Genomic DNA, 115343 nt, shown 5'->3' on the forward strand with positions numbered 1-115343 from the left:
AGTCTTCACGTTTCATATCACGGCGCTTAATACCTTGCGCTTCTAGACGACGCTCAACGACCATTTGGGTGGCGATACCAGCATGATCCGTACCCGGTTGCCACAGCGTGTTGTCGCCATCCATGCGGTGATAACGCGTCAAGGCATCCATAATGGCATTATTAAAGCCATGACCCATATGCAACGAGCCAGTGACGTTTGGCGGCGGCAAGGCGATAGAGAACGACTCGTCTTTATCAAAGCTCGGCTTGAAATAACCACTGTCTTCCCAGCCTTGATACATGCCTGCCTCGACCTGTGCAGGATTATAGGCATTCTCTAATTGACTTAAAGCGGCTTGGATAGATTTGGTCAAATGATTGTTGCTATCAGGATTACTCATAAGGCTCTCAGACTAAAACGTAAATGGATTAAATAGAATGGCTTAAATAGATATTTATAATATGACGCACAAGCAAAGCTATCGCTGAATTCATACAATTAACCAACGCAAGCAGGGTTAAAAAATACTGCCAACGATAGATAATAATAGAACAGGTGCGTAAATAAAAAGTTAGTGCGATGATTTTATCTTATATGAGCAAATTTTGTTAGCATCTGATGCTTTTTCCTTACTTGCAATGCTTTTCCATCTGTCACTAGTGATCAAATTGATTTAGTTATTTGTCATCTCAGCTTTATTTAGGTTATGTTACTGGCGAGTTTTCTTTGCCGTAATTCCTATCTGCACCATCTCTGCACACTGCAAATGGAAAGCTGTCTACACTCATAATCTTATATAAGCTTATCCTTATGTCTAACATTACCAGCAAACCTGATAAAGAACCTGCTCCTAGCAACAAGCTTGATAATAGCGATGATGTCGAAGAAGATAACGAGACGCAAGCGATCGAAAAATTAAAGGACGAAGATTTTCCTAAAGAGTTTAGTGATGAAGATAAAGAAACCATTAAGGAAGTCGCCAGTGACAGCAATCTTAGTGAGCCCAAAAGCTATGCCAGTATCCTAGTCGAACAAGTCATCGATGCCAAGGAAACTTTTAATCGCTCGCTTGGCTCATTGTTTACCAGCGCTTTTACTGCTGGGCTAGAGATTGGTATCAGTTTATTTGTCATTCTTTCTGCTTTTGCGCTACTTAACGAAGTAATCCCTAGTCACTATGCAATAGTGTTGGCTTCGCTACTTTATCCAATAGGCTTTATTATCGTGGTTATTGGTCAGTCGCTATTATTCACTGAGCAGACCTCACTGTTGAGCCTACCCGTGTTAAACAAGATAGAACCACTACACAAGCTTCTGCGTCTATGGGGCATTGTCATTGCCGGAAATATCGTTGGTGGTTGTATATTTGCCGCCTTGATGATTGGTCTGGGCTTGAATATGGATCTGTTTAGTGTCAGCGATATTGATGCTTATGCTGAGCATGTTTTGGGGTTTAAATGGTGGGTTATCTTTGGTAGTGCGGTATTGGCAGGCTGGATGATGGGCGTTGCAGCTTGGCTTGTGACCTCGGCACGCGATACGATTAGCCGCATTGTATTGGTCACTCTCATTACTGGTAGCATTGGGTTTTTGGGCTTACATCACAGTATCGTTGGCAACATCGAGGTCTTCTCAGCATTACTATATGGTAATACGGTTAGTTTATGGCGTTATTTGATATTTTTAGTGGTGGTATTAATTGGTAATACAGTGGGCGGCGTGGTGTTCGTCGCGGTATTAAAAAACCGTACCTTCTTATTCGATGTGGCGAAGGTAAAGCAGCAAAATAAAGAGGATAAAAATGACAGGATAGCGCGGATGAATGGACGGCAGCGTTAACGCGTTTTAGGGTTTTCGGTACTGATAACCGCAGTGCCATAAGCAATGGCCTCTACCATACTACCCAGCTGGTTGATATTACTGACTTCTAAACGTAAGCCATAAATGTGGTTGTAGCCTTTTGCTTGTGCTTGGGTACGCATACGCACTAAGGCTTCACGGCGCGAACGATCTAGCAAGGTTTCATAGGTGGTTAGGTTTTTGCCAAATAAGCTTAAGACCCGAGCAATCACCATTTTGAAATAATCTTGCGCAATAACGACGCTACCCAGTACCAGCTCACCTTCACTATTAGCGGCAAGGTTGGCTCGATAAAAACGCTCGCTGGATACGATAATATGAGCCAGCTCTTTTTCTGCCACTGTCAGCTGTGCTAAATGCTGACGTTCATGACGCATACCAAAAAACCAACCGACTGCGAATAATAAAACAAACGGCCCATAGTTAATGAGTATTTGAGTCATAGAATCATTCATGGCACGTCTCTTATCTTAAAAGCGAAAGTGAAGTTGCAACAGCTTTGCAGTCGGTTCACTATCATTAGCCAAAGGGATTAAAACGTGGTAACTCATCAACTGGGGTTTGCGCTGGGCTTGGTTGTTGTTGATTAGACTGATAATCACCGGGTGGGTTGTACGGTGGCTGCGGTGACATAGGTTGTTGTTGCATACGTACGGCTTTAACAGCAGTACCATAAACAAACAGCTCTGAGGCTCCTTGTGCAATGCTAGAGGTCGAAAAACGCAGACCGACCACTGCATCAGCGCCTAATGCTTCCGCCTTGACAACCATGCGATCTATCGCTTCTTGGCGTGACTCTTCTAACAGCTCTGTATATGCCGTTAGTTCGCCGCCAACGATATTTTTGAGTCCGGCAAATAAGTCTTTACCGACATGCTTTGAGCGCACAGTACTGCCGTATACCACATCCAAGCGTTCGGTGATTTGATAGTTAGGCAAGTGCTCAAGATTAGAGAGTTGCACAGTCATGGTATTACCTTATCAGTGACTTGTCGTATAAATCAGTGAAGATGAATCAATGAAAATAAATCAGTGACAGCATTTATCTATAAATAAATGCTGTCTACGGACAAATCTAGTCATTGGTATGGAACAATAAAAACAATTCAGTCAAATTGCCTTCAATGCTGTTTGCCATCTGTGCCATCTTGTCTTCATCAGCACGCATCTGTGCAAGTTCTGGGTCTTCATCATCAATACCGCTGAGCAGAATCATTGGTAAGGTCAATACGGCGACATCTTCAGCAGTATCTTCAGATTCAAACCAGTCGCTAGCTTCATCACCATACATAGCATCTACAAAGCCAATCGACCAAGCGACGATATCTGACTCATCTGAAAAGTCGACAGCGACTTCTTCATTGCCAGCATCTTCACCAAAAGGCAGCTCAATAGGCGTCTCATTTTTCAGTTCAGCCATGATAGAGGCGCGCCAGCGATGAATGCCGTCGATGACGTTTTCTGGAAGCTCACTAACATGACCTTCAAACAATGCATCTATCCAGTTTGGCAGTGGACGTCCGATAACCGTGGCGGTCAAAAAACCATGGGTGGCGACACTATCGAGCACAAACTGGCTCTCTTGGTTGTCTAAAAATTCCATTAATTCATCGAAGCTTAATTGGTTGCTCATGGGGTACTTATCCTTGGGTCGATAGATAGCATAATAACTAATAGTGAAAACCAACTTGATTAGCTACTAACACCCTATCTATTAAATACATTATCAAATGCTATAAATAAAATTCACGATTATCATAAAAATAGAGTGAATGTCATCAGTTTAGCTTAGCATAATTGAGTATCGATAAGCTGTTACGTCCTATTATATAACCCAATCGCTAACTGACTTCCGACCAAAGGCTTAAATATCGTCGTCATCATCCCAATCTGCATCGAAGTCATCATCGTCGTCATCACCTAAATCGTCTAGCTCGTCTTTTAGTGCTTTGGCAAGACGTTTTTCTTCTAGTAAATTATCAATCAAACGACGTTTTTCAAGGCTACTTAAACGTGTGCGTACACTGGTCTCTGCCTCTTCAACCATCTTCGCATCATCATCATCGGCAAACTCACCATCAAAATCATCATCGATATCAGTATCACTCATGACTAACTCCTATTATTTGGGCAATAAATACAAAATACATTGATATACTTATGCCTTATAAAGTCTCAGTCGCACCTTGTCAATCCTTTTTACGCATATCACTACTTTATTATTATTTATAGTTGCGCTTTTTTAGATACTTATCAGGGTCGCCCACTATCTAATCACAGACATTGGTTGGCTATAAAATTAATCGGCTATCTCTTGTTCTTCATCTTCAGTTCCGGTCATCAGCACTGCATTACGAACAGTGGCTAAGCGTTGTATCATGGCATCATTAACGCCATCAAAGACAGCGCATTCACGTTCATATACTGTCGTCGGACGCTTTAAACTCTTCACTTGTACATGACTGCCAATTTGCTTAAGCCCAGAGTTAGGCAATAAGATCAGCATTTGTTCTTTTCTACCGACACTCTTTAATAGCTGCGTCATTGCTTGCGTTTGCGCCTCATCACTCACCCCAGCTTTTGCTGGCAGCGCGAAACGTGATAGCTCAATATGCTTTTCATGAATGATTTTATTGAGCATGAGATACAACTTGCCCAACATGACACCAGCCAGTGCAGCTTTTGCATGACTATTATCAGCTTTGAGCACTGCACAGGCACCAACTTCATCAAAAAGTGGCTCATTGACAACACTGACACCAAGCAATAGCGGCTGCTTAAGTAGCTCAGTTATTGCCTGATTTAGCAGTTGCGTACATAACGCGAGATAAGGCATACGCATTTCAGGCGCAAGACGCTCTAGCATGTCATATTCATCATGAAACATAATCTGCACACTTACGGTATCGAAAGCGCGGTTAGCAGACAGTTTTGAGGCACTACTAGTAAATTTATGGGCACTACTACTATTGATTCCTGCACTAGCCTGAGCATCAGTTGAGCTATTAACAGTGCTAGTTGAACGACTACTCTGTGTCACATCGGTTGAGGTACTAGAGCTTGTTTGACTATCAGAGCTATTGGTTTGCTGCGATTTTAAATAAGCATTAAGCTCATCATGGATTCCAGCCGCACTGACTTTATTGGTTTTACCAGTTTCGTCACTAGGTGTAGCAGTGTCATTGTTCACATTATTGTTAACGGTACTATTTAAAGTATCATTCGAGACAGTAGCACTGTCTCTCTCTTCGGCATAATTTTCATTAGGCGCGCGGCCATAACTCAATTGACCAGATTGCACATATTGCTCACGATGCAAGTCTTGAATATCTCGGCTTAGAGCATTGATTTGCTCTTTGGTTGGACGTGCGACATAGCCATATAGCAGCCATAAGAACAGATGAAAAATCAGCGAGCCAATAACGAACGGCCATTGCATCGCGATAATTTCGCCCTTACTGATGTCTTTTAAGGTCAATGCGACACTACCGATAACCGCATCGCCTTTGGTTGCCATCTGGCTAATGGTATCGCCTTGCTGCATAGGTGCATTACCTACTGGCACCAAAATCTCATCATTGCTATCTTTAATCACTATTCGTGCGACATCCTGCTCGCTCGTATAACGATTGGCAATGACACTCAGACTCACGCGGTCTTTGTTTTCTAAAGACAGACGCGCCTCATCGATAAGCTGGGCGACCATTTGCTCGCCTTTTTGCTCACGACTTTTAGTCAACTGCTGATCAGTGCTGATTACCAGCAATAAAGTCTGTAAACAAAAACTGACTAGAATGATAATGGCAAACAACCCTTGCCGCGGCGCTAAATACGTCATGATATGTTAAACTTTTTTGGATAAAGGAAATTAAAAAAACGAGACTGTTGCTCATTTTTTGGAAGAGTATGCTACTAATTGTTCTCATTTAAACGAACTTAATCTAACTGTATTACTAGCCGCGATATGAGCAATTGGCCAGTTAATATTATCTACTATATCATCATAGTGGTCATCATAGATTTAGCTGCCAGTATACATTTAATTATCTGCAAAGTTCGGTCATTATACTAGAGGTGATACCATTATTATTCAACTGTTGTACTTTGCGCTTCATGTATAGGCGATACACAGTAAAACTGTTATTATTCCTAATCTTAACTGCGCATACAAGGGACAATTGAGACATGCCAAAAAATACGCCTTACTCGTTACCAAAAGACAGCAAAGCATGGCAACAAGCCGTTGATTCTGTAGCAGCATTGTTGCCTGCAGATACCAATCTGTTAGACTTTGATACGCTTCAATCTTTACCTGTATTTGCACTTATTGTAGTATTGCCTGCGCGTGTACATGCGCTTGATATTCATCAATATGTGCAGTCTTGGGTTGATGAACAGCCAAACTGGCATCTGGTAACAGTAGCAGAAGATACTGAGGCGAGCTTTGTAGATATTACGATACCGGAAGCGGCTACTGATACAGTTTCTGTCTCCAGCACTGATAATAGCACCAAACAGCCGTTTGTCCCTGCGCAAGTGTTCCGCTACTTATTGGTTCCTGTTACCGATACTCTCATGCATCCTGGTAAAAAAACAGCGGCAGCTCACATTATTGATGACCAGCTAACTACTCGTCTGCGTCATGATTTGGCGGAGAACTACCTAGCGAAAGGCAATAATGGCACACAAAGCCTGAGTATCGACAGCATGAATGTGGTCGATTGTCACATTCTATCTATCGGTCATATGTTGCGTACTCATAAGCTTGTTTGCTTCGATATGGATTCTACTCTAATCGAACAAGAGGTCATCGTTGAGCTAGCAAAGACTGCAGGTATCGGTGAGCAAGTTGAGACAATCACGGAAGCAGCGATGCGCGGTGAGATTGATTTTGATGAGTCTTTTGTTCAGCGGGTATCATTACTAGAAGGCATTCCTACTACTGTACTTGATGAGATTTGTGCGCGCCTTACCCTATCGACAGGTGCTCGTACTACTATTAGCGCCTTTAAAGCACTAGGCTATCATACGGTACTGGTCTCTGGTGGCTTTACTTATTTTGCCCGTTATATCGCTGAGCAGTTAGGTATCGATGAAGTTCATGCTAATAACTTAGATATCGAAGATGGCGAAGTGACTGGTCATGTACAAATGCCTATCGTTAATGGGGCTAAAAAAGCCTCTATCGTTGCTCATATCGCTGAGCGCATGGGTATCGAGATGTCACAAGTAGTCTGTGTTGGTGATGGGGCAAATGACTTACCAATGATGGCCAACGCCGATTTAGGCGTGGCTTACCATGCCAAATCTATCGTACAAGCTCGCGCTGATGCGGCGGTAAATGTCACAGGTCTCGAAGGCGTTCTCTATGCGCTTGGCTATCCGGCACTTATCTCTGTATCTTAATTAATAACAATAACTACTCTATGCACTTTTTAGGCATAGAGTTTTGTGCGCCCTAAGCACATTATTTAGACGTTAAGTTAGATTAGTACTATTTTCTCTAATCTAACTTAACGTCGTTAATTTCGCTCTTGTCAATAATAATCATTTTTTAACTCTGATCTTTTAATACTGATCTTTATTACTTTTTTAGAAAGGAATGTCCATGACGGCATCACCATCACCACGGCCAAACACGCCGTCATCAAGCGCGAAGACCGATGCAGCCTCATTATCAAATCCAGCAGCTGCCCCTTCAAAAGCAGATAATCCAAAGCAGTTACTGGCTGTCTATATCAAAGGGATGGCAATGGGCGCAGCTGATATCGTACCTGGCGTATCGGGTGGTACCATTGCACTGATTGCAGGTATTTATGAGCGTCTTATTAATGCGCTTGGTAGCATTGGTCCGAGCCTTTGGCAAGTATTTCGTCAACATGGTGGCATCAAAGGTCTACTTGCCGTGTGGCGACAGGTCGATGCGACATTTTTATTATTCTTATTACTAGGTATTGCCACTAGCTTTGCTACTTTAGCAGGCCTTATCAAGAACTTACTAGACAATCAGCCATTGCTTATCTGGTCGTTTTTCTTTGGTTTAGTGGTCGCCACTGTCGTTATTTTATTGAGTGAGATTAAACGCTGGAATGCAGCGCGCACAGGGCTATTTATCATTGGTATTGTGACAGCGGTAGTCATTAGTAACCTGCCGCTGCTTACCACTACTCCAAGCTTACCGTATTTATTCTTTGCAGGCGCCATTGCGATTTGTGCGATGATTCTACCGGGTATTTCTGGGTCATTCATCTTATTGTTGATGGGTGCTTATGATACGGTTTTAGAAGCGGTACATACTTTTAACCTTAGCGTCATCATCACCTTGATGGCAGGTATGGCAACGGGGCTATTATTATTTACGCGGATGCTCAAGTGGTTATTGGCACGCTATTATCAAGCAACTTTGGCACTACTAACTGGCTTTATCGCGGGCTCACTAGTTAAAGTATGGCCGTGGAAAGTAGACGCTTTGGGTACACTCAATAGTGATGCCATTAACAACGTTGCACCGTGGCAATACCCTGCTGGCGCGCAGTGGCTCACGACATTAGGGCTGATGTTACTCGGTGCAATCTTAGTATCGGCGCTATCTTGGTGGGGCAACCGTACCAATCGTGTATAACCTATTAGCTTATCATTCAAGTTATTGATATAAATGTATTTTTAAAATTATTTATTTACTATAAGCGCCCAGTATTGAGGCGCTTATTTTTATTGATTACTATCCTTTTTAATAAAATAACCGCTATAAACTAGACGACAACCGTTGTCGCAAAGTCGCCTCTCCCCCCTTCAGCTTTCCATGCTTAACTAGCATAATAGTCTTATTGAAATTCACCTTATGAATAGCGAGATGAATGATGTTTTTGACTATATTTTCTGTTGCTGGTGTAAAGATGTGGGGTGGTAGCGCTTTACTTGGTTATGGCTTATTGGCAAGCTTTATCATTGCTATTGCTTTATCCTCGCAGCGTTGGCTACTATGGTATGTACTTGGTGGTATGGTATATTGGCTGAGCGTTGAAGTGTTACATAGTGCTTTAATGAATGGTTTTGGATTATCTGATTGGCATAGTTACGTAGTGGCCTTGGGTGTCAGCTGGTTGCCGCTAGCAGGTTGGGTTTTATATCGAGCGCTACGTTATGATGATGTTAGCCGGACAGTACAGCAAGAGCGCGAGCTGGCTGCTGCACGCTACGTTGAACATACTCCTATCTATGATGATCACTATCAGCCGCGCTTCTAGAAGCAATGTTTTATTAAATATCATTTACTGTTACTCACTGCGCCTAATATTGGCGCATTTTTTGACGCTTATGTTTGATAGAAATGTTTGATGGCAATGTGATGATATTCACTACAGCTTCTGAATTAGTAGCATATTGTCTATTATGAAGTTACATTTGCAAATCTGCAGCTGTAACAAGAATGTAGTTGGTTCAAGGTGTTGTTACATGATGTCTAATAGCTCCTACGCAACTACTAAAGTATTAAAGGTAGATGGTCGTTTATAATTTACGTATATGATTGTCGTGAAAATTAATATAAAGTGGCGTTTATTCAACACCTACATTTTACACACTTATTCTTATACTCATTTTTAGGAGCCTGACTATGTTTACTATTCCTGTGTTAGATATCAAATCTGATCCATTAGACGTATTGCTAGCTGTGGTTGGCTATCGCCTATCCATGCTTGCTGATAGCGATAATGAAGACATCAAAAAACTGTTCGCTGATCGTAAAGTTACTATCGAGCTTGCCAGTGTTGAGTCTAACATCGCACGTCATTTTAGCTTTGATAATGGGAAGTTTAGTCAACGTAGTGGTCACGCTGATAAGCCAGATCTGACTATCAACTTTAAAGATTCAATGACTGGTGTTAAGCTTTTATCTAAAGGTGATCTTCCTGCCTTTATGACTGCTGTTCAAGAAGGCAACCTAAGTATAGAAGGCGATTACAGCTTAATGATGTGGTTCAACAAGCTTGCTAAGCATATCGTGCCTACTATGCCAGAAGAGTGCAAACCATACATTCAAAAAGCGAAACCTTATGCATATAAAGCGCAAAAGTTCGCTCATCACTGGATTGGTGTCGCTAAGCATAAAATTGGTAAATAATGCTCGGTAGCGTTATATGCCTAGAGAGATAGAGTTTGCAAATATCATTACAAACACTATCTGACAGCATTTTTAACAGTGCTCTGATTTTATAAAAAGGTTGCGGTATACTACGGTTACCGTAACCTTTTTTATTGTTTTATTAGTCAGTAACTATTTTAGTTTATCTGATTTTTTTCATATTACCCTAAAAGGATTTAACTCATGGCAGGACTGCTTTCAATCAAAGAACCTAACCCACAAGCTGATGATAACTTCCAAGCTAGTAGTAACACTGATATTGGCTCAGACTCTACCACCAGTTTTTTTTCTACGGATAGCTTAGCAACAGAAATCAAACCCTCACCGATCAAACACAGCCGTGAGCAGATTGCGCAGTTATTCGACTTACCGTTAATGGACTTATTATTACAAGCGCAAACGATTCATCGTCAAAATTTTAACGCTAATGAAGTGCAGATTAGTACTTTGCTATCGATTAAGACAGGAAATTGTCCTGAAGACTGTGGTTACTGTTCGCAATCAGGTCATCACCGTGACAAAACCAAATTGCAGGCAGAAAAACGCTTAGAAGTTGATAAAGTTATCGCCGCAGCCAAACGCGCAAAAGCCAGCGGCTCATCGCGGTTCTGTATGGGTGCAGCATGGAAACATCCGAGCGCCAAAGACATGCCTTATGTGGTCGAGTTGGTTAAAGAAGTTAAGAGTTTGGGTCTTGAGACTTGTATGACGCTTGGTATGCTAAACCCTGATCAGGCAGCACAATTGGCCGATGCAGGGCTTGATTACTATAATCATAATCTAGATACCTCGCGTCGCTACTATGAGCAAGTAGTCAGCACGCGTAGCTATGACGAGCGTCTTGATACAATAACGAACGTACGCGACTCAGGGATTAATGTTTGTAGTGGCAATATCGTAGGTATGGGTGAAAGCCGTGACGACCGTATCGACTGGGTACATGAATTGCTTAAAATGCCCAAAGCACCCGAGTCTATTCCCGTTAACCTGCTCGTCCCTATTGCCGGTACACCAATCGGTGATAAAGTATTGGCAGATGGTGAGCTATCTGTGCTGGAATGGATTCGTACGATTGCAGTAACGCGTATTTGCTGTCCAAGCAGTTATGTGCGCCTATCTGCTGGACGCGAAAGCCTATCCGATGCCGAGCAGGCTTTGGCGTTTATGGCAGGTGCCAATTCATTCTTTTATGGTGATAAGCTTCTGACGACAGGTAATGCCAGCCAATCTAATGATAATAGGCTAATGCGCGAGCTGGGCTTGACTGCGCAATTCGCGGCACCAAGAGCACCCAAGCAACTGCCAGTTATAGATGCTATGAGCGGTCATCAATCGCAAGTAGTGTTGGCAGAATAGCTTAACGATGTGCTGCTACCATTATCAATTAATCTGCGCTAAGCTTGCCGACGTTTATATATTACGCATATAAGTATTAAGAGACGAGACAACAAGAGAAAACTATGGCAGATTATTTTAACTGGATTAAAGCGGCACATATTATTGCGGTGGTTTGCTGGTTTGCGGCGATCTTTTATCTACCGCGGCTTTTTGTCTATCATGCGATGAGTGACGATCTTATTAGTCAAGAGCGCTTCATTGTGATGGAGCGCAAACTATATCGCGGTATCATGACTCCGTCAATGATAGCAACGTGGATTTTAGGTCTATGGATGGTAGGACTTGGCTGGGAAGTATATAAAACCCAAGGCTGGCTACATGTTAAGATTTTTCTAGTCATTTTGCTCTCAGCCTATCATGGCGCATGTGGATTTTATCGGAGAAAACTAATTGATAATCCACACTATAAAACCCATAAATTTTGGCGCTGGTTTAATGAAGTACCAGTCTTTGCCTTAGTCATTATCGTCATTTTAGTGGTCGTTAAGCCCTTCTAAAACTTATTTAGAAAACTTAGTTAAATTGACAGCAATTCATACTTTAACAATAAAAAGCGTCCGTCACTTTCATAAGTCACGGACGCTTTTTTATGGCTGTTTGCACGATAGCTTTTCTTGCAAAGAATGAATGAGAAGTAGTGATGAAAAAAATTAAATCCACTACCTAAATACTTTGCACTACCTAACTTGCCCTACCTAAACAGTTGGACGCATGATTTGGTATACATTACTCAAATCATAAACTCGATAACGCGCTGGCTCGCGGCGGTTTTCACCAGCATAGCTCAGTATAAGGGCTTGTTTAGCAGCTTCATCGACCCAGCCGACAAACAGGCCGCTATGCTCGACACCATTGTAGCCATGGTTGATATAATAGAGCCAGTCACCAACCTCAATCTCATTACTATTGGCATAAGGGCCTTGTCTATAAGCACCTTTATGTACCGTATCACGCGTTACTCCTGCCCGCTTAAACACCTCGTTTAGATAGTCCCAGCAGCCGCCTTGAATGATTGCACGCTCGTTGAGTGCCATCTTGCGTGCTGTACTTATCACCTCGCGTGCGGCCATACTACTTTGATTTTCAGCGTTACTAAGTAATGGTAGATACTCACTATCGACGTTATCATAACTGCCCGATAAAAATGCAGGCAAGACGGTGGGCGCTTGTCGCTGTACTTCAGGATAGCGATAAGATGCCTTCGATACAGGCGCAGTTTGAGGCTGCTGACTATAACCATACGCATTCGACGTGGGCTGAGTGTCAAAGCTATTGTTATTAGTGTTGTTAATCGTTGAATAGTTAGTACGGGTACGCTGGATAGTCGAGCGTGTATTGATTTTGGCGCCAGGTACTGCCAGCTCAGGTTGAGCTGTTTTTTGTGCGATAAGGGCACTCATACTATCAGCATGCACATAACTTGCACTACTCAAAAATATTAATAATGCTGTGATGAATGCCTTTTTTATGGAAATAAAATTTATAGAAACAGGCTTTGTAGAAGTGTCTTTTATAAAATTGGATGGGGTGGATAACGCCTTATGTAGTGGCGCTTTATATAATCGTACTTTATCTGAGGTAATAACCGACGATGGCGGCATAACCAGCTCCTTTCAAGACAGCAACAAAATTTGCGATAACTGTGAAATTACTAGTTTCTAGTTATAAACTATTTAGGCAGGATGCTGCAAGCTTTATTCATGATTTTCAGATGACAGAAGGTATAAAAATAAAGACGAAAGGTAGGTTAAAAATAGTGAGTAAAAATAAACAAAGAAAAAGCCATCTGTTTAAAGATGGCTTTATCGTTTAAAGATTGTAGTCTAAAAATCGTTATATAAATAATTTCGTTCTAAAAACTTACATTCTAAAAAATTTAGTCGCTATTCATTTTAATATTAACATGGCGCTTATTGAGCACTTGGCCTTCTAATATAGCTTTAGTTGCCTGCGCTTCTTGGACAGTGTCAAAACCACTAATATGGTACTTGCGCACGTTATCTGCATTAATAATCTGGAGCTGCTCACCAAAGAGAGTGACTTTATCGCCATCGCTCAGATTGATATGCTCGCGGCGACCGTTATTGTCATGTACCAGCTCGCCTACGCGTACCCATAAGACACCACTGTTAATGTTACCGCTCATGGCTTTTTTACGCTGTTGCCGTTTTCGATTAAAGATAAAACTACCTACAATCAGCAGGGCAAGCGCCCCAATCGCTAGGCGCTCTGGCAATAGGCTCATTGCCAACGCCACTGCTACGGCACCAATTAACAACGCTGATCCAAACCAAAACAGACCATTGTCACCTGCTGGAGGCTGGCCTTGTAAGGTAATCTTGGCACCGTCATCAGTGAGCTTTAGCATGCATTCGTACCTTTGGTTGCGACCTATTGAGCGGCAAGTAAATCAAAAAGCTGTTCGTTGAGCAGCTCTTCGATGTCAGTGGATTCTTTCGTAAAACTACCAGCCAAGCGCAGTTTGTTGCATCTTAATAAGCTCAGCAATACCCTTTTCAGCAAGGATTAGCATGTCATCAGCTTGAGCGCGGGTAAATGGCTTTTCTTCAGCGGTACCCTGAAGCTCAATGAACTCACCTTTTTGCGTCATTACTACGTTCAGATCAGTATCACAGCTGGCATCTTCTTCATAGTTTAGATCTAGATAAGCTTCGCCATCTTTCATGCCGACAGAGACCGCAGCAACCAAACCAATCAATGGATCAGCTTTTAGTTTTTTGGTCTTTTGGATACTCTCAAGCGCATCGATCAAAGCAATAGCAGCACCAGTCACACTAGCGGTACGCGTGCCACCATCCGCTTGCAAGACATCACAATCAAGATAAATGGTATTTTCACCAAGCTTACTAAGATCAATCATGGCACGTAGGCTACGACCGATGAGGCGCTGAATCTCTTGGGTACGACCAGACTGCTTACCACGTGCCGCTTCACGCTGATTACGGGTATTGGTCGCGCGAGGTAGCATACCGTATTCAGCGGTAATCCAGCCTTTGCCTTTACCTTTTAACCAACGCGGAACACCTGACTCAACACTCGCTGTACACAATACTTTGGTATCGCCAAAGCTGACCAACACTGACCCTTCGGCATGCTTGGTATAGTGGCGCTCAAAGCTAATCGAACGAAGTTGGTTGAGCTCACGGTTATCAATACGCATAAAATTTCCTAGGACGATGTTATAAAAGCAGTGGTATAAAATAGTGATATAAAATAAAAGTAATCGTCTGCCAATGACTTGTTAAGCGGTGGTTTTTAATTAGTCGCCAATTAAAAAGCCGTTAATAATTGAATATTATGAACGGTAGCAGACTTAAAATCTGAGATATCCTAACGTGACAGCCACGCAATAGCAATATAAGTCATTGTTATTACGTGGTGATTTTGACAACAAACATAATCAGAGTAGAGCAAAATAAAGCTCAAATGAGGCAAGCTAAGATAACTTAACGATACCTAGACTTGTTCTATATTTTCAATGCAGGTCAGCATATCAAATAGCAAGAGCCTTATTCTAACCCTTCCATCTTACGTAACTCTTTACGCAATATTTTACCCACGTTTGATTTTGGTAGCTCATCGACGAACTGGATATGGCGTGGACGTTTATAACCAGTCAGTTGTTTTTTGCCAAAATCGAGCAGCTCTTTTTCCGTAACATCGCCTTTTTTGACCACAAACAACTTAGGATCTTCACCGCGCTCATCATTCGGTATACCAATCGCACCGCACTCTACGATTGCTGGATGCTCACTCATGGCTTCTTCAATCTCGTTCGGATAGACGTTAAAGCCAGAGACGATAATCATGTCTTTTTTACGGTCAACAATTTTAATGAAGCCTTTTTCGTCCATGATGCCGATGTCACCCGTTTTTAGGTAACCGGTTGCGGTAAAGGTCTTGGCGGTCTCATCAGGACGATTTTGGTAGCCAATCATGACTTGCGGACCTTTAACACAGATCTCACCGCGCTCACCGATAGCAACTTCGTTTTCTTCGTCGTCAATTAATACGATATCAGTACTTGATGCTGGAATACCAATTTTGCCAGTAAATTCTGCAATGGTCATTGGGTTAAAGGCAACCACTGGAGAAGTTTCAGACAGACCATAACCCTCTACAATAGGCAGACCAGTGATTTTATGCCATTCTTTGGCCACGCTTGGCAATACTGACATACCGCCGCCGATAGCCGCTTTGAGGTTTGAGAAATCCAATTTAGCAAAGCTATCTTTTTGTACCAAGCCATTAAACAAGGTATTCACTGCAGGAATAAATGATGGCTTATATTTATCCATCTCTTTAATGAGACCATCTAAATCACGTGGATTTGGAATCAATAAGCCTGCAAAGCCTTGATACATACCATACATACCGCAGACCATAAACGAGAACACATGATATAACGGTAAAGCCGTCAAAATCACATCGTCACTATTGATATCGTCTTCAAAAGCGCTGTTAATTAGTACGCTAATCTGTAGCATGTTGGCCACTAGGTTACCGTGAGACAGCATAGCGCCCTTGGCCACACCAGTCGTACCACCAGTATATTGTAATAAAGCCACATCACTTAGCGACAAATCTGGACGCTGGTATTTACTTGCAGATACCGCGCCTAACGCCTGCTTAAAGCTAGTGCTATTTGGCAAATTATAAGATGGAATCATCTTTTTGATATGGCGTGCGACTAGATTGACCACTACCCCTTTGACTGAGCCCAGCATGTCACCAATCTTACAGACAATCACATGCTCAACTTGGCCTTTATCTTCAGCGTCTTGATAAGTTTTAGCAAAGTTTTCGACGATAAATAATGCTTTTGCTCCGCTGTCATGCAGCTGATGTGATAGCTCACGGCTGGTATAGAGCGGATTGACGTTGACTAATACCATACCTGCGCGGATGATACCGAGCATGACGATAGGATACTGCAAAATATTGGGCATCATTACCCCAACTTTGTCACCTTTAACCAATCCTAATGATTGTAGGTAGCTGGCGATTTGACGACTATATAAATCTAATTGCTTAAAGGTAATTGACGAGCCCATACAGATATAAGCAGTTTTTTGCCCGTAACGACGAAAATTTCGCTCAAATACTTCCAGCAAAGAGGTCTCATCATCGGGCATATCAATAGTCGCATCGATACCATAACGCTCATAAGCGTCAAGCCATGGTCTATCACTTGGGATAGTAGGCATGGTAGGAAACACAGTCATATCCGACATTATTTGTGCGTCTTTATGCGCATGGTTTTCACCACTGTTAGCAGGCGCTTGGTCTGGCGTGTTTTTATTAGTACCGCTGTTGTTGGCATTGTCAGTCATAACTTTTCCTAAGTACTACAATTAAAGACGTAGAATAATATAATGATGATACGAATACTGGATTTATGAATAATTATTTGTGAACATAAAGTCATTAGAATGCAGATAATAAATATAAATCACTGAAAATTTCTCATTGTTAAGCATGAAAAATCGGATGTTAGAGATAGGTAACCTAAATAGTTATTAGTATCTACGAGCCTACATATTGCTTATAAATAACTTTATATGAATCTACTTAGTTACTCTAATAGGTGATAATAATAACTAATGTCTGCCCTGTTGCCTACGTCCGTACTATAACAGTTTTGCTAAAAAGTCTCCATAATTGCATGTAGATAGAACGCTGTACCCTATTATTAGAATGCCTTTCATCACCCTAATTCACAGTTATACTATAATTAAACCTCACTGAAAATTGACAATAAAAAATGATAAGACCGTATGTAAACGGCCTTATCATTACTGGTATCAATAGTACTGCTTTAATATAAGCTTTTAAACCATACTCTTTAACGCAAATGCTTTAACTTATATGCTCTAGCTAAAAGCCATTATCATAAAGCTAAACATTTAAGCACCATTCAAGACTTTAGTATCAAGAGGCGTGGTTTTTTTCTTCAAGCTTACGTAAGTCTTTATGCAAAATTTTACCAACGTTCGATTTTGGTAGCTCATCGATAAATTCAACATGACGTGGGCGTTTATAGCCAGTCAAATGCTCTTTAGCGTAGGCAAGAACATCCTCTTCAGTAAGACTGTTATCTTGACGTACAACGAATATTTTTGGAACCTCGCCACTCTTCTCATCTTCAACACCGATGACTCCGCACTCTAAAATCTTTGGATGACCAGCCATCACTTCTTCGACTTCATTGGGATAAACGTTAAAGCCTGAGACCAAAATCATATTCTTTTTACGATCAACGATAGTGACATAGCCTTCTTCATCCATAATCCCAATATCGCCCGTACGGAAAAACCCATCATCGGTCATGACTTCACGAGTAGCATCATCGCGATTCCAGTAGCCTTTCATTACTTGCGGACCACGGACACTAATCTCACCGCGCTCACCTAGCTCAAGCTCGTTACCGGCTTCATCTAAGATAGCAACGTCAGTATCTGGCATTGGTACGCCAATGTTGCCACTGAACGTAGCACTATTAAAGGGGTTAGCTGTTGCGACTGGTGAAGTCTCAGACAAACCGTAACCTTGGACGATGATATTGCCTGTTACCTGACGCCATTTTTCTGCCGTTGAGCTAAGGACTGCCATACCGCCACCCATCGACATGCGCAGCTTACTATGATCCATCGCCTTAAACTCTTCATTATTAGCAAGCGCATTGAATAAAGTGTTTACTGCTGGGAAAAACGCTGGTGGATTATTCTTATAAGCTTTTAATAAGCTATCAAGGTCACGCGGGTTGGGCACTAGGAGGCCGATACAACCGCGATAAATACCAAACATACCGCAGACAGTAAAGGAGAAAATATGATATAGCGGTAAAGCCGTCAGAATGACAGGCTGCTCGTTACTCTTATCAAACTCATCAAAAGCACTACCCAAAAAGGTATCAGACTGAATAAGGTTAGCAACGAGATTTTTGTGAGTCAGCATCGCACCTTTGGCAACCCCAGTGGTACCACCGGTATACTGTAAGACTGCCACATCACTAAGGCTGATATTGCTTGGGCGTTGGTATTTACTTGCCGGACTTTGCTTAAGCATGTTTTTGAATTCAACGCTGTTTGCAATCTTGTATTCTGGGACCAGTTTTTTGACGTGACGGACGACTGTATTGACCATAAAGCCTTTTAGCGTGCCCATCAAATCGCCCATACCTGTGATGACGACATGCTCTACGACTTTGCGACCGATATCTTGATAGGTCTTGGCAAAGTTTTCGACCAAGATAAGTGCTTTAGCATCAGAGTCAGTCAGCTGGTGTTCAAGCTCTTTGGTAGTATATAGTGGATTGACATTGACTAAGGTTAGACCTGCACGCAGTACGCCAATGACTGTAACCGGTAGCTGCAAAATATTAGGCATCATGACCGCGACTTTGTCGCCTTTTACCAGTCCAAGTGACTGCAAATAAGCAGCAACTTGACGGCTATATAAGTCTACTTCTTTAAAAGTAATTGAGGAGCCCATGCAGACGAATGCCGTTTTGTCACCATGTTTAACGAAGCTCTGCTCAAAAATATCGATCAGTGAGGTATCTTCGGCTGGCATGTCAATATCGTAAGTTAGCCCAAGCGCCTCATAGGTTTTCAGCCAGACCTTATCATTACGACGGGTTAAATTGACTTGATTATCCATAATCTTATTTCTCCTAATGAATTTGTGCAATCAGTGGTAAATACCCCTTTGTTCTTTAACATACACACTTTGTACACACTACTCAATATAAAAGATTGGCACTTGAGTTCGCAAAGTTACTTGACGCCTAACATTTACTTTATAATCAATTATATAGGTGATAAACACTAGCATTTTTCGTATTATTCCTCAGCATTAGATAGGCATCTATTAACTGCTATTGTTGCTTGTTTCTTTCTGTATAGAATCACGCCTTATTCTATTTATTGATAATTACTATTGACATCGGCTAATCGGTATTAACTACAAGCAGTCATCAAATCTATATTCACACGGCTTTTTTAAACGAACTTACTATCAGCCTATTAATGGCAGAATCATATATAGTATTTGCTGCTGTATCGGTACATATCAGCACGTCATGACCTGTCGTCTATTCTAGCTTACACCTTTTTTATTGACGCAATATCCTTTACGATAGCGCTATCTTATCTTTAAGTTAATTCCGCACCTTAAATGGAGCGCGGCACATAATATGCAGCACTATATACATCATACTAATTAAAAACTCAGAAGCGAAACCTATTCTATGTCCGATGTTATTGATAATACGATTACGCCCATTATCCCAAGTGAACCAATGGATACCCGCTCAGTCGCGGAGTTCACTGAACAAGCCTATCTCAATTACGCTATGTACGTCATTATGGATCGGGCGCTACCCAATATCGCTGATGGTCTAAAGCCCGTACAACGCCGTATCGTTTATGCCATGAGCGAGCTGGGACTAAAATCGACTGCGAAGGCGAAAAAGTCTGCGCGTACGGTCGGTGATGTGCTGGGTAAATATCATCCGCATGGTGATAGCGCTTGTTATGAAGCCATGGTGCTAATGGCGCAGCCGTTTAGTTATCGCTATCCGCTTATCACGGGTCAAGGTAACTGGGGTAGCCCAGATGATCCCAAATCGTTTGCCGCGATGCGCTATACCGAAGCCAAAATGTCTGCTTACGCCAATACTTTGCTTGCAGAGTTAGGCCAAGGCACGGTCGATTGGCAAGATAACTTCGATGGCACCATGCAAGAGCCAACCACTCTACCTGCTCGCCTGCCCAATATTTTATTGAATGGTACGACCGGTATTGCGGTTGGTATGGCAACCGATATCCCGCCACATAACCTTAATGAAGTGGTACGTGCGGCTATTCGTTTGCTGAAAAATCCTGAGCTATCAATTAAACAATTAACCCAATCGATACCAGCGCCTGATTTGCCAACGCCCGCTGAAATCATCACCAGTAAAAAAGATTTGCAGGCGATGTATGAGAGTGGACGTGGTAGCTATAAAATGCGCGCCACCTATCATGTCGACCCAAAAGAGAAAAATCTCGTCATCATCGATGCTCTTCCTTATCAAGTATCCGGTAATAAAATTCAAGAGCAGATCGCTAAGCTGATGACTGATAAGAAACTACCGTGGATTACTGATATTCATGATGAGTCAGATCATGAAAACGCTTGCCGTATCGTCTTAGAGCTAAAATCTACCCGCGTCGACGTGCAGCGAGTAATGAGCCATCTGTTTGCCAGTACTGATCTTGAAAGCAATTACCGCGTCAATATGAACATGATTGGTCTAAATGGTAAACCGCAGGTCAAAAACCTAAAAGAAATCCTTGAAGAATGGCTCGTCTGTCGCCGCTCAGTGGTCACCCGTCGTTTGCAATATCGCCTCGATAAAATCGATAAGCGCTTGCATATTCTCGCAGGTTTGCTGATTGCCTATCTGAATATCGATGAAGTCATTCGTATCATTCGTGAAGAAGACGATCCAAAATTATCATTGATGCAAGGCTATGATCTGACTGAAATCCAAGCTAATGCTATCTTGGACATTCGTCTGCGTCAGCTCGCTAAACTAGAAGAGATTGAGCTGCGCCGTGAGCAAGATGAGCTGGCTGCTGAACGCGCTATCATTCAAGAGTACTTGGACAATCCAGACAGTCTGACCAATTTAATGATCGATGAGCTCACTGCCGATATGAAGGAACATGGCAACGAGCGCGTGGCACAATTGGCAGAACGCGAAGAAGCGCAAGCACTCAAAGAGTCTGACCTCGTACCAAGCGAGCCTGTCACTGCTATCCTATCGAAAGCAGGCTGGATTCGCGCCGCTAAAGGACATGACGTCGATGCTGCTGGCATGACCTATCGCTCAGGCGATAGCTATCAAGCCCACGTGCGCGGCAAATCCAATGAGAGAATCTACGTGCTCGATAGCACTGGACGCAGTTATAGTATCGATGCGCATAGCCTCGCATCCGCCCGTGGTCAAGGCGATCCGCTGACCAGCGTACTCAAACCGCCAGCAGGTGCCAGCTTTGAGCAGCTATTAACCGGTGCTGACGATCAGCGTATTGTCCTTGCTAGCTCAGCAGGTTATGGTTTTATTAATACCATTGGCAATCTCGATAGCAATCAAAAAGCGGGCAAAAATATCATCAATCTAGCGGCTGATAGTCGCTTGCTCTCTGTTGCGCGTATCGATGCAACAGTGGAAACGATTGCTAATGCTGACGGTTCAGAAACCAATGCAAATGTAGCGCCTGACCATCTCGCTGTTGTGACCAATGCGGGCTATCTATTGATATTTGCTCTTGATGACTTGCCTGAACAGGCACGTGGTAAAGGCAATAAGCTGATTAAATTAAAAGATGGTGAAGAAGTGCTGGCTATCACGCCACTCAGTCAGCAAGACAGCCTAATCATTACTGCTGGTAAACGCCACGTAACGCTAAAACCAAACGATTTAGCCAACTATACGGGCAGTCGTGGTAATCGTGGTGGGCAGCTACCAAGAGGCTTTCAGAACGTGACAAGTGTTGAGGTTGGTTGATGAGTAGAAGTATGACCATGCCGGAATCCCTAAGCGCCCCATCTGATAAAATCATTTATCAGGTGGGTTTAAATGCTCTCCGATACCAAGAAATAGAAAGAATTGCTAAAAGACTCATCGAATTTTCGGATTACACTGTAACTTCTTCTGATATATCTAAAGATAGACCCACACCCATATCAGGGTCTTTCAATCCTAGCGTAAATACTACAAAAAACACTATGGGGAGCTTAGTCAGCTTACTTTGTGATCTCCAGGATGTGGATGAGAATAAAGAATCTGATGATAAAGATGAGTTTAAAATCTCATTTAAAATTTCACATGGATTGATAGATAGGCAAAGAATTCAAAATCTATTTCAAAAAATAATAACTGATAGAAATAACTTCACTCATCATTTTGAAAATTATTATGTTGACCCAAACTCAAACTTTAAACAACCTCATGAGGTTGTTTTAAAACGTTTACAATTTGAATATAACGATGCTGGCTGTTTACTAGAAAAACTAAAAAGCGAACTTAAGATGAAAATAGATTTCATCATAGAACATATGAATCTTTTTTCAGAAGTAGTGACCATTAACCAAGTAGCTAATATCTTTGATGAAGCCTATCAGTCGTGCAAACGCAGTGACGGTTGGGCAGTATGGCAACAAGTAATGCATTATGTGTATAAAACACCTAATACTCAAACTAATATTGAAAAACTGAAAAAGAAGAAAAGCCTTAAAACGACTAAGAATATGCTTATGTGTGTATTCCCTAATTGGTTATTTAAAGATGAGCCCACTAAGAATGGCTCACGGATTTTGGTAAAAGTGGACAATACGTCAGTAAATATAGATAGCAGCTTCCCTAAAATTATTATTTCGGACTAATATCTTTGTTATATAACTGATCACTATCTATAATTTAATCTGTGTCTTCTACCCTAACCCTGCCTTAACCCCAAAATCGGAATGACCAAGTCTTCCTCATCGGTCAAATGTTGCGAGAGTAAATCGGTTGCGTCCACCAAGGTTTGATGCAATTGCTCTGCCAACGCTTTATCCTCAACCTCACTTCTCGCCAGCGTATCGTTTTGCACTTGTAGCTTATCGAGTAGCGCATCTAAGCGCACATGGTCGCGACCCAATATCTCAAACCCTGCCTGTAGCTGCGGATACATCCTAATAAACTCAGGGAAAAACCCCTCATCCTCTACCCCATGATGTTGATGCAGTTTGAGCACATGCATATTGATACGTTTCAGTATCTGCGAGCGATACTCTGACCAGTCGTACTCGCCAGATTGATAACCTTCACTAATCTGTGTCAAGATACGTTGACGCTTGCGTATGTTAGTATGTACTTTTAGCCAGCCCGATGTTTTGTAAGCATAATCTGCGCTAAACCATTGGTCTGGCGGTAGCTTGTTGAATAAGAACAACCAGTCTATCTCAAGCCGACTGTCGGGATGACAAGCTAAATAAATCCTCATCTGCAACGGTTTTGATAGCACCCTCTTTGGCAGCTATATTTTTGACAGCAACATTTTTAATAGTAATGCTTTGAGGTGAGTTATCCATTGCCTTGCCCTTGTTAATTGCCTTGCCCTTGTTAATTGCCTTTACCAGTTACGTTTGCTCAATTAGCTTTCTTATTATCAGAACAGTTAATTTATAGAAAAAAGTGAGACCTAAAAACAAATTAATTAGAAATACTAAAATCAGTCAAATAAATATGTAGAATATAAATATAGTCTAAAATCTAAAAATCAACTGCGCAATTGAGTATGCAGGTATTGAATATGCATATACAGCCACTATAAATAACAATCTAATCAATGTGTTACATAATTCAGTCAGAAGCCACGTACTGCTATACTACTTCCACTGTAGAATTAAACCCATAATGACAAACACCATCACGGAAGCAGTGCCGAGCGATATTTGGTCACCATTCATAGTAGTGTTTAAAACATAAAGGATAATCATGTTTATTGTAGATAAAGCTGTGAATGTTAATATGCATAACAGAGTAGCCACCCCTAAAATCATATTTTTTGACATCGATGATACGCTAAGCCGTAACGGTATTATTGCCGAGCATAATAAAGCGACCCTCGAGCAACTTGCTAAAACTGACATCAAGTTAGTGATTGCGACAGGACGTTCCAAGGCCATTATTCCAGATGATATTTTGGCATTACTGGACGACAATATATTGGATGCCATTATCTGTATGAATGGACAATATAGTTTTAATAAAGACGGTCTTATCAGTCATTACCCTTTATCCGCTGAGCAAAATGACAAAATCGTCCAGCTATGCCAAACGAGCGAAATTATCCATAAATTCGACTCTGCGACCCATATCGCATGGTCAAACGAAAACGAGCGTCTGCGCGAATATAATGCCAGAACGCCAAACTCTATCGTTGATCCGGACTATTACAAATTAAACCCTGTCTATCAGTGCTCGGTATTCTTTAACAATCAAGAAGATAAAATGCAAGACGTCAACTTTGCCCAGTACGAGTTAAAACTGGTGCATTGGCATCAGATCGGTGCAGATATCTTGCCCGTAGAAGCCTCCAAAGCACGAGGTATTAGAGATTTATGCGAGCATTATGCTATGGATGTGAACGAATGCATGGCGTTTGGCGATGGTATGAATGATTTGGAGATGTTTGATTTGGTTGGTTACGCGGTAGCCATGGGCGACTCTCAACCTGCCCTCATCGCGCGTGCGGACTTTGTCACTGGGACTATTGAAGAATATGGTATTCAAAAGGTACTTGAGCAATTTAAGATAGCGTCATAATTAGAATAGAGTTAAGCGAAACCGTTAAAAATTCTTTTCTTTATAGCCAACAAAAACCCTTGTCAGTAGCTGACAAGGGTTTTTGTTTTGCGAATAATTGCTGAATTTCAAATAACAGACGTAAATAAGCGCTTAGCTCGTAGAATATAACTGCAAAAAGGCATTTAACGCTTACCTGCTACCAAACCATAAACCCAGCTACCAATTTTATAGAATCCTACGAGCATAAGAATAAGTACCACCGCTGCCAACACGTAAGCCAACCAATTGGGCATACTACTCAACCAGCCAATCGTAAATGCCAAACCCATATAAGTCTCCACTGGCCAATTCACAATAGAGGTTGGTGAGCCAGCATTGAACATGGCCATAAATGCCACTAGCCCAAGTACAGCAGTAATAATCCCAGCACGTTTGCGGTTATTCATCTCTTTTCTCTTCTAAATTCGATCGAATTACTTATTCACTAGTTAATCTTCTAATTTTTATAGTCTTTACAGTAACAAGACACAGTATTAAAACGTCAAGGCATTGTCAAGCCACCATCAACAGCGATCGATTGTCCTGTGATAGCCGCACTCAAATCAGACGCCATTAGCAGCACTGAATTGGCAAAGTCAGCCACTGAGGTCGCTTGACGTAACGGTGTGGTAGTAGCGATATAATCAAACACCTCTTCAGTTGTTAAGCTGCTCGCGTCAGTAGTTTTTAGCAGTCCACCTGCCAGCAGATTAACTCGAATACCATACTGTCCTAGCTCCGCAGCCAAGTTACGCGTCAGCCCAATCAATGCCGATTTAGCAGTCGTATAGTCGTAATAAGTGACTACCGGATTGTAAACGAGGTTGGTTGAGATATTGATAATCTTGCCCATCTGCTGCGCTTTCATTTGTGGTAACACTGCTTGCACTGTATTGACCGCACCCTTAACGATGCCATCTATTTGCTGAGAAAAGTGCGCCCATTTGACAGTTTCAATACTGGTGTAATCAGCACTGGGATTAAATTGGTAACTTGGCAAGGCATTATTGACCAATATATCAATACGTCCATAACGAGCAATGACCTCATCCGCCATCGCTTTTACTTGCTCAAGTTCAGTGACATCAGCTTGATAAGTAAATGCTTGTCCCCCGGTCTCTAAGATATCTGCAACTACTTTTTCGGCAGCTTCTTTACTATTAAGATAATTGACGCAAACGAGCGCGCCTGCTGCTGCCATTTGCTGAGCTATCTGTGCACCAAGGCCACGACTGGCACCAGTGACGATTGCGACTTTGTTAGTGAGCAGTGTAGGAATAACCGTATTGGTCTGGTTCATAGTATTTATCCTTTATATAGTTTTATCGAAACATATAGTTTTATAGAGATTTTTATTTAAATTTTAGAAAATATTAAACATTCCAAAGGTGCCAATCATATCATGGTTATTAATTATCATAGCGCTTAGCAAAATCTACGATTTTCTAATCAAAGCCTAGCAGATTCGAGCTGCTACCCTTTAAATTATGGCTTCGAATGACCATAACGATATGATTACTGCTAATAAATAGCGGTCAATTATCTAACATGCATCGGTTTTTACTTTTTTGTCTACTTAGGAGAGCTATCTTGTCTCATTTATCATCGTCACGCCTATCCTCAAAAGTTCCTACTCGCGCTGGCAGTCGAGTTGGTCGTGTCATACCCAAAGCATTGTTGGCCGCAGCTGTCGGCTTGGTACTTGCTAGCTGTAGCAACTATGACAATGCTGCGACTGATGGTACGGCTACCAGTAACGAAACCCTTAATTTGTATAACTGGTCAGAGTATATGCCGCAAGAGATTCTTGATGGTTTTGAGGAAGAGACAGGAATCTCGGTCAACTACACGACCTTTGATTCTAATGAAGCGATGTATGCCAAGCTTAAACTGCTTGACGACTCTAGCCAATATGATCTTGCTATTCCGTCAACCTATTATGTTGAAAAAATGGCTAAAGAAGGATTATTGCAAGAGCTAGATAAATCAAAACTGAGCAATTTTAAGAATCTTGATACTTCATTTACCAACACTAAGGTCGATCCTGAGAACAAATACTCTATCCCTTATATGTGGGGCAGCACTGGTCTTGCTATTAATGGTGATACTGTTGACCCTGCGACCGTCAATAGCTGGAATGATCTATGGAGTCCTAACTATAAAGGTCAGGTGATGCTGACCAACGATGTGCGTGAAGTATTTGGCATGGCGTTACTGACACTTGGCTACTCAGGCAACAGTCGCAATCCTGATGAGATTAAAGCTGCTTATGATAAGCTCACCACCTTAATGCCTAACGTCAAAACCTTTAATTCAGATGCGACGCGCATGCCCTATATCGAAGGCGAAACTGCACTCGGTATGACATGGAATGGTGAAGCCGTCATGGCCAACGATGAAGGTCTGACCAGCTTGGTTTATAAATACCCATCTGAGGGCGCGATATTATGGATGGACAACTTCGTCATCCCAAAAAACGCCAAGCAAGTAGACGCTGCGCATAAATTCATTGATTATTTGCTACGTCCTGAAAACGCTAAAATCGTTAGTGAAGAGATTGGTTATGCGTCGCCAAATATGGCGGCACGCGAGCTTATGTCGGATGAAGTGAGAAACAACCCAACGATTTACCCAAGTAAAGAAGTGCTAGCAAAAGCAGAATTCCAAGAAGATGTGGGTGATGATGCGCTACAGGTTTATCAGCAGTATTGGGATATGCTAAAAACTGGCCGTTAATAGAAAGATAGAAGGTCTGCTTTATAGAACTATCTATAACGACTAACCAAAGCATCTAAATGGTTTAATACTAATAAAAACGCTGACTTTAAATGGCCAGCGTTTTTTTATAAATGTAAATCAGTCTCGCCGCCTTTATCCTCAATGCGGCGTTGTTCTCGGCGCTGGTAACGAAGGCCGGAGGCAGCGAACCATTGCGGTTTAGTCGTCTGTAATAAATCACTGAGCCGTTGTAATTGCACTTGTAGAGTTTGAGTTAACCAAAAATAGCCTTGCCACTCAAACCCTAAGTTTTGCACACTTGGATAATCTGATACGGCGATGCGAGTGATAGGCCGAAACACCTCATCACTTGGGCTACGAAGTACTGCTGCCATATGCTGCATGGCTTGGGTCAATTCATGTTGATAGTGTATTAAGAGTATATGATTTTCATCATCAATCTCAATATTAGCCAAACGCGGCGCTGCACTTAATAGTAAATCAATCGTCCCGATAATATTACGATGCGTACGTTGAATGGTTTCTAAGGTCTCTTTTTCAATTCCCGATTCACTTGCTGTAGCAGCGATATGTGGACGAACCGCTAATAGACGCTTATTGATTTTTTGTAGCGCTTTTACCAAGGCCTTATTAACTGGAGTATCAGGGACAGAGCTACTGGTAGGATAAACAAGACTTGCTGAGCTAGTACCTTTAGTGTATTTAAACGGTTTAGGAACCAGAACGTCAGCATCAATATGATTACCGACCCCAGCATAGAGATTGCTACAGGTTTCAAGGTTAGTTGCTAGCAAAAAGCGCCACATCAAAGTAGACTTGAGAGGTAAAACTAAGGTAGCCGCTACTGCTACACCAGCGCCAAGTAAAATATTAAAAGCGCGGTACATACCGTCTTGGCTGACATTGCTCTGATCAGGGCTTGAAACAATCATCAACATGGTGATACCGGTCAATAGACCGATATAACCCAATTGCTTGACCGCTACATAACCGATAAGACCGCTGATGATGCCGATAAGTAGATAGTATATCCACATCCACGTACCAATATCTTGACTCAGCCATAAAAAACCAAGTCCGACACCTACCCCAAGTAATGTACCCAGTATTCGTTCTTTAGCCTTAGTATAAATTGCACCTTGGTATTGCAATAAACCTAAGATGACAAATACCGTAATGGTCGTCCACTCCCCATGGGGTAAGTTGGTAAGCTCGTTCAATAGGAATGCAATGACAACAGCCGTGCCCAAACGTATCGCATGCAAAACATCGGCATGTTGATAACGCGCATAAGGCTCAATCAGCGGGGCAGTAAATCGTTGCCAAAAAGTCGGTTTCACTCGAAATTTCTCTTTTTGTATAGTAAAAAATGTTAAGAAAAAACAATAGCAGTCGTTGAATAATAAGCCATTAAACACGTAACCATTAGACACATAGCCATTAACTGACTACCAAAAAATAACGCCTCTCATCTATTAAAAGACAAAAGACGTTAAAGGTCAAAGCATGCTAGCAAAAAATACGAAAAACTTACCTATGCGCTAGCTCTTAGCTGTTTATAGTGTTTTTAAATTTATAGCATATGTTAAACACTATACTTCTAGGAAATCCAATATTCCCTCAGCCGCTTCACGACCTTCCCAAATAGCAGTTACCACCAAATCAGAGCCACGTACCATGTCACCGCCAGCAAATATCTTAGGATTGTTAGTTTGGAACTTAAAGGTCTGCTCTTCCGCTGCTAACACACGGCCGGAGCTGTCCATAGCGACTTGTTGTGTCTCAAACCAGTCGGCAGGGCTAGGACGGAAACCAAAGGCCATAATAACCGCATCACAAGGGATAATTTCCTCAGAGTTAGGGATTGGCTCAGGACGACGACGACCACGGTTATCTGGTGCACCCAAATGGGTAGTGACGACTTTTACCGCGTTGACCTTACCATTTAAGCCGATGATTTCGGTCGGTTGGCGATTAAATAAAAACTCAACCCCTTCCTCGCGCGCATTAACGACTTCACGACGTGAGCCGGGCATATTCTCTTCATCGCGGCGATAAGCACAGACTACCTTCTCCGCACCTTGGCGAATACTGGTACGGTTACAGTCCATAGCAGTATCGCCACCGCCCAATATCACGACTTTTTTGCCTTTCAGATCGATGTATTCTTCTGGATCTTTTTCCCAGTCGTTACAGCGATTAACGTTCGCAATGAGGTAATCTAGTGCGTCATGAACGCCTTCCAGCTCTTCGCCAGCGAAGCCGCCACGCATATAGGTGTATGTACCCATACCCATAAACACCGCATCATATTCGCTTAACAGCTCATCGATACTAACGTCAGTACCGATTTCCGTTTCAAGGCGGAATTCAATTCCCATGCCTTCAAAGATGACACGGCGATTGCGCATGACGTCTTTTTCCATCTTAAACTCTGGAATACCAAAGGTCAGTAAGCCGCCAATCTCAGGACGTTTATCAAACACCACAGGTCTCACACCATTTCTAACTAAGATATCTGCACAACCGAGACCTGCTGGCCCTGCACCAATAATGGCGACTTTTTTGTCTGTCCAGACCACATCTGACATGTCTGGACGCCAGCCAAGTGCAAAAGCGGTATCGTTAATATATTTTTCGACATTACCAATGGTCACGGCGCCAAAGCCATCATTTAGCGTACAAGCACCTTCACACAAGCGGTCTTGTGGACAGACACGGCCGCAGACTTCAGGCAGGGTATTGGTACGGTGACACAATTCTGCCGCCTGAAAGATCTGGCCTTCGGTCGCCAGCTTAAGCCAATTAGGAATATAATTGTGTACCGGGCATTTCCATTCGCAGTATGGGTTGCCACATTCAAGACAACGGTGCGATTGCTGAGCAACCGATTCAATTTCAAACGGTTTATAAATTTCGACAAACTCCGTTGAGCGCGTCGCAATGTCTTTTTTGACCGGCTCAAGCCGCGGTACGTCCAAAAACTGGAAACTATTATCTAAGCGTTTTGCCATAATGAATTTCTCTTTTATATTAGGCTCTTTTATAGTAGGTAGTGACAGTTAATGTTGTGCAGCCTAAATGAGGCAAATAGGCACATCGTTACTGTCACTTACCTGCTTAAAACATTCGAGCAGTGAACTTTAAGGTCTCAACCTTATAATTATTTGAAACCTTGACTGGACGATATACACAAAATTATTGTGGATCAGCCGTCGTAGTTTTTAGCAAAGTTGCAACGTTCGCCGCTTTAGGCTTAACCAAATAAAACTTACGAACATAATGCTCAAAGTCAGCCAATATCGTCTGACCCCATGCGCTCCCTGTTTTATCTACATGAGCTTCAATTACTTGATGCAAATGGATACGATGTTCCTCAGTTTGCTCACTTGAGATACGATTCAAATCAATCAGCTCATGGTTACAGCGATCAAAGAAGTCGCCTTCCATATCAAGCACATAAGCAAAACCGCCTGTCATACCTGCACCGAAGTTAAGGCCGGTACGTCCAAGGACTGTAATAATACCACCTGTCATATACTCACAGCAGTGATCGCCTGTGCCTTCAATGACAGCATGGGCGCCAGAGTTACGTACACCGAAGCGCTCGCCTGCTGTACCTGCCGCATATAGCTTACCGCCTGTTGCGCCATAGAGACAGGTATTACCGATAATAGCAGTATCATGCGCGGTAAAGCTTGAACCTTTCGGTGGATAAATCACAATCTCACCGCCTGCCATGCCTTTACCGACATAGTCGTTGGCATCGCCTTCAAGCTCAATATGTAGGCCGCCAGCATTCCAAACGCCTAAGCTTTGACCCGCGGTACCCGTTAGATGCAGCTTAATAGGCATGTCGCTCATACCAAGATTGCCCCATACTTGCGCAATCTCACCTGAGATACGGGCGCCAATAGAGCGATCACAGTTACCGACATAGTAGCTATAGTCACCGCCATTGCCTTTACGGATATTGAGCAGCATATCACTGATCATCTGCTCAGCAAGTAAGCCTTTGTCAAATGGCTCATTACGCTCAACCTGACAGGTTTGAGCTTTGCCGCTACTGGCAGGATGACTAAATAGTAATGGCGTTAAGTCAAGATGACGTTGCTTATCCGTATTGCCTTCTAGCACTTCAAGCAAGTCAGTACGTCCGACCAGCTCTTCCATACTGCGTACACCAAGCGCGGCTAACCACTCACGTGTTTCAGTCGCCACAAACTTGAAGAAGTTAATGAGCATCTCAGCTTCACCAATGAAGTGCTTATCACGTAGCTCAGCTTTTTGGGTTGCAACGCCAGTTGGGCAGTTATTAAGATGACAGATACGCAAGTATTTACAACCAACGGCAATCATAGGCGTAGTACCGAAACCGAAGCTTTCTGCGCCAAGGATAGCGGCTTTTACTACGTCAAGACCTGTTTTGAGACCGCCATCAGTTTGGATACGTACCTTATCGCGCAGACCATTAACTCTTAGCGACTGATGAGTCTCAGCCAAACCTAACTCCCATGGCGATCCGGCATGATGAATAGATGACAATGGCGAAGCTGCGGTACCACCATCATAACCTGAGATGGTAATTAAATCGGCGTAGGCTTTTGCCACGCCTGTCGCGATAGTTCCTACTCCTGGACGGGAGACTAATTTAACCGATACCAAAGCATCAGGATTGACTTGTTTTAAATCAAAGATTAGCTGGGCTAAATCTTCAATAGAATAAATATCATGATGCGGCGGCGGTGAAATCAAAGTCACCCCCGGTACCGAATAACGCAAACGTGCAATCAAAGCATTAACCTTGCCACCCGGTAGCTGACCACCCTCGCCCGGTTTCGCACCTTGCGCAACTTTAATCTGCATGACTTCCGCTGAACGTAAATACGCAGGTGTAACCCCAAAACGACCAGAGGCAATTTGTTTGATTTTGGAGTTGCGCAAAGTGCCATAACGTACTGGATCTTCACCGCCCTCACCAGAGTTTGAACGCCCGCCAATGGTATTCATTGCCATAGCAATTGACTCATGCGCCTCAGGTGATAGCGCACCTAACGACATACCAGCAGAGTCAAAGCGCGTTAAAATCTTTGCAGTATCTTCAACTTCATTAATATCAATACTATTATCCGTTTTAAGCTGCAATAAATCACGCAAGGTCGCAACCGGACGACTATTGACCAAATCAGCATACTGACGATAATTGTCATAATCACCAGTACGAACTGCGGTATGCAAGCTGTTGATCACATCGGGATTAAAAGCATGATATTCTTTATTAAAGACAAACTTGAGCAAACCACCTTGATCAAGTGGCGCACGGCGCTTAAAGGCATTTGCAGCTAACTGTGCTTGGTCCGCAGCCAAATCTTCAAAAGTCGCCCCCTTAATCCGGCTTTGCACGCCTTTAAAGCACAAGCTCACGACTTCTTCAGAGAGCCCAACCGCTTCAAATAATTGCGCACCGCGATAAGAGACAATGGTAGAGATTCCCATTTTTGATAAAATTTTCAGCAAGCCTTTATCCAAGCCTTTACGGAAATTAACCCGTGCTTGAATCGGATCGCCAAGTAGCTCACCAGTCGCGACCAAATCATCAATAACATCATAAGCTAAGTATGGATAGATGCAGGTCGCGCCAAAGCCAATCAATACCGCCACTTGATGCGAATCACGTGCCAGACCGGTCTCAACAATTAAGTTAGCATCAGTACGAATACCTTGCGCAATGAGATAATGATGTACCGCACCAGTCACCATAATGGCATTAGCAGGTACTTTATCCGCATCAATGTCTTTATCAGATAACACAATCAAAGTGTTACCAGCACGAATAGCGCTCGCCACTTGCTCACAGATAGCGATGATGGCATCAGATAGCTCTAGAGTGCGCTCATAGTTTAAGTCAATGCGTACCATTTGAAACGCAGGGTCATTCAAGGTTTCAAGCTGCTGCATCTTACTGGCTGACAAGACTGGCGACGATAAAATAATACGATGCGCGTCTCTCGCTGATGGTGCAAACACATTGGTTTGGGCACCGAGACAAGTTTGGAGCGACATCACGATAGACTCACGCAGCGGGTCAATCGGTGGATTGGTTACCTGTGCGAATTGCTGACGGAAGAAGTCACCAACATGGCGAATTTGCTGCGATAATACCGCCATTGGCGTATCATCACCCATCGAACCGACTGGCTCTTGAGCATTTTCGGCATTGGGGCGAATGATTTCAGTACGCTCTTCATTAGTAATGTGATACATTTTTTGCAGTGCTTTTAACTTATCACCGCGGCATGCTTGCGCTGCTAGCTCTTCTTCTAAACGCTCATCATCACGAATGCGTTTCGCTTCTTCACGTAACCATTTACGATAGGGATGAGCTTTTTTGAGTAAGGTGGCAATGGCCTTAGTATCCAAAATCTGACCAGTCAAAGTATCAATGACCAGCATTTGACCCGGGCCGACACGACCTTTTGCCAGCACATCTTTAGGATCATAATCCCAAACGCCAATCTCAGAAGCAACGGTGATATAGCCGTTCTTAGTCGTCACCCAGCGTGACGGACGCAGACCATTACGATCAAGCATACAGACTGCATAGCGTCCATCTTGAATCACTAGACCTGCTGGTCCATCCCATGCTTCCATATGCTGCGAGTAAAATTCATAAAACGCGCGCAAGTCCATATCCATGCTATCGACATTTTGCCAAGCTGGCGGCACCAAAATCGACATCGCATGGAACAGATTCATACCCCCTGACATGAGCACTTCAAGCATATTGTCTAAGCTTGATGAGTCAGAACCAGTACTGTTGACCAGTGGTGTCAATTCATTCAAATTGGGCAGTTTGTCTGATTTTAACTTTGGCGTACGTGCTTCAGACCAGTTACGATTACCAGTAATCGTATTGAGCTCACCATTATGAGCAAGATAGCGAAATGGCTGTGCCAACGGCCAGCGCGGTAACGTATTGGTTGAAAAGCGCTGATGAAATACCACAATATGCGAAGCTAACCGCTCATCTTGTAAATCTAAAAAGAAAGCTGGCAGATCTGACGGCATCACCAGACCTTTATAAATAATAGTTTGGCAACTTAATGAACATACATAAAACAGCTCATCATCGATTAAGCGTTGCTCTGCTTTTTTACGAGCGACAAACAATTTGCGGTTAAAATCGTCTGCAGCTAGATCTTCGGTTGTATTGACAAAAACTTGCTTGAAATCTGGCAGCGTCTCCCGACCAATCTCACCCACAATGCTTAAATCAAGCGGAACATCGCGCCAGCCAGCAACTTCTAAGCCTTGCGCAGTAATTTCATCACTGAGAACTTGCTGGCTATGTTGGGCTTTGTCATTATCTACATTAACGAATACCATACCTACTGCAAAGTTACCGGTGATAGCAAACCCTTGCTCTTCAGCAATACTTTTAAAAAATGTCGTTGGTGTGGCAAGTAATAGACCACAACCGTCGCCAGTTCTGCCGTCAGCAGCAACACCGCCGCGATGGGTCATGCAGCTTAAGCTATGAATAGCGGTTTTTACTAAATTATGGCTGGCTTGTCCCTCAATGTGAGCAATCAAACCAAAACCACAGTTATCAGAGAAGTCATCTGGCGTGGCCAAATGCGTATGGGAGGAAATCATTGACATGGCTAGTCCTTTTAAGTGAACGGGCAGCGTATATATCTAATGCAGATCATAAACTGAATACCGTAGGCAAAACGGGCTGATGATAAATGTTCATCCGAACAAATAAATGATGCGATCGACAATAGGTTCTAACGCTTTGAAAGGGATGAAAATGCTCATCACTTTCTCATTTATTTGAGAGCAGATTACTAATAACTAGTTGTTAAGCGTTGATAGTGGCAAGATAAGAGCGTCAATAAGATGCTAACTGTTAAAGGGTTAGCACGTTGTTCTTTGCTTGGCAGCTATTAATAACTTTTAATTACAAGCATCAATATGATGCATATATCGATTGACAACTGGCTGGCTGAGCACCTAATAACACGGTGTTCAATTGAGTTTGAATATCAGACGCTCTATATTCAAGCGCCTTAACAACCCTAGGAAGGAGGATAATAAGAGAAGTTGTACCACTTATAATAATCTTAATACAAATGGTCAGTCACTGCGCTTGAAGCAACGGCATTATCATAAAGGCTTGTAGCAAAAGCATTAAGCAAATACCAAACAAAAAATAGCTATTTACGATAACTGTACAGAGCGTCGCCCACATTCATATTAGTTAATGATTATAGAAAAATCTAGTCTTTTTTATTAATTCATTTAATTATGGTCTTAAGAGTCATTTCAAACTTTTAGTATTAGAACACGTAACAAATAGTATTAAAACGCTCATAAAATACTACTGAGTATACTATTTATCAGCTATGAACTTTATATTCCTGCCATGGTTGTTTTTGAATATAAACGTTTAAGTTTTAGAAAAAAATAGCTTACTCATTTGTACTGGGTATTGAGCCGTTAATTGAAAAGGCACAAAAAAGCCTGCTAGACATCGCATCTTGCAGGCTTACTTGATAGCAAATCGTAATAGGTAGCTGATAGCCCTCTAAAGAGCTAGTCAGTTTTTTCTTCTATTAGCTCTTTAATACTATCGTTATTGTTTTTAGTTGCCCCAGCGTTGGCGTTCTTGGCGGCGCCAGCATTAGGGTTTTTGTTGCTTGAACTTGGATTAGCATTACTCTTTTCAGCATTGTTTGCCGCACCTGGTTGTTTTGGCGTAGGAACAACCGGTAAGTTTTTAGACTCCGATTCAGCTTTACGCGCGTTGTCTTCTTTTTTGGCTGTAGATGATGGAATAGTGACGCCATCTTCAGTAATCACGGTGCGCTCTTCATTAACTGCTAAGGTTGCAGAAGTATCCTCTGATTGACGAATACTTTCGACATTGCTGCTATCATTGCTGGCTTGACTGTTACCACTCCTAGCTTCATTGCTATTGGCTAAGGTTTCTGCTGTTTCGCGAACTGGTACTTCGCGCTTAGTTGGCTGCAATTTAACCGATCGTGAACGTCTAGTGCTTAAATCTTTAATCGGTCCAGGCCGCTCATAGTTATCGATAATACCGACATAACGGCTAATTTCTTCTGGCAATACACGTACGTCAGCTGGTAATCCAAAATCTATCAGTTTCGCCGCTCCTACCGCCTCTTGTGGACTACTCATTATCCCGTAAGTCAGCATATAGCGCAGTTGATTATTGTCATCACGATAACGAAAGTACGAGAATTTTTTGCGATCATCACGACCTTCTAAATAGCTGGCAATCACTTCATTTTCTGCAACGTTCATTACCTGTACAGTCCACTTGCCTTTATTAGCTAGCAAGTAACGCTTATCTTTAAACTCATCAGGATAGTTGCGCAAATCACGAATGGTATCTTCAAAATTAATGGGCTGTACATCATTATCTAGCTCATGCAAGGCTGCAACAGATAAAGGCTGCTTGAGCTCAGTACTTAATACTTCTGGCGCTGATATTGGCGCGTTTTCAATTTTGGCACCAATTGCTGGAGTCTGACTAAACATCCAAAGCAGCGCCGTTAAAACCCCAAGAAGTAAAGTCATCATCAGCCAAATCAAAGCTTGACGGCGATATGACCTGCTTTCTGGGCGAGTCGTTGAGCTCGATGTGGCCATGGGTGTTTCCTTGGAAAAATAGGGTTAAGCATACTAATAAAAGTCTGATCAAAAAGACCATTGCTGGCAAACAAGCTTAGAATAAGTTAATTGCATTAGCATTAATATGGGATACATGTGCTAAATAAGAACATGCCTACTTTAATACTGAACTACCTATACTCTATCTTTATGTTGCGACAGTACGTCTGTAAGTAGCTGCGTGTCAAAATCATCTGTTAGCACTGCTTGTCCTATTGATTTTAACAAAATTAGACGGATTTGTCCGCGTTTCACTTTTTTGTCGTGACCCATCAGCTTCAAAGCAGTATCAACTCCGATTGGTGGCGGATTAATGGGTAGGTTGGCAAGTAACAATACGCGCTTAATCCGAGCTAGATCATCGCTACTTAGCCACCCCATCATTTGTGATAGCTCAGCGGCTTGTACCATGCCAGCAGCGACAGCTTCACCATGCAGCCAGTTGCCATAACCTTCATGAGTTTCAATCACATGACCAAAAGTATGACCGAAGTTGAGCAGTGCCCGCACACCAGCCTCTCTCTCATCTTGTGCAACAACAGCCGCTTTATACTCACAGCAACGCTTCACAGCTTCGCCAAGTACAGCCAAATCCAGCTCCATCATGGCGGGTAGGTTATGTTCAAGCCAGCTCAAAAACTCTGCATCCATGATTAAAGCATACTTAATCACCTCCGCAAGTCCTGCTGACAACTCACGTGCAGGTAAAGTTCGCAAAGTGCTCATATCAGCCAGTACCATCTGCGGCTGCCAAAAAGCACCAATCATGTTTTTACCCTGCAGATGGTTGATACCAGTTTTGCCACCAACGCTTGAGTCTACTTGTGACAGTAAGGTGGTCGGAATTTGGATAAAATTCACCCCGCGCATAAAGCTTGCTGCTGCAAAACCAGTCATATCACCGATGACCCCACCACCAAGCGCCACTAAAGTTACATCACGATTAAAATGTTGGACCATTAAGGTGTCGTAAATTTGATTAATACTGTCTTGGTTTTTGTATTGCTCGCCATCAGGGAGTATGCAAACTGCAACGGTAAATAATTCTGCCAATTGCTTTTGAAGCGGCTGCAAATATAAAGGGGCAACAGTATCATTCGTCACGATTAATACTTGCTGACCAGTAATATAAGGCGCAATGCTGGCCGCCATATTACACTGCTCAGTAATAACGATTGGGTAATCATGGCTTTGGGTATGAACCGTCAAGCCATCGTTGAATAGTGGCATTGCCATAAAAACTCCTATGTTTAATATGTCTATTTGCTGCTCATCGGAAGGTTTTATAAGAACCTATTAATCTATAAGTGGTTTGGACGTGGAAGCTGCTTCTGCTTCTGCTTTTATTGTCATGTCAGTTACCGTCTGATCTGCTGCTAATACTAAGTCTAAATCTGTAACTACAGGCACACAAAGAGATTCAAGCTGTTGTAACAATTGATTGACCATATGACGAGGATAGGTGTGACCAGTAGGCAAGACAATATGTGCCACTTGTCGATACAATGGATCGCGGGCGCTATATAAATCTTGCAATATTTTTCTGGGATTGGGCTGCTGTAATAATGGGCGCGACTTGTCTTTAGCAGTACGTGCCATTTGTACATCTACTGGTGCGTTCAGATAAACCACAATGCCGCGCTGATGCAAAAACTTCCGATTATCAGCATGCATAACTGCGCCGCCGCCAGTCGCAAGGACAATGTCCGTACGTTGAGTCAGCTCGTCTATTGCTCGTGTTTCACGCGCGCGAAACCCCGCCTCACCTTCTTTAGCGAATATCCAAGCAATATCAGCGCCTGTTTGTGATTCGATATACCAGTCACTGTCCACAAACTCTCGTCCCAACTGCTTAGCAAGCAATCGGCCAATGGTGGTCTTCCCCGCTCCCATCGGCCCAACTAGAAATACCGATGGCAATTCCTCCAACATAGCACTCACTCAGATAAATTAACTATCATACAACGTCATCGATATTCTGGCTAGTAACGAGCTGTGATTATTGTCAGTAAAATTAGCTCTTATTAAATTCTAGGCCATAAAAAAGCAAGCACTTAGGCTTGCTTTTTTTATAGCTTACTAGCTGTCAGCAAAATTATATTAATCTAAACGGCTAATACCGTCATTAATTAGTTTTGGTGTAACAAAGATAAGCAGCTCTTCTTTTGCGTTACTACGTACGTCTTTACGGAAAGCACGACCAATATAAGGCAGATCGCCTAAGAACGGGACTTTATCTACCCCATTAGAGATACGATTTTTAAAGACGCCACCAAGTACAATCGTCTGTCCATCTTCTACAATGACGTTAGTGGAGATAGAGTCTTCAGCAATAGCGACTTGATTGTTAATGATAGTCGGTGTTCCGTTAGTAATCACCAACTGCAAACCAATCTTGCCATCAGGCGTAATATTTGGGGTTGCTTCTAAGCTTAGCGCTGCCTCTTTGAAGCTAGTAGACGTGGCTCCACTAGCAGACGCTTCTTGATAAGGGATTTGCGTACCAGATGAAACTTTGGCTGTTTGTTTATCTGCTGTCAAAATCTTAGGGGTAGAAATAACTTCACCACGGTTGTCTGCTTGCAGTGCTGATAGTTCTAGATCTAACATGACATCTGACATAGCTAGTAGACCAAATGCAATACTTCCCGCAGGGTTGGCTACGCCTAAATCGACGTTAAGATTGTCAGGACGACTGATGTCGTATTTAGGATATGATACGGTTTGACCATTAACAGTCGTCGTTTCTACATCAAAATCTTTAAGATCCCACAAGGTTTGATTACTACCACCGACTAGCAAGTTACGGTTGTTAGCTGCACCATTAGATAAGATGCCCCAACGTACACCGATCTCTTTACTAAAGCTGTCAGAAGCACTAACGATTCGCGCCTCAATCATAACTTGGCGTACTGGAATATCAATTTTGCTAATGAGTCTGTGAATATTTTCAATGCTATCAGCCACATCTTTGACAATCAGTGTGTTAGTACGCTCATCAATCGTCACTGTACCGCGGTTAGACAATAAGCTATTGCTATCTTCTACGCGACTATTGCTTGAGCTACCGCCAGATGGACCGCTACCTTGAGAAATAAGGTTAAATACATCTTGTGCTTTAGCGTAGCTTAAGCGTATATATTCAGTACGTAATGGCGCGTAGGCTTCAACGGCTTGCTGAGCTTCAAGCTCCTGTGCTTCTTGAGCTGCCAGTTCAGTAGAAGGTGCAATCAATATAACATTGCCATTCTCACGCTTATCTAAATTTTTACTTTTTAAAATAATATCAAGGGCTTGATCCCATGGTACATTGATTAAGCGGAGCGTGATATTGCCACTAACCGAGTCACTAGCAACGATATTCATATCAGTAAATTGCGCTAGGATATCAAGTACACTACGAATCTCAACATCTTGAAACTCCATAGATAGTGCTTCACCACTATAAACTTTTTCTTCTAGTGTTGGCTCACGCAATAGCTCAGGCTTACTAATACTGATATTGAGCTGATTGCCCGATTGATAAGCTTGATACTCATAGTCCCCAGTCATATTGATGGTAATAACACCACTTTGACCTTGGTTTTTGGTATCAACGCTATCTACAAGCCCACTGTTAATATTTAAGCGACGCAATAAGTTTCTAGGTACGGTACTGCCAGTCATACGTACCACTAATTTATTGCCTTGGCGCTGCACATCAACCGGAATGGCTTCATTGGCAAGTGCAATACTAACATTACCGCCACCATTACTGCCTGCAGCAAAATTCAGTGCACTTAGACCATCATAACTATATTGTTTACTTACTTGTGCGGAGGCCAGCCTAGGATCTAGTAACGGGTTAACACGTACCACCATAGTATCAGCAGGCGCTTGTACTTTAATGACTTCTGAGCCTGTAATAACAGGAGTAATTCCGGCACTACTGGTTTCAACAATAGGTGTCACAATCGCTGTCGTGGTAACAGGGACAGTAGTGATGACTGGGCTATTTTTGACTACTGTACGATTTGGATCAGTAATAGTGAGTAATAAGTCACTACCATCCACAGCAGTAGTATAATCACCGCTTTGTTTTAAGCCTACGATCAAACGCGTCGTACTATCGTTGCTTAACGTAGTGACATCATTGACCATACCAATATTATAATTGTTAAATCGGCTAGCAAGACCATTTTGTACTTGTTCGAAATCCAAAACCAAACGACTAGGATTATCAAGCTGATAAGCAGCAGGCAGTACTGGCGCACCGTTAAATCCTAGACGTAGCTGGGTTACGGCAGGTGCGGTCTGTACCACAGAGACATTGTTGATGCGCTGCTCTGCATAAGCGGTGCTACTAATGGCGACCATACTGATTGCCAACGCAGATATTGCAAAGGTAGAAGACATACGGTTACTCATTGCCATTACCTTGTTATTGCGTACTGTCATTACTTATTCCTCAAAAAACCTGCCAACTTAACTTATAGGAGAGACCAGCGACTGGGGTCTTTCAATAAACCCTGCGCGGCTATCTGGCACAATTTCAATCAAATTAATCTGGGTCGGCGTGATTTCAACAATACGGCCGTCGTTTAGTCCAAGATAATCACCTACTTTAACGCTAGCAACCGAACCATCTGGACGCTGTACCAATGCATACTGTTGACCTTCAGGAGATATTATCATCCCGCGAAAGGTAAGCTGTGCAATCTCATACTGCTCAAGCGGTTCTTTGGTTCGAGTAATATCAGGACGCACACCATCTGTAGGTATGTTTGGACCCTGTACATTCATAAGGCTTGGCGGTAGGAATGGGCTGCGTATTAGACTGGCACTGTATACAAAATCTTCTACTAACTCCGCTTTTGGCGGTGGCTCAATGGGCTGCGAGGGTGAGTTACGAATCTCGCTCATCGCTTGTCCCGCCATACCAATACGATCAGTACAGCCAGTCAACCATAAAGTTGCAATACTTAGGGCAAAAAGGGCCGATAATTTTTTAACATTCATGTTAGTTAGCCCCCGCAGTAGCATCAGTTGCTGGTGTCGTCACTTCATCTTCAGCGGCTACTTCTTTTGAGCGGTAAGTTTTGGTTTGTAGCACTAAATTCAGCTCCGGTATAGCATCTAATGTAGGCTGCGGATTGCTGACTTCAAAATCATGCATCGTGATGATGCGTGGCAGCGCGGCAAGACCACTGATAAAGCTACCAAACTGATGGTACTCACCAAGAGCGGCAATACGAATCGGCTGCTCAATGAAAAACTCATTTTCAATCTCAGGCTCTACCGAAATATCTTGGAAACGGATGTTGCTACCAACACCAGTCATATTAATGCCCTCTACTAACTCTGATACCCGAGTATCTTTAGGTAGCTGGTCAAGTAAGGTATTAAATTCAGTTTCCATCTGGTTAACTTGAGTTTTATAGGCTTCTAAATGGCGTGCCCGTGACTCTTTTTCGCGGTAGCTATCTAGTAACGTTTGCTGTTCACTTTCAGCGGCTGTAATTTCATCGATTTTACTACTGATTGGCATTGCCCAAGATAAAGCGGCAATAAACGCAATAATAAAACCTAATACTGTTACCTTTACGGGGAATGGCCAACTGCCATAGTTTTCTGTATCTAAAGACTCAAAACTACGACGAAAATCGTTAAAATTAAACTGCTTCTTGCTGCGTCCTGCTGTTTTTTTAGTCTTAATTAGCGTTTTTCTACGGATAAGTTTCACAACTCACCTCCAGACTCAGCGCCTTCATCAGGGTTGGTGCTTTCTGACCGAACTTGCGTTGTGATAACGAACTGCACATAGCTGTCTTCAGGATAGATAGGACGTGGCTGCTTACCAGTAGTGACGGTCTCATTAAGTGCAGGAGCAGGCTGATAGGCAGTAATGTTTTGCTGAATATTGCGCACAGCAGAATTATCCATCCATTTACTGCTATCTAAATTACGGATCAAGCTTGATACTACATTTGGGTTATCTGCAAGACCAGTTAGAGTAAGCAGGTCGCCTTCACGCTTTAAATTATTTAAGTAGAGTGCAGACGGTATGGCCTTCGCTATGTCATCCCATAAACGAACGGGAATCGGACGTCGTCCTTGTAAGTCTTGAATAACTTGCATGCGCGAAATAATATCTTCTCGGCGCTGCTCCAAACTATCAATTTCGGTCAACACAGTATCCAAACGCACATTTTCTTGCTCAATCAAAGCATTTGCGTCGCGTTGTTCGTCAAGCTCGTTATTAAAATAGCTCCAAGTTGCAAAGGCAGATAATAGTGCCAGCAAGGTAACCGCGACTACTAAGGTGATAAATTCTTTATTACTACGTTCGCGTTCTTCTTGCCGCCATGGCAATAGGTTGATACGAGCCATTAGTCAAAGCTCCTTAACGCAAGGCCACAGGCAGCTAGCAAGCTTGGGGCATCAGTTTCCAATTGCTCATTATCTATATAAGGATCTATAGTCATATTGATAAAAGGGTTAGCTACAGTGACAGGTACACCAAGCTTTTGCTGTACCATACTGGATAAGCCTGGAATAGAACTACTGCCGCCAGCAAGTACGACATGATCAATACTATTGTATTGACTCGAAGAAAAATAAAATTGCAAAGAGCGTGTAATTTGTTGGATAGTGCTTTCTATAAAAGGTGTTAGAATTTCTGGATAATAATCATCAGGTAGCGCACGTTCACGTTTATTAACTGTGGCCTCTTCGAACGACAGGCCATAGCGATTTTGAATGGCTTCTGTCAGTTGTAACCCACCAAATAGTTGTTCACGGCTATAAACAAACTCACCATTTTTGGCAATGTATAAAGTAGTCTGATTGTGTCCGATATCAACCAGCGCAACCAATTCTGGCATATTAGGTAGGTTATCAGCCATCAAACCAAACGCCCGCTCTATTGCATGCGACTCGATATCCATGATTTTGGTTTTTAGACCACCAAAGGTAAGCGCATCGACGCGCTGATCGACGTTTTCTGAACGTGAGGCGGCCAGCAGAACTTGAACTAGATTTTCATCAACTAGCGAGGGGCCAAGCACTTCAAAGTCTAGATTGACTTCTTCTAATGGATAGGGAATATATTGATCTGCATCTAAGCGTATCTGGGCTTCGCGTTCGACGTCGCTTAGCACCCTATCCATATCAATAATCTTAGTAATGACTGCTGAGCCTGAAACAGCGGTAGCGCCATCACTGCCTGCGACCTGACAGCGTCTTGCTAAGCGAATAATAGCATCACCAACTGCTTCAGTATCTACAATAAGCTTGTCAACGACTGTACCTGGTAGCAGTCCTTCGATTCCATATGACTTAAGATGAAATATTCCTTGCTGACGCTGTATATTAACCAGCTTTACGGAGGTGGCGCAGATATCTACCCCGACCAAATGTCGACCTTTAGAAGAAAGTAGCCTCACAGACGCTTTGCCTTATATAGATTTACGTTCTGATAGTTATCAGTAATAATTTAACACAATACTTTACTTAATAGACATATTCAAGCATTTAAAGACTCTGTTCAGATAAATTACACTTTTAGCATGACCTGTCTGTTTTGTTCACTGTATAATAAGGTATTTGTTGCAAATTTTAATTGATAAGCCTGATTATGACCAAAAAAAACGCTACTGCTCACCTCGTTCACTTTTTGGTGGGAATTGTTATTGCCTGTCTAGCACTTGCCGTTATCCTTGCATTAACTGTGCCAATTGGCTTCTACGGTATGGCTATGTATTTGTCACCAACATTGCCCAGTATCCAAGAAATCAAAACAGCCAGTCTTGAGATGCCATTGCAAATATATAGCAGCGATGACAAGCTTATTGGTCAATACGGTAATCGTTTATCGCTACCAGTTACCTTTGAAGAAATCCCTAAAGATTTGACCAATGCGTTTTTGGCGGCAGAAGACTCATCATTTTTTCAACATAGTGGTATTAGTATTAAAGGTCTTGGTCGCGCTGTTACCGAGGCAGTCACTGATGACGAAGGTCAAACAGGTGGCTCTACCATTACTATGCAAGTCGCTAAAAACTATTTCTTAAGCCCTGAACGTACTTTAAACAGAAAGTTAACTGAACTGTTTTTGGCTCGTAAGATGGAAGATGAGCTTAGCAAAAACGATATTTTGACCTTATATGTCAATAAAATTTATCTAGGCGAAGGCGCGTACGGTATCCGTGCAGCTGCCAAAAAATACTATAGCAAATCTCTAGAAAACCTAACTATTGCCGAAATGGCAATGCTTGCTGGCTTACCAAAAGCCCCATCAAAATATAACCCTGTAGCCAATCCTGAACGTGCACTCACTCGTCGCAATTGGATTGTTGGTCGCATGCACGAGCTTGGTTACATTGATAAGACCCAGCATGATGAAGCAGTCAACGCGCCAATTGGTTTAAAACTCTACCAAGAAAAGCTTGACGTTAATATGCCGTATTTGGCAGAAATGACTCGTTATGCGCTGGTCAATCGCTACGGTGAACAAGTTGTCAATGGCGGTTGGCGAGTACGTCTCACTGTCGATAGTGAAGCCCAAAAATCTGCTGAAGCAGCCGTGCTAAAAGGGCTAATAGCTTACGATCATCGTCATGGCTGGCGCGGAGCAGAAGCGAATGATGAACCTTTAGAAGACTTTCGACGCTACGGTGGCATGTATCCAGCTAAGGTCACCAAAGTTAATTCACGTAGCTTTGAAGCAACGATGCCCTCTGGTGAAAATGTTACCGTTAACTGGTCGGGTATGAGCTGGGCGCGTAAGTATTTTTCAGCAGATCGGATTGGTTACTATCCAAGTAATGCCACACAGATTGTTAGTAAGAACGACATTATTCGCTTACTACCGACCAACAATGGCGGTTGGAAGCTGGCACAAATACCAGAGGTACAAGGTAGCCTAGTTTCATTGAACCCTGATACAGGCGCTGTTAACGCTCTAGTTGGAGGCTTCGATTTTAATCACAGTAAATTCAACCGTGCATTACAGGGCTGGCGTCAACCAGGTTCAACGATTAAGCCATTGGTTTATACTGCTGCTCTAGAAAAAGGCTATCGCCCAGATAGTATTGTTTCAGATCGTCCAATCCAAGTAGGCGAATGGAAACCTAAGAACTCTGATGAACGCTTTTTAGGTGACATTACTTTACGTCGCGGTTTATATCTATCACGTAACTTGGTATCTATTCGTTTACTACAAGCTATTGGCATCTCAGATGCGCGCAACTTATTAGATCAGTTTGGACTTGATAAAGAAAAGCTTCCAACAACTTTGTCATTGGCGCTAGGTGCAGGACAAGCAACACCTTTACAAATGGCCACTGCTTATGCAAGCTTTGCTAACGGTGGGCATCGTATTCAACCTTATTTTATTGAACAAATTTATAATTATGACAATAAGTTATTGTTCCAAGCAAATCCGCAACAAGCTTGCGCATTATGTTTCAATGAACAAGTTGAAAGTCTCAACGAGAAACGGGTTGAAGATTATAATAAATTACTCGAAGATAAAAATGCAGTTATTGAGCCTAACGATGAATCGGTAACTACTGAAGATTTAGAGAAGGACGAAAGTGTAGAAGCAGATAACGATGCTATCAATCTAAATGTATATGATGCTAGTCCAGAAGCAGATCGCTTAAAACCACCTGCTGTACAGTACTTGCAGGCTAGCCAAGCACCACGTATTTTGAAGCCACGAGTTGCTTATGAGATGGCTGATATCTTACGTGATGTCGTACAGCGTGGTACAGCAGTGCGTGCAAAAGCCTTAGGTCGTAACGATATTGGCGGTAAAACTGGTACAACCAATGAAGCTAAAGATGCTTGGTTTGCAGGTTTCCATCCAACTAGTGCTACTGTCGTTTGGATGGGTTTTGATCAGCCATCAACATTGGGGCGTCGTGAGTATGGAGGAGTAGCAGCGCTGCCCGTATGGATGGATTTTATGAGAGCGCAACTAAAAAATAAACCTCATCAATGGGTGTCAGTCAACAACCGTGCCAAATCTAAAAAACAGCAGCAGCGTATATTGGAGATGACTGATGCTGGCGTGATCAATACTGATGAAGAAAATGAGTACACTAGTAGTGCTGCTAAACCAGTAAAACCCAAAACTCAGCAGCGTAAAGCTCCGGAACCTGACCCTATTGAAGCTGAAGAAAGCCGCAACAGTAATACTGGTAATAAAAGTACGGTTTCACCTCCAAAACGCACCAACGATAGCGTTCCTCAAAACCCGCTTTCGGTGACTCCAGCTGAGCGTATGCCGCCAATGCCAGAATAAACAAACAACTCTTCTAATCGTTATTTGTAATATAAAAAAGCTTGCTCAATGATATTTGAGCAAGCTTTTTTACGATATAAAGTTTCTATATGACCTGCCCTACTTGATAATTTTTGCTAATTCAACATGTTTTCTTAAGAGTTCAATATTTATATTACTCTTTAGAACTCTACCATACCTGCGCGCAATTGCTCGATAAGCTCTAAAAACTGCTGACGCCATTCACGTATAGTTGCTTCATCAGGTAACCACTGATTCGACAAGGTCACAACGTTAACTATAAGATCAGGTGAGGCAGCATCGCTTGGTGTTTGATCTACGATAGTATCTGGTGGGACGGCGTATAGACAACGCTGATAGGCACGTTCTATATTTGCCAAAAACCCTTGCTGCTGCAATTGTTGCAGACGCTGTATCTCTGGCGACACTTGAGTACGCTCACTAAGTGCTTGTTCAATACTCTCTAAAGTTGGCGCCTTCATATCCAAACTATAAAATTGTGCAAGCTCTTGCATAAATGCTAAAAAAGTACCGTACAGATGAAATATAGCTGTTTCACAATGTGCTTGATATAGCTGTTTATCACTACTACTACCCGCTGCTTGACAGGCTAGACGACAAAAATACAGCTTTTGATTGGTTCTATCAGCTTGATATTTGGCAACGCGACCTTTACCCGCCATGCGCTTATCCTTGTATGATATTAATAAAATAGACGCGACTGATATAGACGCATTGGTTAGTGTACTATCTTAGGAGTTAATATAACTATTGTTTTTTTAGTTTTTTAAGCCCATAAAAAAGCCAGCAACATGACTGGCTTTTTTATTTTAATTATAATTACATGTTAAACATTTGCTATTAAGACTGACTGTCTTGGTTGAGCTCTTGTGCGAAGGCTTCATCAAAACTGGCAAAGTCTTTGCTATCAGTGCTAGCAGTCATATCAAACGCTGCATTAATGTCTTTATCAAGCAGCTTCTGTTCAGCTTTCTCTTTACGAGCTTTATGATAAGCAAGACCAGTACCCGCTGGAATTAGGCGACCAACAACGACGTTCTCTTTCAGACCGCGTAGTTCATCTACCTTACCAGTAACGGCAGCAGCAGTTAGGACACGAGTCGTTTCCTGGAACGACGCTGCTGAGATAAAGCTTTCTGTTGCAAGACTGGCTTTGGTGATACCAAGTAGCTGACGCTCATACTGGACTGGGAATTTATCTTCCGCTTCTAGTTTTGCGTTAAGTGCTCTGATATCAGCATATTCAGCTTGATCGCCTTTGAAGTGACTTGAATCACCACCATCAGTAATCTCAACTTTGCGTAGCATTTGGCGAATGATAACTTCAATGTGCTTGTCGTTAATCTTCACACCTTGCAGACGATAAACATCCTGTACTTCGTTAACGATATAGTTAGCAAGTGCTGTCTGGCCTTTTAGACGTAAGATATCGTGTGGGTTTTGTGGACCATCAGCGATAACTTCACCACGAGCTACTGTCTCATTTTCAAAGACGTTAATTTGACGCCATTTAGGGATTAGCTCTTCATGTACTTCACCATCTTCATTGGTGATAATAAAGCGATTTTTGCCCTTAGTTTCTTTACCAAAGCTGACTACACCAGTCATCTCTGCCATGATGGCATGATCTTTTGGACGACGTGCTTCGAATAAATCAGCAACACGTGGTAGACCACCGGTAATATCTTTAGTACCTGAAGTAGCTTGTGGTACACGACCTAAGATTGAACCTGCCGCTACTTTTTCACCATCGCTAACACGAATGATCGTTTCAGCAGGTAAGAAGTAAATTACTTCTTTGCCTTCGTCAGTATTCAAGATAATGGCAGGACGTAAGTCTTTTGCAGTACTTGAACGGTCACGAGTAGCAAGAATCTCAAATGAGCTCATACCAGTCGCGTCATCAACTTTAACAGTTGCCGTCATACCATCAGTAATTTCACTAAAGCGTGCTGTACCAGCAAATTCAGTGATGATTGGATGCGTATGCGGATCCCATTTAGCGATAGTCTGGCCACCTTCGACCTGATCTTCATGCTTCACTAATACACTTGAACCATAAGGTACTTTATAACGCTCACGCTCACGACCAAGCTCATCAGTTAAGGCAATTTCAGCAGAACGAGAAACAATAACTAAGTGACCGTCAGTATGCTGAACTGTCTTCATATTCTCGAAATGCGCTTGACCAGCATTACGGACTGAGATGCTATTATCCACTGATGCTGAGCTTGCTGCCCCGCCCACGTGGAAAGTACGCATCGTAAGCTGTGTACCAGGCTCACCGATAGACTGTGCTGCCATGACACCAACTGACTCACCGATATTCACTTTATGACCACGAGCAAGGTCACGACCATAGCACTGTGAACAAACACCATGTGCTACGTTACAAGTAATCACCGAGCGTACCCAGATGTCATCGATTGCATTTTCGTCAAGCACATTAACCCAATGCTCATCGATCAAAGTACCCGCTGGAACCAAGATTTTTGAATCATCATCATTGTACGTGACATCACGCGCTGTAACACGTCCAAGTACTAGATCACCAAGTTTTTCAATGATCTCGCCACCTTGGATGTGCGGCGTCATGAGCAAGCCTACATCAGTACCACAGTCATCAGTAGTAATAACTAAATCTTGTGCGACATCAACCAAACGACGAGTCAAATAACCTGAGTTAGCCGTTTTCAATGCGGTATCTGCTAGACCTTTACGCGCACCATGCGTTGAGATAAAGTACTGAAGTACCGTTAAGCCTTCACGGAAGTTAGCTTTAATCGGCGTCTCGATAATTGAGCCATCCGGCTTTGCCATCAAACCACGCATACCAGCAAGCTGACGAATCTGTGCAGCACTACCACGAGCACCCGAATCCGACATGATATAGATTGAGTTAAAAGACTTTTGCTCTTCTTCTTCACCTTGAGCATTGATTACTTTATCAGTAGCCAAGTTGTCCATCATCGCCTTAGCGACTTTGTCGTTAGTACGTGACCAAATATCGACAACTTTGTTATAACGCTCACCAGCAGTCACAAAACCTTGCTCAAACTGGTCTTCAATTTCACGAACTTCGGCCTCAGCAACTTCAATAATCTGCTTTTTGCTTGGTGGAATGACCATGTCATCGATACCAACAGATACACCAGATAGTGTCGCTTGAGCGAACCCTAGGTACATTAATTGGTCAGCGAACATGACACTACCTTTGGCGCCCATCTTACGATAGCAAGAGTTAATCAAACGTGAGATGTTTTTCTTAGTCATCTCTTGGTTGCACTCATCAAACGCCATACCATTTGGCATGATATTCCAGATAAGCAGACGACCAGCAACAGTTTCCTTTAGACTAACTTCTTTGTTGGTTTCGTTGCCTTCTTCATCGATATGTGTCTCAGTAACACGCACTTTAATCTTTGCGTTTACATGCAAATCATTTGAACCGATGGCACGTAATGCTTCATTGACGGTAGCAAAAATCATGCCCTCGCCTTTGGCATTCACTGATGAGCGACTGATGTAATACAAACCAAGTACCACATCTTGTGACGGTACAATAATCGGATCACCGTTAGCAGGTGACAAGATGTTGTTGGTTGACATCATTAGCGCACGTGATTCGAGTTGTGCCTCTAACGTCAATGGCACGTGTACTGCCATTTGGTCACCATCAAAGTCAGCGTTGAAAGCAGTACAAACGAGCGGATGCAGCTGGATAGCTTTACCCTCGATTAGTACAGGCTCGAACGCTTGTAGACCCAAACGGTGAAGCGTTGGTGCACGGTTTAGTAGTACTGGATGCTCACGGATAACCATGGCCAGCATATCCCACACTTGTGGCTCTTCACGTTCGACCATTTTTTTGGCCGCTTTAATCGTGGTTGCCATACCGTGAGACAATAATTTTGAATAAGTAAACGGCTTGAATAGCTCAAGTGCCATTTTCTTAGGCAAACCACACTGATGCAGACGTAGCGTTGGACCTACTACGATAACCGAACGACCAGAATAGTCGACACGCTTACCAAGTAAGTTTTGACGGAAACGACCTTGCTTACCTTTGATCATATCAGCCAAAGATTTTAATGGACGCTTGTTACTACCAGTAATAGCACGACCGCGACGGCCGTTATCTAATAAAGCATCAACTGATTCTTGTAACATACGCTTTTCGTTACGTACGATAATATCAGGAGCGCTTAGCTCTAATAGACGCTTTAGACGGTTGTTACGATTAATGACGCGGCGATACAAATCGTTTAGATCTGAGGTCGCAAAACGTCCGCCTTCTAGTGGCACTAGTGGGCGCAAATCTGGTGGTAGTACTGGCAAGATGGTCATTACCATCCACTCAGGCTTATTATTAGAATCACGGAATGCTTCTAATAATTTAAGACGCTTAGACATCTTTTTAAGCTTAGTCTCAGAACCTGTCTGCGGAATAGCTTCGCGTAGCTCGTCAATCTCAAGGTCTAAATCAATATCTTTTAATAGATCTTGTACGGCTTCAGCACCCATCTTGGCTACGAATTCATCGCCAAATTCTTCAAGGGCTTTATAATAATCTTCATCATCAAGCAGCTGATATTTCTCTAAGCTAGTTAAACCTGGCTCAGTAACGATATAGCTTTCAAAATACAATACACGTTCAATATCGCGCAAAGTCATGTCTAATAATAGACCAATACGGCTTGGTAATGACTTTAAAAACCAAATATGCGCAACAGGACTCGCTAGGTCAATATGACCCATGCGATCACGACGAACTTTAGCGGTAGTGACTTCAACGCCACATTTTTCACAGATTACGCCTTGGAATTTACGGCGCTTATATTTACCACATAGGCACTCAAAATCTTTAACTGGACCAAAGATTTTGGCACAGAACAGACCGTCACGCTCAGGCTTGAAGGTACGATAGTTAATCGTTTCAGGCTTTTTAACTTCACCATGCGACCATGATTTAATAACATCAGGTGACGCTAAGGTAATTTGAATACTATCAAACTCACGATTACCGCTAGCGGTAGGGCTTTGCATAATATCGAGTAAATCTTTCAAGTTGCTTCTCCGTTATCTTTATAATCATCTGGCCGCGTTATACAACGTAATGCGGATAAGATGAATGAAGGCAATGAATAGGGTTGAGATAAATGACTAAAAGCAGCAGCAATTAGGCGTGCTGCCTTTAGTGTGACAACTAAGTTTAGAATCAATAAAGCTTTTAAACTTAGTGGGTCTCTTTTAACTCAATATTAAGACCTAGTGATTTGATTTCTTTGGTCAGTACGTTAAACGATTCAGGCATGCCTGGATCCATATACTGCTCACCATCAACGATGTTTTTATACATACGCGTACGGCCTTCAACGTCATCCGACTTCACAGTCAGCATCTCTTGCAACGTATAAGTCGCACCATATGCTTCTAGTGCCCACACTTCCATCTCACCGAAGCGCTGACCACCAAACTGAGCTTTACCACCTAGCGGCTGCTGAGTCACTAGTGAGTAAGAACCAGTTGAACGCGCATGCATTTTGTCATCAACCAAATGGTTAAGCTTAAGCATATACATATAACCGACCGTCACTTTACGGTCAAACTTCTGACCCGTACGACCATCATACAACGTCTGCTGACCATCGCGTGCCATACCAGCAAGCTCTAGCAAGTCTTTAACTTGATGCTCATGCGCACCATCAAACACTGCCGTGCCCATCGGTACACCAGCACGTAAATTGTCCGCCAGCGCCATGATGTCATCATCAGTTAAGCTATCAAGATCAACTTGTTCGCCACCAACTTTGTTATAGATTTGGTCTAAGAAATCACGTAAATCTTTAATCGCTGCTTGTGCTTTGAGCATACCATCGATTTTGTCACCTAGGCCTTTTGCTGCCATACCTAAATGCGTCTCTAGTACCTGACCGATGTTCATACGCGATGGTACGCCAAGCGGGTTCAATACGATATCGACTGTATTACCATTCTCATCATAAGGCATGTCTTCAACCGGCATAATGCGCGATACCACACCTTTGTTACCATGACGACCAGCCATCTTATCACCAGGCTGAATACGACGCTTAACCGCTAAATACACCTTGACGATTTTTTGAACGCCATGTTGTAAGTCATCACCTGCCGTTAATTTACGTTTCTTTTCAGCAAACTTAGTATCGATATCTTTTTGCTTATCGACTAAGTACTCTGCAATTTGTGTCAAACGCTCAGATATTTCTTCTTCAACTGGCTGGATATCAAGTAAAGTCTCAAGGCTCATATCTTTCATATCAGCCAAAGCCATAACTGTACCGGCTTTTAGACCAGAACCGCCGCTGACTTTTTGACCATCAAGTAGATTACCAATACGTCCACGTGCTGCTTCTTCAAAGATACGTAACTCTTCTTTCAAATCTTTACGGTAGCTATCAAGCTGCGACTTTTCAATCGCTTTTGCACGCGCGTCTTTTTCGACACCATCACGAGTGAAGACCTGTACGTCAATAACCGTACCTTTGCTTGATGTAGGCACACGTAATGAGGTGTCTTTAACATCAGCAGCTTTTTCACCAAAGATGGCCCGTAGTAGCTTCTCTTCTGGTGTTAGTTGCGTCTCACCTTTTGGCGTGACTTTACCAACCAAGATATCACCTGCGTCAACTTCAGCACCGATATAGACAATACCTGCTTCATCAAGACTTGATAAAGCGGCTTCACCAACGTTTGGAATATCCGCAGTGATTTCTTCTGTTCCAAGCTTGGTATCACGCGCCACACAAGTCAATTCTTGAATATGAATAGTAGTGAAACGATCTTCTTTAACTACTTTTTCAGACAGCAAGATTGAATCTTCGAAGTTATAACCGTTCCACGGCATAAATGCGATGCGAATGTTCTGACCCAATGCTAGCTCACCAAGATCCGTTGACGGACCATCAGCCAAGATATCACCCAAAGCAATCTCGTCGCCTTGGTTAACGATGATACGTTGGTTGATACAAGTGTTTTGGTTAGAGCGTGTATATTTGATCAAGTTGTAGATATCGATACCCGCTTCACCAGCAGTCATCTCGTCTTCGTTCACACGCACTACGATACGCGATGCATCAACGTCTTCAATCACACCGCCACGCTTAGCGATAACACAAACACCAGAGTCACGAGCAACATGACGCTCCATACCAGTACCAACTAACGGCTTATCAGCACGTAATGTTGGAACGGCCTGACGCTGCATGTTCGAGCCCATCAAGGCACGGTTAGCATCATCATGCTCAAGGAATGGAATAAGACCTGCTGCTACCGAAACGACCTGACTTGGCGACACATCCATATGCGTCACTTTTTCTGGCGGCATACGAACGAATTCACCATAGCTACGCACACTGACCATTTCATCAGAAAGTGCACCATCTTCAGTCACTGGTGAGTCGGCCTGTGCAATCACAGTACCTACTTCTTCAATCGCTGATAAATACTCAATAACGTCTGTTACTTTACCATCAACCACACGGCGATAAGGCGTCTCTAAGAAGCCAAAGCTGTTGGTTTTAGCAAAGGTCGCAAGCGAGTTGATAAGACCAATGTTTGGACCTTCAGGAGTCTCAATCGGGCAAACACGACCATAATGCGTATCATGTACGTCACGTACTTCAAAGCCTGCACGTTCACGAGTCAGACCACCTGGCCCTAATGCTGATACACGGCGTTTATGCGTGACTTCAGACAACGGATTGTTCTGATCCATAAACTGTGACAACTGACTTGAACCAAAGAATTCTTTGACTGCAGCAGCAACAGGTTTTGAGTTAATCAAATCTTGTGGTGATAAGTTATCAGACTCAGCTGAGCTTAAACGCTCTTTTACTGCACGCTCAACACGTACCAGACCAACACGGAACTGGTTCTCTGCCATCTCACCAACCGAACGAATACGACGGTTACCTAAATGGTCAATATCATCAACTTCGCCGCGACCATTACGGATCTCGATAAGCTCTTTTAGAACGTTAACGATGTCATCATTAGTCAGTACACTGCGCTTGCGTTGGATATCAGGATCATCTGTATTATCAAAGTCTAAACCTAAACGGCGGTTAAACTTCATGCGACCGACATTCGATAAGTCATAACGATCAGCGTTAAAGAACATGCTGTCAAATAGCTTCTCAGCGGTTTCAACCGTTGGTGGCTCACCTGGACGCATGACTTTATAGATCTCGATTAAAGCTTCTTCACGGCTTGAAGTGCTATCGGCACGTAGCGTATCAGCGATATAACTACCCTGATCGATATCATTGGTAAATAGAATGCTGATTTCTTTGATGTCAGTAGCGCTTAATTTAACCAATAATTCATGGTCAATTGGCGTGTTTGCACGAGCAAGCACTTCATCATCAACGATGATATCTTCAGCTAAAATACGCTCATATAGGTATTCATCAGGTACAGCAATTTTTGTCATGCCTGCTTCTTCAAGCTGACGGATACGGCGTGCATTAATACGCTTGCCTTGCTCTACCAATACATCACCCTCAGGTGATACGATATCAAACTGCGCCATCTCACCACGTAGGCGATCAGCAACTAGATCAATTTCGAACTGCTCTTCACCTTTATAAACAGCCACTTTATCGAAGAAAATATCTAAGATCTCAGCAGTGCTTAGGCCTAGTGCGCGTAAAATAATAGAAGCTAGTAATTTACGACGACGGTCAATACGTGCAAAAACTAAGTCTTTGGCATCAAATTCAAAGTCAAGCCATGAGCCACGATAAGGGATAATACGTGCGTTATAAAGCACTTTACCACTTGAATGTGACTTACCTTTATCATGATCAAAGAATACACCAGGTGAACGATGCAATTGCGATACGATAACCCGTTCAGTACCATTAATAATAAAGGTACCGTTATTGGTCATCAATGGCATCTCGCCCATGTAGACACTTTGCTCACGGATATCTTTGATAGCCGCTTTACTGTCTTTATCTTTGCTGTCTTTATCTTTGATAATTAGGCGAATTTTGACACGCATAGGGGCTGCGAAAGTTGAGCCGCGTAAAATACATTCACGCTCATCAAACTCAGGTGTACCTAAGTAATATTCAACGAATTGTAACTCTGCATTACCAGAGTGACTTTCGATAGGGAAAATAGAGGAATACGCAGCTTGCAAACCAGTATTCTCACGAGCTTTTGGCTTTTTATGCTCTTGCAAAAATTGCTCGTAAGAATCTACTTGGATAGACAGTAAATATGGGATGTCCATCACAGTGGGCAATTCAGCAAAACTTTTGCGAATACGCTTTTTTTCAGTATAAGAATATGCCATCGAGAGTCCTTACAGTAGACGTGAAAACAAATGAAAAGCGTGGCCAGCATGCATCAATACTATGCAAACTTAGCGACGTAAACGATAATAAAATAAAAATTCTTACTAAAACTGTTTTTTGTAGACAAATACTTCTACTAAAACAGCTGTTTAACTTAATTGGGTTCTAACGGTCGTTGCATAAAAACAATGTACTAAAATCAATACATCAACACGACTATATGAGCACTTTTGCTTGAGATTTCAATAGTAAACCTTGCTAATCTTCTAGCGTCTCATCTCTAAATTATATTATATATATATGACATGAATAGTATCGTCGCTAATATCTACCGTCCATGAACCATTTACCGACAGTAAAACCATGCTAGACTATTTAGAATTAAAAAATTAGGATCAATATAAATATTATTAATAAAAGGAAAGTATGCAGACACAAAAAAATGCCAAACATCTAACGACATTTAGCTTACGTTAACTAATTTCAAAAACTGGCGTGTTTGCGTACATGTATATCGTGTGTCCTTTTGATAGGTATCCACCGCATTAATGCGTACGTATATTGGCAGACACAAAAGGTCAAGCTACGAATTATAATAAAAAAAAGCTGGCAATGCAAGGCATCACCAGCTTTTTTTCGTAACGCGTTAAACTTATTTTAGTTCAACAGTAGCGCCAGCTTCTTCAAGTTTCTTTTTCAACTCTTCAGCTTCAGCTTTGTTAACGCCTTCTTTGATTGGTGCTGGAGCACTTTCAACCAAATCTTTCGCTTCTTTCAGGCCAAGACCAGTAGCTTCACGTACGGCTTTAATTACGCCAACTTTCTTCTCGCCAAAGCTGGCAAGAACTACGTCAAACTCGTCTTTTTCTTCAGCAGCAGCAGCAGCAGGGCCAGCAGCAGCAGGTGCAGCAGCAACAGCAGCTGTTACGCCGAATTTTTCTTCCATAGCGCTGATTAACTCAACGATATCCATTACTGACATTTCAGCGATTGCGTTTAACACGTCATCTTTAGATAGTGCCATGAGAACTCTCCGTTATCTGATAAAAATTAATTGATTTTAATATCGCTTTGATTGTTTGCCAAATTTTCAAATAGTTATGACAATTAAGTACAATCAGCGATGTCAAAGTTACGTTAAAACAAGCAATTAAGCAGCTTCTTTTGCGTCTTTGATTGCTGCAACAGTGCGAACAAGCTTACTAGGAACAGCGTTCATAGTCTGGACAAGCTTGGTCACTGGTGCATTCATAGTAGCCATCAAGATAGAGATTGCTTCGTCGCGAGTTGGTAGCTTCGATACGCGCTCTAGCTCTTCTGGACCATAAACAACACCACCAACTGATACCAATTTGGTCTCTAAAGCTTTGTGATCTTTACTGAAGTCGAAAACGACTCGAGCTGCAGATCCCAAATCTTCCATAGAGAAAGCCAAAAGTAATGGACCAGTCATACGGTCTGACATGCTCTCAAACTTAGTGCCTTCAAAAGCGCGTTTTGCTAGGGTGTTTTTTACCACTTTCAAAACGACGCCTTTCTCACGGGCTTGTTCGCGCAGCTTAGTAAGCTTTGCAACACCAATACCGTGATATTCGGCAGCTACTGCTGAGTAAGCATTAGCAGCAACTTCAGACACTTCAGCCACAACTTGTTGTTTTTGCTCTAGCGTTAATGCCATAAGTTGACTCCTTTAATCTAATCAATCTGCTAATCATATAAAAACTCCAAAACCGAGGCTTTGAATAGTTTAAACACCTAACTAAGACTGACTTGATACGATACGTTATTCGTAAATTCCATAAAAATAGAATTTACTCCTAACGACTGATTACGGCACCGTTATCAGAATGACATCAAGTGATAGGTTGCCCTATCGGCTCTTATCAACAACTGGGTGGGTCACCGTCTGCGTAGGACAACTAAGATTTTCATCTGTCGTCGATTAACAAGAGCAGCTCATTGCCATCAATAATAATCCGAGAATCATTAATAATAACGCAAAACCGCTTTCTACCTACGGTCTTAGACAGCATAGCGTTTGCTACGCTGACCTAATTCTTTAAAGTATTTTTGTGTCCTTTATTTGAAATCGTCAAATAAAGGCGCACGTTTAATTATTTTGCTGTGCGATATGGAACAGGATCAATCGTGATACCTGGGCCCATAGTGCTAGACAAGGTAATTTTCTTAATGAAAACACCTTTAGACGTAGCAGGTTTAGCACGCTTTAGATCTGTGATTAGTGCTTGAGCGTTTTGGATAACTTGCTCAGCAGTGAAACCAACTTGACCGATAGTGGTATGGATGATACCCGCTTTATCAACACGGTACTGAGCCTGACCCGCTTTAGCGTTAGTCACAGCTTCAGCAACATTAGGCGTTACCGTACCGACTTTTGGGTTAGGCATTAGACCACGTGGACCTAGGATAGTACCTAACTGACCAACGACACGCATTGCGTCAGGAGCAGCAATAACAATATCAAAGTCCATGTTACCAGCTTTGATTTGCTCTGCTAAATCTTCAAAACCAACGATGTCAGCACCAGCTTCTTTGGCGGCTTCAGCAGCAGCGCCTTGAGCAAATACAGCAACACGTTTGGTTTTACCAGTACCAGCAGGTAGGTTGGTAGCGCCACGAACTACTTGATCAGATTTACGTGGGTCAACGCCCAAGTTTACTGCAATGTCGATAGACTCTTTGAATTTTAGTGCTGGCAAATCATTTAAGATTTGAACTGCTTCTTCAAGTGTGTATAACTTTTCGTTTTCTACACGCTCAGCGATTAATTTTTGACGCTTAGTAAGTTTACTCATTTACACACCCTCCACGGTAATACCCATTGAACGTGCAGTACCAGCGATGGTACGGACAGCAGCATCAAGATCAGCAGCAGTTAAGTCTGCATCTTTAGTCTTGACGATATCTTCTAATTGCGCACGATCGACTTTACCGACTTTAGCGGTGTTTGGTGTACCAGAACCTTTAGCGATGCCAGCAGCCTTACGTAGTAAGTATGCAGCTGGTGGTGACTTCATGATGAAGGTGAAAGACTTATCGCTATATACAGTGATCTCAGTAGGAATCGGTAAACCCGGCTCTTGATTTGAGGTCGCAGCGTTAAATTCTTTACAGAACGCCATGATGTTCACGCCTTTTTGACCCAATGCTGGACCAATCGGTGGTGAAGGATTTGCTTTGCCTGCAGGCACTTGCAGTTTGATGTAACCATCAATCTTCTTAGCCATGATACTCTCCTAAATGGGTAATAGCGCCAAATCAATATGGTATAACCCTTATTGACTAACAGCTCCCCGGTTGATGAATTTTTTGCTGGTTTAGTCTAGCTTTTCAACTTTACTAAACTCAAGCTCAACCTGAGTAGGTCGATTAAATACGTTTACAGTTAACTGTAATTTAGACTTTTCATAATCCACTTTTTCTACCAACCCTTTAAAGTCAGTAAATGGACCATCAATAACCAATAACTCTTCGCCCGGCTCAAATAACGTTTTTGGACGTGGGTTGGTTTCAGTCTGATTTAAACGGTTAAGAATACGATCCGCTTCTACTTGAGTAATAGGCGCAGGAGTCTCAGGCGTACCACCAATGAAACCCATAATACGTGGGCATTCTTTAACAATATGCCAAGTATTATCGTTCATTTCCATTTGGATCAATACGTACCCTGGAAAGAACTTACGCTCACTCTTACGCTTTTTGCCGTCTTTCATTTCGACGACTTCTTCAGTAGGAACCAATACATCACCGAAATTTTCAGCAAAGTCGCTACGATTAATGCGCTCGATTAATGAGCGTTGCACTTGTTTTTCATATCCTGAAAACGCTTGGACAATATACCAACGCATATCACGCTCCTAATCGTTATAAGTAAAAGTTTGGGTTAAAGGAAGCTAATACGCTTCTATTAACCGATAAACAAACCAACGAACCAATTAAAAAAGTTATCTAATAACCAAATAAAAAACCCAACAATCGCAATCACAACAATCACTTGCCATGTGTATTGAAAGGTCTCATCTTTACCTGGCCACGTGACACGGCGCAGTTCAACTGCCGCATCTCTTAGTAATATTTTAAATGCGCGGCCTTGATTGGTTAACGCTAAACATACTAGTGCAAACACAATAAGCGCGACAATAATACCAATACGTACCCAAACATCATTGGCAAGTTGCCAGTAACCAGGTAGGTATTGATTAACTAAAGTCGCGCCGATCAAAGCAGCTATGGCTAATAGCCATAATACCAAATCTTTTGCTGAACCAGTTTTGGCAACTTCAACGGCAGACGTATTCACCGATGATATGTGCTTATTTTTAGTCAGCATTCCACCAGCAACCGCCTTGGCATCAGATAACTTAGAATCGAGGTTATCTTGATTATCGCTCATAGAGAACTCGCTTTGGAGATGGTGGCTTACAATAAAGAATTTGGTAAGAAGATGGCAGGCGATGTAGGACTCGAACCTACAACCCTCGGTTTTGGAGACCGATGCTCTACCAATTGAGCCAATCGCCTATGGGTGTTGAGGCTGATAATTATACAAGCTTTTAATTAGAATGCAAGTTTTAACACAATATTTTATTACTTTATTCTAATCAATTGGCTATTAACAACAAAATTAGAATTACAGAGAACAAATTTGTATAGTTATGTCTTAGCAACCTTAATGACTTTTTGCTTAACTAATATACGGATATGATGAAAATTAACAATAAAAAAAGCCACCCTCTATGAGAATGGCTTTTCGACTACGGTTTAACTCTCTCAGATTGCTCTGAGTGGGTTAAATCTTAGTTCAATACGTTAGCAACAACACCAGCGCCTACAGTACGGCCGCCTTCACGAATAGCGAAGCGAAGACCTTTGTCCATAGCGATTGGGTGGATAAGCTCTACGCCCATCTCAACGTTATCACCAGGCATAACCATTTCAGTACCGTCTTGTAATTGGATTGCGCCAGTTACGTCAGTAGTACGGAAGTAGAACTGTGGACGATAGCCGTTTAGGAATGGTGTGTGACGACCACCCTCTTCTTTTGACAGTACATATACTTCTGCGTCAAACTTGGTATGCGGGGTGATTGAACCTGGCTTCGCTAGTACTTGGCCACGTTGTACGTCTTCACGCTTAGTACCACGTAGTAGTACGCCACAGTTTTCGCCTGCACGACCTTCGTCAAGCAGTTTACGGAACATCTCTACACCCGTACAGGTGGTTTTTTGAGTGTCACGGATACCAACGATTTCAATTTCGTCACCAACGCGTACGATGCCTGATTCAACACGACCAGTTACAACGGTACCACGACCTGAGATTGAGAATACGTCTTCGATTGGCATTAGGAATGCTTTGTCGATGTCACGCTCTGGCTCTGGGATGTAGGTGTCTAGTACGTTTAGTAGTTCAACAACTGCTGGTTCGCCGTATGGGCCTTCGTTGCCTTTTAGGGCTTCGGTAGCAGAACCTTTGATGATTGGGGTGTCGTCGCCTGGGAAGTCGTAGTCGTTAAGAAGTTCACGAACTTCCATTTCTACTAGCTCAAGCAATTCTTCGTCATCGACCATGTCGCATTTGTTCATGAATACGATGATGTATGGTACGCCAACCTGACGTGATAGCAAGATGTGCTCACGCGTTTGTGGCATTGGGCCATCGGTCGCTGATACGACTAGGATTGCGCCGTCCATTTGAGCGGCACCAGTGATCATGTTTTTAACATAATCGGCGTGACCTGGGCAATCAACGTGTGCGTAGTGACGTGCTTCGGTGTCATATTCTACGTGTGAGGTGTTGATGGTGATGCCACGTGCTTTTTCTTCTGGAGCTGAGTCAATAGACGCGTAGTCTTTGGCTTCGCCGCCTGAAGTTTTAGCAGCTACGGTTGCGATAGCAGCGGTAAGGGTGGTTTTACCGTGGTCAACGTGTCCGATGGTACCAACGTTGACATGTGGTTTTAGACGTTCAAACTTGGCCTTTGCCATGGGTATTTCCTCTTTATTTGGGATTAGAATTTTCAACTAAAGTGCTTAAATAATGTTAAGACAATAGCTAAAGCATTCTGACCACATTAAGATAATTGTTAAAAGGTTGCACATGCAATGTGCAGATATTATAAGAAAATCACAACCAATAACAAGTCTTTTAACAAGTTATTGGTATATTCTTCAATGGCAATATAGAGATGCACTCTATATCGCCACTATTAAGTACTTTATTTACTCGTCGCCATCTTTAGAATTGAACTTAGAGATGATTTCAGCAGCAACTGATTTTGGAATTTCAGCGTATTTTTGGAATTCCATTGAGTATGTAGCACGGCCTTGTGACATTGAGCGCATTTGTGTGGCATAACCAAACATTTCTGCTAATGGTACTTCGGCACGGATCTGCTTAGTACCACCAGGTAAGTCTTCCATACCCTGTACCAAACCACGACGACGGTTAAGATCACCCATGATATCGCCCATGTAGTCTTCAGGCGTTTCAACTTCAACTTTCATGATTGGCTCAAGTAACGCAGGGTTTGCTGCCATGAAGCCTTTTCTGAAAGCCATAGAGCCTGCCATCTTAAACGAAAGCTCGTCCGAGTCAACGTCATGGTAAGAACCGTCATACAAGGTCGCTTTTACGTTAACTACTGGGTAACCAGCAAGTACGCCATTTTTCATGCGTTCTTGGATACCTTTATCAACGGCACCATGGAATTCTTTAGGTACGGTACCACCAACAACTTCTTCAGCGAATTCGTATTCAACATCACCCGCTGGATCAAGTGGCTCAAGACGTAACCAAACGTGACCGAATTTACCACGACCACCTGTTTGACGTACGAATTTGCCTTCTTGTTCAACAGTGTCACGAATCGTTTCACGATAAGCAACTTGTGGTGCACCGATGTTTGCTTCAACGTTGAATTCACGCTTCATACGGTCAACAAGAATTTCTAAATGTAGCTCACCCATACCACTAATGATAGTCTGACCAGACTCTTCATCAGTATGCACACGGAACGATGGATCTTCTTTTGCAAGACGACCTAAAGCGATAGACATTCTTTCTTGGTCAGCTTTAGTCTTAGGTTCAACGGCAAGACTGATAACTGGATCTGGGAATTCCATGCGCTCAAGAGTGATAACATTTTGCTCATCACATAGCGTATCACCAGTTGTCACATCTTTCATGCCAACCAATGCTGCGATATCACCAGTACGAATTTCTGCAAGCTCTTCTTGAGAGTTCGCCATCATCTGTACGATACGACCAACGCGCTCACGCTTCATTTTAACTGGGTTATAAACGCTGCTACCTTGCGTCAAAACACCTGAATAAACACGAACGAAGGTTAAGTTACCAACGAACTTATCATTCATGATTTTGAATGCTAAAGCTGAGAATGGGGCTTCGTCTGATGCTTCACGAGTGCCTTCAGTTTCATCTTTGTCATCAAGAATACCTTTAATAGCAGGTACATCCATTGGTGCTGGAAGATATTGAATAACCGCATCCAACATCTTTTGTACACCTTTGTTTTTGAAGGCAGTACCACAAAGCAATGGAATAATTTCGTTATCAATAGTCAACTGACGAATAGCAGCATTGATTTGCTCTACAGACAATTCGCCATTTTCCAGATACTCGTTCATGAGTTCTTCTGAAGCTTCAGCCGCATTTTCTACGAGATGCTCACGATACTCTTCTGCTTTTTCTTGCAATTCAGCTGGTATTTCGCGTTCTTCAAATTCCATACCTTGAGATGCTTCATCCCAATATAGAGCTTTCATAGTGACTAGATCAACAACGCCTTCGAAATCATCTTCTTTACCAATTGGAATAACCAATGGTACAGGATTACCACCTAGACGAGTTTTGATCTGCTCAATAACGCGATAGAAATCAGCGCCAACACGATCCATTTTATTTACAAATGCAAGACGTGGTACTTTATATTTGTTCGCCTGACGCCATACGGTCTCAGACTGTGGCTGGACGCCACCTACTGCACAGTAAACCATGCAAGCACCATCAAGTACACGCATAGAACGTTCAACTTCAATCGTGAAGTCAACGTGACCTGGAGTGTCAATAATGTTGATACGATGTTCGTCAAACTGTTTTGCCATACCTGACCAAAAGCAAGTCGTCGCCGCTGAGGTAATAGTAATACCGCGCTCTTGTTCTTGCTCCATCCAGTCCATGGTGGCTGCGCCATCATGTACTTCACCAAGTTTGTGACTAACACCGGTATAAAATAAAACACGCTCAGTAGTGGTTGTCTTACCAGCATCGATGTGCGCTGAGATACCAATATTGCGATAGCGTTTTAGGGGAGTTTTACGAGCCATAGTGTTTTCCTAGGGAAATTCGTGTATAGATTAATGTGTTGTGTCTCTACCTTATACTCTATGACAAAGCGGTCAGCTTCGTAATATTACTTACTGATTATTGGGCCTAATACGGACAAAAAAAGAGCAAATACTAAGAATAGTGCGGCATCAAATTTGGGATGCTTTATGTAGGACAGCATCATGATAGATGTTCGCCATTTAAGATATATAATAGTTCAGGCTGTTGAAAAGCCTTAAGCTATCTAATCGTCTTATTAATCATGACGAGAATCAATAGAATAAGTAGTATAACGATTAACCAGCAGATATATTATCTACAAGTTAATCGTATCAATCACATATAGCGTATAAACAACTTAATAAAAAAGTTATTTATAAATGCTAAGCCGCTTTAGAAGCGATAATGAGAGAATGCTTTGTTAGCATCTGCCATGCGGTGAACTTCGTCACGCTTTTTCATAGCATTACCTTTGCCTTCTGACGCATCAGACAATTCGCCAGCAAGGCGTAGAGCCATTGATTTTTCAGAACGCTTAGCAGCAGCTTCAGCTAACCAACGCATAGCCAAGGCAGTACGACGGGAGGGGCGTACTTCCATTGGTACTTGATAGGTTGCACCACCAACACGGCGAGCTTTCACTTCAACCATTGGGCGTACATTTTCTAAAACTTCTTCAAAGAAAGATACTGGATCTTCGATGTTACGCTTCTGGCTTACTGTCTCAAGGGCACCGTAAACGATACGCTCAGCAGTAGATTTTTTACCATGACTCATTACATGGTTGATGAACTTAGCGATGGTTTGGCTACCAAACTTAGGATCCGGTAGGATCTCACGGGTAGCAACGACGCGACGTCTTGGCATAATAATAATCCTTATCTTCAGGAGTGTCTGACATTCACAATCTCGCACCAGTCAATAATATAGGCGGTGTTATATCGAGTTGTCAGTCAGCCTTACTGCATGGCGGTATGTTATGACAGCATATTACTCATTTAGAATAAGAATACTGTTAACACCAAACCCATGCACAGTTAATGGGTGATACAAATAGGCTTAGCTAATATTAAGCTTTAGGCTTCTTCGCACCATATTTAGAGCGACCTTGTCTACGGTCTTTTACGCCAGCACAATCTAATGCACCGCGAACAGTGTGATAACGTACACCTGGTAGATCTTTTACACGACCACCACGAATAAGTACAACACTATGCTCTTGTAAGTTATGACCTTCGCCGCCGATGTAGCTTGATACTTCATAACCAGAAGTCAAACGTACACGACAAACTTTACGCATTGCTGAGTTAGGTTTTTTAGGCGTGGTAGTATATACGCGAGTACATACACCGCGACGCTGTGGGCACGCTTGCAACGCAGGAACTTTTGACTTTTCCTTGATGGTTTTGCGACCCTTACGAATCAATTGGTTAGTTGTTGCCATAAGGCATCCTTCTCCCGTTTGGTATAAAACAAAAAAATGGGCGAATCCACCATCCTCTTCATTAAAAGTGAAGATTTTGAGGCACCCATTTTTAGGACAATGTATTATAAAGATATGTTGCTGCTATTTCAACTACTTATAGTCAGTTTCACTTTACAATGCTGAATAGATATGCATTAAGTATACTCTAATATCGGTTAGCAATACAGTAAAGCATTGGCAGCAACTATAAACAACTTACTACGTACCTCTACAACTGTAATAAGCTTTTAATTTATTATCGACTAAATGGCGATAAAGTCTTATTTTTCAAGGTAACTTTTGGGATATTTTGTTTCGTGCTTTATATACCAACATCCTCTATTATCTTAATCAATAAGAGTCAATCAACCGTTATTTCTTAGCCTTAGTCTTAGTCTTAGTCTTCTTTCCAGTATCAGCTGATTTCTCATTATCTTTATTATTAGATTTAGTGTCAGCAGGTTCGTCTGACTTTTTCTCTGAGGAACTATCAACATTATCAGATTTGTTATCTGAGTCTTTATCCTGCTTGGTTGTCATTTGGCTTACTTCTTCTTCGCTACTACTATCATCAGTGATAAATCGGTTAGCGAGTTTTGGCTCTGGCGCAAATGTTGCTTGAGCTACCCCAAGCACTTCGTCAATTAGACGACTATTGTAGTGCATACCGACAGCAACAGCACTTAATGGTAAGAAACGGCGTATCCACGATAGATTAATTTGATCTAAATCAACCCCTACTTGCCCAGCGATATTGTCTATTTGCTCAGCGTAAAAGTTGACATTTTGATTTTTAAGACCAAGGTTTTTCAGTTCGCTGTGCAATCCGCGACTTTGAGCATTATCGAGTAAACCCTTACCCACCCCAATACCTGCTAGCAGCGCTTGCTTTTCTTGCATCTTGCTCAAATCTGCACTGGCAAGTAGCTCATAAGCCATCTTGATCCCTTGCTTACCAGTCAAAGGCTTGTCATAGACAGCAGCTAATTGATAAACAGAACGCAATGATACCAACAAAAGCCACAAAGTATCAGCCAGCAATCCTGGTAAACCTGCTAAGCCCGTCAGACCACCCAGAGTTGCCAACGCTCTATTCTGATTGGCGATATCAGTGGCTAGCGCATAACGTTGTTCATCATCTAGTACAGTAGTATCAGCAAAACGATGCTCGTTCGGCAAATCTAATTGGCTCCAATTAGCGGCTAGTTTGGCTACTTGAACAAAGGCGCTGTCTAATACAGACTGAAATAAACTATTAGGTACGACTTTTTTAGCATATTTACCATACGTAGCAAAACGTGTACCTAATAATTGCTGTGTCGTTTTTAAGGTTTGCTCACGAAATAAATCTTGTTGATAATCCTCATCACCTAAGTTTACTGCCTTGTACTGACGTGGCTTACTTGCTTTGGCATTAGCACTATCAATTAATGATCCCATACGTTCAAGATTATTACGGGTAAAATGGCCAATAGTATTGATACCTTGAGAAAGAGTGCTTCGTTTTGCCATCGTTATATCCTTAGTATGATGATTAAATAACTTAAAATTAAAATCGACAAATCTTTATTATGTACGGCTATGCATTGAGTTTTTTGACGTACCAATTTAATGTACCAATAAATTCTGATAAAACAACAAAAATGTTTGTCTATATCAATGCTCAGGTCATCATTTTAGCTATATCTTAACTTCTATGTCAGTGTGAACAATGTTATCAATATCGTAAAGTTTGTATCTAAAAGTATGGCTTATCTAACACTATAAGCATGATATAGAAACTATATATGTGTATTTTTTAGCCCATATACTATCCCTATGACTGCTATAATAACGCATGTTATATTTATAGAAACCAGTCAAACAAGCCTTTTTATCTTACCTTTAAGAATTATTATTTTTTTGCGACTGTTTTGCATTAGAGAAAAGATTTTGAGTCGTTGATACGTTATCATAATAATAACGTAATAATATGCAAATTCAGCTATGGTTGAATGATTGCTTCGTCATTTAATACGACATTATCAAATATTTTAAATATATCAAGTACGAAGGCAGCTACCTAGTAAAAGCGGCAAACATCTACACATAGATAGCAGTTATAAGTATTCACAGCTAGATATTGACAACAATTAATTACTATAAGGAATGGAATATGCGCCGAGTTGTTATTACTGGAGCAGGGATTGTCTCTTGTATCGGACATGATTTAGCCACCGTCACATCTGCTCTTAAACAAGGTCAGTCTGGTATTACATTTAATGAAACTTACGCTGAACATGGGTTTAAGTCGCAAGTAAGCGGTAGCATCGACAAAACGGCGCTAGATACGGCTGGTATTGATCGTAAATTGAAACGATTTTTTAGCGATGCGAGTCTTTATGCTTACGTCAGTGCGTTAGCGGCCATTAAACAATCTGGTTTGTCACTTGAAACCATCAATCATAATCCGCGTGTCGGCGTGGTAGCAGGTTCGGGTGGTGCATCGACAGAAGATGTAGTCAGCGCAGTCGATGCTATGCGCGAGAAAGGCCTACGCGGGGTCGGAGCAATGGCTGTACCAAAGACTATGAGTAGCTCGGTATCAGCAGCACTAGCAACTGGGCTTAAAATTCAAGGTATTTCTTACTCTATTTCTTCTGCCTGTGCAACTTCAACTCATTGTATCGGCCATGCAGCTGAACTCATTCAACTAGGTAAGGCCGATGTGATACTTGCTGGTGGTAGTGAAGCTGAAGACTGGACCCAGTCGTGTATGTTTGATGCGATGGGTGCGATGAGCACTCAGTACAATGATACGCCTAAACAATCTTCGCGTGCTTATGACAGAGATCGCGATGGCTTCGTAATCGCTGGTGGCGGCGCAATGGTAGTCGTTGAGAGTCTCGAGCATGCACAGGCACGTGGCGCAAATATTTTAGCAGAGATTGTCGGCTATGGTGCCAGCTCGGATGGGGCAGAAATGGTTGCGCCAAGTGGTGAAGGTGCCGTACGTTGTATGCAGCAAGCATTAGCTCAAGCCGGATTAGAGCGTGTTGATTATGTTAATACCCATGGTACCAGCACACCGCTAGGGGATATTACTGAGCTTAAGGCTATTGCTAAAGTATTTGCATCAGACACTGACACTCCTACTAAAAACTCTGTGCCACCTATTAGTTCTACCAAGTCAATGACAGGTCATAGCTTGGGTGCTGTTGGAGCGCAGGAATTAATCTACTGTTTACTTATGCTGCAAGAAGGCTTTATTGCCCCAAGTATTAATATTGAAAATCTTGATGAGGCAGCTGCCCCTTTCGATATCGTCACTGAGCTACGTGAAACTAAGCTAAATACCCTTATGAGCAATAGCTTTGGTTTTGGTGGCACCAACGCGACCTTAATTATTAAAAGGTTTGACGCTTAAACTATGCTCGCATCAAACTCTTCTCAAGATGAGATTAGACAGACTCAATATGCACAAACGCCAGCTATCAAAAATAGCTGGCGTTTTGGCGACTTATCAGCCGCAGAACTGCTACCACAACTGCAGAGGCATTTACTTTCCCAAGATACTAAAGCTAATTGGCAATTGGTTTGGTTAAATAATAATGGGCGACCTGTAATTGGCCTACTACCTAAAGTAAGCTGGTCTGTTTACTCTGCTGACAGCAAAATATCTAACAAGCAGCTGCCCGATTCTAAATATAGAGTGATAAAAAACTTTCGAAATGATAGTAATGCACTAACGACAGCGCATATGAGTTATGCAGAATGGCAGGATGAACTGATCCATTATAGTCAGGCTTACGAGTCTGATAGTAGCGTTTCAAACTTAATAGATAAATCTAATGAGGAACCAAGTTATCATCACGGTCTAATAGGCTTTATTGGTTATGACATTGCTGCTTATGAATTAAGTCCAGCAGCTAAAATCGAACTGGCTGCGCAGCCTTGTGCGGTATTGGGACATTATGATATCTATCTGACCCCGTCCAATGAAGACAAAACTGGCTGGAAATTAAATACTTTAGCACTGGATACTGATAACGAAACAACAAGTTCAATACTAGCTGAGCTTATATCTTACTTTAGTATCTTAGACCATGAACTATCCCAGATAAAAAAGGCAGCTGACAATCTTGAATGCCAACTAACTCCCTTAGTATTGAATGCGCGCTGGCATAAAGATGATTATCAGAATGCTTTTGAGAAAACCCAAGACTACTTACAACAGGGTGACTGTTATCAAATCAATCTAACGCAAGCTTGGCAAGGCTGCCTTAATAAGTTAGATGGCTCATACAATTATAACGACTCTATAACAACGCTCGTTGATTACCTACCTACCCTACATCGAAATACTCAGGCACCATTTGCTGGTTATTTAGGGGTTAATAGTAATTTAGATGACTTAGGTGACTTAGATAACTTAGATAACTTAGATAATTTGGAACCTAACTATACAACAACTGATAACCATGCTAAAAACGTTAAGCATGTCAAAACCCCACCCTTAAGCTTTGAGCTATTGAGCTGCTCACCTGAGCTGTTTTTTACTTTTATAAAAGATATGGCTACAGGCTCGCATCACATTATTACTAAACCAATCAAAGGTACTCGTCCTAGAGGTATGGATAATGAGCAAGATTTAACCTTAAAGCAGCAATTGATTGACAGTAACAAAGATCGTGCTGAGAATGTCATGATTGTCGATTTATTACGTAATGACTTAGGTAAATATGCCAAAACTGGGAGTGTAAAAGTACCGCATTTATTCGCAATTGAAAGCTTTAGCAATGTGCATCACATGGTCAGCACCATTACCGCTGAGCTAAAGCCCGATGCACATCCGTTAGCAGTATTATTTGGCAGTCTACCTGCAGGCTCAATCACTGGTACGCCCAAAAGGCGTGCTGTTGAAATCATCTCTGAATTAGAAGCGGGACCGCGAGGCGCTTATTGTGGCACCATGGGTTTTATGAATTTTAATGGAAGTGGTCAATGGAATGTGCTCATTCGTACATTGCAAGCCGACACATCGTTGAATGCAGCAGGGCAAGTAAGCTTATGGGCTGGTGGCGGTATTACTGTCGCCTCTGATTGTGACGAAGAATATCAAGAATGTCTGGATAAAGTTGGCAACTTACTGAATGTATTAAATCAAGCAGGCATAACCTAAAAAATTTGCTTTGAAAATTTTAGCTGGGCAGTTGAAAAGACTCATATGATTAAATACAAAATTGAGTAGGTGAATTACTCGCTGGTTTCTAACTTAATGAAAACGTTAACTACCAGCGAATAATTCAATTTTGCACTAATAAAAAAATTAGCCAATATTTGATATAGAGTTACTGTCTTCATTGGTCGCTTGCATGGCAGTCAGCGCATCAATTAAACGCTCATGTTGTGCTTGCGTACCAATAGTAATACGTAAGTATTCCTGAATCCGTGGTTTATCAAAATGACGCACAATGATACCTTGTTCGCGCAATGTGCTAGCGACTGCGCTAGCATCACCGTCGTGAGGACGGGCAAACACAAAGTTAGCATGTGATGGCAATACTTGATAGCTCAATGCTGTCAGCTGAGTCGTTAATGACTCGCGTAAATCAATAACTTGCTGACGTGTTTGCTCAAAATAATCGGCATCTAAAACACTGGCAGTCGCTCCAGCTTGAGCTAACTTATCTAATGGATAGCTATTAAAGCTATTTTTCATACGGGTCAATGCTTCGATTAATGACGCATTTCCAAAAGCCATTCCAACACGCAAACCTGCCAGAGAGCGAGACTTTGAAAAGGTTTGGGTCACTAAGATATTATCAAACTCATTAATTAAACTTACTGCTGAAGCTTGTGTGTTTGAACTGGCTTCATCTATACAGGCAAAGTCAATATAGGCCTCATCAATGACAACCACCGAATTAGAATGCTCGCTGGCAAGTTTGCGAATATCAGCAAGCGATAACAATAGACCTGTTGGTGCATTAGGATTGGCAATAATAATACCACTACAAGGCTGACGATAAGCGTCAGGATCTATACTAAAGTCAGCTTCTAACGCAATCTGCACCAGTTCTACACCAAAGGTCTGTGCATAAACAGGATAGAAGCTATAGCTAATATCTGGCGCTAACACAGGGCGTTCTTTTAAAAAGAAGCTGGCAAATACTAAAGCTAGAACTTCATCTGAACCATTACCGACAAATACTTGGTTTACATCAAGACTATATAGCTGTGCTAATGCACTACGCAAGTCATCAGATTCAGGCGCTGGATACAAACGTAGATCATCAGCTTGCTGCTCTAAGACTTTAGCAATGGCTTCCCCCACTTTCGGCGATGGCGGAAACGGGTTTTCATTGGTGTTTAATTTGCATAAATTAGCATGCTGAGGCTGCTCGCCAGGGACGTAAGGTGACAAGTTACGCGCTTTGGATGACCAAAGTCTGGTATCAACTTTTCGTTCGCTCATATGTTATCCTACTAATAGCTAAAATGGTTGCAGACAAGACATAAAATGATAGTAATAATCATGCCTCAATTAGGTTTACAACGCTCTGTTTATGAATAGCGGGAGAGCAATCTCTACATCAGCTCTTACCTGATAAACAGGAGTAACACTTCCTTGTCTTTGTAGGATATAAAGCTTATCTATGTATAATAAAAAAATCCGATAAGATTTGTTTGCGGCTATTTTAGAAGTAGTACCTAAAAAATAGTCTCTATTAATATCCTACTTAAATTCTATACAGTCACTACTATAACGACTATGTATTTCTGACAAAGGGTTCTTTATAGCCGCTATCCTGTCTATATATCGGCTATTTAAAAGCATTTTACTGGTAACGATAACGAGCTGAGCGCGCATGAGCTTCTAAATCTTCACGCTGCGCTAAAATATCAGCTGTCTCAGCCAGTGGCTTACTACCGCTTTCACTACAATAAATAATTGATGATTTCTTTTGAAAGTCATAGACACCTAGCGGAGAAGAAAAACGCGCAGTTCCCGATGTAGGGAGCACATGATTAGGGCCAGCACAGTAATCACCGATGGCCTCAGGCGTGTGACGTCCCATAAATATAGCACCAGCATGACGAATATCGCCAAGCAGCGCATCAGGGTCGTTAACAGACAGCTCTAAATGCTCAGGGGCAATACGATTAACGAGTGCCATACCCTCACTTCTATCTTTGACCAAGATAAGCGCACCACGATTCTGTAGAGAGTCACGAGCGATATCAGCTTTTGGCAACTCTGCTAATGCTTTTTCAATCTCAGCAGCTACCTCTGATAGCTGCTCGCTACTTGTCGTTACAAAGATCGCTTGGGCAATACGGTCATGTTCAGCTTGAGACAATAAATCCATAGCTAGCCAGTCAGCGCGATCTTGCGCTTCACCTTCTGCATATACTAATACTTCAGATGGGCCAGCTATCATATCGATACCTACCTGTCCAAAAACGGCACGTTTAGCCGCCGCCACATATTTATTACCCGGACCCGTTATTTTATCCACTGCTGGAATAGCTTCGGTGCCATATGCTAATGCTGCAACAGCTTGTGCCCCACCAATGGTGAAGACACGATCAACTTGTGCTAAATGCGCCGCTGCTAATACTAGTGGATTAAGCACACCTTTAGGCGCTGGTACGACCATGATGACTTCAGTAACGCCAGCAACTTTTGCAGGAATGGCATTCATAAGCACGGAAGACGGATAAGATGCGAGCCCGCCTGGTACGTAAATACCCACACGATCAAGTGGCGTGACTTTTTGACCTAAGCGGTTGCCTAGCTCATCTTCATATTGCCAAGTCTCTTGTACTTGTCGTTCATGAAATGTCTGTACCCGTGTTGCCGCTGTCGTCAATGCAGACTTTACTTTCGCATCCAAATTATCAAAAGCTTTAGCAAGTGAATCTTTCGATAGCTCTAACTCTTGCATCGTCGTTGCTGGATGCTGATCAAACTGCTGAGTCAATGTTAACACTGCATTATCACCATCGCGGCGTACTTGGGTAATAATATCATCAACGGTTTTTAATAAATCAGCATCATTAACCGTTTCAAAGGCTAACAGTGCCGTTAACTGCTGCTCAAAATCGGTATCTTGGGTACTTAACTGGCGCATGACTCAATCCTATGTTTAAGCTAAAAAGATCTCTGTAGAAAGTAAACGCTATAAAAACAATCAAACTATGGTAATGGGATAATGGCTTTAGCCTACTTACCTATTGCTATAAGCAAATGATAAGAGGCTTATATCTTCCAGTAAATACACATGAAAAAACCAGTTTAGCATGCTATGTCTATCATAGAGCGCCAAACTGGTTTTAAAACTCACATAATAGCTTTTGGTATTATCAATAATAAATAACGCTAACACTTAACATGCATCAGACAAATGACCATCAAGAGGCAGCAGCGATACTAGCTTTAAAGCTTTCAAGGATAGGCTCAAGTAACGCAAACTTACGCTTATAGCTGACTTGATTGACAATCAAACGAGAAGAGACATCACAAATATGCTCACGCGGCTCTAGACCGTTAGCTCGTAGAGTATTACCAGTATCGACCACATCAACAATCAAATCACCCAAGCCAACTAATGGCGCAAGTTCCATAGAACCATAGAGCTTGATGACGTCTACTTGCTGACCTTGGCTAGCGAAGTAAGCACGAGCGACGTTGACGTATTTAGTAGCAATGCGCAGACGACGATTGGGTAATGGTGCATCCTTTACGCCAGCCGTCATAAGTTTGCATTGAGCGATTTTCAGGTCTAGCAATTCATAAACATGATTAGCACCATGTTCAAGAAGCACATCTTTACCTGCTACTCCAAAATCAGCAGCGCCATGTTCTACATAGGTCGGCACATCGCTGGCCCGTAGAATAAGCACGCGGACATGCGGGTTTGAAGTAGGAAAAATCAGCTTACGTGACGCATCAGGATCTTCGAGGAGATCAACGCCAGCTGCTCGCAGGAGCGGCATCGTCTCTTCTAAAATACGTCCTTTAGATAATGCTAAAGTTAAGCCGTTAAATTCGTTGTCTACTTCATTCAATAAGTCGTTGGTCTGTAAGCGTTCAGTTTTCTCAGTCATAATGACAGGGTGTCCGTGTACAATTGATATCCCTATATATCAGGTGATTAGCAATATATTAAGGATTATTAATGTTATAACGTGGATAAATCTGCGTGTCACACACAAAGCATCGTAAGGTTAATCGTTAGTATTGATACGCTCAATATTAACGCCAAGCGCGCGTAGTTTTTCTTCAACATGTTCATAACCGCGATCGATATGGTAAATGCGGTCAATCAAGCTCTCACCTTCAGCTGCCGCAGCTGCCATTACCAATGACATCGATGCACGTAAGTCAGTCGCCATCACAGGTGCTGCCGTGAAGTTTTCGACGCCTGTTACTACCGCTGCATGACCATCCACTTGGATAGATGCACCCAAACGATTGAGCTCAGGCACATGCATATAGCGGTTTTCAAAGATATTTTCGATAAAGGTACTGGTACCATCTGCCAAACAAGATATCGCCATTACTTGCGCTTGCATATCAGTTGGAAAGCCAGGGTGCGGCTGAGTACGGATGTTTACAGGTCTTGGGCGACCAGTCATTTGGGCGCGAATCCAATCATCACCTGTAGTAATCACGGCACCCATATCTTCGAACTTTTCTAACACGGGCGTTAATAATAACGCAGACGTGTTTTTGGTCAACACATCACCGCGCGTCATCAACGCGCCAGCAAGATAAGAGCCTGTCTCGATACGATCAGCCACTACTGAATATTCACAGCCATGCAAGCGCTCAACGCCCTCGATAGTCATCGTTGAGGTGCCGATACCGCCTATTTTTGCACCCATCGCCACCAACATAGTGGCCAAATCAACGACTTCTGGCTCAAGCGCACAGTTACCCAAGACCGTCGTACCCTTAGCAAGTGCTGCCGCCATAATGACGTTTTCAGTACCGCCAACGGTAATCATATCAAATGAGAAATTACAACCAATCAGCTTGCCACCTTTAGGTGCTTGTGCTTTTACATAGCCATTCTCTACGCTAATTGTAGCACCCATGGCTTCAAATGCTTTTAAATGCTGATCAACAGGGCGTGAACCAATAGCACAGCCGCCTGGCAATGAGACTTCTGCTTCACCAAAACGTGCTAGCAATGGCCCAAGTACTAAAATCGATGCGCGCATGGTCTTTACTAGATCATAGGGTGCATAAAAGTTATCGATATTTTTGGTATCGCAAGTGACCGTATCGCCTTGCTTTTGGATATCGATACCCATGCCACCGATCAGTTCAATCAACGTCCGCACATCTTGTAACGATGGCACATTGTGCAATGTCGTTGGGGTCTCAGCCAATATCATAGCTGCAAGCAATGGCAAAGCGGCATTTTTGGCGCCAGAGATAGTAACTTCCCCTGCGATACGACTACTACCGGTGATTAAAAACTGATCCATAAAAGTGACAACCTAGCTGTATGTGTGAAGAAAAGTGCAGTAAATTAGAAAACTAAAAGCTTGCACTATAAAAATAAAAACATTTAACCTTGTGACTGTACTTCCCACTCAGCAGGTGTTAATGCTTGGATATTAAGGGCATGGATGTCGCCACTAGCAATCTTGTCATTGACCAATGCATAGATAGATTGTTGACGCTGTACGGCACGTTTGCCTTCAAAGCTGGCATCGACTACGCGTACGTCAAACTTATTGCCCTGATTGGCAGCTTGAATAAAAGCGTCTGGAAAATGCTGCTGTAAAAATGCGATTAAATCGTCAGCGTTCATGCTCATAGAATATCCTATTATTATATTAGAAGTAGCGTTTGTATGTTCTATATGAGTTTGTATAATTTGCTTACCAATACTGATTGGCATTAGCATAAAAATGCTCGGCTTCATACAAAGGCATCATTATAACAAGAGTTTAACCATCTTACAGTACTGTCTACTCATAAGCACATGTAGCAACTCTACGTTTATTAAACTGTCTATTTTAAATTTTTATCTAAATAAGTTAATACTTGCGCACGTACATCATTGACCCAACGTAATGGCGGTGCCATCGCTCCAATACTGGTAGCATGACTGGCACCTTCGATTTCGCCATTTTCCACCGTTACGCCATGATCTTTCAGCGCCTGAGTCATTTTGATGGTATTGGTCTTATGCACAACTTTGTCTTTTTCGGCAGTTAATAATAAATACGGTGGCTGCTCGCCTTTGATTTGACGGTCGGGCATCACTGCATTTGGGGTAGCATCAGCAGCAAAAGCAGTCACACTGGCAAATTTACGAAAATCATAGCTATAAGGGCCAGCGATACCAATGACCGCAGCGATGTCTTTTGGTTTAATTCCATAAGGTGCCAAAAAATCTTCATTAGACATTGCAGCTACCGCATTGAACGCGCCAGCAGAATGTCCGACCACTGCTACGCGCTTTGGGTCAACATGAAGACTTGGCGCATTATTAACACTCCATGCAATTGCTTGGGCAGTGTCTTCAACGTAATCAGGATATACATGCTCGGGTGCTTTTCGATAATTAATCACTGCGGTGACATAACCTGCCTGAGCTAAGCTTTGACCGACGAAAGCATATTCGTCTTTACTGCCACTCTCCCATGAGCCACCATGCACGAATACCACCATCGGATAAGTATTATTAATGGTATCTTGTGCTTTCATCGCCTGTGCTAACGATTTAGGGTAATAGATATCCAAATCTTGTGCTGGCTCGTCACCATATAAGATGTTCTTGCTGACACTAACGCCGCTGTTTGAAGTGATACCATTTACTACTGCCAACGCTGACAATGCTTGCGCTTGTTGAGTGGCTAACGTAATAGCACCTACTGCCACTATGCCTGCACCTACCAGCTTTAACGTACGCGTATTGCGAGGTTGATTGCTCGCAGAAATATCGTTTGTTATCTCAGTAATATCTGTTTTTTGTTGTGCATTATCAGAATTCGAACCTTTCATTGTTATTATCCCTATGATTACCCAGTCTACAGCTGCCAATACGCCAAATGATTTGGTGACTAATCCATTGCCTTGTTTGTCTGCATTTCTGCATTCAGTCATTTTACTGGCTATCTCATAATTTGACGTGTTTTTAGTGTTATGACTGTTAAAGGTTATTGTGAATGACTTTAGAGCAGCAAATGAAGTCATTCATCTATAAACCAAACCCTATTTATCAATGAAAATATAAACAGAAATTTTTTCGTAGAAATAGAAACAGTTACTTAAAGCTAATTTATGGATTTTGGTATAAATCAATATAAGGGCTGGAAGATTGTTGCTCAGTTGAGTTGCTGTTTTCTATATCACTGTCTTCTATTAAAGTATCGTTACTTGCTGAGTTTGTTGGAGCGACCTCTCTAATAATCGGTGTTGCCCCCGTTGATTGCGCAGTAGTAGCGTTGGCAGGATTACTTTCTGACATGATATCTGCATCATTGATAGGCAAGCCTCTGTCATCCACGACAGTAGTCAGTAATACCAACTCAGTAATACCAGCAGTACTGTTGGCAATATCGATCAGATGGCTTTGCTGAGTAGGTGTCACTCTGCCCATAACATAGACCACCCCATCATTAGTCACTGCCTTTAATTGTGACGCTTTGACTGCATTGTTAGCCGCAGTTTTGGCCATTAGCTTTGAGGTAATATAACCATCATGTACGGTCGAGCTATAGCCTCTAGCAACACTAACATCTAGCTCATTATAGACGCGGCGTACGTCAGGCATAGAGCTGACTACTTGCTCGATTTGCACTTTCAGAGCCTCAGTTGGCACCTCACCTGTAAGCAGAATTTCGCTATAAAAACTATCAATGCTTATTCGACTATTGGCTTGCAGGTCTTCTTGCAAACCATAGACGTTTATCTTTGCTGTATGTTCAATACTACGATCAAGCAAGCGCTGAGGGATAGTCCGTTCAGTCACTGGCACGCCATAAGTACCTTCAGTACTATTGGTCAAATAATTGGTCGTACAGCCCGTACTAACTAGGCTAGCCATTACAATAGCACTTATCATCGTACGATTTATAGCGACACGCGGTGTTTTAAAAACGGATTTAAGTGTATGCAACCTTGTCATTATCTTCCTCATAAAGCACAGTCAATATTTAAGTTTTAGTAATAGAATATAGAAAATTTATGTCACTGATTCAGACTAAATATTATAATAATTATATAGGCAGTATGGTCGGTCATAGCAGCACTGTTATATTCAGAGTTGTTGTGTTAATTACTGTTATGCATCAGTACTCTACCCTGAGCACCATGCCAGTTACTTTACTCAATTTTTACCATCAGCGGTTAGGTTTTTAGTAACGGCAGCTTATTAGATATCGGCTTTATGCTTATTGCTAAATACATTTTTCTAAATCATACAAACCCAATACGCTACCACGCTGTTGCCATAAATGCACCCGAAAGCCACTCTGGTTGATAAGATGCTGTGGAATGCTCGGCTATATTATTTTTATCATTGTTATTTTTATCGTTGTTTGCAATGTTACTCGTAGCGCGTTCAATATTATAGGCAATCACATCGAAGCGACATTCAAAATGAGCGTATTCAGAATGTTGCTGCAAAAAATATTTAGCCGTTTTTATAATCTTGCGCTGCTTGGCCTTGGTCACACTAAGCGCGGCATCACCAAAACTTGAACGTAATCGCTGACGCACTTCAATAAATACCAATGTCGACCATGTCTGCCCTATTTCTAACATCACCAAATCAAGCTCACCAATTTTTGGTTGCTGCCAGTTTTGAGCGATAAGCACTAAACCCTGTCGCTGCAAAAACTGACATGCCTGTTGCTCAAACAAACTACCTTGACGTTGCTTAGGAGACGTCAAAGCCAACGGACGATGACCATTAGTTGCCCTAGCCATAACGTTTGCTCTCCTCATCCTTCATAAAAACAGCAACTCCAAGAATAGTTTGCATGAAAAATAGACTTTATGACTTATAAGTAATCACAGAATAGTCAATTCAGATTTATAATAGCACAACATGATAAACTAACTACTTTTCAGCATTTAACATCATACCTATGACTGCTTTTATAAGTGGCAATGATGATAATAGCCGAAAAACCAATCATGCTGTTTTTATTTATCATCATATTTACGAGGTTTTCATGTCTACCCCTACCGCGATGCCAGCTTGTCTGTATATCGTTGCTACTCCAATTGGTAATTTAAGCGACATGACGCCGCGCGCGATTGAGACCTTAAAGCAAGTGGCTATCATCGCTTGTGAGGACACTCGTACCTCAGGGAAACTATTGGCGCATTTTAGTATCGATACCAAAGGTAGCAATACAAACGACGATGACAAGACTGCTAATAAAATTGACAACACTGACAGTACAACAGACAATAAAACTCGTGGACATAATAAGCTTTGGGCCTACCATGAGCACAACAGCGCTATCCAAACACCCAAGATTATTGAGATGATTCAACAAGGGCATTCGGTTGCATTGATTAGTGATGCAGGAACGCCACTGGTCAGCGATCCTGGTTATCAGCTGGTACAAGCGGCGCATGCTGCTGGTGTCATGGTCTCGCCTATTATCGGTGCGTCAGCTGCTATTGCCGCGTTGTCAGTAGCAGGACTACCTTCTGATCGTTTTAGCTTTATTGGTTTTTTACCTGCAAAAACCCATGGTCGCCAAAAACAGCTATCAGTATTGAAGTCGCGCACTGAAACGCTCATATTTTATGAAGCACCGCATCGTATCGTAGCAAGTTTAGAGGATATGGCAGAAGTGTTTGGTGCGGATCGCGGGGTAGCTTTTTGCCGAGAGCTGACAAAAACCTTCGAGACTGTATTCAAGTCGACTTTAGGAGAGCTTATTGAATTTGTTAAAGCTGATGACAATCAACAACGTGGCGAAATGGTTGTGGTCGTCGCAGGCGTAAACGTAGCACAGGACGATGATGATATAAGCGTCCACGATAAGCTCTTGCAACGTCTATTAGAAGATATGTCAGTCAAAAAAGCGGCGGCTCTAGCGGCTGATATTACTGGCGTCAAAAAGAACGCCTTATATCAGCGCCTCCTTGAGCTGCAAGCTTAACAATCAATGAAATCGCTGTTTTATTTTAATATTAAAATTGGAGAGATAATCTATGTACGATGTGATGGCGATAGGCAATGCCTTGGTTGATTATGAATTTGTGTTGAGCGATGCAGCTCTAGAAGAGACGGAGCTGACCAAAGGCAATATGACCTTGGCAAACTTTGATGAGCAACAGCAAGTATTGGCATTTTTAAAACTGGCAGAAATCAAACTATCAAAAAAAGCGGGTGGCGGTTCAGCAGCTAATACCATGTTTACCTTTGCTAGTTTGGGTGGTAAGCCATTTTACGCCTGTCGCATAGGTGACGATGTACAAGGAACATTTTATATAAAAGACTTAAACGAAGCTGGCGTTGCAACCTCAGCTAAGTCGATACATACAGGTGGCGTAACTGGATCGTGTGTGGTCGCTGTTACTCACGATGGTGAGCGTACAATGCAAACCTACCTTGGCACTTCAAGTGATATTACTGCTGAGAATGTCGATTTTGAAGCATTGACGCAAGCAGATTGGTTATATATAGAAGGCTACTTAGCGATGTCTGAGAGCATTCAACCCGCCATGACTCAGTTGCGCCAACAAGCAGGTATTCATGGTGCCAAAATCGCGGTCAGTTTTGCAGATCCAGCGGTAGTAAAGTTTGCAAAAGACGGTCTACTCAATATGCTAGGCAATAAAGTCGAGGTAATATTCTGCAATAGTGAAGAGGCGCGGTTATTTACTGAGAAAAAACAACATAAAGCTTCAGCACGTGCATTGCTTGAATATTGCCAGATAGCCGTCGTAACTAATGGCGCGAATGGTGCAGTTATTGCCCATAAACCTGAAAAGGACGGTGATGATATTGTTATTTATGAAGTACCAACACCAAAAGTAGCTAATGTTATAGATACCAACGGTGCAGGCGATAACTATGCTGGAGCGTTTCTATATGCCTTATCGCAGCAATACAGCTTGCCAGAATGTGGTCGTCTTGCCAGCGAAGTCGCCAGTCAAGTCATTCAACAGTTTGGCCCACGTTTAGCGTCACAAGACTATCGAGATATCGCACGCCGTGTATTGGTAGCCTAAAATTAAGCCTTTTCTACATAGTTGAACAAATAAAAAAGCCCATATCAAATCGATATGGGCTTTTTTAGATGACCAATTATGCATTAAGCAGACGCTAGAGCTTGTTCCAAATCTGCTTTGATATCTTCAATATGCTCAATACCAATAGACAAGCGCACCATATCTTCACTAACGCCTGCTTGCTCTAATTCTTGCTCATTTAACTGACGGTGTGTGGTCGTCGCAGGATGACTAGCTAGAGATTTTGCATCGCCGATATTCACCAAACGCGTAATGAGCTGTAGCGCATCAATGAAACGTGCACCAGCATCACGGCCGCCTTTCACCCCAAAGGTCAAAATCGCTGATGGCGTGCCTTTCATATACTTTTTAGCAAGCTCATGGTCTGGATGATCAGACAAGCCGGCATACTTAATCCAAGCCACTTTATCATGGCTTTTGAGATACTCAGCCACCGCTTGAGCGTTTTGGACATGGCGCTCCATGCGTAAGCTTAACGTCTCCATACCTTGGAGGATACTAAAGGCATTAAGCGGACTTAAGGCAGCACCAGTATTGCGTAATGGCGCAACGCGAGCACGAGCAATAAAGGCCGCTGCACCTACGTCTTTGACGAAGTTTACGCCATGATAGCTAACGTCCGGCTCATTCAAGAGTGGAAAACGTTCAGGATAGTCGCCCCATGCAAATGTACCACTATCAATGATTGCACCACCGATAGACGTACCCGTACCGCTCATATACTTGGTCAATGAATGCACCACGATATCTGCACCGAACTCAAATGGACGGCAAAGCGCTGGCGTCGCCACGGTATTATCAATCACCACAGGCACACCGTATTCATGGGCAATATCGCTGACCGCTTGAATATCAATGATATTGCCAAGTGGATTACCGATACTCTCTGCAAAGACCATCTTGGTCTTATCATCGATTAGATCACGAATAGAGTCAGGATTTTTATGGTCAAAGAAGCGTACTTCGATACCTTGACGCGGTAAAGTATGCGCAAATAAATTATATGTACCACCATATAGTGTCGATACGGCAACGATGTTGTCACCCATTTCACAAATGGTCTGTACTGTGTAAGTAATGGCCGCCATCCCAGAGGCAACTGCGAGCCCGCCTAATCCGCCCTCAAGCGCTGCTACGCGCTCTTCTAACACCGCATTAGTCGGGTTCATAATACGCGTATAGATATTGCCCGCAACTTTTAGGTCAAATAAATCTGCCCCGTGCTGAGTATCATCAAAGGCATATGAGCTAGTATGATAAATAGGCACCGCCACGGCTTTGGTGGTTGGCTCCACGGTATAGCCAGCATGAATCGCTAAGGTCTCTAGGTGCTGCGAATTTTTTGGGCTGTTATCAGTATTATTCTCTGGTTGTCCATCACTCATTACATACTCCTTGGCATTAGTTGAAAACGTCTTGATTAAAAAATCATCTCTAAAAAAGCTATTCTCTAAATCATAGCAATAAAAAAAGCTGAGTTCATCATAACTCAGCTTCTTTATTAAAAGAATAGCAATTTATTCAACACTTAATGACTAATATTCATAAGCCGTAAAATTAATAAGCGTTATTCATACTGTCTTTAGCAGTTATTAGGCGCTTACTTACTATTAAACCTTTATTTATAGTAGGCGTTTTCAGTGCGAGTATGGTCAGTCTCATCGACGACTTGAGTCAACTCTGGTATTTGCTGCTTGAGCTGCACTTCAACACCTTGACGCAAGGTCATATCAACGGCTGAGCAACCTTGGCAACCACCACCGAACTTCAATACTGCGGTTAAGCCAATGCCTTCTTCTTCAATCAGTTCAAGCAATTGTACATCACCGCCATGCGCGGCCAAGCTTGGATTAATTTCAGACTGCAAGACGTAGTTGATACGCTCTTCGACACTCGCATCAGCGCCAACTTTTGGCACTTTAGAATTTGGTGCACGGAAGGTCAGCTGACCACCAAAACGATCTTTATTATAATCAATGACGGCATCTTCTAAATAAGGGACTGATGCCGCCTCAATAAATGCAGAGAAATTATCATAGGTAAAACGCAGATCGGCGCTATCTTCCTCGCCCGGCTGATTATATGCCATACAGCATTCAGCACGCGGTGTACCTGGATGTTCAACGAATATACGCACACCGATGCCGTCAGTATCTTGTTTTGACAACAAATCTGCCAAGTAACCTTGCGCTGACTCAGTAATAGTAATATTGCTTTTGGTCTCGGTTTGATCAGTATCTAATGCTGATTCGAAGTCTGTAGACTGGTCTAATTGACTGTCAGTTTGGTTGTGCTCACTCATAAGGTTTCCTATGCGTTATGACACAAATGCTATATCTGTCATGGCTGCTGTGTCGTGAATTTTGAAAAATAGGCAGATTATCAACCATCGCAGCTTATCGTTATATTGGCTTGGTTTAACTACGATTTCAATAAAGTTATAACGGCTATTATAGCGCACTCAAGCGATAATTCCGACTGCGCCACTGTGATTTAACTGTGACTGTCATAAATGGCTGCTATTGGTTTTTTTAATACTCAAATCTAAAGCGTAAATGCTGTGAAGCTATAACAACGATACAAAAACAACGATACAAAGTTGTTCTATTGCAAATACCATATCTATTAGTGACTATATTAAGACGGTATTGCCAATTATCAAGCATCGTAGTCTCTTGCGATATACAAAATAAAAAGCGCAAAGCTCTAGTAAGAGCAACTTTCCATTTTTTGGCATTTTATTAAAGTATCTTTTATTAAAGCACTGGTTATTAGAGCATCTATTATTAAAGTACTTGAACGATGTTTACTCGCTCTCTACTTAATAATGGTATCTTTTAAGAATCCTGCGTACCTATACTAAATGATTTGAGTAAATGATTTGAACGAGACCACTTTTATGATGACACAAACGCTAAATCTAGTGACCACTCAAGATGGTGAGCAAATTGCTGTTTGGCAAGTTATTGATAGCGCAAAGGATAATAGTGAGACTGATGATAACGTTGCAGCTGACAGCTCTATGGCCAAAGCGCAAAATATATTACTAACGCACGGTACGTTTTCGGACAAACACACCTGCTTAAAAATTGCAGAGCATTTAGCCAGCTTTGGTCATCACTGCTATATTATGGAATGGCGTGGTCATGGTCACAGCTCAGTGCCAAAAGATAAATTCAACTTCGAAACCGTCGCTACTTATGATTTTGAAGCGACTTTTCGTTATTTATTGGATGAATTAGAATTGGATAATTTGCATTGTGTTACTCATAGCGGTGGCGGCGTTGGCTTGACCATGTTTTTAATCCAAAACCCACTTTATGTTACCAAGCTGAATAGCATCAGCATGTTTGCCTGCCAAGCCTATGGTGCGGTAGTAAATCGCAAAAATTACACTAAGATACTAACAGCCAAATTATTTACACGACTATTTGGCTACATCCCTGCAAAAAAACTCAAGATGGGGCCTATTAACGAAAGTTATTACACAATGAATCAGTGGTTTGATTGGAACCTACAAAAGAACTTTAAGAGCAGCTTTATTAAACAGAGTAAGATTAAACAGAGTAATATTGAGCAAAGCAAGCTCGCAGAAAACATCATTGATAAAGACACCAATCATGATGACAGCTTTGATTATCGACAGCATATGCCAATGATTACTACGCCTATCTACGCTATTAGTGCCAAAGGCGACAACTTCATCTCCCCAACCGGTGGCTGTGAGTTGTTTTTCAATGCTTTTGATAATCCTACTAACGTGTTTCGTGAATACTCAATCAGTAATGGAAATTTGGACGATTATACCCATAGCCGCATCATGATTAGCCGTAACGCTGCCAAAGAGATTTGGCCGACGGTTGTCGCATGGATTGAGAAGCATGCAAAATGATTTTATGTCTATTAAACCTATATATCTATTACATCTATCCAAATTAACTTCACATAAGATAACTGAATAAGCTTGGTTGATTAGCTAAAGTTGATATCGTTAATACAGTGATATGAATAATTATAACTAAATACATAAAGGAGTATTTTATGAAGTTATATGTGATACCAGGCACATGCGCAGTCGTGCCACATACAGCACTTGAGTGGACAGGCACCGATTACGAGCTTGAGCTGTTAGATCACGATTCAGTGAAATCAGAAGAATATTTGCGCATTAATCCGCAAGGCGCAGTACCTTCGATAGTTGATGGTGAGACAATTGTCACCCAAAACATTGCTACCCAAGTCTATGTTGATGCCAACTATCCTAATGCTAATATTTTTGGTACAGATAAATCGCCTGACGGACAAGCACAGATTATGCATTGGCTAGCATTTTTAAATGCCGATCTGCATAAAGCATTTGCCCCGTTATTTGGTCCTGATGGTTTTATCGAAGATGAGTCAGCGCAAGAAAAGCTAAAAGATAAGGCAAAAGAGAACATCGCTCATCTACTAAGATTGCCCAATGAGCAGCTTGGTAAACAAGATTATCTAACAGGTACTAAAACGACCGCTGATATCTATCTTTACGTCACCCTGACGTGGGCGAAGAAGTTTGACATCGATTTGTCTGCTTATAAAAATTTTGATGCCTTTATCAAACGCATTGAAGAAGACGAAGGCTTAACCGCTGTGATTGAACAGCAAGGCTTAGAGAAAATTGGCTCACTGTAGTTTTCTATAGCTATTAACTTTTTAGTAAAGCCCTTCTAATGTTTTAGGAGGGTTTTTTATTTTGTATTAGGGGCTGTCCTAGATAACTAGTTCAGTTCCTTTTTAACCCATTGTTTTAGCTGACGTAATTGACGTTTCGGATCACTGTAGTTAAAACGCCACTCACATTCCTTTAAAAACAGATGGAAATGCTCTTTTGGGATGCCATTATATTTACGCATATGACGCTTTGCTTGACTCCAAAAGTTCTCTATTCCGTTAATATGATTACTGTCTTGTACAAACTCTTTTGAATGGTTAATGCGGTAATGGGTAAACTCACTGACATCAAGTGCGTTGTAACTTCTAAAGGAGTCTGTGTAAACGATACTATCAGGCTTTACTTTCTCTCTTATAATAGGGATTAAGGTATCAGCTCTGGCATTAGGGATGATACAAGCATAGACGCTACCATTGCGCTTAAGCAGTCCAAAAACAGGAACTTTGTTACCAGCACCGCGACCACGTTTGCCTTTGCGTCTGCCGCCAAAGTAGCTCTCATCAACTTCTATTTCGCCTTCTAGAAGGCCAGGTTCCTGACTATTTTCATAAATCAGTAGTCTTAGCCTGTGAAAGTAATAGCTGGCTGTTGTTTTATTAACACCCACTAAGCTTGCTGCTGTTCTTGCGGTAGAACCGGCAACAAATAGTTCGATAAGCTTAGTTTGTTTGTACCAACTTAATCTACTCTTTCTCATATGACTATCCTAGATTATTTTACTTATCTAGGACAGCCCCTTGTATTAAGTTAAAAATAAGTTTTCAGTTCAAAATAAAATTGTTACGTTAAAAAACAAGCACTAAAATACGCTGACATCAGTAATTACACACCGCTAAACATCTTTGCACTTGTCAGCAACTCCTGTGCTGTGTCAGTATTGGCGTCATTAAATTGTTTTCAACCAAAAAAATAAGTAGTAGGAAATCGGCGTCTATGAGTGAATTATCAGAGCAAAGTTCAGATAAGCAAGAGAGTAAACACTACCGCTATCTGGTATTTATTGGTCGCTTTCAACCGTTCCACCGTGGGCATAAAGCTGTCATTGACGAAGCACTAAAACGTGCTGATGAAGTAATCATGCTAATCGGTTCGGCCAATTTGCCGCGTAGTTTGCGCAATCCGTTCAGTGTCGCTGAGCGTGCAGCTATGATTCAAGGCGCTTATTCAGCGGATGAGGCAGCACGCATTCATTGCGTAGGCTTAGATGATGCACTTTATAATGACACGCGCTGGCTACAATATGTTCAAGCAGGCGTAAAATCTGTCACCGGTGACTTAAATGCTGATATCGGTCTTATCGGTCACTCTAAAGACAGCTCTTCTTATTACTTATCGTTATTTCCTAACTGGGCATCGGTTTCTGTGCCAAATTATCATAACTTATCTGCCACACCCATTCGCGACAGCTACCTAATGGGTGCATCGCCTACCCCTGAGCGCACGCCTGAGTCCACTCGAAAAGTCTTGAACGAATTTAAAAAGACGAGCCATTATCAGCAATTGCATGAGGAAGCAGGCTTTATTGATAAGTATAAAAAACAATGGGAATCTGCGCCTTATTCACCGACATTTATGACTGCTGATGCGTTGGTTGTACAGTCGGGACATATCTTGTTGGTAGAGCGTCGTAGCATGCCAGGACGAGGACTTTGGGCATTGCCAGGCGGGTTCCTTAATCCAAAAGAAACCTTATTTGATGCCTGCATCCGTGAGCTACGTGAAGAGACTCGGCTAAAAGTCCCTGAGCCCGTACTGCGCGGCTCTTGTCATAGTCAACATACTTTCGATGATCCTTACCGCTCCGCACGCGGACGCACGCTTACCCAAGCATTTTATTTTCAACTAAAGAATGACGCAAAAGGCTTGCCAAAAGTAAAAGGTGGCGACGATGCTGCTCAAGCTTTTTGGTTACCACTAGCTGAGCTTGATGCCACTATGATGTTTGAAGACCATTATGCGATTATCACCAAGATGGTTGGATTGTAATAGCTTCTTCATTTGACCACTTAGTTCATTATCTATAAATCCTTAACCAATAAGAGTCTATATAATTTATTAATTCCCTTTAGTGAACTTCTATTTTATAGATTCTATATATATTAGTTTCACCGCCCAAGCCGATAGACGGCAAGGGTCTAACCGTCGCAACTGTCATTCAAAAAAGCAGCTGTGACATCTAAAAGCAGAGGAGTTCTGTGATGTATACCAGCAATTTGAATAATCTCATTCTTAATAGTGACAGTTATAAGACCTCACATTGGGTGCAATACCCAGCTGGCAGTGAGTATCTGTCCAGTTACATCGAAGCCCGTGGTGGCGACTATGATGTGGTATTTTTCGGCTTACAAGCTTTTATTAAAGAGTACTTAAGTACTCCTATTACTCATCAAGATATCGATGAAGCTGAAACAGTAATCCATGCTCACGGTCTGACGTTTAATCGTGCTGGCTGGGAGCGTTTGGTCGATAAGCATGGCGGTTATTTGCCTCTACGTATCGAGGCTATGCCTGAAGGCAGCATCGTGCCTGTATCTAATGTCGTTTGCCAAATTACCAATACTGATCCTGATTTTTATTGGTTACCAAGCTATATCGAAACTGCCCTGCTGCGCGCCATCTGGTATCCCTCCACTGTCGCTAGTGTGTCACATTATTGCAAGGGTATTATCCGCCGTGCGTTAGAAAAGTCTGCTGATAATTCAGAATCACTCATTTTCCGTTTGCATGATTTTGGCTCACGTGGCGCTTCTAGTCATGAATCAGTAGCGCTCGGTAGCTTAGCGCATTTGGTTAATTTCGCTGGTACTGACTCTATGGCCGCTTTGGTTGCTGCTAGTCGTTGGTATCAAATGGGCAATGATATGCCAGCGTTCTCTATTCCTGCCGCTGAACACAGCACCATGACCGCATGGGGTCGCGATGGGGAGACTGCTGCTTTTGCCAATATGATTAAACAGTTTGGTGGTGAAGATAAAGCCTTTTCAGTGGTCTCTGATAGCTATGACTTATGGAATGCCATTGATAATATTTGGGGCGATGCGTTAAAAGACGATGTCAAAAATATGGGTGGCACCTTGGTTATTCGACCAGACAGTGGCGAGCCAACCAAAGTCGTACGTGAGGCGTTAGAACGTTTGGCAGTAAAGTTTGGTACGACTCTTAACAGTAAAGGCTATAAAGTCTTGCCTGATTACGTACGTATCATTCAAGGTGATGGCATTAGCCCGCAAAGCTTAAGTAAGATCATTGATGTAGTGATGAAAGCTGGCTTTAGCGCGGAGAATATTACCTTTGGTATGGGTGGTGGCCTTTTGCAGCAAGTCAATCGCGATACGATGAACTGGGCGATGAAGGCCAGCGCCATTTGTATCGATGGGGTTTGGAAAGACATCTATAAAGATCCGGTGACTAGCCATTCTAAACGCTCTAAAAAAGGCCGCTTAGCACTGATAAAAGATGATAACGGACAGATAAAAACCATAAAAACTGATGATTTAAATGCTGATACTGACAGTCTACTACGTGATGTATATGTCGATGGTAAACTACTCATAGAAGACAGTCTCACTAGTATACGGGAGCGTGCAGGATGGTAGCTCCTCTTAAAATGTCAGCCATTGCCAAGGATGTATTGCTCGCCCCTATTTACTTATATCAAGGTCGCAAAGTCAAACGCGATACCGTGCGCCTTCCTGAACCAGAAGGCGAAAGACACGGTCATATTCAATTACGCGACTCTACTGAGATGGTAGCAAGTGAGACTACGAAAACGCTGAGCCTAATGATTGTAGGTGACTCCGCAGCAGCTGGTGTCGGTAGTTTGACGCAGCAAGAAGCGCTTGCTGGCAAGTTGATACCTGCTTTACAGCAAAAATTAGTCACTCACACTCAGTTTGATACGCTTAGCTGGTCATTACAGGCTACGACTGGACATACCAGTTTCGATATTTTACGTCGACTGTATGTCCTACCTACTCCCTACCAGCCAGTTGATATTATGGTTCTGAGTGTCGGCGTTAATGACACTACATCCAATGTCTCTGCAGTAAAGTGGCAACAGCAGCTTGAGCACATTATTGCCGTTGCTCAGCGTAAATTTGGTGTACGAGAGCTTATATTTTCAAGTCTACCACCGATGGCGCAGATGCCAGCACTACCTTCTCCGCTTAATAACTTTATTGGTGCGAAAGCCACAAGGCTTGATCAAGTATTAGAAGGCGTTTGTGCTGAGCATAACGGTGTACATTATATGGCAGCAAACTTTACGCTAATGGCAGAAAAGCATGCCCATGGTACCCCTATCGATAGCGCCGCTATGTTTGCTAGCGATGGCTTTCACCCAAGCAGCTTAACTTATGGCTTTTGGGCACAGCAATTGGCAGAACTGATTGCTCAACTGCTTGAATCTCAGCTTGATGGGCATAGCAATTAAAAGCCTCTAAACGATAAACCACTTAAAAACGCTTAAAAAAATGCAAAAAAAACCGCTGAATTATCAGCGGTTTTTTATTACTTAGCAAAATAAGTTTACGCAATAAGCGTAAATTATTCAGCAGAATCAGCAGCTTTCTTGTTACGGCCACCAAACGCACCAAAGCGTTTGTTGAAGCTTGCAACACGGCCTTCAGTAGAAGTTTTACGCTGCTCGCCAGTATAGAACGGATGCGACGCACTTGAAATATCAAGTGGGTAGTATGGGTATTCTTTACCTTCGTATTCACGAGTAGCTTTAGTCTTAGCCGTTGAACGAGTTAAGAAAAACACGTCAGCGTTAGTATCATGGAATAAAACTTCTTGGTAATTAGGATGGATATCTTTACGCATAATAAACTCTCTATGTCCGATGTATACACAGTATTATTGACGATGGGTCAAAGTTCTTGCAACACTGAGCATACGTAACTGAGGCACTAAGGACATCTGCAAGTCTGGCAACTGCGTCACTGGCTTATTCCAGCACCCAACACCACACCTCTGCTCACCTAGCCTTCCCCAGCGGGAAAATCAAACCGCGATTTTAACGGTTTTTAGTGTTTGATGCAAGCAGCATATAGGCTAAGTCATTGATTTTCGTGCTATCAGAAATATCGATTGTGCTGCCTATGGTACGACTACGTTCACTGAAGGTATCTCTATTAATGTCCCTATCCAAATAGATAGCGAACTGGTAGAGAACAAAGCAAAATAAAGCTAATTTCTCCTCACTAACCTTGGCTTACGAATATTCTCGCCAAGCGTTCTATAAAAAAGCAGCCATTATAATGGCTGCTTTTTTATTATTAATATTGTAGTTTTATACTTTATTTGGCTGGAACAACATGCCAAACGCCAAGCTTGTTATCACCATCTTTGTCACCAACTTTTGTATCATTGGCGTAGAAATATAATGGCTTACCATTCATTGCCCACTGGTACTTGCCATCTTCTCGTTGGAATGCAGCAAACTGACCAGAAGCTTTAGCGTTGTTAGGTGCCATAAATGCAGGCCAAGCGACTAAACAAGCGGCACCACATTCTGATTTATTCATTGAATCTTTATCAAAGGTATATAAAGTCATGTGATTGGTCGCATCAACTAACACGCCATTTTTACTAGCCACTGGCGCTGTGTTATTGCTAGTTGCTTTAACATCATGCATACCTGATTTGTCATTACCAAACACGTTGTTTAATGTAGAACAACCGGTAAGCGTTAAAACACCCGTTAATGCAGATAACATAAGAATACGTTTCATAATAACTTCCTTGTAATTAAGAACAAAATTTTGTTAGTTTAAATTTTTATGCATATTTTTACTTGTAATCTAAGCTCTGATTTATCAATACACTCAAACTTGACTTCAAGCATTTTAATATAGCATATGCTTTGAAAAAGTCGTTTCTATCAAAATATAAGTTTACAAAAGCGCGTAATTTTTACAAATTCATTAAACTAGTCTGTTTCTTACTCTAAGAATCAATGTTAACTATCATCAAAATTAATTTTGATTTTACTCTCACATCTAGTGAATCTTATCTATCTAATACTTGCTTATTCATTACTTGTCCACCCAATGCTAATCACAGCTATTCGTTGACAAAACTAATGCATCTACTTACTTATTTGCCATCATGTTGGTTATAGATTTTCGTAAAATAACGTCATGAAATACCAATACTCATAAATAATTAAAAGTATGACTATCACGATTCAATATAGACGTTGAACTTGTTGGTATCTGCACGCATATCAATACAAATAACGCATTTAACAAAATATATAAAAAGACACTCAACGAATACGCCGAGCATGACCTTATGCTAATGCTATCAAGGATATGACAACGACAATGACCCAATCTTTTATCAAAGATCAATCACAATCCGTCCAGCACGATGCTTTATCTTATACGCTAAAGAATACCGAAGCTACTAAACGCGTTGGTATTCTGGGCGGCGGTACAGCAGGAGCAACTATTGCTATTCGCCTAGCCGCTTTAGGGCTTGAGACTTACTTATTTGAAAAGAAAAAATCGCTTATCGATGGGCCGCCAATGTGTCATTTGCATGCTGGTGGCAATCTGTATCGTGAAATCCCTGATGAAGACTGCGTCGCACTTCTCAAACAATGTATCGACATCTTGCGCCTTTATCCTTATACGATTGATGTACGTCCAACGGTATTTGCAGTGCCGACTCGCGATGAAGGGTTGCCCGAAGATTTGCTACCGCGACTTGATATTTTAACGGACGCTTATCGTGAGCTTATTGCAAAAGATGCGAATAATAAAGTATTGGGCGAGCCTGAAAATTACTATCAGCTCTATAGTCACGAGCAAGTGCTAGAGCTGTCTGAACGTGAGCAAGTCGCAGTGCCTAGTACGGTCGATGAATGGATGATACCGGTTGCCAAGTATTTGGACTTAAACAAAGTCAAATTTCCGCTGATTGTCGTACAAGAATACGGTTGGAATATTTTTCGTTTAGCGGCCTCTGCACAGCTAGCGTTAGCAGAATATGACCATGCGCATGTGTTTACGGATACCCAAATCAAGCAAGTAATGCCTGTAGATTGCGAGAATTGTTCGAACGCTGATCACCATGTCACTAAGTGGCGTATTGACTACCAACAAGCGAGCGAGCCGCAAACCGAGTCTATCGAAGTTGATTATCTAGTTAATGCTTGCGGCTTTCGTACCGGCGTTATCGACGATATGGTCGGTGTCAAAGTCACGCGTATGGTTGAGTTTAAGTCCTCTTATATTACGCACTGGGATGATGCTGGCGGACAGATACCAGAGATTATTATCTATGGTAGTCGCGGTACGCCAGAAGGTATGGCGCAGCTCACCCCCTATCCGGGTGGCTACTTTCAGATTCACGGTATGAGTAAAGCGATTACCTTATTTAGTGATGGTTTAGTCGCCTCTAATAAAGGTAGCGCGCAGCCTAAGCTACCGCAGCAATATGTACATTATATTGAAGATGGTTGGGATAAAGCGCCGCTACAAGCACGTAGCCAGCAAGCGATTGAATATGTGGCTGAGTTTGTACCGACATTTCATAGCGCACGTACGGTCGGTAATGCCTTATATGGTGGGCAGCAAATTCCGGGGCAGGATGACACGCTGCGGGTGGCTGATGTAAGTCTGTATTCTAATATACGCTATGCGCGCGCAGAGAATGTCAAAGCATCCTCAACTTTGATTGCTGCTGATCAGATTGTTGATGAGCTGACAGAGCTTGGTTTAGTAGATAACGATACAGCTGCAAATCGTAGCCGCTACGCCCATAAATGGTCTTATCTTTTGCACAACGATAGCTTAGCGATTGACAAGGTTGCGCGTATATTGGCCGAAGAACGTGGGTTTCCACAGGCAATGGCTGGCGTTAATCGTAGTATTTGTGAAGCAACTTCAGCTGATTTGTCCGCTGTTAAAATATAGTATTTATCATTAGCTTGTAACTTTGGGAAAGGCATAAAAAAGGGAGCAGATAACCAGTCTTTGGTCACCTGCTCCCTTTTATTTTTTATCATAATCACTGATAGCATCGCTATTAATATTATAGCGTTCTACTCAGTTAGTTTTATAGAACTTGGCTCTCGGTTCCTGCCATTTTTTCTGTATCAACCGCATCGTCTATCGTTACTAATGTCTGTAACAAGTCAATCGCTTCGTTAATGGTATTGCAAACCACCAAACGATCGAGATCCTGCTGCTTCATAAAACCTTGCTCAGTAGTATATTTTAGGTGGTCAATCATACGATCATAGAAGCCATTGATATTAAGAATGATCATCGGTTTTTCATGTTGATATAGTTGACGCCATGTGGCGATTTCCATTATCTCTTCCAGCGTTCCAAGTCCGCCCGGTAAAGTGATAAAAGCATCAGCGTACTCTGCCATAACTGTTTTGCGCGTATGCATCGTGTCAGTCAAATGCAGACGTGTTAGCTGCTCATGAGCGATTTCATGTTTAAGCATAAAGGTCGGAATCACACCGACAGCCTGCGCCCCGCCTTTTATAACTTCGTCAGCTACTGCACCCATAAGACCGATGCTTGCGCCGCCATAAACCAAGCCCATACCATTGTCTGCCAAAGCACGACCAAGATCGCGTGCTGCTTGCTCATAGACATCACTATTGCCCAAACGTGAGCCACAATAGACGGCAACCAATGGCATAGCTAACGCTGATTTATCTACTGCTTTTTCAATATGAGCAATATCTTGACTGGTTAGTACTTCATAAGTGTCGTTGTTAATTTTCATTTGCATATAATGCCCTTAACTTTGCGTAAATTCTACGTGGATTATTGTGTTAAATTATTTTTGCTGATTTATTGATTTAGATCATTATTCTGCTTATGCCTTAGTTCAAATCTCTCTACATTATTTCGTTATGTTCAGAGCGTTGCTAGCGGTATATTGATTACGCATAATAAACATAAATGAAGTTCACGTCTATTTTCAGTTTTCTGGATATATATTTGATAAAAAATAACTCTGGCCAACAATGAGACTATTAAGTATCTTTTGTTTCATTCCTATTCGTCAGTATTTATCTTAACATAAGCCATGCTACCTAATAGTAGCAACGATTTATGACTATGACGCAATTGCCAAATTTTTTGTAAGTACTGATGAGTAAACTCACGCTAATAGCGTACTGTTTATCAGTAATTACTACTGACTAATAAAATAACAAGTTCATTAAGGTATAACGATGCTCAACAACCAAGTACCATTCTCTTCAAATCAACAAGACAGTACTACTGCTATTCATGTTGATACTGCAACGAACGATCAGCCCAATACTAATATTGATACTTATTCACTGACCATAATGACTGATCGTAATCGAGCGCTAGCAGCCACTGTTTATCGTCCTAAACAAGCATTAAAAACAGCGGTCATGATAGCGCCAGCTACTGGTATTAAACGCCAGTTTTACCATAATTTCGCTAACTTTTTAGCAGAGCATGGCTTTGGGGTACTGACCTTTGATAATGAAGGTATCGGCGAATCGCTTACAACCGATTTGGCTAAGTGCGATGCATCTCTTATCAGTTGGGGACGTCACGATATGCCAGCCGTACTTGATGCCCTGCAAGATGAGTTTACCGATGCTACTCATCACTTAATTGGTCACAGCGCGGGCGGTCAGCTAATGGGTTTAATGCCAAACTATAAGGCTATCGCGTCCGTATTCAACGTTGCTTGTTCATCAGGCCGTATCAAAAACATGGATATGCCTTATAAACTTAAGGCAATGGGCTTTATGGATGCCTTTATTCCACTCACTAACTTGACGTTAGGCTACACCCCATCAGATAAAATCGGCATGGGCGAACCGCTACCGCGCGGCGTAGCTAGGCAGTGGCGCGAGTGGTGTAATGGCGCAGGTTATATCAAGACAGCCTTTGGCAAAAGCGTACACACCCATTTTTATGATGAGCTGAGCATGCCTGCATTATGGCTCGGCTTTAGCGATGATGAAATTGCCAATAGTAAAAATATGGATGACATGATTCGCGTATTTACCAAAATGCCAGTCGAAAAACGCTTCTTTGATCCGAAAGACTTGGGGCTAAGCAGTATCGGACACATGCGCTATTTTAGTAGTCGCACCAATGCTAAAGCCCCTGAGTTATGGCAGATGGCAGTTGATTGGCTAAATAAACAACAATAAATAATCTCAGTCTTTTTTTTAAATCCATTAAGCTCAAGCAAGTCTATTTAGTCTTTTGGATTTTTTACGGCTTCTGCCTTGACCCGCTTAGTCAAAGCAGAATAAAGCGACGGCTGCATATTATGAATATTACCCAGCATCCATTTCACATAGTTGATTGGCACGTCTTTAATCAGCTTGCCTTTATGTTTCCCAAACGGCATCTTACTCACAGGATTGGCTTTATTGGAAATAGCATGAGCCGCGGCAAAGTCAGTCGGCGCAATTTCTAAGCGCTCGCAGCAGGCTTGATAGAGCAAATAACACATGCGTGCATCACCTAGCGCATCATGAGCCGCGACCGTCATCCTGCCTGCCTCAGATTGTCCCAATAACTGCTCGATACATTTGGACTGTCCATAAAAACGCCATTCTGGAAAAGCCACGCGCGCTAGCCGCACGGTACATATAAGCTTGGCAGATGGGCTGCCAATTACTCGCCAATCAAAACGTACATTATGACCAATCAGGTACGTTGGTAACTCGAACTCTTCCAAATCAAAACGCTCAAGCCCAGCCACATCATCATCAGTAATGCCATGAACTTTAATCACGATTGGTGATATAGGACGACCGCTATTAAAATATTTCATCCACTCAAATCCAGTCATCACATTAATGGTCGCAACTTGGATAGGTCGTGGATCTCGACCTTGATCGGTTTCAGTATCGATAATAAGTGCAGTGTCAGTCATAGAGATTTGGCCATATATAGCAGCATTTATTTTTACATGGTATTTTATCTACGTGATGTTTTACGCAGAATTTTAAAGGAAAAGAAACGTTATGTTTATGGGGCTAAAAACCAAATATAACAGCTAGGTATAACAATGCGATACAAACGTTATAGAGCGAGACTCTTATAATATCAATTGAAATGAATGCAAAAACTTAATATAAAACCCAAGAGATGTCGATGCCAGCGAATCTAAATCAACAGCCACCCAAGCCAACGTTTTTGCGCCGTGCATTAAGCGTATTAATTAGAGCTGCTGTTTTATTGGTGCTATTGTTTGTATTAGACAAACTACTACCGAGCATCAGCCAACAAACACAGTCGTTTGTAGTAGCGAAATGGCAACAACTTAGCTTATTACAACAAGAACTGCCCACAGAAAACAGCCTACCCAGTCCGCTACCAGAACAGCATCTAACTGATACATGGGGCGCTGCACGTAGCCAAGGCCGTACGCATGAAGGTATTGATATTTTTGCAGCGCGAGGCACGCCGATACAGGCAACGACGCAAGGTATCGTCAGAAAAGTTGGTGAAAATAATTTAGGTGGGAAAGTAATCGTCATCGTAGGTCCTGGCGGCGCAGGACATTATTATGCGCATTTAGAAGATTATGCCGACATCTCACCTAATGACTGGGTTGATGCTGGCGATATCATTGGCTATGTCGGCGACAGTGGCAATGCAAAAAGCACACCGCCACATGTGCATTACGGTATTTATATCAATGGTAGCGCAGTTAACCCCTACCCATTTTTGCAAAAAGATTAGCGCGCATAGGTGTGTAAAACTGGCCAATACTAACGGCTGCTTACACATGGTAGAGATCGACTGTAGTATCAGTCCGTAGGCGCTGACCGAACATGGGCAGCTGGGAATACTGCACTAAAAGTCGAGCCTTTGCCTTCCATCGACTCAATTTGCAAGTTGGCATCATATTGATACAAGACGTGTTTCACAATCGCTAGTCCCAACCCGGTCCCGCCTGTGGCACGACTGCGACCACTATCAATGCGATAGAAGCGCTCCGTCAAGCGCGTAATATGCTGCGGCGCTATACCAATGCCATTATCTTCGACGGCGAAGCGGCAGCCGTCTGAGGTTCTAGTCCAGCTAATGGCTATATTGCCACCTTTTGGCGTGTACTTAATGGCGTTAATCACCAAGTTAGATAAGGCACTATTTAAGTACATCTCTGACCCATACAATCCATCATAGGTGTCTATCTGCAGGTGAATGCTATGATTATATTCTTGGTTATAGGCCTGCGCGTCATCATAGATATGAGTCAGTAGCTTGGTCATATCGATATAATTCAGCTCATGGGTTTCTTCGATTTCGATTCGAGAGAGCAGCAATAAGTCATTAACAATTCTATTCATCCGTGCAGTCTGCTGGGTCATCAGCTCAAAACCGCGCCGCCACTGCGATGGCATGTCGGGCTGATCTGAAAAGTTTTCGAGATAGCCCATGAGCACTGTTAGTGGTGTTCTGAGCTCATGCGAGACATTTGCCACAAAATCGCGGCGCATCTCCTCTAAATGATGCAAGCGAGTCACATCATAAATAATCAATAACTTCTCGTCACCAAAAGGCGTGAGCTCACATTTCAAATAACGCTTAGGGTCTCGCCATGACGCCATATGAACCCCATCGTTAGGTGTCGTCATCGTCTGATAGTACTGACGAAATTCAGGTACGGTAATGAAGTCAAAAATGCTCTTGCCCTGATCGGCTGCTTGCAATAATAGCAAATCCTCTGCGGCCTGATTCCACCACTCCAGACTATCATCATCATTCAGCAAAATTACTGCATCTTGTAGTGCCCGTAGTGAGCTTCTGATTTTCTTAAGTTGACCCAGCACTTCTTGCTGAGCAACTTGCTCTTGCTTTCCCTTTTCTTGCTTACTTTGTTGCTCGTTTTCCGTAGGCGTTATCATATAATTCATTATCCTTACGACTATCTACTGCGTTATGATTCACGTACCGTTTTTTAAAATGGTTATACTTTTTCAATGAGACTAGAGAACCGATAACCCGTACCACGAACGGTTTGAATTAAAGTATCGCAGTCGTGGGGCTTCAATAATTTACGTAAACGCCTGATGTGTACATCAATGGTCCGATCTTCAATATAGACATTACCGCCCCAAACCTGATCTAGCAATTGTGTCCGCGTATAAGCACGCTCTGGATGGCTCATAAAAAACGCCAACAGCCTATATTCTGTTGGACCGATATCAACGATCTTATCATTAGCTGTAACGCGTTGGCCTTTGGGGTCTAGGCTCAGTTTACCTATTTCGATAGGCTTATCAGCACTCAGCGCACTACTACGACGCAATACCGCTTTAATTCTTGAGATTAATTCACGTGTTGAAAAGGGCTTGGTCATATAGTCATCAGCACCAGCATCAAGGCCATGAACCTTACTATCCTCTTCACTTTTGGCCGTCAACATAATGACCGGTATCTCAGCGAGCAATTCATCACTTTTGAGCATGCGACAAAAATCAATGCCGCTTTTATCTCCGGGTAACATCCAGTCTAATAAGATCAGCGCAGGACGATGATCCACCACTTGTTGATGCGCTTCTGAGACATCAGCTGCCTGCAAACTATCAAATCCGGCCATCTCCAATGTCATCACAACCATCTCACGAATCGCTGGTTCATCTTCGACAATCAAAATCTGCTCATTATACATACGACAACCTTATTATTAAGCATTGGTAAAAGCTATATGGTACGGAAAATTCAGGGTGCAAAAAAGGCGATAAACATTCACTAATGTCTGCTTATTAAACGGATTAATTATGACAGTTTAATGACAATTAGAATCTAAACCATTTTTGGTGATTCACATCACCTCTAATAAAAAGTTCAGCGGCCCATCATTGATACTTTCAACCTGCATATCAGCAGCAAACTGACCAGTTGCAACATCAAGGTGTTGGGTCTTAGCATAAGCGACTAATTGCTCAAACAGTACTTGTGCTGCATCAGGCGCCATCGCGCCGCCAAAATCAGGGCGACGGCCTTTGTCTGTCTTCGCCATCAAAGTAAACTGCGGTACCAACAACAACCCGCCCCCTACCTGCTGCACGTTTAAATCTAGCTTGCCATACTTAGCTGGATCATAATGATTATCAAAAATACGATAAGTCAGGATTTTATCGATCATCCGCTTTGCATTCTGCAAGTTATCGTCATGCCCTAAGCCAATATATGCCAGTATTCCGTGCTCAATTGAGCCTATACAACATTCATCAACTGTAACACTAGCACGATTTACCCGCTGAATAAGTGCTTTCATAGATTACCTCCTTAAACAATTATGGTCATACGATTGAGTGCTGACCATGATAAAATACAAACACTTCTTATTATTTTCCAGCTCTATCTTCTCATCTTAATTATTATTCTGGTAACCCGTTATGACTTTATTTACCACTATCCAGCAGTTTGTACCGCAGCAAAAGATCAGCAAAGTGGCCGGACGTTTAGCCGCCAGTCGTCATCCTATAGTTAAACGCGCCTTTATTCGTAGCTTTGCCAAAGCTTATAACGTAAAGCTGGATGAATATGAACGACAGAGCCTCAACGCTTACGAAAGCTTTAATGACTTTTTTACTCGTGAACTCAAAGATGATGCTCGTGCTGTTGATACTACCATTCATGGCATCGCAAGCCCTGCTGATGGCATAATTTCCCAGCTCGGTCAGATAGAAGACCACAAAATGTTACAGGCTAAGGGTCGATACTACGACATCGGACAGCTACTTGCTGATAGTGAGGATGGCAGCTATTTCGCTGATGGTAGCTTTGCCACTGTCTATCTAGCTCCTAGCAACTATCACCGCGTACACATGCCATTTGCGGGCACTTTGACTAAAACTCGCTATGTGCCTGGCACACTGTTTTCAGTCAATACTACCACTGCCGCCAATATTCCTGACTTGTTTGCACGCAATGAGCGCTTGGTTTGTATGTTCGATACGGCATACGGTAAAGCAGCAGTTGTAATGGTTGGAGCGATGATTGTCGCCGGTATCGAGACCGTAGCGACAGGCAAAATTACGCGTACTGATGATATTCAAGAAGCTGATCATGACATGAAACTTGAAAAAGGCGATGAACTTGGCCGTTTTTATTTAGGTTCAACCGCTATTGTCATATTGCCCAAAGCTGCAAAAGCTGACTGGCAAGATAACATGATGGCTAATAGTTTGGTACAAATGGGTCAGCTGTTAGGTATGGCCAATACTGACAAATAAAATACCACTAAAAAACCCAGTCAGTAGCAAGTATTTATTGCTATTGACTGGGTTTTATTTTTCTTATAGATTTACTGTGCTTTCCGAGAACGTCATACTAAAGTTATCGTCTACGTTAATAACGAAAGTGCTTAGTAATAGGATAAGCAAAAAGGATATTCTCTTCTTGAGTACCGCTTCCGATGTTATGAATAATTAGCGGCGTACCATCGGCGGCCTTCTTATCTGAGACGATACCAATATGCGGCAAATTGCCGTCTGGTAGTCGCCATGTCACAATATCTCCTGCCAAAAAACTGTCTTTATCAGTGATAGATAGTGATTTACCATGACGCTCAAAAAACACTTCAAGGTTGGGCACACGGCGATGATCGATGTTTTTATCTGGTGATTTTAGACCCCAAGTCTTTGGATATTCCGACCAATTTGACTTCATGTCGTGATTAACTAGCTGCTGTAAATCTATATTTTGTAAACGATAAGCGCGCACAATTACATCGGTACTTATGCCCGTATCCATTGGCACATCGCCGCGTGGAAAGTCCATTTGACGATAGGCAGGATCATAGCTAACTGTCACTCCGATCTGTTTTTTTGCATCCAGCGCCAGCTTATTTCCACTACTAATAGGGCTGGCAGCCATCACCGGCTGTATCATCATCACTGAGAATACAACTGCTAAGAGAGGTTTTAAACCGTACTGCGTTAGCCTATTCATCCTTTGTGCCTTGTATTATTTATTTTGTGTTGAATAACATCTGATTAGGCAATTCATTATATAGCTCATTTAATAATAGTTATCTTTAATAATAATTAGCTACTTAATCAGATTACTAATGGTCTTAAAGGCCGGATCTTTACTAGTGCGACATAGCTCAAACAAGACAGTCTCAACAGTAGTAATGACCCCACCTGCGCGGCGAATACGCCGTATGGCTTGTTTTTTATCGTACGGAAAGCGCGACCCTACAGCATCGCCGACAATTACTGGTTGCATACCATTATCTAGTAAATCTAACGCCGTCTGCATGACACACACATGCGTCTCAACGCCAAATAGTAGAACGATACTACGATTTTGTTGTGCTAAATAATGCCATGAATCATCGTTGTCGCAAGCACTAAACGTAACTTTTTCAAAACTTTTAGCGTTATCACCTTCTAAAAGCTCAAAAATCTCAGGCAACGTACCACCGAGCCCTTTTTTATATTGCTCATTGAGCATAATAGGAATACCAAGAGCCTGTAGACCTTTAATTAATGTTGATATTTTTTTGACGATGTTCTCGTGATCGTAGATATGTGGCGTTAGACGCTCTTGTACATCAATAAGCATTGCTTGCGTGTTTTCGCGGGCAATGCGGTAGGTACGATCGGTAATCATAGTGGCCATGTTAGGTACACTCCTTGTACGCTTGCAGCAGGTCGCTGCAGACTAAATTGTTAGTTTATAATTATTAGATATACTCTTATTTAGTCATATTTCGTTCAATGCGTCAATGACCATCCTCTTTATTAACAACTTACGAACGTTGTGTCATAGAGGCTTCATTATTATTTACTAATAAAAAAGCCTCCAATCATCTGACTGGAGGCTTCTTCTAAAATGCTGAAATCTTGCAAAGCTACTACAAGTTTAGAAAATTAAACACGCTCAATAATCGTAGCGATGCCTTGACCAAGACCGATACACATCGTCGCTAGACCGATTTCAGTATCTGACTGCTCCATGGCATTTAACAAGGTAACCGTGATACGAGCACCCGAACAGCCTAGTGGATGACCTAATGCAATTGCGCCACCATTGATGTTGACGATGTCTTGCTTGTCCGTCAAGTTCAAGGCTTTAAGAACTGACAAGCCTTGCGCTGCGAATGCTTCGTTTAGCTCGATGGTTTGCATATCATCGATGCTCATGCCAGCACGCTTAAGTGCTTTGTTCGTGGCAGGTACAGGACCGTAACCCATGATAGCCGCATCACAACCAGCGACTGCCATGCTACGAATACGAGCACGAGGCTTCAGACCTAAATCTTTGGCTTTTTGTGCGCTCATTACTAGCATTGCTGACGCACCATCAGATAATGCAGATGAGGTAGCAGCAGTCACTGTACCGCCTTTAGGATCAAAAGCTGGACGTAGCTTTTGCATTTGCTCCATCGTCGCATCTGGGCGAATTACTTCATCAACGGTACATAGTTGCAGACGACCAGTCGCATCATGACCTTCGATACCGATGATTTCATTATCAAAACGACCTTCAGTGGTCGCAGCCCATGCACGGCGATGAGATTCAAGACCAAAAGCATCTTGCTCTTCGCGGGTGATGTTGTTCATACGACCAAGCATTTCCGCAGTCAAGCCCATCATGTTTGAGGCTTTTGCATAATGCTTTGACGCTTCAGGGTTTAGATCAACACCATGCATCATGCCGACATGGCCCATATGTTCAACACCACCGATGATGAAAACCTCACCTTGGTTAGTCATGATTTGAGCTGCAGCAGTGTGTAGCGCCTGCATAGAAGAACCACATAGACGGTTGACTGTTTGGCCGCCAGCGGTCTTTGGAATACCAGCCAGCAGACCGATATTACGACCGATATTCAAACCTTGCTCTAGGGTTTGGTTGACACAGCCCCAAATGATGTCTTCGACGTCGCGTGTGTCAAAGTCGTTACGCTCAACCAATGCACGTACTAGCTCAGCAGATATGCTATCAGCGCGAACGTGACGGAACATACCGTTTTTAGTTTTACCCATTGCTGAGCGTACGCCATCTACGATGACCACATCTTTTGGACTTAAAATTGTCATACTATCTTCCTTTTCAATTTTTATTGTCAGTGTTGTCGATCTAATTTGGCTTTATACTCGTCAATCTCGTTACAGGTACGATGCGTATCTCTGCATATAATCAGACTGTATTAACCTTCAATCAAACCGACTAAAACGGTACGTTTGCGGTCAAAGCTATCGATATAGCCATTGCTATCCGCTTCGCCAGCAAACGTACTGCACTTCATCTTAGTAATGACTGCCCATTACGCCGTGGCGTAAAAAGTCTCGCCTGCTGCTGCCATGTCGCGAATTTTTTGCGGGGCTTCATAGGCTTTGCCAAGGTGCGCGTATTTTTCACACAGTGCCAAGTAGTTATCTAGACCCATTTGGTCGATATAACGGCAAGGACCACCGCGGAATGGCGGGAAACCAACGCCCATAATCATCGCCATATCCGCTTCAGATGGCGTGCTGACGATGTTGTCTTCTAGACAGCGTACCGTCTCATTACAGAAAGCTAGCATGGTACGGTCGATTATCGCTTGATCCTCAAACGTTTGCTTGTCGCTATCAGTCGTCGCTTTTAATAGCTCATAAGTCGCTTCGTCAGCCACTTTCTTTGGCTTACCACGCTTGTCTGTTTCATACTTATAGAAACCAACGCCGTTTTTCTGACCTAAACGCTCGTTCTCATATAAATGCTGAATCGCACCTTTATAATCAGGCTTCATGCGGTCAGGATACCCATCTGCCATGACTTCTGCACCATGGACACCAGTATCTAAACCGACGACGTCGATTAGGTAAGCAGGACCCATCGGCCAGCCAAATTTTTCCATAACTTTATCGACATGAACAAAATCAGCGCCTTCTTTCAATAGCAAATCAAATGCGCCAAAGTATGGGAACAATACACGGTTCACTAAGAAACCTGGGCAATCATTCACCACAACTGGCACTTTACCCATCTTAGAGGCTAAAGCAACAGTAGTAGAAATAGCTTCTTCAGATGACTTCTCACCACGAATGACCTCGACCAATGGCATACGACTCACAGGGTTAAAGAAGTGCATACCGACGAAGTTTTCTGGACGCTCTAGTGCTTCAGCTAAGAAAGTAATAGAAATAGTCGAGGTGTTTGACGCTAAGATACAATCGTCTTTTACTAGACCTTCTACTTCTTTTAGTACCGCACGCTTAACGTTCGGATTTTCTACGACAGCTTCGATAACGATATCAGTCTCAGCAAAGTCACCATAGTTAAGGGTTGGACGGATACGGCTCAAGGTTTCGCCCATTTTGGTTGGGGTCATTTTGCCGCGATCAACCATCTTTCCTAATAGCTTGCTAGCTTCGCCCATACCAAGATCTAATTGCTCAGACTTGATGTCTTTCATGATGATTGGCAAGCCTTTGCTCGCTGCTTGATAAGCAATACCGCCGCCCATGATACCAGCGCCCAATACCGCTGCTTCATTGATTTCATGTGCTTGCTTGCTATGTTGCTTCGCTAACTTCTTAACCAATTGATCGTTTAAGAACAGACCCACTAAGCTTTCTGCTTGTGGCGTTTTGGCCGCTTTAGCGAAATAAGTCGCTTCTACTTCGATTGCTTTATCACGTGGCAGATTTACATGCTTTTCAATTGCTTCAATAGCAAGCGCAGGCGCTGGGTATTGCTTAGGATTGGCTTTGGCAAAGATCATACCTTTTGCACTGTTAAACGCCATCGCTTGCTCAAGCTGATTTAACTTAACAGGCACCAGTTTCTCTTCACGCTTCGCTTTCCAATCAAGCTCACCTGAGATACATTTTTTGACTAGGTCAATCGCCGCATCTTGCAAGTCATCAGCAGGTACTGTCGCATCAACTAGGCCTAATTTTAGTGCATCAAGCGCTTTTTTAGGTGCACCAGTTGCAATCAATTCAAGAGCATTATCGATACCAATCACACGTGTACTACGAACCGTACCACCAAAACCTGGGAAGATACCCAGTTGAGTTTCTGGTAAACCGATAATCGCTTTGTCACTCATGACGCGATATTCGCAAACTAAGGTCATCTCACAACCACCGCCAAGCGCCGCGCCATTGATAGCAGCTACTTTCGGGAACGGTAAGTCTTCAAAGCGATTAAAAGTATCGTTAATACCAACGACCCACTCTTTAATCTCACTTTCTGGCTTCTTAAATGAGCCGACGAATTCAGTGATGTCAGCACCAGCGATAAAGACGCCTTTGCTTGAAGTCACGATAAGACCTTTGACGTCATCAGACTTTTCAAGTGCACTGACCGCTTCAGTAAACTGCTTATTGGTCTCAGCATCAAACTTATTCACGCTCTCATTTTCGGCGTTGTACTGCATATTGGCGATGCCATCCTCTAGCATTGTCACCGTGATGCGATTTCCTTGATATACCATTTCAAACTCCTTGCTATGTAATAAAAACTATTTGATAAAAATCAAATCATAAAAGCTACGTTTTAGAATTAAAATGAATAGCTCGTTGCTGTTAATAAAACGAGTAAAAATACTGTCAACTTGCAAGCTTGTAAACGAATAACTTGCTAAATTGAGCAGTGATGATGTCTTTATTATCCCGCGCTCACTGACATGGCGCATCGTTATTATCCTAATTTTTTGCTTCGATATAAGTCTAATGATAAATATATTCAATCAAACGTAAATTTAGACGCAGGTTTAATCCGTAGCAGGTTCATTCCATAATAGTAACTTAACTACGGGGCTTTTGTACCATTAGACCATTTTGACGTCATTTAGTGTAGGGGATTATGCCCCCGACTGTCACAAGCTAATGCCAGACTCACAAGTCACTATTAAATTATTAGCTGGTGAACCGCTACCTAGTAAATCAATAGCTGACATTTTCCTTATGACAAGTCTGTTTTATATATCAGTCAGCTTATAGGTTATTCTTACAGTTAACATCATTAATCAACATTACAGTCAACACTTTATAAAAACACATTCAACCTACAAGTTAAATCACCAATACGTAACCAAAATAGAACAGCGCTTAGCGTGTACGTACAAGCCGTATCAGCTATCATGCTACACTAGCTTGTTATTCGTTTATTATTCACATCTTTTCTATTTCTATTCACATGGTGGTTGGTTGAGTTATGTCTGTTTCTTCTGCGCCTCTTTTTGTGCCTTTTACCAATTTTGAGCAGTTCCATAGCACGTTGCGCGCGCAATTAGCGCAAGATATCGAAGTACTGTTTGCCTATGCAAGCCTACCAAATCCACTCAATGACGCTTGTCGCTATGTAATGACGGGGCAAGGCAAATTGGTGCGGCCTTTATTGGTAGCTAGTAGCTTCATTAGTATTGATGCGAGTATTAGTATTAGTACAGATATTGATATAAGTGTCGATGTAGGCAATCCCTCATCTGACCCTACAAATCTGACAGACCACTTGATAAGTGCTGATTTAGAGTCGTTGTTAGAAAACGACTCAGATTATGATATGTGCCGCCGTGCTGCATTGGCTGTAGAGCTACTGCATACTTACTCACTGGTACATGATGATCTACCATGCATGGACGATGATGAACTGCGCCGTGGTCAGCCAACTTGTCATATTGTGTTTGACGAAGCCACCGCTTTACTGGCTGGTGACGTGCTGCAAACACTCGCTTTTGAAGTATTAACGGCCGAACTTCCAACCTTTGCACCTTTTGATTCAAACATTGCCAGCCAGTTATTAGCCGTATTTGCTCCGCGCGCTAGGCGTATGGTATCTGGTCAAATGCTTGATCTTAATGCTGAAGCCAGCGCTAATATTTTACAAGAAGACTTAGAGGCTATCCACCGTGACAAAACAGGCGCGTTAATTGAAGCCGCTATGCTGATGGGCGGAATTTGTGCTGGCGCGACCGCTCCGCAGCGTATGGCATTACAAGAATGCGCGCAGCATATTGGTCTAGCCTTTCAAGTCCAAGACGATATTTTAGACGTGACGACCTCCACCGACACTTTAGGCAAGCCTGCTGGTAGCGATGAGAAGTTGGATAAATCTACCTATGTAAAATTAATGGGTGTGGATGCTGCAAAAAGTTACGCACAATCCTTATTTGACGATGGACGCGCAGCCATCAATCGTGAGTTGAAGAGTCGCGAACTTGGCGATAATGAAGACAATAATGCGTTATTGGCATTGATAGAATGGTTGTGGTCGCGTAAAAAATAATACAGTCAACTCAATGTAGAAACGATATAGCATGACTGGTATGAATTTTTTGCAGCCTCTGTCAGCGTAGGCACAGCAAGCTAGAAAAACTCATACCAGTCGTACGTCATAAAACCATGTATCTGTTTTATTTGATCTTGACTATAGATGAAAAACTCCGTTAAAACTTTAATCATCAAAAACAGCTAAGAGTGGTCAACATGGACAGTACCCCTACTCCTACTATTTACCTCGGCACTGGTGGTTATAGCGATACTGACTTATTAGGCACGCTGTATCCAACAGGCACTAAAAAGGCTGACTTCTTACGTGAGTATGCCAAGCAATACGGCGCGGTAGAAATTAATAGTACCTTCTACGCGCCTATTGGACAAAAAGCCTTTGCTGGTATGGTCAATAAAGCGTACGTGCAAGCAGACAGTCAGTTAAAGTTTGCCGTCAAGCTGCATCAAGACTTTACTCATGCACGTAAAGGCACTGCCGAACATGCACAAGCTTTTCTTACTGCCCTCACCCCACTTATCGAAGCCGATTGTCTAGCACCATTATTACTGCAATTCCCACATGGATTTGATCGTACTCGCGAGAATCGTCTTTATCTTGTCAACCTGGTTAGTTGGTTTCAGGATTATCCGCTGGCAGTCGAGTTTCGTCATAACGGCTGGCATACTCCGCAAGTGGTCGATAGCTTTAAAGAACAAGGCTTGATTTGGTGTAGCGTTGACTATCCCAAAGTCAGTGGTCTACCACCGTCTCGACTGATATTTACCGAGCGTACTGGCTACCTGCGTATGCATGGTAATAATCTAAACTGGTGGGATGCGATGAGTGCAGCCGATCGTCATGATTATCGTTATAGCGAGATGGAGATGCAGGATTGGGCGCAGGCGATTGCCAATCAGCGTCAGCATTTTGATACGCTCTATATTTTCTTTCAAAACACCGTCAATGCGCATGCGTATTATAATATTGCGATGCTGCGAGAAGCGTTGGGTAGGTTTGGGTTTGAGGTGTTGTAAATTGTATTTATTATCACATGATTCATCACTTAAAAATGGTTTAAGGTCATTAATGTTTCCTTTAAATTCTTATTAAACCAAAATAATATAACCTCATCTTGATTAGTAAACGATAGTTCTCATATACGTATGGACTATAGTATATAAAGTAAGGTAAATACGTGAATCAAAATATTATTAAAGGAGTGTTTATTAAATGATGCTAATGGACATATCATTTTCATGTGAATGTGGTGAGCGGATAAAAGAAACCGTTTATGTACCAGCACCTAATTTTATGGCTGAACAGAATAAAGATAGTGGCAGTGAACATTATGAAGAAATCCATTGCGATAAATGTCACAAAGAACATGAAATACTTGTAGTAAACACCTTTTCGGGAGCTGATTGTTATGTAACAAGTGATGGAAGTACCGATGTAAGTTTTGGAATGCCTTACTTTCCAGAGTCAGATTATAATGATGATGAGTTAGCATGGATAATGCAAAGCGAAACTCAAATCGAAATTTTTCAGAATCATATAAAAAGTGTTGAAAAAATTCTTGAGGCTGACATCGATGCAGAAGCTTATTTTAGCCTATTAGTCATGCTGTATGGTCACGTGGTTGCAGCAGTAGAAGCCTATCTATCTTCTACTTTTATACATAAAGTGACTAACTCTGAAGAATTAACTAGGAAGCTTATTGAAACTGATCCTAAATTTTCAAATATGAAATTTACCCTTAAAGAAATTTTTGAAGAACAAGAAAAGCTGAAGATTACAGTTGCTAATTACTTAAAAGACTTGATATTTCATGATCTCAAAAAAGTAAAACCTATGTATAAGGACGTTTTGGATTGTGAGTTTGGTGATATTAGTTGGCTATTTAAGGCTGTTATAATTAGACATCATTGTGTACACCGAGCAGGTTATGACAAAGAAAACACTAAAATTGAGCTATCAGTAGAGATATTGAGGGAGTTAGTTACTAGAGCACAAGACTTGACTTCTCTAATTGAAAGTAAATTACACCCTACCTCTCTTACTGAATTTGATCTCTCTTTCTGAAATGGAGATTTCTTTGCTTTCAAATATATAAAAACCACAAAAAAAGGACGCCTCTCAGCGTCCTTTTTTATTAATCAAATACTTAAGTATTAAAGATTACTCTTCAACGCCAGCATCTTGACCTTTATATTTAGCGTTTGCGTAGTCCCAGTTCACTAGCTTATCTAGGAACGTGTCAACATAGTCAGGACGACGGTTACGATAATCAATGTAATACGCATGTTCCCACACATCACAAGTCAATACCGCTACTTGACCATGTGCCAGTGGCGTATCAGCATTAGCAGTTTTAGCGATAGACAGTTTGCCGCCTTCTTTATCAGCAACTAACCATGCCCAACCAGAACCGAACTGCGTTAACGCTGCATTTTTAAACTCTTCACGGAACTTATCATAGCTACCAAAATCTTCTTCGATTTTGGCTTTTAGATCGCCAGTAGGTTCGCCGCCGCCATTGTCTGGCGTCATGCAGTTCCAATAGAACGTGTGGTTCCATACTTGCGCTGCTTGGTTAAACATACCTTGCTTGCTGTCATCTTTTGACGTCGCTTCGATGATTTCTGGCAATGTTTTGTCTTCTAGACCAGAACCTGGTAGCAAATCGTTTAACTTGTTTACATAGGCAGCATGATGCTTATCATGATGATATTCTAACGTCTCAGCGCTGATATGCGGCTCAAGTGCGTCTTTTGCATAAGGTAGGTCTGGTAAAGTAATCTTTGACATAGTTATTTTATCCTTGCTTATTTGGCCACTCGTATTTTGTTTATCTTAAAGACAATACACAAAACACCGAGCTAAATTGGCTGGGTTTATTGTTAATGAATGAACGTTATTGCTTGATGAGCTAGTCCCATCAGGATGAATCTAAAGGCTAATTTAAACAAATTAGCGTAAGCATTGTTATTCACTTAAAAGCCAAGTGATTGACTTAAAAGCTATTATTAACTTTAAATTCACAAGCTATAAGCTATAATTCACTGTAGCTTGCCAGCTATTATAGCAACACATTAGGACAATATCAGTTACCGAATGTTATAGTCCCTATTTATAAGGCTTTAAACGCTAAATACTGCGAATAAAGGTAACTATTTTCCTTAACTCTTATTATTAATTTTCAGTATGAATAACGCAACTGTTTTGAGCGAAAAAGGTTATGCGATAATATAGTCAGCATATTAGAGCCTTTAAACTTTCTGAAACCTAGTCAGTTTCATCAAACAATAACGGACATATCTTATGAGCTATGCTTCATCATCACCCGAATCTACTCAAAATCACATGCCAAAAAAATGGGTGCTCGCCAGTAATAATAAAGGCAAGCTTGCAGAATTTAAAAGACTGTTCGCTGAAGCCAACTTAGACGTTACTATCGTACCGCAAGGGCAGTTAAACATTGATGACGCTGTCGAGGACGGCTTAAGCTTCGTTGAAAATGCCATTATTAAGGCACGTCATGCTAGCCGAGTCAGTGGATTACCTGCTATTGCCGATGATTCAGGCTTATGTGTTCCCGTATTGGGTAATGCACCGGGCATCTACTCGGCTCGCTATGCAGGTGAGCACGGCAATGATGCCAAGAACAACGCCAAGCTCGTCACTGACTTGCAGCCTATCCGTGATGAGCAACCAAATGCTCCTATTAAAGGCATGTTTGTTTGCGTACTAGCAATGGTACGCCATGCTGATGATCCGCTACCGATTATCGCACAAGGCTTGTGGCACGGTGAAATCTTAGATGCACCGCATGGTGATGGTGGGTTTGGTTATGATCCACTGTTTTGGTTGGCAGATATACAAGCGACAGCGGCAAGCTTAAGCGCCACTGATAAAAATAGCATCAGCCATCGTGGTCAAGCCATTCGGCAGCTATTACAACAGTTGTAACTATTTAGTTATAACCATTGATAGTCAGTACAATTAGTAGTTTTTATTAATATAAGTTTCTCAGTGTTAATTTTTAGTATAAGTTTATTAGCGATTTTGCCTACCGCCTATCGTGACAGATAGCTTTTACTTTAATTAACAGATAGATTATACTGTTCTACTTTTAAAATTTTATCGAAAGAATCCGGTTATCTCTACCATTTATGAAAGAGCAATGGTGATTGAAGCGCATTAGGTAGAGAACGCTAGTGATTCACTCTCGATATTGGATATCAGATATGGTTATTTGCTCTATCTGATTATCGAGATATAAGTATCGAAAACCCTATTCATTCCAATGGCAATCGACATAACCCGTACGTATTTTGAGGTGCGATTGCCTGTTATTTTAATCATAAAGGTGTAATCAACATGGCTACAGATTTACAAGTCACAACCAACAAGCTGTCGGAAAAAGAAACTCAGCTGACTGTGAAAGTTCCTGTCGAAAAAATTCAAAACAAAGTTGAAGGTCGTATTCGCCAAGTTGCGAAAACTGCCAAGATTGACGGTTTCCGTAAAGGTAACGTCCCTATGTCGCATATCCGCTCTCAGTATGGTGCTGGTATTCAACAAGAAGTTATCAACGATGTCATCCGCGATACTGTATTTGAAGCGATTAAATCTGAAGATATCCGTGCCGTAGGCATGCCTAATATTGACGATGTAAAACTTGAAGACGACTTCTTAGTTTATCAAGCGACTGTTGAGATCTTCCCAGAAGTTGACGTCCAAGGTATTAATGAGATCGAAGTTGAGCGTCATTCTGCGTCTGTTAAAGAGGAAGACGTTGACACCATGATCGAAAACTTGCAAAAGCAGCGTGAAGAGTTCGTTGAGAAAAAAGGTAAAGCTGATAAAGGCAATCAGGTTACTTTTGACTTTGAAGGCTCAATCGACGGCGAAAAATTCGAAGGCGGCTCTGCTGAAGACTTCAAACTAGTCATCGGTAGCAACCAGATGATTCCAGGTTTTGAAGCTGGCATCAAAGGCATGAAAGCTGGCGAAGAAAAAACAATCGACGTAACTTTCCCAGAAGATTATCAAGCTGAAAACTTGGCTGGTAAAGAAGCACAGTTCAAAATCAACGTAAAATTGGTTGAAAAGTCTAAGCTACCAGAAATCAATGAAGAGTTCCTTGAGCTATTCGGCGTAAAAGAAGGCGGTGTTGAGAAGCTAAAAGCTGACGTGCGCAAAAACATGGAACGCGAAATTAAAAACGCTGCCCGTAGCCAAGTTAAGCAAGCGACTTTTGATGCATTGTTAGAAAAGAACGAGTTTGACGTACCAAACGCTATGCTAGAGCAAGAAATCGAGCGTCAACGCAACATGATGATGCAACGTTTTTCTCAGCAGTTCGGTGCGAATGCTGAGAGCTTTGATAAAGACATGCTGCCAAACGAGCTGTTTGAAGAGCAAGCGCTACGTGCTGCCCGTCTTGGTATCATCGTTGCCCGTGTTATCGACACGC

At 42.2% G+C, this 115343-nt stretch carries 91 protein-coding genes, 1 tRNA gene and 1 pseudogene (2 of these 93 cut by a window edge); 30 read left to right on the forward strand and 63 right to left on the reverse strand.

The features are described from left to right. Positions 1-382, reverse strand: the beginning of a protein-coding gene (locus tag AK823_RS11785) for a valine--tRNA ligase (protein ID WP_068329449.1). It extends 2564 nt beyond the left edge of the window; only the first 382 of its 2946 coding nucleotides appear in the window; the start codon lies at positions 380-382; its stop codon lies off the left edge, out of view. A gap of 410 nt (positions 383-792) precedes the next feature. Here AK823_RS11785 and AK823_RS11790 point away from each other — a divergent pair, with 410 nt between their 5' ends. Next, complete coding sequence (locus tag AK823_RS11790) at positions 793-1821, forward strand: formate/nitrite transporter family protein (RefSeq protein WP_082785719.1); 1029 nt, start codon at positions 793-795, stop codon at positions 1819-1821. On the opposite strand, the gene AK823_RS11795 is transcribed toward AK823_RS11790, so the two are convergent. The 5 genes from AK823_RS11795 to AK823_RS11815 all read right to left on the reverse strand — a co-directional run bounded on the left by AK823_RS11795 (position 1818) and on the right by AK823_RS11815 (position 5680). Then, entirely contained in the window at positions 1818-2297 is a 480-nt protein-coding gene (locus AK823_RS11795) for a heavy metal-binding domain-containing protein (RefSeq protein ID WP_068037877.1), read from the reverse strand. The genes AK823_RS11790 and AK823_RS11795 overlap by 4 nt on opposite strands. 64 nt (positions 2298-2361) lie before the next feature. Further along, complete coding sequence (locus tag AK823_RS11800; protein ID WP_343286423.1) at positions 2362-2805, reverse strand: YbjQ family protein; 444 nt, start codon at positions 2803-2805, stop codon at positions 2362-2364. A 112-nt stretch (positions 2806-2917) separates the two neighbouring features. Further along, complete coding sequence (locus tag AK823_RS11805; protein WP_068037883.1) at positions 2918-3475, reverse strand: UPF0149 family protein; 558 nt, start codon at positions 3473-3475, stop codon at positions 2918-2920. Positions 3476-3706: 231 nt separating this feature from the next. Then, positions 3707-3952 (reverse strand): hypothetical protein, encoded by a 246-nt coding sequence (locus AK823_RS11810; RefSeq protein WP_068037886.1) that lies wholly within the window; start codon positions 3950-3952, stop codon positions 3707-3709. A 189-nt stretch (positions 3953-4141) separates the two neighbouring features. Beyond that, a complete protein-coding gene (locus tag AK823_RS11815; RefSeq protein ID WP_068329457.1) occupies positions 4142-5680 on the reverse strand; it encodes a hypothetical protein in 1539 nt (512 codons plus the stop codon). Positions 5681-6027: 347 nt separating this feature from the next. On the opposite strand from AK823_RS11815, the gene serB reads away from it, so the two are divergent. The 6 genes from serB to hemJ all read left to right on the forward strand — a co-directional run bounded on the left by serB (position 6028) and on the right by hemJ (position 11880). Further along, the gene (gene serB, locus AK823_RS11820) at positions 6028-7248 is read left to right on the forward strand and encodes a phosphoserine phosphatase SerB (protein WP_068329459.1); all 1221 of its coding nucleotides are present in this window, start codon (positions 6028-6030) and stop codon (positions 7246-7248) included. A 202-nt stretch (positions 7249-7450) separates the two neighbouring features. Further along, complete coding sequence (locus tag AK823_RS11825) at positions 7451-8464, forward strand: DUF368 domain-containing protein (RefSeq protein ID WP_068329460.1); 1014 nt, start codon at positions 7451-7453, stop codon at positions 8462-8464. A 235-nt stretch (positions 8465-8699) separates the two neighbouring features. Then, positions 8700-9089: an AciT family ciprofloxacin tolerance protein gene (gene aciT / locus AK823_RS11830; RefSeq protein WP_228138864.1), complete on the forward strand. Its 390-nt coding sequence runs from the start codon at positions 8700-8702 to the stop codon at positions 9087-9089. A 368-nt stretch (positions 9090-9457) separates the two neighbouring features. Next, the gene (locus AK823_RS11835; protein ID WP_068037896.1) at positions 9458-9964 is read left to right on the forward strand and encodes an SCP2 sterol-binding domain-containing protein; all 507 of its coding nucleotides are present in this window, start codon (positions 9458-9460) and stop codon (positions 9962-9964) included. 204 nt (positions 9965-10168) lie between these two features. Then, a complete protein-coding gene (gene bioB, locus AK823_RS11840) occupies positions 10169-11341 on the forward strand; it encodes a biotin synthase BioB (RefSeq protein ID WP_068329463.1) in 1173 nt (390 codons plus the stop codon). Positions 11342-11445: 104 nt separating this feature from the next. Beyond that, on the forward strand, positions 11446-11880 hold the full coding sequence (gene hemJ / locus AK823_RS11845) for a protoporphyrinogen oxidase HemJ (RefSeq protein ID WP_068037901.1): 435 nt from the start codon (positions 11446-11448) through the stop codon (positions 11878-11880). Positions 11881-12078: 198 nt separating this feature from the next. Here the strand turns inward: hemJ and AK823_RS11850 are convergent, their stop codons facing one another. The 5 genes from AK823_RS11850 to AK823_RS11870 form a co-directional block, all read right to left on the reverse strand. Then, a complete protein-coding gene (locus tag AK823_RS11850; protein ID WP_228138865.1) occupies positions 12079-12984 on the reverse strand; it encodes a hypothetical protein in 906 nt (301 codons plus the stop codon). Between the two features lie 275 nt (positions 12985-13259). Further along, positions 13260-13751, reverse strand: coding sequence for a hypothetical protein (locus AK823_RS11855; protein WP_068037903.1), 492 nt, complete (start codon positions 13749-13751; stop codon positions 13260-13262). A gap of 96 nt (positions 13752-13847) precedes the next feature. After that, positions 13848-14564 carry a ribonuclease PH gene (rph, locus tag AK823_RS11860; RefSeq protein WP_068037906.1) on the reverse strand — a complete coding sequence of 239 codons (717 nt, stop codon included), beginning with the start codon at positions 14562-14564 and terminating at the stop codon, positions 13848-13850. Positions 14565-14913: 349 nt separating this feature from the next. Further along, positions 14914-16629, reverse strand: a complete 1716-nt coding sequence (locus AK823_RS11865; RefSeq protein WP_227514167.1) for an AMP-binding protein — start codon at positions 16627-16629, stop codon at positions 14914-14916. 706 nt (positions 16630-17335) lie between these two features. Continuing rightward, positions 17336-19066, reverse strand: a complete 1731-nt coding sequence (locus AK823_RS11870; RefSeq protein ID WP_068329465.1) for an AMP-binding protein — start codon at positions 19064-19066, stop codon at positions 17336-17338. A gap of 589 nt (positions 19067-19655) precedes the next feature. On the opposite strand from AK823_RS11870, the gene parC reads away from it, so the two are divergent. Then, the gene (parC, locus tag AK823_RS11875) at positions 19656-21962 is read left to right on the forward strand and encodes a DNA topoisomerase IV subunit A (RefSeq protein WP_068329467.1); all 2307 of its coding nucleotides are present in this window, start codon (positions 19656-19658) and stop codon (positions 21960-21962) included. A gap of 11 nt (positions 21963-21973) precedes the next feature. Further along, positions 21974-22840, forward strand: coding sequence for a hypothetical protein (locus AK823_RS11880; RefSeq protein ID WP_149031862.1), 867 nt, complete (start codon positions 21974-21976; stop codon positions 22838-22840). A gap of 53 nt (positions 22841-22893) precedes the next feature. Here AK823_RS11880 and AK823_RS11885 read toward each other — a convergent pair whose 3' ends face one another. Beyond that, positions 22894-23442, reverse strand: coding sequence for a hemerythrin domain-containing protein (locus tag AK823_RS11885; RefSeq protein ID WP_068329470.1), 549 nt, complete (start codon positions 23440-23442; stop codon positions 22894-22896). 494 nt (positions 23443-23936) lie between these two features. Here AK823_RS11885 and AK823_RS11890 point away from each other — a divergent pair, with 494 nt between their 5' ends. After that, complete coding sequence (locus AK823_RS11890) at positions 23937-24767, forward strand: Cof-type HAD-IIB family hydrolase (protein WP_228138866.1); 831 nt, start codon at positions 23937-23939, stop codon at positions 24765-24767. 164 nt (positions 24768-24931) lie between these two features. Here the strand turns inward: AK823_RS11890 and AK823_RS11895 are convergent, their stop codons facing one another. Then, positions 24932-25195, reverse strand: a complete 264-nt coding sequence (locus tag AK823_RS11895) for a hypothetical protein (protein WP_068329472.1) — start codon at positions 25193-25195, stop codon at positions 24932-24934. A 95-nt stretch (positions 25196-25290) separates the two neighbouring features. Beyond that, positions 25291-26088 (reverse strand): 3-oxoacyl-ACP reductase, encoded by a 798-nt coding sequence (locus AK823_RS11900; RefSeq protein WP_068329474.1) that lies wholly within the window; start codon positions 26086-26088, stop codon positions 25291-25293. A gap of 290 nt (positions 26089-26378) precedes the next feature. Here AK823_RS11900 and AK823_RS11905 point away from each other — a divergent pair, with 290 nt between their 5' ends. Next, the gene (locus AK823_RS11905) at positions 26379-27524 is read left to right on the forward strand and encodes an extracellular solute-binding protein (RefSeq protein ID WP_068329475.1); all 1146 of its coding nucleotides are present in this window, start codon (positions 26379-26381) and stop codon (positions 27522-27524) included. Positions 27525-27631: 107 nt separating this feature from the next. On the opposite strand, the gene AK823_RS11910 is transcribed toward AK823_RS11905, so the two are convergent. From AK823_RS11910 to AK823_RS11960, 11 genes and pseudogenes are all read right to left on the reverse strand, one after another. Continuing rightward, the gene (locus AK823_RS11910) at positions 27632-28867 is read right to left on the reverse strand and encodes an FUSC family protein (RefSeq protein WP_068037926.1); all 1236 of its coding nucleotides are present in this window, start codon (positions 28865-28867) and stop codon (positions 27632-27634) included. 252 nt (positions 28868-29119) lie between these two features. Beyond that, the gene (locus AK823_RS11915; RefSeq protein WP_068037928.1) at positions 29120-30541 is read right to left on the reverse strand and encodes an FAD-dependent oxidoreductase; all 1422 of its coding nucleotides are present in this window, start codon (positions 30539-30541) and stop codon (positions 29120-29122) included. A 184-nt stretch (positions 30542-30725) separates the two neighbouring features. Further along, a complete protein-coding gene (gene gltB / locus AK823_RS11920; RefSeq protein ID WP_068329478.1) occupies positions 30726-35189 on the reverse strand; it encodes a glutamate synthase large subunit in 4464 nt (1487 codons plus the stop codon). A 936-nt stretch (positions 35190-36125) separates the two neighbouring features. Beyond that, positions 36126-37208: a hypothetical protein gene (locus tag AK823_RS11925; RefSeq protein ID WP_068037933.1), complete on the reverse strand. Its 1083-nt coding sequence runs from the start codon at positions 37206-37208 to the stop codon at positions 36126-36128. A gap of 156 nt (positions 37209-37364) precedes the next feature. Further along, complete coding sequence (gene aroB, locus AK823_RS11930; protein ID WP_068329481.1) at positions 37365-38465, reverse strand: 3-dehydroquinate synthase; 1101 nt, start codon at positions 38463-38465, stop codon at positions 37365-37367. Positions 38466-38636: 171 nt separating this feature from the next. Further along, positions 38637-39161, reverse strand: a pseudogene (gene aroK / locus AK823_RS11935) (shikimate kinase AroK); the annotation flags it as partial. Positions 39162-39329: 168 nt separating this feature from the next. Further along, a complete protein-coding gene (gene pilQ / locus AK823_RS11940; RefSeq protein WP_068037938.1) occupies positions 39330-41666 on the reverse strand; it encodes a type IV pilus secretin PilQ in 2337 nt (778 codons plus the stop codon). Positions 41667-41693: 27 nt separating this feature from the next. Then, positions 41694-42227: a pilus assembly protein PilP gene (locus AK823_RS11945; RefSeq protein WP_149031863.1), complete on the reverse strand. Its 534-nt coding sequence runs from the start codon at positions 42225-42227 to the stop codon at positions 41694-41696. Between the two features lies 1 nt (position 42228). After that, the gene (pilO, locus tag AK823_RS11950; protein ID WP_068329486.1) at positions 42229-42951 is read right to left on the reverse strand and encodes a type 4a pilus biogenesis protein PilO; all 723 of its coding nucleotides are present in this window, start codon (positions 42949-42951) and stop codon (positions 42229-42231) included. Beyond that, positions 42948-43598 carry a PilN domain-containing protein gene (locus tag AK823_RS11955; protein WP_068329489.1) on the reverse strand — a complete coding sequence of 217 codons (651 nt, stop codon included), beginning with the start codon at positions 43596-43598 and terminating at the stop codon, positions 42948-42950. The genes pilO and AK823_RS11955 overlap by 4 nt, the downstream gene beginning before the upstream one ends. Further along, entirely contained in the window at positions 43598-44653 is a 1056-nt protein-coding gene (locus tag AK823_RS11960) for a pilus assembly protein PilM (RefSeq protein ID WP_068329493.1), read from the reverse strand. The genes AK823_RS11955 and AK823_RS11960 overlap by 1 nt, the downstream gene beginning before the upstream one ends. 191 nt (positions 44654-44844) lie before the next feature. On the opposite strand from AK823_RS11960, the gene AK823_RS11965 reads away from it, so the two are divergent. Then, positions 44845-47517, forward strand: a complete 2673-nt coding sequence (locus AK823_RS11965; RefSeq protein ID WP_068329496.1) for a PBP1A family penicillin-binding protein — start codon at positions 44845-44847, stop codon at positions 47515-47517. 161 nt (positions 47518-47678) lie between these two features. Here the strand turns inward: AK823_RS11965 and AK823_RS11970 are convergent, their stop codons facing one another. The 15 genes from AK823_RS11970 to AK823_RS12040 all read right to left on the reverse strand — a co-directional run bounded on the left by AK823_RS11970 (position 47679) and on the right by AK823_RS12040 (position 68229). After that, entirely contained in the window at positions 47679-48200 is a 522-nt protein-coding gene (locus AK823_RS11970) for a DUF6586 family protein (RefSeq protein WP_068037957.1), read from the reverse strand. 178 nt (positions 48201-48378) lie between these two features. Next, a complete protein-coding gene (rpoC, locus tag AK823_RS11975; protein ID WP_068329498.1) occupies positions 48379-52605 on the reverse strand; it encodes a DNA-directed RNA polymerase subunit beta' in 4227 nt (1408 codons plus the stop codon). Between the two features lie 169 nt (positions 52606-52774). Next, on the reverse strand, positions 52775-56881 hold the full coding sequence (gene rpoB / locus AK823_RS11980) for a DNA-directed RNA polymerase subunit beta (RefSeq protein ID WP_068037963.1): 4107 nt from the start codon (positions 56879-56881) through the stop codon (positions 52775-52777). 653 nt (positions 56882-57534) lie between these two features. Continuing rightward, the gene (gene rplL / locus AK823_RS11985; RefSeq protein WP_011514491.1) at positions 57535-57906 is read right to left on the reverse strand and encodes a 50S ribosomal protein L7/L12; all 372 of its coding nucleotides are present in this window, start codon (positions 57904-57906) and stop codon (positions 57535-57537) included. 126 nt (positions 57907-58032) lie between these two features. Continuing rightward, entirely contained in the window at positions 58033-58560 is a 528-nt protein-coding gene (gene rplJ / locus AK823_RS11990; RefSeq protein WP_068037967.1) for a 50S ribosomal protein L10, read from the reverse strand. A 436-nt stretch (positions 58561-58996) separates the two neighbouring features. Beyond that, complete coding sequence (rplA, locus tag AK823_RS11995; RefSeq protein WP_068329499.1) at positions 58997-59698, reverse strand: 50S ribosomal protein L1; 702 nt, start codon at positions 59696-59698, stop codon at positions 58997-58999. Then, on the reverse strand, positions 59699-60130 hold the full coding sequence (gene rplK, locus AK823_RS12000) for a 50S ribosomal protein L11 (protein ID WP_010201717.1): 432 nt from the start codon (positions 60128-60130) through the stop codon (positions 59699-59701). Positions 60131-60220: 90 nt separating this feature from the next. After that, the gene (nusG, locus tag AK823_RS12005) at positions 60221-60751 is read right to left on the reverse strand and encodes a transcription termination/antitermination protein NusG (RefSeq protein ID WP_068037974.1); all 531 of its coding nucleotides are present in this window, start codon (positions 60749-60751) and stop codon (positions 60221-60223) included. 59 nt (positions 60752-60810) lie between these two features. Continuing rightward, positions 60811-61296 carry a preprotein translocase subunit SecE gene (gene secE / locus AK823_RS12010; protein ID WP_068037977.1) on the reverse strand — a complete coding sequence of 162 codons (486 nt, stop codon included), beginning with the start codon at positions 61294-61296 and terminating at the stop codon, positions 60811-60813. 52 nt (positions 61297-61348) lie between these two features. Continuing rightward, a tRNA-Trp gene (locus AK823_RS12015) sits at positions 61349-61424 on the reverse strand. 275 nt (positions 61425-61699) lie between these two features. Continuing rightward, positions 61700-62890, reverse strand: coding sequence for an elongation factor Tu (tuf, locus tag AK823_RS12020; RefSeq protein ID WP_068034471.1), 1191 nt, complete (start codon positions 62888-62890; stop codon positions 61700-61702). Between the two features lie 234 nt (positions 62891-63124). Next, on the reverse strand, positions 63125-65251 hold the full coding sequence (gene fusA / locus AK823_RS12025; protein WP_068329500.1) for an elongation factor G: 2127 nt from the start codon (positions 65249-65251) through the stop codon (positions 63125-63127). Between the two features lie 394 nt (positions 65252-65645). Then, positions 65646-66119: a 30S ribosomal protein S7 gene (gene rpsG / locus AK823_RS12030; protein ID WP_068037983.1), complete on the reverse strand. Its 474-nt coding sequence runs from the start codon at positions 66117-66119 to the stop codon at positions 65646-65648. A gap of 202 nt (positions 66120-66321) precedes the next feature. Beyond that, on the reverse strand, positions 66322-66696 hold the full coding sequence (rpsL, locus tag AK823_RS12035; protein ID WP_010200611.1) for a 30S ribosomal protein S12: 375 nt from the start codon (positions 66694-66696) through the stop codon (positions 66322-66324). Positions 66697-67089: 393 nt separating this feature from the next. Then, entirely contained in the window at positions 67090-68229 is a 1140-nt protein-coding gene (locus tag AK823_RS12040; RefSeq protein ID WP_068329501.1) for an EcsC family protein, read from the reverse strand. A gap of 643 nt (positions 68230-68872) precedes the next feature. Between AK823_RS12040 and AK823_RS12045 the strand changes: the two genes are divergently transcribed. Both AK823_RS12045 and AK823_RS12050 read left to right on the forward strand, forming a co-directional pair. Continuing rightward, entirely contained in the window at positions 68873-70123 is a 1251-nt protein-coding gene (locus tag AK823_RS12045) for a beta-ketoacyl synthase N-terminal-like domain-containing protein (protein WP_068037989.1), read from the forward strand. 3 nt (positions 70124-70126) lie between these two features. Beyond that, the gene (locus tag AK823_RS12050; protein WP_068329502.1) at positions 70127-71878 is read left to right on the forward strand and encodes an anthranilate synthase component I family protein; all 1752 of its coding nucleotides are present in this window, start codon (positions 70127-70129) and stop codon (positions 71876-71878) included. Between the two features lie 147 nt (positions 71879-72025). Here AK823_RS12050 and hisC read toward each other — a convergent pair whose 3' ends face one another. The 8 genes from hisC to AK823_RS12090 all read right to left on the reverse strand — a co-directional run bounded on the left by hisC (position 72026) and on the right by AK823_RS12090 (position 80656). Beyond that, positions 72026-73174, reverse strand: coding sequence for a histidinol-phosphate transaminase (gene hisC / locus AK823_RS12055; RefSeq protein WP_068329506.1), 1149 nt, complete (start codon positions 73172-73174; stop codon positions 72026-72028). Positions 73175-73538: 364 nt separating this feature from the next. Next, positions 73539-74834, reverse strand: a complete 1296-nt coding sequence (gene hisD, locus AK823_RS12060; RefSeq protein ID WP_068329509.1) for a histidinol dehydrogenase — start codon at positions 74832-74834, stop codon at positions 73539-73541. Between the two features lie 280 nt (positions 74835-75114). Continuing rightward, positions 75115-75810: an ATP phosphoribosyltransferase gene (hisG, locus tag AK823_RS12065; RefSeq protein WP_068038001.1), complete on the reverse strand. Its 696-nt coding sequence runs from the start codon at positions 75808-75810 to the stop codon at positions 75115-75117. A gap of 120 nt (positions 75811-75930) precedes the next feature. After that, positions 75931-77199, reverse strand: a complete 1269-nt coding sequence (gene murA / locus AK823_RS12070; RefSeq protein WP_068329512.1) for a UDP-N-acetylglucosamine 1-carboxyvinyltransferase — start codon at positions 77197-77199, stop codon at positions 75931-75933. An 83-nt stretch (positions 77200-77282) separates the two neighbouring features. Further along, positions 77283-77534 (reverse strand): BolA/IbaG family iron-sulfur metabolism protein, encoded by a 252-nt coding sequence (locus AK823_RS12075; protein ID WP_068038007.1) that lies wholly within the window; start codon positions 77532-77534, stop codon positions 77283-77285. A gap of 197 nt (positions 77535-77731) precedes the next feature. Beyond that, positions 77732-78727, reverse strand: coding sequence for an alpha/beta hydrolase (locus tag AK823_RS12080; protein ID WP_082785721.1), 996 nt, complete (start codon positions 78725-78727; stop codon positions 77732-77734). Positions 78728-79004: 277 nt separating this feature from the next. After that, the gene (locus tag AK823_RS12085; RefSeq protein WP_068329515.1) at positions 79005-79853 is read right to left on the reverse strand and encodes a BON domain-containing protein; all 849 of its coding nucleotides are present in this window, start codon (positions 79851-79853) and stop codon (positions 79005-79007) included. Positions 79854-80161: 308 nt separating this feature from the next. Further along, positions 80162-80656, reverse strand: a complete 495-nt coding sequence (locus AK823_RS12090) for a YraN family protein (RefSeq protein WP_227514075.1) — start codon at positions 80654-80656, stop codon at positions 80162-80164. Between the two features lie 248 nt (positions 80657-80904). On the opposite strand from AK823_RS12090, the gene rsmI reads away from it, so the two are divergent. Together rsmI and AK823_RS12100 are read left to right on the forward strand one after the other, a co-directional pair. Further along, a complete protein-coding gene (gene rsmI / locus AK823_RS12095; protein ID WP_068330327.1) occupies positions 80905-81849 on the forward strand; it encodes a 16S rRNA (cytidine(1402)-2'-O)-methyltransferase in 945 nt (314 codons plus the stop codon). Positions 81850-81901: 52 nt separating this feature from the next. After that, positions 81902-82924, forward strand: a complete 1023-nt coding sequence (locus AK823_RS12100) for an adenosine kinase (protein WP_068329518.1) — start codon at positions 81902-81904, stop codon at positions 82922-82924. An 83-nt stretch (positions 82925-83007) separates the two neighbouring features. On the opposite strand, the gene AK823_RS12105 is transcribed toward AK823_RS12100, so the two are convergent. Both AK823_RS12105 and nfuA read right to left on the reverse strand, forming a co-directional pair. Beyond that, complete coding sequence (locus tag AK823_RS12105) at positions 83008-84330, reverse strand: aminotransferase class V-fold PLP-dependent enzyme (protein WP_068329520.1); 1323 nt, start codon at positions 84328-84330, stop codon at positions 83008-83010. A 233-nt stretch (positions 84331-84563) separates the two neighbouring features. Continuing rightward, complete coding sequence (gene nfuA / locus AK823_RS12110; RefSeq protein ID WP_068038023.1) at positions 84564-85247, reverse strand: Fe-S biogenesis protein NfuA; 684 nt, start codon at positions 85245-85247, stop codon at positions 84564-84566. A 597-nt stretch (positions 85248-85844) separates the two neighbouring features. Here nfuA and AK823_RS12115 point away from each other — a divergent pair. Together AK823_RS12115 and AK823_RS12120 are read left to right on the forward strand one after the other, a co-directional pair. Beyond that, on the forward strand, positions 85845-86837 hold the full coding sequence (locus tag AK823_RS12115; protein WP_068329522.1) for an alpha/beta fold hydrolase: 993 nt from the start codon (positions 85845-85847) through the stop codon (positions 86835-86837). A 149-nt stretch (positions 86838-86986) separates the two neighbouring features. Further along, complete coding sequence (locus AK823_RS12120) at positions 86987-87616, forward strand: glutathione S-transferase (RefSeq protein WP_068329525.1); 630 nt, start codon at positions 86987-86989, stop codon at positions 87614-87616. 86 nt (positions 87617-87702) lie between these two features. Here AK823_RS12120 and AK823_RS12125 read toward each other — a convergent pair whose 3' ends face one another. Continuing rightward, on the reverse strand, positions 87703-88353 hold the full coding sequence (locus tag AK823_RS12125) for an IS1595 family transposase (protein WP_068325289.1): 651 nt from the start codon (positions 88351-88353) through the stop codon (positions 87703-87705). Positions 88354-88589: 236 nt separating this feature from the next. Between AK823_RS12125 and AK823_RS12130 the strand changes: the two genes are divergently transcribed. The 3 genes from AK823_RS12130 (at position 88590) to AK823_RS12140 (ending at position 92088) form a co-directional block, all read left to right on the forward strand. Next, positions 88590-89642, forward strand: a complete 1053-nt coding sequence (locus tag AK823_RS12130) for a bifunctional nicotinamide-nucleotide adenylyltransferase/Nudix hydroxylase (protein WP_068329528.1) — start codon at positions 88590-88592, stop codon at positions 89640-89642. A 212-nt stretch (positions 89643-89854) separates the two neighbouring features. Continuing rightward, a complete protein-coding gene (locus AK823_RS12135) occupies positions 89855-91252 on the forward strand; it encodes a nicotinate phosphoribosyltransferase (RefSeq protein WP_068329529.1) in 1398 nt (465 codons plus the stop codon). Continuing rightward, a complete protein-coding gene (locus tag AK823_RS12140; protein ID WP_068329530.1) occupies positions 91246-92088 on the forward strand; it encodes an SGNH/GDSL hydrolase family protein in 843 nt (280 codons plus the stop codon). The genes AK823_RS12135 and AK823_RS12140 overlap by 7 nt, the downstream gene beginning before the upstream one ends. Before the next feature lie 113 nt (positions 92089-92201). On the opposite strand, the gene AK823_RS12145 is transcribed toward AK823_RS12140, so the two are convergent. Then, positions 92202-92480 carry a type B 50S ribosomal protein L31 gene (locus AK823_RS12145; protein ID WP_068038044.1) on the reverse strand — a complete coding sequence of 93 codons (279 nt, stop codon included), beginning with the start codon at positions 92478-92480 and terminating at the stop codon, positions 92202-92204. A gap of 476 nt (positions 92481-92956) precedes the next feature. Next, complete coding sequence (locus tag AK823_RS12150) at positions 92957-93391, reverse strand: hypothetical protein (RefSeq protein ID WP_068329531.1); 435 nt, start codon at positions 93389-93391, stop codon at positions 92957-92959. 594 nt (positions 93392-93985) lie between these two features. Between AK823_RS12150 and AK823_RS12155 the strand changes: the two genes are divergently transcribed. Beyond that, a complete protein-coding gene (locus tag AK823_RS12155; protein ID WP_068329532.1) occupies positions 93986-95581 on the forward strand; it encodes an FAD-dependent oxidoreductase in 1596 nt (531 codons plus the stop codon). A 142-nt stretch (positions 95582-95723) separates the two neighbouring features. Here AK823_RS12155 and AK823_RS12160 read toward each other — a convergent pair whose 3' ends face one another. Next, entirely contained in the window at positions 95724-96416 is a 693-nt protein-coding gene (locus AK823_RS12160) for a TIGR00730 family Rossman fold protein (protein WP_068329533.1), read from the reverse strand. Between the two features lie 568 nt (positions 96417-96984). Here AK823_RS12160 and AK823_RS12165 point away from each other — a divergent pair. After that, a complete protein-coding gene (locus tag AK823_RS12165) occupies positions 96985-97830 on the forward strand; it encodes an alpha/beta fold hydrolase (RefSeq protein ID WP_068330329.1) in 846 nt (281 codons plus the stop codon). Between the two features lie 47 nt (positions 97831-97877). Here the strand turns inward: AK823_RS12165 and AK823_RS12170 are convergent, their stop codons facing one another. Continuing rightward, entirely contained in the window at positions 97878-98564 is a 687-nt protein-coding gene (locus AK823_RS12170) for a DUF3820 family protein (RefSeq protein ID WP_068329534.1), read from the reverse strand. A 221-nt stretch (positions 98565-98785) separates the two neighbouring features. Between AK823_RS12170 and AK823_RS12175 the strand changes: the two genes are divergently transcribed. Further along, complete coding sequence (locus tag AK823_RS12175) at positions 98786-99376, forward strand: M23 family metallopeptidase (RefSeq protein WP_068329535.1); 591 nt, start codon at positions 98786-98788, stop codon at positions 99374-99376. Between the two features lie 68 nt (positions 99377-99444). On the opposite strand, the gene phoR is transcribed toward AK823_RS12175, so the two are convergent. From phoR to dtd, 3 genes are all read right to left on the reverse strand, one after another. Continuing rightward, positions 99445-100545 (reverse strand): phosphate regulon sensor histidine kinase PhoR, encoded by a 1101-nt coding sequence (gene phoR / locus AK823_RS12180; RefSeq protein WP_068329537.1) that lies wholly within the window; start codon positions 100543-100545, stop codon positions 99445-99447. A 62-nt stretch (positions 100546-100607) separates the two neighbouring features. Further along, a complete protein-coding gene (gene phoB / locus AK823_RS12185; RefSeq protein ID WP_068329539.1) occupies positions 100608-101312 on the reverse strand; it encodes a phosphate regulon transcriptional regulator PhoB in 705 nt (234 codons plus the stop codon). Positions 101313-101465: 153 nt separating this feature from the next. Beyond that, positions 101466-101921, reverse strand: a complete 456-nt coding sequence (gene dtd, locus AK823_RS12190) for a D-aminoacyl-tRNA deacylase (protein ID WP_068329541.1) — start codon at positions 101919-101921, stop codon at positions 101466-101468. A gap of 121 nt (positions 101922-102042) precedes the next feature. Between dtd and asd the strand changes: the two genes are divergently transcribed. Further along, positions 102043-102882, forward strand: a complete 840-nt coding sequence (gene asd / locus AK823_RS12195; RefSeq protein WP_068329544.1) for an archaetidylserine decarboxylase — start codon at positions 102043-102045, stop codon at positions 102880-102882. Between the two features lie 115 nt (positions 102883-102997). Here the strand turns inward: asd and AK823_RS12200 are convergent, their stop codons facing one another. The 4 genes from AK823_RS12200 to fadB form a co-directional block, all read right to left on the reverse strand. Next, positions 102998-103600, reverse strand: coding sequence for a DUF1287 domain-containing protein (locus AK823_RS12200; protein WP_228138867.1), 603 nt, complete (start codon positions 103598-103600; stop codon positions 102998-103000). A gap of 99 nt (positions 103601-103699) precedes the next feature. Continuing rightward, the gene (locus AK823_RS12205) at positions 103700-104275 is read right to left on the reverse strand and encodes an isochorismatase family protein (protein WP_068329546.1); all 576 of its coding nucleotides are present in this window, start codon (positions 104273-104275) and stop codon (positions 103700-103702) included. Between the two features lie 251 nt (positions 104276-104526). Then, on the reverse strand, positions 104527-105699 hold the full coding sequence (fadA, locus tag AK823_RS12210) for an acetyl-CoA C-acyltransferase FadA (protein ID WP_068329548.1): 1173 nt from the start codon (positions 105697-105699) through the stop codon (positions 104527-104529). A gap of 227 nt (positions 105700-105926) precedes the next feature. After that, positions 105927-108086 carry a fatty acid oxidation complex subunit alpha FadB gene (gene fadB, locus AK823_RS12215; RefSeq protein ID WP_068329551.1) on the reverse strand — a complete coding sequence of 720 codons (2160 nt, stop codon included), beginning with the start codon at positions 108084-108086 and terminating at the stop codon, positions 105927-105929. A gap of 722 nt (positions 108087-108808) precedes the next feature. Here fadB and AK823_RS12220 point away from each other — a divergent pair. The 3 genes from AK823_RS12220 to AK823_RS12230 all read left to right on the forward strand — a co-directional run bounded on the left by AK823_RS12220 (position 108809) and on the right by AK823_RS12230 (position 111946). Next, positions 108809-109879, forward strand: a complete 1071-nt coding sequence (locus AK823_RS12220; protein ID WP_068329554.1) for a polyprenyl synthetase family protein — start codon at positions 108809-108811, stop codon at positions 109877-109879. A 200-nt stretch (positions 109880-110079) separates the two neighbouring features. Then, on the forward strand, positions 110080-110898 hold the full coding sequence (locus tag AK823_RS12225) for a DUF72 domain-containing protein (protein ID WP_068329557.1): 819 nt from the start codon (positions 110080-110082) through the stop codon (positions 110896-110898). Between the two features lie 196 nt (positions 110899-111094). Next, positions 111095-111946 carry a hypothetical protein gene (locus AK823_RS12230; protein WP_068329560.1) on the forward strand — a complete coding sequence of 284 codons (852 nt, stop codon included), beginning with the start codon at positions 111095-111097 and terminating at the stop codon, positions 111944-111946. Between the two features lie 96 nt (positions 111947-112042). On the opposite strand, the gene AK823_RS12235 is transcribed toward AK823_RS12230, so the two are convergent. Beyond that, positions 112043-112672, reverse strand: coding sequence for a superoxide dismutase (locus AK823_RS12235; RefSeq protein ID WP_068038098.1), 630 nt, complete (start codon positions 112670-112672; stop codon positions 112043-112045). Between the two features lie 555 nt (positions 112673-113227). Between AK823_RS12235 and rdgB the strand changes: the two genes are divergently transcribed. Continuing rightward, positions 113228-113833 carry an RdgB/HAM1 family non-canonical purine NTP pyrophosphatase gene (gene rdgB / locus AK823_RS12240; protein WP_228138951.1) on the forward strand — a complete coding sequence of 202 codons (606 nt, stop codon included), beginning with the start codon at positions 113228-113230 and terminating at the stop codon, positions 113831-113833. 411 nt (positions 113834-114244) lie between these two features. Next, positions 114245-115343, forward strand: partial view of a trigger factor gene (gene tig, locus AK823_RS12245; RefSeq protein WP_068038105.1) — the 5' portion only. 245 nt of this gene lie beyond the right edge of the window; only the first 1099 of its 1344 coding nucleotides appear in the window; it begins with the start codon at positions 114245-114247; the stop codon falls past the right edge of the window.

Origin of the sequence: Psychrobacter sp. P2G3, assembly GCF_001593285.1 — a bacterium.
Lineage (GTDB): Bacteria > Pseudomonadota > Gammaproteobacteria > Pseudomonadales > Moraxellaceae > Psychrobacter.

Coding starts and splice junctions, on each gene's coding strand:
- parC (WP_068329467.1), top strand. CDS start 19,656: ATGTCCGATGTTATTGATAATACGATTACGCCCATTATCCCAAGTGAA.
- secE (WP_068037977.1), bottom strand. CDS start 61,296: ATGAGCGATAATCAAGATAACCTCGATTCTAAGTTATCTGATGCCAAG.
- hemJ (WP_068037901.1), top strand. CDS start 11,446: ATGGCAGATTATTTTAACTGGATTAAAGCGGCACATATTATTGCGGTG.
- murA (WP_068329512.1), bottom strand. CDS start 77,199: ATGGATCAGTTTTTAATCACCGGTAGTAGTCGTATCGCAGGGGAAGTT.
- hisD (WP_068329509.1), bottom strand. CDS start 74,834: ATGCGCCAGTTAAGTACCCAAGATACCGATTTTGAGCAGCAGTTAACG.
- phoB (WP_068329539.1), bottom strand. CDS start 101,312: ATGTATAATGAGCAGATTTTGATTGTCGAAGATGAACCAGCGATTCGT.
- AK823_RS11865 (WP_227514167.1), bottom strand. CDS start 16,629: ATGACTGTGTTTCCTACCATGCCTACTATCCCAAGTGATAGACCATGG.
- rpoB (WP_068037963.1), bottom strand. CDS start 56,881: ATGGCATATTCTTATACTGAAAAAAAGCGTATTCGCAAAAGTTTTGCT.
- bioB (WP_068329463.1), top strand. CDS start 10,169: ATGGCAGGACTGCTTTCAATCAAAGAACCTAACCCACAAGCTGATGAT.
- AK823_RS12220 (WP_068329554.1), top strand. CDS start 108,809: ATGTCTGTTTCTTCTGCGCCTCTTTTTGTGCCTTTTACCAATTTTGAG.
- AK823_RS11815 (WP_068329457.1), bottom strand. CDS start 5,680: ATGACGTATTTAGCGCCGCGGCAAGGGTTGTTTGCCATTATCATTCTA.
- AK823_RS12045 (WP_068037989.1), top strand. CDS start 68,873: ATGCGCCGAGTTGTTATTACTGGAGCAGGGATTGTCTCTTGTATCGGA.
- AK823_RS12230 (WP_068329560.1), top strand. CDS start 111,095: ATGATGCTAATGGACATATCATTTTCATGTGAATGTGGTGAGCGGATA.
- AK823_RS11790 (WP_082785719.1), top strand. CDS start 793: ATGTCTAACATTACCAGCAAACCTGATAAAGAACCTGCTCCTAGCAAC.
- hisC (WP_068329506.1), bottom strand. CDS start 73,174: ATGAGCGAACGAAAAGTTGATACCAGACTTTGGTCATCCAAAGCGCGT.
- rpsL (WP_010200611.1), bottom strand. CDS start 66,696: ATGGCAACAACTAACCAATTGATTCGTAAGGGTCGCAAAACCATCAAG.
- AK823_RS12165 (WP_068330329.1), top strand. CDS start 96,985: ATGACTGATCGTAATCGAGCGCTAGCAGCCACTGTTTATCGTCCTAAA.
- AK823_RS12040 (WP_068329501.1), bottom strand. CDS start 68,229: ATGGCAAAACGAAGCACTCTTTCTCAAGGTATCAATACTATTGGCCAT.
- rsmI (WP_068330327.1), top strand. CDS start 80,905: ATGTCTACCCCTACCGCGATGCCAGCTTGTCTGTATATCGTTGCTACT.
- AK823_RS12205 (WP_068329546.1), bottom strand. CDS start 104,275: ATGGCCACTATGATTACCGATCGTACCTACCGCATTGCCCGCGAAAAC.
- AK823_RS12090 (WP_227514075.1), bottom strand. CDS start 80,656: ATGGCTAGGGCAACTAATGGTCATCGTCCGTTGGCTTTGACGTCTCCT.
- AK823_RS12125 (WP_068325289.1), bottom strand. CDS start 88,353: ATGAGAAAGAGTAGATTAAGTTGGTACAAACAAACTAAGCTTATCGAA.
- AK823_RS11965 (WP_068329496.1), top strand. CDS start 44,845: ATGACCAAAAAAAACGCTACTGCTCACCTCGTTCACTTTTTGGTGGGA.
- AK823_RS12145 (WP_068038044.1), bottom strand. CDS start 92,480: ATGCGTAAAGATATCCATCCTAATTACCAAGAAGTTTTATTCCATGAT.
- AK823_RS12105 (WP_068329520.1), bottom strand. CDS start 84,330: ATGAGTGATGGACAACCAGAGAATAATACTGATAACAGCCCAAAAAAT.
- AK823_RS11945 (WP_149031863.1), bottom strand. CDS start 42,227: ATGAATGTTAAAAAATTATCGGCCCTTTTTGCCCTAAGTATTGCAACT.
- AK823_RS12200 (WP_228138867.1), bottom strand. CDS start 103,600: ATGAATAGGCTAACGCAGTACGGTTTAAAACCTCTCTTAGCAGTTGTA.
- AK823_RS11915 (WP_068037928.1), bottom strand. CDS start 30,541: ATGGCAAAACGCTTAGATAATAGTTTCCAGTTTTTGGACGTACCGCGG.
- gltB (WP_068329478.1), bottom strand. CDS start 35,189: ATGTCAATGATTTCCTCCCATACGCATTTGGCCACGCCAGATGACTTC.
- AK823_RS11895 (WP_068329472.1), bottom strand. CDS start 25,195: ATGAATAACCGCAAACGTGCTGGGATTATTACTGCTGTACTTGGGCTA.
- AK823_RS11825 (WP_068329460.1), top strand. CDS start 7,451: ATGACGGCATCACCATCACCACGGCCAAACACGCCGTCATCAAGCGCG.
- AK823_RS12225 (WP_068329557.1), top strand. CDS start 110,080: ATGGACAGTACCCCTACTCCTACTATTTACCTCGGCACTGGTGGTTAT.
- AK823_RS11810 (WP_068037886.1), bottom strand. CDS start 3,952: ATGAGTGATACTGATATCGATGATGATTTTGATGGTGAGTTTGCCGAT.
- AK823_RS11805 (WP_068037883.1), bottom strand. CDS start 3,475: ATGAGCAACCAATTAAGCTTCGATGAATTAATGGAATTTTTAGACAAC.
- AK823_RS11890 (WP_228138866.1), top strand. CDS start 23,937: ATGTTTATTGTAGATAAAGCTGTGAATGTTAATATGCATAACAGAGTA.
- fusA (WP_068329500.1), bottom strand. CDS start 65,251: ATGGCTCGTAAAACTCCCCTAAAACGCTATCGCAATATTGGTATCTCA.
- AK823_RS12160 (WP_068329533.1), bottom strand. CDS start 96,416: ATGCAAATGAAAATTAACAACGACACTTATGAAGTACTAACCAGTCAA.
- phoR (WP_068329537.1), bottom strand. CDS start 100,545: ATGATAACGCCTACGGAAAACGAGCAACAAAGTAAGCAAGAAAAGGGA.
- hisG (WP_068038001.1), bottom strand. CDS start 75,810: ATGACTGAGAAAACTGAACGCTTACAGACCAACGACTTATTGAATGAA.
- nusG (WP_068037974.1), bottom strand. CDS start 60,751: ATGCGTTGGTATATTGTCCAAGCGTTTTCAGGATATGAAAAACAAGTG.
- AK823_RS12080 (WP_082785721.1), bottom strand. CDS start 78,727: ATGAAAGGTTCGAATTCTGATAATGCACAACAAAAAACAGATATTACT.
- AK823_RS11850 (WP_228138865.1), bottom strand. CDS start 12,984: ATGCCGCCATCGTCGGTTATTACCTCAGATAAAGTACGATTATATAAA.
- AK823_RS12050 (WP_068329502.1), top strand. CDS start 70,127: ATGCTCGCATCAAACTCTTCTCAAGATGAGATTAGACAGACTCAATAT.
- AK823_RS11900 (WP_068329474.1), bottom strand. CDS start 26,088: ATGAACCAGACCAATACGGTTATTCCTACACTGCTCACTAACAAAGTC.
- pilQ (WP_068037938.1), bottom strand. CDS start 41,666: ATGACAGTACGCAATAACAAGGTAATGGCAATGAGTAACCGTATGTCT.
- AK823_RS11835 (WP_068037896.1), top strand. CDS start 9,458: ATGTTTACTATTCCTGTGTTAGATATCAAATCTGATCCATTAGACGTA.
- AK823_RS11970 (WP_068037957.1), bottom strand. CDS start 48,200: ATGGCGGGTAAAGGTCGCGTTGCCAAATATCAAGCTGATAGAACCAAT.
- aciT (WP_228138864.1), top strand. CDS start 8,700: ATGATGTTTTTGACTATATTTTCTGTTGCTGGTGTAAAGATGTGGGGT.
- AK823_RS12135 (WP_068329529.1), top strand. CDS start 89,855: ATGTATACCAGCAATTTGAATAATCTCATTCTTAATAGTGACAGTTAT.
- rplL (WP_011514491.1), bottom strand. CDS start 57,906: ATGGCACTATCTAAAGATGACGTGTTAAACGCAATCGCTGAAATGTCA.
- AK823_RS12175 (WP_068329535.1), top strand. CDS start 98,786: ATGCCAGCGAATCTAAATCAACAGCCACCCAAGCCAACGTTTTTGCGC.
- serB (WP_068329459.1), top strand. CDS start 6,028: ATGCCAAAAAATACGCCTTACTCGTTACCAAAAGACAGCAAAGCATGG.
- AK823_RS11855 (WP_068037903.1), bottom strand. CDS start 13,751: ATGCTAAAGCTCACTGATGACGGTGCCAAGATTACCTTACAAGGCCAG.
- AK823_RS11925 (WP_068037933.1), bottom strand. CDS start 37,208: ATGGCCACATCGAGCTCAACGACTCGCCCAGAAAGCAGGTCATATCGC.
- tuf (WP_068034471.1), bottom strand. CDS start 62,890: ATGGCAAAGGCCAAGTTTGAACGTCTAAAACCACATGTCAACGTTGGT.
- AK823_RS12120 (WP_068329525.1), top strand. CDS start 86,987: ATGAAGTTATATGTGATACCAGGCACATGCGCAGTCGTGCCACATACA.
- AK823_RS12235 (WP_068038098.1), bottom strand. CDS start 112,672: ATGTCAAAGATTACTTTACCAGACCTACCTTATGCAAAAGACGCACTT.
- AK823_RS11795 (WP_068037877.1), bottom strand. CDS start 2,297: ATGAATGATTCTATGACTCAAATACTCATTAACTATGGGCCGTTTGTT.
- AK823_RS11870 (WP_068329465.1), bottom strand. CDS start 19,066: ATGGATAATCAAGTCAATTTAACCCGTCGTAATGATAAGGTCTGGCTG.
- AK823_RS12150 (WP_068329531.1), bottom strand. CDS start 93,391: ATGAAACGTATTCTTATGTTATCTGCATTAACGGGTGTTTTAACGCTT.
- AK823_RS11880 (WP_149031862.1), top strand. CDS start 21,974: ATGACCATGCCGGAATCCCTAAGCGCCCCATCTGATAAAATCATTTAT.
- AK823_RS12100 (WP_068329518.1), top strand. CDS start 81,902: ATGTACGATGTGATGGCGATAGGCAATGCCTTGGTTGATTATGAATTT.
- asd (WP_068329544.1), top strand. CDS start 102,043: ATGACTTTATTTACCACTATCCAGCAGTTTGTACCGCAGCAAAAGATC.
- nfuA (WP_068038023.1), bottom strand. CDS start 85,247: ATGAGTGAGCACAACCAAACTGACAGTCAATTAGACCAGTCTACAGAC.
- AK823_RS11955 (WP_068329489.1), bottom strand. CDS start 43,598: ATGGCTCGTATCAACCTATTGCCATGGCGGCAAGAAGAACGCGAACGT.
- AK823_RS12130 (WP_068329528.1), top strand. CDS start 88,590: ATGAGTGAATTATCAGAGCAAAGTTCAGATAAGCAAGAGAGTAAACAC.
- AK823_RS12155 (WP_068329532.1), top strand. CDS start 93,986: ATGACCCAATCTTTTATCAAAGATCAATCACAATCCGTCCAGCACGAT.
- fadA (WP_068329548.1), bottom strand. CDS start 105,699: ATGACAATTTTAAGTCCAAAAGATGTGGTCATCGTAGATGGCGTACGC.
- fadB (WP_068329551.1), bottom strand. CDS start 108,086: ATGGTATATCAAGGAAATCGCATCACGGTGACAATGCTAGAGGATGGC.
- rplK (WP_010201717.1), bottom strand. CDS start 60,130: ATGGCTAAGAAGATTGATGGTTACATCAAACTGCAAGTGCCTGCAGGC.
- rph (WP_068037906.1), bottom strand. CDS start 14,564: ATGCGTATTGATAACCGTGAGCTCAACCAACTTCGTTCGATTAGCTTT.
- AK823_RS12170 (WP_068329534.1), bottom strand. CDS start 98,564: ATGACTGACACTGCACTTATTATCGATACTGAAACCGATCAAGGTCGA.
- rplA (WP_068329499.1), bottom strand. CDS start 59,698: ATGAGTAAACTTACTAAGCGTCAAAAATTAATCGCTGAGCGTGTAGAA.
- rplJ (WP_068037967.1), bottom strand. CDS start 58,560: ATGGCATTAACGCTAGAGCAAAAACAACAAGTTGTGGCTGAAGTGTCT.
- rpsG (WP_068037983.1), bottom strand. CDS start 66,119: ATGCCAAGACGTCGCGTCGTTGCTACCCGTGAGATCCTACCGGATCCT.
- rdgB (WP_228138951.1), top strand. CDS start 113,228: ATGCCAAAAAAATGGGTGCTCGCCAGTAATAATAAAGGCAAGCTTGCA.
- AK823_RS12115 (WP_068329522.1), top strand. CDS start 85,845: ATGATGACACAAACGCTAAATCTAGTGACCACTCAAGATGGTGAGCAA.
- dtd (WP_068329541.1), bottom strand. CDS start 101,921: ATGAAAGCACTTATTCAGCGGGTAAATCGTGCTAGTGTTACAGTTGAT.
- aroB (WP_068329481.1), bottom strand. CDS start 38,465: ATGGCAATGCCACTATTCAACGATGGCTTGACGGTTCATACCCAAAGC.
- AK823_RS12075 (WP_068038007.1), bottom strand. CDS start 77,534: ATGAGCATGAACGCTGACGATTTAATCGCATTTTTACAGCAGCATTTT.
- AK823_RS12085 (WP_068329515.1), bottom strand. CDS start 79,853: ATGACAAGGTTGCATACACTTAAATCCGTTTTTAAAACACCGCGTGTC.
- AK823_RS12140 (WP_068329530.1), top strand. CDS start 91,246: ATGGTAGCTCCTCTTAAAATGTCAGCCATTGCCAAGGATGTATTGCTC.
- AK823_RS11885 (WP_068329470.1), bottom strand. CDS start 23,442: ATGAGGATTTATTTAGCTTGTCATCCCGACAGTCGGCTTGAGATAGAC.